Here is a 110,994-nt window from a genome sequence, read left to right on the forward strand (position 1 = left end):
ATCACTGACCATAAAGTGTCAATGATGTCCCCGCACGTCTGTCAACCATGTCCCCGGTCTATACACAGCCGGCAAAGAGAAGTAGGTGCCGCCCCGCACAGGGGCAACGCTAATAGACCACTAACAAAACAAGGAAAGGCCAACACCCTAAGAACACTGACAACAAGCGCCGAGTAGGCAAAAAACCTCAAACAAGAGCCCCTTCAACAGCGCGAACGCGCTCAGCATGCACGGCATCCTTAATCCCCGCAGGCGAGTCAACGAGCCGCTTAGCCACAGCACCAGCATCCACCCCCCGCGCAGCAACAAGCGCAATCCGCAGCCGCTCAGCCTGCGGATACTCCCGCATCTCAAACCCAAGCCGCCCACGCGCATCCGCCTCACAAGCCTGCAAGGCTTCAGCAAACCGCGCCGGTTTCCGAATCGCATCGCTGCGCTCGAGCAGCCTCACCAACGCGGCCGCCCCCATCTCCATCACGCGATGAATATTCCCATGCTCCCGCGCGACCAGCAGCGCCAGATCGCGGCATTCATTCGGCACCCGCAGCCGCTCACATAAAGGCTTCAGCAAATCCACGCTGCGCCCCTCATGCCCGATATGCCGCGGCAATACGTCGTCCGGCGTCGTCGCCTTGCCCAGATCATGCGTGAGCGCTGCGAACCGAACCGGCAACGCGTAACCCTGTTGCGCGGCATGGTCGACCACCATCATCACGTGCACGCCCGTATCCACTTCGGGATGATAGTCAGCCCGCTGCGGCACGCCGAACAACGCTTCGATCTCCGGCAGAATCCGCGCCAGCGCGCCGCATTCCCGCAGCACCTCGAACATGCGGGACGGCTTCTTCTCCATCAACCCGCGCGACACCTCCTGCCACACGCGCTCGGCGACCAGTGCATCGACCTCACCGTCGGCCACCATCTTGCGCATCAGCGCCATCGTCTCCGGCGCCACCGTGAAATCGACGAAGCGCGCCGCGAACCGCGCAATCCGCAAAATCCGCACGGGGTCTTCCAGGAACGCATCGCTGACATGGCGAAACAGCCGCGCCTGCAAATCGCCCCGGCCGTTGAACGGGTCGATCACCGGACCGGTCAGTTCGCCGTCCGGGCGCATTTCGCGCGCCATCGCGTTGATTGTCAGGTCGCGGCGAGCGAGATCCTCTTCGAGCGTGACATCCGGCGCGTAGAAGAACTGGAAGCCGTGATAGCCCGCGGCCGTCTTGCGCTCGGTGCGTGCAAGCGCGTATTCCTCGTGCGTCTGCGGATGCAGAAACACCGGAAAATCCTTGCCCACCGGACGATAGCCCTGCACCACCATCTGCTCGGGCGTCGCCCCAACCACCACGTAATCCCGGTCCTGCACGGGTACGCCCAGCAACTCGTCGCGGATCGCGCCGCCTACTGCGTAGATATTCATGGGCATACGTCTTGGTACGGAATGGCATGCGTTTCGCGCAGCGCGTCGTCGATCCACGCCTTCACCGCCGGCAACGCCGTCACGCGACGAACGTAAGCCGCGGCGGCTTCGGAGAGCGCCGGTTGCCACGTGTTGAAGCGCATCACGACGGGTGCGTACATCGCGTCGGCGATGCTGAACTCGCCGAACAGGAAAGGACCGCCGTAGGTATCGAGACACCGGCTCCAGATCGCGTCGATGCGTGCGATGTCGGCGAGCGCGCCCGGCGTTGCGTTCTTACCCGGAAACGACGCACGAATGTTCATCCACATGTTCGAGCGCAATTCGCCGAAACCCGAATGCATCTCGGCGCTGATGCTGCGTGCGTGGCTACGCGCCGCCGGGTTGCGCGGCCACAGCGCATGCTGCGGGAAGCGCTCAGCCAGCGTCTCGGCGATCGCCAGCGAATCCCAGGTAGCCGATCCATCTTCGCCGATCAGGCACGGCAGCTTGCCCGGACCCGTCGGCGCGTAAGCCAGAATCGTGGACTTCGTGCCGGATTCATACAGATGAATCAGCACCTCTTCAAACGGAATACCGAAATGTTTGACCAGCAGCCACGGACGCATCGACCATGACGAGTAGTTCTTGTCACCGATAAGCAGCTTCATGCCTGATATGAAAGGAAGAGATAAAAAGGTTTAACGCCCAAAGGTTCAACGCCCCGCGCTCGCGCGAAACGCGTCGAAGCGCGAACGCGTCGACGCGCCGGTCAGATACACGGGCGCGATCGTTTCAATGCTGGCGGGTTCGATGCCGAGTTCAGGCGCAAGCGGTCCGCTCAACACGTTGTCGACTTTCATCGAATCGAGATTGTCGCGCGAAATCACCGGTTCGCCCGGCGCCATTTCAAACGTCAACGCCTGCAAGCGCGCCAACGCCTCCGGCAGGCGAATGATTCGCGCATGCCTGCCGATCACGTCGCCGCAATACTTGACGAGGTCTTCGAGTGTATAGACGGTCGGCCCGCCGAGGTCGTAGGTATGGCCGCTGGCCGCGTCGAGATCGAGCACGTTGCAGATCGCTTTTGCCACGTCGCCGACGTACACCGGCTGGAATTTCGCGTCCGGCATCGCAAGCGGAATCACCGGGAACATCCGCTGCAGGAACGCGAACTTGTTGAGGAACTGGTCTTCAGGACCGAACACCACGGACGGACGGAAAATCGTCCACGCCAGATTCGCCGCGTGCACGGCCTTTTCGCCGTCACCCTTCGAGCGCGAATACATGCTCGGCCCATTCAAGTCGGCGCCGAGCGCGCTGATGTGAATCAACCGGTGCACGCCCTTGCCTTCGCAAGCCGCAACGATTTTGGTCGGCAATTCGACGTGCGTGCGCGCGAACTCCGGGCCATAAGGCGTGCCGCGTTTGCCATGCAGCGTGGCAACGAGGTTGATGACGCAATCGGCGCCTTCGACGAAACGCGCGAGCTGGACCGGATCGAACACGTCGGCTTCGATCACGTCGATGGGGAGCAACGTGAGATGGCGAGCGTTGTAGCGGCGCCGGGTGGCGATGCGCACGTCTTTGCCCATTTCAACGAGAGCGTTGACGAGATGGCTGCCGATAAAACCGGAACCGCCGATGATCGCAATGGCTTGATGTCGCATTTTCGACTCCCTAGTGGAAGCCGCGGCAACGGCTGGCGTGGCGCACCGCCGCATCAGAGTGATGCGGCGGCGGCACGGCGCTTACGGCGCGATATAACCCAGACGCGCCTTCAGCGATTGCGGACGGCCTTCGAACAATGCCGCGTAGTAGACCGTGTTAGACAACACATTCTTTACGTAATCGCGTGTTTCCTGGAACGGAATCGCCTCGGCAAAGATCGCGCCTTCAACCGGATGCTGCAACGATTGCCGCCAGTTGCTCGGACGGCCCGGGCCCGCGTTGTAACCCGCAGTAGCCAGCACGGCGGACCCGTCGAACTGATTGTAGATCATCGACAGGTAGTTCGTGCCGAGCAGGATGTTGGTGTTGATGTCGTTCATTTGCTCGCGCGAAATCGGGCCGAGGCCGATCTTCTTTGCCACCAGTTGCGCGGTGCCCGGCATCAATTGCATCAGACCGCTCGCGCCAACTTCCGAACGCGCGTTCATGATGAAGCGCGATTCCTGGCGAATCAGCCCGTACGCCCATTCGACGTCGAGCCCATTCGACTGCGCATCGCGCTCGACGATATCCTTGAACGGCGACAGATAACGCAGCGAGAAATCGTGCTCGCTCTTCGTGCGATCCGCCGTGTTGACAGTGCGGTCATACAACTGGATACGGCGCGCGTATTCGGCAACGGCGAGCAGTTGCCGGTCGCTCATATCGCGCAGCGGCCAGTTCCATTCGCGATTGCCTTCGAGGCGCAGATTCAGCGCATAGAAACGCTGCGCCAGATCGAAGCCCGGCGTGTTGCCGGCCTGTTGGATTTCGGCGTCGGTCACTGTGGTTTTCGGCGGCACGGTGATCTTTTGGCCAAGCTCTTCCGCAGCCAGTTGGCCGTAGAAGTTGAAGCCCTGCGAGATCGACTCGAATTCCTGGTTGGCCGTGGTCGTGTCGCCGGCTTGTTTGAGCGCGCGGGCGTGCCAGTAGACCCACGACGGCTGATTGCGCAGCGCCGCCGGCATCTGTTCGATCGACCAGCGCACCATCGTCCAGTCGCCGGCGAGCAGCGCGGTGCGGGTGCGCCATTCGTACGCCGGGTTCGACAGCGGCGCATTCACCGACAGGCGGTACCAGTCCACCGCGCTCGGCATCTGCTTGGCAGCGGCTTGATACGCAATCGTGCCCCAACCGATTGCGCGCTCGGGCGAACTCAACGACGGCGCCACCGAGGCGAATGTGGCCGCTGCCATGGCCGGATCGTTGCGCGCCATGCGCGTGATCGCCAGCAACGCGAGTTGGTGCGATTGCGTATCCGGACCGACACCGCGCGCCAGCAACAACGGCGGCGTACTCGTGGCCTGGCCGAACAGCACCGGATCGGGCGGCTGGTTGCTGAGCGCATCGACGAGCTTGCTGCCTGTGCTCGTGTAGTTCTGTTCGTACGCGAGGCGGATCTGTTGCCACACGTCGTCGGAACTGAATTGCTGGTTGACCGCAAGCGCGGTAACCAGATCGACGCAGCCGTCGCCGTACCACTTCGGATCGACCAGCAGCGCGCGCGCCGCGTCGGCGACGTTTTCACCCCGCGCGGCACGCGACTCGAGCGCGTAGCACTTAACCTGCGTATCGTCGTTCAGCACGAAACGCGCGTATTGCTGATCGAAGTTACGCCAGTCGTGACGCGCGCCGAGCACCGTCAGGTAGTCGTTGCGCATGCGGTCGGCGACGGCCTGGCCGTCGTACTTCTGCAGGAACGACAGCACCGGCGCATCCGGCGCGTCAATACGCGCATGGCCGCTGGAATCGAACAATTGCGGCTTGAGCTGGAAGTACTCCAGATACGAAGGTGCCGGATAGTTCGGGATCATGCTCGCCAGTTGCGCTGCGCGCCCCGCGTCATTGTTGCGGGCGGCTTCGCGAAGCTGGACGAAGGTCTGGTCGTCGTTCGTGAGTTGCGAAAGGGGAATGGGCTTGACGGCGGAGGCCGTGCTGCACGCGACGAGTGCCGCAGCGGCAAGCGCCAGACCAGCCGCGCGATATACTCGATAGAGGCGTTTTGACATCGTTGTTTCTGGAGCGCGAATTGAACCCAAGCATAGCATGCAACCCCGTCGCAGAATCGAAAAAGGCGCTGCGTCGAATGCTATTGGAAGCAAGGCTACAAGCGGCTTCCGAGCCGGCGCACAACGCCGCGCTCAACCGTCGCGTTCTCGATGCGTTGAAGCACTACGGCGTGAGCAGCGTGGGGTTCTATTGGCCGCTGGCGGGCGAATTCGACGCGCGCGCCGCGATTGCGATCTGGCTCGCGGCCGACTCGCAACGCGAGGCGGGTTTGCCGATCGTCAAGGAACGCGGCGTGCCGCTCGAATTTCACGCGTGGGCGCCGGATATGGCGATGAAGATCGGCCATCACAAGATCGCCGAGCCCACTTCGGGGCGCGTGGTGCTTCCCGATCTGCTGTTCGTGCCGTGCGTGGGCTTCGACGCCGACGGCTTCCGGCTCGGCTACGGCGGTGGCTACTACGATCGCACGCTGGCCGCATGGCCTGGGCCGAAGAAGCCGGTCACGGTCGGCATCGCCTATGAAGCGTGCCGCACGGACGCATTGCAGCGCGAGGCCCACGACATCCCGCTCGATCTGATCGTGACGGAAGCCGGTCTCTATCCACAGCCGGCAGATTAAGCGTTTGAAGAGCGCCGTGCGAGGCGCATCCCTCTCCCACCACCGAGGGCAAAGCCCGTTATAAAGACGCCGCCGCCCGCGAGGCCGTGTCGTACAGTCCGGACGCATTGCGCATCAGTTGCGCCGCCTCGCCAATCTGCTCGTTGGTCAGGCCGCTTTCCTTCAGCGTCGAAATCAGGCAGCTCTCGCGCACCTCGCGGTACTTCAGACAAAGCTCACGGCCTGCATCGGTCGCCGAGAAGAACACTTCCTTGCCGGTCTTTTCGCTTTTTACATACCCTCTAGCTACGAGCTTCTTCAACGCGTAAGTGGCGACGTGCGTGTCTTCGATGTTCAGCACAAAGCAGATGTCCGCCAGCTTCTTGCGCCGCTCGCGATGGCTGACGTGGTGCAGCAACGAGACTTCGATCGCGGTCATGTCCTTTTCGCCGGCCGCCGACATGCAGCGCACCATCCACCGGTTGAATGCGTTGCCCGCCATGATGAGTGCGTACTCCAGCTCGGACAGCTCCGCGCTTGTGTCAGACACGAGATGTTCCGAGGAAACGATCTTGGTGGGATGGCGCGACATGGTGAAAATTCTCGAGAAACAGGATGGGAAGGTGTCGGGAGTGTACGACGAGCAGCCCATTCTCGGGACCCTGGCGAAAACGCTTATTGAGAATTTGTTGAGATTTTATTGATAATGTACGCTTCAGACATCACGGACCCTATGCTGATAAATAGGCACAGGGTCCGATATGCTCGACATCTCCGACTCAACCTGGGCCGTTAAGCGATGAGCCAACCAAAAATCTTTCCGCTCGGCGATGCCGCGCTAGTCTGCGAGGCGCCGCCGCCTGCCACGCTGGACTGCCAGCGGCGCGTGTGGGCTGCCGCCGAGGCCGCGCGCGACTGGCCGCACGTGCTCGAGGTTGTGCCCGGTATGAACAATCTGACGCTCGTATTCGATTCGCTCGAAGCCGATCGCGAAGCGCTGGTGAGCCTTCTGCAAGCGGCCTGGAACGCGGCAAGCGACGTGCCCGCGGCCGGTCGTCAAGTCGACATTCCGGTGCAATACGGCGGCGAGTTCGGCCCCGACTTGCAAGCGGTCGCCAATCACAGCGGCCTGAGCGTGCGCGAGGTCGTGCAACGTCATGCGGACGGCGAGTACGTGGTGTTCTTCCTCGGTTTTCAGCCGGGCTTTGCCTATATGGGCGGGCTCGACACAGCGCTGCACACGCCGCGCCGTTCGTCGCCGCGGCTGGAAGTGCCGGCCGGTTCGGTCGGCATCGGCGGTGAACAGACCGGCATTTATCCGGCGACCTCTCCCGGCGGCTGGCAGTTGATCGGCCGCACCGAACTGCCGCTGTTCGATCCGTCTCGCCGTCCGCCCACGCTGTTGCAACCGGGCGACCGGGTGCGCTTTACCGTCGCGGGGATACACGCATGATCGATGTGATTCGCGCGGGTCTGCTGACCACGATTCAGGATCTCGGCCGTCACGGCTACCGGCATCTCGGCGTCGCGATGGGTGGCGCGCTCGACCGTCTGTCGCTTGAAGTCGGCAACCGGCTGGTCGGCAACCGGCCCGATGCGGCCGGCCTGGAAATTACCTTCGGCCCGACCGTGCTGCGCTTTCTGCGCGCCACACGCGTGGCCATCACCGGCACCGAATTCGGCGCGACGCTCGACGGCAAGCCGGTCTATTCATGGTGGAGCCTGCCGGTGCAGGCCGGCCAGGAGCTGGTTCTGCAAGCGGCCAAACGCGGCATGCGCGGCTATGTCTGCATCGCGGGCGGCATCGACGTGTTGCCGATGCTCGGTTCGCGCAGCACTGATCTCGCCGGCCATTTCGGCGGACTCGGCGGCCGGGCGTTGCGCGACGGCGACCGTCTGCCGGTCGGCGCGCCGCCGCAACGCGGCCACCTCGGCTTTACCCCCGAAGCGCCCGAGTTCGGCGTGAAGGCGCCCGCCTGGTGCAAGTTCGTGCTGGTTCACGAACCGCTGCGGCGCGGCCGGCATCCGTCCGGCGTGCCGTGGGCCGTGCCGATCCGCGTGCTGCAAGGCCCGGAATACGATAGCTTCACTGAAGAAGCGCACGAATCGTTCTGGTCCGATGAATGGCTGGTCACACCGAACAGCAACCGTATGGGCTACCGCCTCGCCGGTACGGAACTGAAGCGCACCCGGAAAAACGATCTGCTCTCGCACGCCGTGCTGCCCGGCACGATTCAGGTCCCGCCGAACGGCCAGCCGATCGTGCTGATGAGCGATGCGCAGACCACCGGCGGCTACCCGAAGATCGGCGCCGTGATCCAGGCCGATCTATGGAAGCTCGCGCAGGTTCGCCTGAACGCCGCCATCCGTTTCATCCCGACGACGCCCTATGAGGCACGCCAGGCTTTGCTGGAAGAGCGCACGTATTTGCGGCAGATCGACGCCGCGATTGCCATGCACGAAGAACGTTGCGCGCGCCAGCAGGCGGTCGCAACGCTGTAACACTATGTAGGGGAACACCATGGAAATCGATTTGAACGCCGACCTCGGCGAAGGCTGCGGTTCCGACGAGGCGCTGCTCGACCTCGTCAGCTCGGCCAACATCGCGTGCGGCTGGCACGCGGGCGGCCCTAACGCCATGCGCGACTGCGTGCGCTGGGCGGTGCAAAAAGGCGTGTCGATCGGCGCGCATCCGAGCTTTAACGATCCTGAGAATTTCGGCCGCAAGGAAATGGATCTGCCGGCCAACGATATCTACGCAGGCGTGCTGTATCAGCTCGGCGCCCTGTCGGCGATCGCGCAGGCCGAAGGCGGGCGCATCGCGCACGTGAAGCCACACGGAGCGTTATACAACCAGGCCGCGCGCGACGCGAAGATCGCCGATGCGATCGTCTCGGCGGTTCACGATTTCGACCCGTCGGTGGCGGTGTTCGCGCTCGCCAACAGCGGACTCGTGACGGCTGCCCGGGCAGCCGGCCTGACTGCCGTCGAAGAAGTATTCGCCGACCGCGGCTATCGCGCCGACGGCTCGCTCGTGCCGCGCAAGGAACCGGGCGCGCTTCTCGACGACGAAGACGTGGTGCTGGAGCGCACGCTCGCCATGGTGCGCGAGCGCCGCGTGCAGGCCGTCGACGGACACTGGGTGCCGCTCAACGCCCAAACCATCTGCCTGCACGGCGACGGCCCGCACGCGCTGGCGTTCGCACGGCGCATCCGCAGCGCGCTAGAGGACGCGGGCATTGATGTTCACGCGGCCGGCGCCGCGAGCGTCTGACTCGCGCGTCGATCATTGCGAACCAGACAGCGCGATTCAACCGTTACCCAACCCCGAACGCCCCGCTCCGTGCGGGGCGTTTGTCAGGTGCAGGACGCATTGCAGTACCCGCGGTGGAACAGCAAATGAGCAGCAGATAAGCGGCAAACAATCAGCAAACAAGCAGCAGGTGCAGGTGCAGGTGTAGTCGAAGCAACGCGGCCATCAAGAGCCGTGGCAGCAAGACGGCGCGTGGATCATCAGGCGCCGGCCCACGTTAGCCGCCACAAGCGGCGAGGTTGAAACCCTGTTTGGAGATCCAGATGCAGACAACAGTCAGTCTATGGCCGCTCATTGGCGTGGCCGTCATCATCGTCGGCTTTTTATTACGGTTCAATCCGATGCTGATCGTGGCGGTTGCCGCGATCATCACCGGTCTGGCCGCGCACTTCCCGCCTGAAAAGATCCTCGCTGAAATCGGCACCGGCTTCATCAAGACCCGCAATATCCCGCTGATCATCCTGCTGCCGCTGGCCGTGATCGGCCTGCTGGAACGGCACGGCCTGCGAGAGCGCGCGCAAGCTTGGATCGGCGGCATCAAGGCCGCGACCGCGGGGCGCTTGCTGATCGTCTATCTGCTGGTGCGCGAGCTGACCGCCGCTGTCGGCCTGACCGGTCTCGGTGGCCATCCGCAGATGGTGCGTCCGCTGATCGCGCCGATGGCTGAAGGCGCGACTGAAACGCGCTTCGGCAAGATCAGCGACGCCGTGCGTTTCAAATTGCGCGCCTTCTCCGCGGCGACCGACAACGTCGGCCTGTTCTTCGGTGAAGACATCTTCGTCGCGTTCGGCGCAATCGTGCTGATGACGACCTTCCTGAAAGAAGCCGGCATCATCGTCGAGCCGATTCACGTGGCCGTCTGGGGCATTCCGACCGCGATCTGCGCGTTCATCATTCACGGCTTCCGCCTCTATCTGCTCGACCGCAGACTCGAACGCGAACTGCGCGGCAATGCCGCCGCGAACACCGCCTCCGTCGCGCCGACGCAATCCGCCGCAGGAGACAAAGCATGACCTTCACGATTACCTATCTGTTCTGGCTGCTCGGCGTCGTGCTGCTCGTGATCGGCGGCATGATCGTCACGGATAAAGAACACCCGCGCCGTTTCACCGCCGGCGGTTTCTGGATTCTTTACGCGCTGATCTTCCTGATCGGCGACAAGCTGCCGCCGTCGGTGGTCGGCGTGCTGGTGATCGTGATGGCGTTGGCCGCAGGATTCGGCGGCGTGACCGCAGCCAAGCCGAAGGTGCTGTCGCTCGAAGCGCGCAAGGCAAGCGCCGCGCGTCTGGGTAACAAGCTGTTTGTACCCGCGCTGACGATTCCCGTCGTCACCGTGATCATTACGCTGTCGGCCAGCCATCTGATCTTTGGCGGCATGCCGTTGTTCGAGAAGGCCAACGTCACGCTGATCGGTTTCGGCATCGGCTGCGTGATTGCACTTGCGATTGCCTGCGTGATGACACGCGATACCGTCGGCCAGTCGATGAAAGAGGCGCGCCGCCTGGTCGACGCATTGTCATGGGCCGCGGTGCTGCCGCAGATGCTCGGCATGCTCGGTCTCGTGTTCTCGGACGCCGGCGTCGGCAAGGCGGTCGCTCACGTGACCACGGCCTACATCAGCCTCGACTACCGCTTTATCGCGGTGGCCGTGTACTGCGTCGGCATGGCGCTCTTCACGATGGTGATGGGTAACGGCTTCGCCGCGTTCCCGGTGATGACAGGCGGCGTCGGTGTGCCGATCCTGGTCGGCGTGTTTCACGGCAACCCGGCGGTGATGGTCGCGATCGGCATGTTCTCGGGCTACTGCGGTACGCTGATGACGCCGATGGCCGCGAACTTCAACATGGTGCCGGCCGCGCTGCTGGAATTGCCGGATAAGAATGCGGTGATCAAGGTGCAGGTGCCCACCGCGCTGACCCTGCTGGTTGTGAACATCTTCCTGTTGAATTTCCTGATGTTCCTGTAGGGCCGTTTGCCGAACCGCGTGGCAGCCTTCGATATCTCATAGGACTTTCGCTGTGGTCGATGCATGCGCGTGAGTCCGCGGCAAATGGACGCCGCCGAATTCGGAGGCGTCCGATCGCCATGGAAGGGGCCTGAACATAAGCTGGTGGATGCTCTTCCATCCACATGCGCAGGCGACGCGCGCAACGCGCGCCGTCAGCGCTTTCCAGCAGGTCCCTCATGGAACATCAAGCCCACCCCGACACCGCGCCCACCGACGCTCCGCCCTCCGCTTACCTCACCTCTCTGATTGAGGCCGCGCTCGAAGCACACCAGGCCGGCCGCCTCGATGCGGCCGAGCCTTTTTACCGTGAAGCGCTCGCACTCGACCCAACGCATGCCAAAGCGCTGCATTACTTCGGCGTACTGCAACATCAGCGCGGCGATCATGGTTTCGCCGCCGAGTTGATGAGCGAAGCGCTCAAACTCGATCGCACCGACGCCGCCTGCTGGAGCAACCGTGGTCTCGTCGCCGCTGCGCTCGGCCATCGCGAAGAAGCGATGATCTGCTATGACCAGGCGCTGCAGTTGCAGCCGGATTTCGCCGACGCGCGCAACAACTTCGGCGTCGCGCTGCAAGCGCAAGGCTCGCTCGAAGTAGCGATCGAACAATACCGGCTAGCGTTGACGGCGAATCCGTCGCTAGTCGACGCACATCTGAACCTCGGCACGGCGCTGAACAAGCTCGGCCGCTACGACGAGGCGCTGGCCTGCTATCAGCACGCGCTGGCGTTCGATCCGCACTCGGCGGAAGCGCATTTCAGTGCTGGCAATGCGTACAACGCGCAAGGTGACCACGCCGCCGCCATCGCCAGTTTCGAACGGGCACTGGCACTGCGTGGCGATTATGCCGAGGCCCACATCAATCTGGGCAGCCTGATCGGCAAGCTCGGTGACTACGCCGGTGCCGAATCGCAGTATCGGCGTGCAGTCGCACTCAAGCCGAACCCGACCAATCTGGTTTGCCTCGGCGGATCTCTCGGCGCGCAGGGCCGCCTGGATGAAGAAGAAGGCTTCTACCGTCATGCACTGGCGCTCGATCCCAACTACGCGGACGCGCATCAGGGCCTCGCGTGGCTGTTGCTCAAGCGCGGAGATTACAAGCAGGGTTGGGCGGAATTTGCGCAACGCTGGCGCAAGAGCGACTACGAGGCGATCGCCGTGCCGGGTGTTGCGGAGTGGCATGGCGAGCCGCTCGACGGGCGCCGTCTGTTGCTGGTCGGCGAACAGGGTTTCGGCGACCACTTCCAGTTTCTGCGCTATGCGCGCGTGCTCGAGCAACTCGGCGCCACGGTCGATCTCTGTGTGCGCGAGCCGCTTCTGCCGATGGTCGAGCGCATCCCGGGCGTGCATCGCGCGTTCAGTAGCAAGCCTGAAGGCCCGTACGACTTCTGGGTGCCGATGATGAGCGTGCCGTCGTGCGTCGGCACCGAACTGTCGACCATTCCCGCGGATGTGCCGTACATTTTTGCCGACAAGGCAAAGATCAAGACATGGCGCAAACGGGCAGACGCAGCCGGCAAAGCAAAACGCAAAGTGGGCCTGGTGTGGTCCGGCAGCCCGACGTTCGGCAACGATCGTTATCGCTCGATGGCATTGGCCAACCTGAGCCAGCTAAGCGAGCTGAATGACATCGCGTGGTACGCGCTGCAAAAGGGGCCAGCGCACGATCAGTTGGCTGATGCACCTGAAGCTTTCCGCGCCCACGATTTCACCGCAGATCTGAAGAGCTTCGACGACACCGCCGCGCTCATCATGAATCTCAATCTTGTGATCGCCGTGGACACCGGCGTGGCGCACCTGGCTGCCGCACTGGGCAAGCCGGTGTGGGTGCTGCTGCCCGCCAACTCGGACTGGCGCTGGCTCGAAGAGCGCAGCGATTCGCCGTGGTATCCGGCGATGGAGTTGTTCCGGCAGACCAGGTTGGGCGATTGGGCGCCCGTGGTCGAACGCGTATCGGAAGAACTACGCGACGGCAGTCTATAAAACCTACGCTGCGCAGATTTCAGGCGTTGCTGCGCAGCGCCTTCTCAATCCTTTCGTACGCACCTTCGTACGCAGACAGAACGCCGCGGCGCCGCGCCTTAAGGACGGCGACGCTGCTGCGCCAGCATGTAGGCGCGCAACAACTTGTTGATGCGCGTTTGATAGCCCGCCCCCTGTTCTTTGAACCAGCTCAGTACATCCGCGTCCAGGCGCATGGTCACAGCCTGTTTCGGCGGAACGTGCAACTCGGCACGGTCAAAAAAATCGTCGCCCAATTCGGGCACGTCGCTCGTGTCGATTTGCGCGTCGCCTGCTTTTGCAAGTCGCTTCCAGTCGGTTCCTGATGTTTTACCCATAATTTCGCCTCTGCTCCTTTTCAGCCATTCCCACGCTACCCACCGTGCCAGTCAATTCCAGACGCTGTACTTGTAGCGTTTGACCTCGTGCTTCGTCGCCTTGCGGGCCGAAATGATACGGATCACATCGGCGCTGCGTTCGACGTACACCACTACGCCTACGATCGCGGCCATCCAGCCTAGCGCGATCCAGCGTTCTTCACCGTAGTCTTCCCGCTGGTCTATCGCCGTCAGCACGGGATGATCGAACACGTCGACCGCATCTCGGAAATCGATGCCATGCTTACGAATGTTGATTTGATTCTTGAGTTCGTCCCATTCAAACCGCACACAGCACCTGTATTGACGTCTGTACATACATCATAGCACGCACGCGTAGCTATGTCCGCATGAGCCGCGAGCAGTTTGCGACACACGTCAGCGTCGGACTGGCTGTGAAATTACCGGTTCCTGATCTGGCCGAACGGCCTACCCCGGTTAGGACTGTGATCAGCCACGCCGCAGATTTCGCAGCGTAAGGCTGGGACGACTCTCACCCCGCATCCACCACGAACCCGTGCTGCCGCAAAAGCTGCAGCACGCCCTTGCGGCCACCCAGATGCAACGCGCCGATCGCCACGAACACCGGCTTGTTCGGCCCGGCGATCAGCAGCATCCGCGATACGAAGCGCCGGTTGCGTTCGTACACGATCCGGTTGTCGATCGAATCGGAGATCCGCTTGTCGCGCGCCAGCTTTTCGGACTTCGCGGCCTGCCACGCCGCAATCGCATCGGCATCGCCCACTCGCCACAGCCGGTGCAACGTCTTCACATCGTCGACGTTTTCCGCGGGCGTCTGCACCAGGTCCTGCGCGAGCATTTCGCGTTGCTGCGCAAGCGTGAGTCCGGTGAACGCACGCATTTGCTGCGGCAAGGTCTCGAGACCGACGATCTTGCCGCGCGTCCTGATATAGACGTTCTGCAATTGCGCTTCCGTGCCGTACTCGGTCTGCAAGCCTGCACTCAACGAATCGTAGGTTTCGACGACGAGAGACGCGAGCCACGGCCGCATCTTCTTGATTTCATCCTGCGCCGCGGGATTGCCGCGCAGGCGCAAGGCCAGCTTGCGCCATAAAGGTTCGGGCAGCAGACCCGGCAGACAGTCGCGGCGGCATACGCCGTACTTCGACACGTCGTCTTGCGAGACCAGCAGTTCGTCGGGTGAGAGTTCGAGCGCCAGCGTCGGCGAAGCCGCTAGGGCGCCCAGGATCGGCGCGCGGAACGGTTGCCCGGGCGGATAGTCGGCGGGGTCGCCGACATGCAACGTGCCGAGCACGTAAATGGTCGTGGTGCCGCGTGTCGCGACATAGAACGGCATGCGCGCAGGCTGCGCGCGCACCGGGCCGCTCGCCGTGGTGCCGGGCGTAGCGGGCGGAGGATTGAAGCCCGGCAAGGTGGCGCGTGGCGGCGCCGGCAGACTTGGCACCGGCATCGCCGGCCGTCCTGCCTGGGCGGGCGTATTGGCAGCCGCCCCAGCGGCATGCGCGAGGCCGATCGGCCCTGCGCTCAGGTGAAAAGCAGAACATACGCCGAGGAGCGTGGCACCGGTCAGTGCAAACGCTCCCCAGCGCCGCGCGAAAGCAGCGTGGCGGCCATCATCGCGCGAGCGGCGCGCAAGACGACGCGCCGCCACTGCATCAGGCATCCATGTCCCCCACCTCCTCGGCGCGGTGACACGACACCTGACGGCCATCCACTTCACGCAACTTCGGCTCTTCGCTGCGGCAACGGTCGATCGCGTACGGGCAGCGCTGATGGAACGTGCAGCCCGACGGCGGATTCAGCGGCGACGGCATTTCACCTTGCAGCTTGATCTTGATGGTGCGATCCGCTTCGAAGATCGAAGGCGTGGCCGACATCAGCGCACGCGTGTACGGATGACGCGGATTCGAGAAAATCCGCTTCTTGTCGCCAAGCTCCGCCACGCCACCGAAATACATGACCATCACATCGTCGGCGATGTGCTCCACCACCGACAGATTGTGCGAGATGAACACGTAGCTGGTCTTGAACTGCTCCTGCAGATCCATGAACAGATTGAGAATCTGCGCCTGGATCGACACGTCGAGCGCGGACACCGGCTCATCGGCGACCACGATCTGCGGATCGAGGATCATAGCGCGAGCGATGGCCACGCGTTGCCGCTGACCGCCTGAGAACATATGCGGATAACGCTTGGCATGCTCCGGACGCAGGCCGACCGTACGCATCATCTGCGCGATCCGTTCGGCGCGTTCGGTCGTGCTCAGTTGCGTGTTGATCGCGAGCGGCTCGCTGAGCGTCTGCTCGACTGTCTTGCGCGGATTCAGGGAGGCAAACGGATTCTGAAACACCATCTGCACGCGCCGCCGCAGCGCCGCGATCTTCGCGTGATCGGCGCCCGCCACGTCTTCACCGTCGATCAACAGACGGCCCGCGCTGGGCTTTTCGATCATGGTCAGTTGACGCGCGAGGGTGGATTTTCCGCAACCGGATTCGCCCACCACCGCCAGGGTCTTGCCGCGGTCGAGCGCAAACGACACGCCGTTCAAAGCCTTGACCGTCCCCTGGCTGAACATGCTGCGCTTCACCGTGTAGTAACGCGCAAGCTTGTCGGCAACCAGGACGTGATCGCCCGCATGGTCCGACTGGCGCCGCGGTTCGAGTACTGCGTTCATCGTGCGCCTCCATGGGTGTGAATGTTGGCGTCGCCGCTCAGGTTCAGGGGTTTGATGCAGCGCACGCGCGCCACTTCGGCGTGACCTTGCATCGGTGTCAATGCCGGTCGCGCCTTCATGCAGTCGTCGACCACATACTTGCAGCGCGGTGCGAACAGACACCCTTTCGGACGATCATCACGCCCCGGCACCATGCCCGGCAGTGCGGCGAGCCGCACCGCGCCGACATTGTGTTCGGGAATCGCCGCCAGCAACGCTTCCGTGTACGGATGATGCGGCGCGGCGAAGATGTCCGGCACGCGGTTCGTTTCGATCACTTCGCCAGCGTACATGACCGCGACACGCTGCGCGACCTCGGACACCACCGCCAGATCGTGCGAGATCAGCACGAGCGCCATGCCGCGTTCCTTCTGCAGCTTGATCAGCAGTTCCATGATCTGCGCCTGGATCGTCACGTCGAGCGCGGTGGTCGGTTCGTCGGCGATCAGCAGTTTCGGATTGCAGGCAATCGCCATCGCGATCATCACGCGCTGGTTCATGCCGCCCGACATCTGATGCGGGAACGACGTGATGCGGCTCTTAGCGTCAGGAATGCCGACCTGGTCGAGCAACTCCAGCGCGCGTTTGTCCAACGCGCTACCGCGCAGGCCTTCGTGCAGCTTCAGCACTTCCTTGATCTGATAGCCGACCGTGTAGCTCGGATTCAGACTGGTGAGCGCGTCCTGGAACACCATCGCGATGTCTTTGCCGATGATCTTGCGGCGTTCCTTCGCCGACGCCTTCAGCAGATTCTTGCCGTTGAAGGTGATTTCGTCGGCGGTGACTTTGCCCGGCGCGTCGATTAGGCCCATCAGCGCCATCATCGTCACGCTCTTGCCCGAGCCCGATTCGCCGACTACGCCGACCACTTCGCCCTGCGCGACATCGAGGTTGATCCGATCGACTGCGGGCAGGCCGTTGAAATCCACCGCGAGGTTGCGGATGGTCAATAGATTACTCATGTCATGCCATCCGTTTCAGTTTGGGATCGAGTGCGTCGCGCAGCCCGTCGCCGAGCAGATTGATCGCGAGCACTGAGATCAGGATGGAAAGACCCGGCATCGTGACGATCCACCAGGCGCTGTCGATATAGTCACGCGCCGAGGCCAGCATCGCGCCCCACTCCGCCGACGGCGGTTGCACGCCGAGACCGAGGAAGCCGAGCGCGGCGGCATCGAGAATCGCCGACGAAAAGCCCAGCGTAGCCTGCACGATTAGCGGTGCGGTGCAGTTCGGCAGCACCTGCGAGAACATCAAACGCAGCGTGCCCGCGCCTGCAACCCGCGAAGCCGTCACATATTCCTTCTGCAATTCGCCTTGTGCCGACGCACGCGTCAGACGCACATAGCCCGGCAGCGCGACGATCGCGATGGCCAGCATCGTGTTGACGAGACCCGGACCGATGATCGCGACCACCGCGACTGCCAGCAGTAGCGAGGGCAATGCGAGCAGCACGTCCATGATGCGCATGATCGGCGTATCGGCCCATTTCTCGAAGAACGCCGCGATCAAGCCGAGCACGATGCCCGGAATCAGCGCGAGCACCACCGAGACAAAGCCGATCCAGAACGACAGCCGCGCGCCATACATCAGACGCGAGAGGATGTCGCGGCCTGCTTCGTCGGTGCCGAGAACGAACTTCCAGTTACCGCCGTCGAGCCAGGCGGGCGGGATTTTCACGGAGTCGCGATACTGCTCGATCGGGCTATGCGGCGCGATCAAGGGTGCGAAGATTGCGATGAAGATCAACACCAGCACGATGACGCCGGCGGCGACCGCACCACGGTTACGCGAGAAATTCGCCCAGAATTCGCGGGCGGCGATGGCGCGGCCGCTGGGCGGCGTCACCGCTGTGGGGACTGTATTTTGTATGTCTGCCATGGTCAGGTTACCTCGTATGGCGAATGCGCGGATTCAGCACGCCGTACAACAGATCGACGACGAGGTTCACAACGATCACCAGCGTAGCGATCATCAGGATACCGCCCTGCACCACCGGATAGTCGCGCCGGCCGATCGCGTCGATCAGCCACTTGCCGATACCCGGCCACGAAAACAGTGTCTCTGTCAGCACGGCGCCTGCGAGCAAGGTGCCGACCTGCAGGCCGATCACGGTCACGACCGGAATCAGCGCATTACGCAATGCATGCACGACGATCACGCGACCAGGCGACAAACCCTTCGCACGCGCAGTACGAATGTAGTCTTCGCGCAGCACTTCGAGCATCGACGAACGTGTCATCCGCGCGACGACCGCCAGCGGAATCGTGCCGAGCACAATGGCCGGCAAAATCAGATGACTGACCGCGGATTTGAACGCGCCTTCGTCGGTGGACATCAACGCGTCGATCAGCATGAAGCCGGTCACGTGCGGAATGTCGTATTCGACCGCGATGCGGCCCGACACCGGCGTCCAGCCAAGGTCGACGGAAAAGAACATGATGAGGATCAAGCCCCACCAGAAGATCGGCATCGAGTAGCCGGTGAGCGCCGTGCCCATCACGCCGTGATCGACCACCGTGCCGCGCCTGAGCGCCGCGAACACGCCCGAGGGCAAGCCGACGATCAACGCGAACAGCATCGCGCAGATCGACAGTTCGACGGTAGCGGGAAAACGTGCGAGGAATTCGCCCATCACGCTGGTATTGGTGATGATCGAGGTGCCGAGGTCGCCGTGCATGGCGCGACCGATGTAGTGAACGTATTGAATCGGCAAGGACTCGTCGAGCCCGAGGCGATGCATCGCGGCGGCATGCATGGCGGGATCGACGCCGCGCTCGCCCATCATCACTTCGATGGGGTCGCCCGGTATCAGGTGAATCAGCGCAAACGCGAGGATCGTGATGCCGATGAACGTCGGTATCACCATGCCGATGCGGCGCAAAACAAAGCGGAACATGGTTCGTCCCTATGGTCTTGATGAAGAAAAAACGCAACCGGCGACGAGGGCTTGTGACCCCGGCCGCCGGACCATTTCGACCAGTTTTCTAACCGTGCGAAAAGCTACTGCGTAAGCTTGACTGTATAACTGTTACTTGACGCTGACGCCGTCGAAGCGCGCATAACCGAGCGGCTCGATACGCATGTCGACCACCTTCTTGCTGACAGGCTGGTACACGGTCGAGTGAGCGATCGGCGAGAACGGCAGTTGCTGCGCGAAAATCTGCTGCGCCTGCGTGTACGCCGTCGTGCGCGCGCCCTGATCGGACGACTCGCGACCCTTCTGGACCAGATCCTCGAACGGCTTGTAGCACCACTTCGAGAAGTTGTTGCCGTTCACCGCTTCGCAGCCGAGCAGCGTGCCGAGCCAGTTGTCCGGATCGCCGTTGTCGCCGGTCCAGCCGATCAGCATCGTGTCGTCTTCACCTGCGTGCGCGCGTTTGATGTACTCGCCCCATTCATACGTGACGATCTTCGCCTTCACGCCGATCTTGGCCCAGTCGGCCTGGATCATTTCCGCCATCAGACGGGCGTTCGGGTTGTACGCGCGTTGCACCGGCATCGCCCACAGCGTGATGTCGAAGCCGTTCGGATAACCGGCCTTCGCCAGCAGTGCCTTGGCCTTGTCCGTATCGTACGCGGCGCTCTTCAGGTTCTTGTCGTACGACCATTGGGTCGGCGGCATCGGGTTCGTCGCGGCCTGGCCTGCGCCTTGATACACCGACTCGATGATCGCCTTCTTGTTGATCGCCATGTCGAGCGCCTGACGCACTTCGAGCTTGTCGACCGGCTTGTGCGACACGTTGTATGCGAGGTAGCCGAGGTTGAAGCCCGGCTGCGACGGCATCGCGATGTTCGCTTCAGCCTTCAGCGGCGCGATGTCGGCCGGACGCGGATAGCTCATCACCTGGCATTCGTCGCGCTTGATCTTCTGCACGCGCACGCCGGCGTCCGGCGTGATCGAGAAGATCAGCTTCGAGATCTTCACCTCGTTCGGCTTCCAGTAATCCGGATTGCCGTCGAAGCGGATCGTCGCGTCCTTCGTATAGCTGCGGAAAATGAACGGGCCCGTGCCGACCGGGTTCTGGTTGATGTCGGCCGCCTTGCCGGCCTTCAGCAACTGGTCTGCGTATTCACCCGAGAGGATCGACGCGTATTCCATCGCCAGATTCTGGATGAACGGCGCGTTGACTTCCTTCAGCGTGAACTTGACCGTGTACGGATCGACCTTTTCGACGCTGGTGATCAGCTTGTCGAGGCCCATGTCCGTGAAGTACGGGAACTGGACCGGGTACGCCTTACGGAACGGCTGGTTCGTGTCCAGCATGCGCTGGAACGTGAACACGACGTCGTCCGCGTTGAATTCGCGCGTCGGCTTGAAAAACGACGTGGTCTGGAACTTCACGCCGTGGCGCAGATGGAACGTGTAGGTTTTGCCGTCCGGCGAGACATCCCACTTTTCTGCCAGGCCAGGCTCGACTTTCGTGCCGCCGCGTTCGAACTCGACGAGGCGGTTATAAACGGTGAACGTGTTGGCCGTGAAGTCGACACCCGTGGTGTACTGGGCCGGATCGAAACCCGCAGGGCTGCCTTCTGAGCAGTAAACGAGTGTTTTGTTCGGAATCTCGGCATGCGCGCTCGTAGCGCCCAGCATCGATGCCGCTGCAGCAGCGACGAGCGTCGTAACACGCGCGGCGCGCAACAGGTTGTTTTGCTTCATGTTTCCTCCAGGTTCGGGGCCGGCTCCCGCCGGCGTAGCGCGATCTTACTTGAGCTTGGCTCACAGCAACAAGCGGAGGAAAATACCCCTGTTGACGATCGGAAACAGTTAGGGCATGTGGGCGGCCGTACGCCGGCGCTGGCTGGAGCGTACGGCTGTTGCGAGGCGAGGCGGGCTCGGCCGGAAAACCGCCGCCTGCTCTTATTTCAGGCCGACGTTCATGAATTGCGTCGGGCCGAACGGGTCGATCTTGAAGCCCGTGACGTTCTTGCTGATGGGCTGATACACCGTGGAATGGGCGATTGGCGTGAACGGCACCTGGTCTTTGAAGATTTCCTGGGCTTCCGTATAAGCTTTGGTGCGCTCGGCAAGATCGGTCGTGCTGCGACCCTTCCGGATCAGATCGTCGTAAGGCTTGTAGCACCATTTGGAAAAATTACTGCCGTTCACTGCGTCGCAGCCGAGCAATACGCCCAACCAGTTATCCGGGTCGCCATAGTCGCCGGTCCAGCCGATCAGCATTGCCTCATGCTCGCCCGAATGACCGCGGCGAATATATTCACCCCATTCGTAAGTAGCGATCTTCACCTTGACGCCGATCTTCGCCCAATCCGCCTGCAGCATTTCCGCCATCAGACGCGCGTTCGGGTTGTAAGGCCGCTGAACCGGCATGGCCCACAGCGTCAGATCGAAGCCGTCGGGGTAGCCCGCCTCCTTGAGGAGCGCTTTCGCTTTGTCGACGTCGTACGGGGCGTCCTTCAGATTCTTGTCGTAGCCCCATTGCGTCGGCGGCATCGGATTGGTCGCCGCCTGGCCGGCGCCCTGATACACCGATTCGATAATCGCTTTCTTGTTGATCGACATATCGAGCGCGCGGCGCACCATCAGATTGTCGAGCGGCTTCTTGGTGTTGTTGTACGCGATATAGCCGAGATTGAAACCGACCTGACTCGGAATGGCGAGCGATGCATCGGCTTTAACCGCTGGAATATCGCCGGGACGCGGATACGACATCACCTGGCACTCGCCGCGCTTCAATTTTTGCAGCCGCACGGCCGGGTCGACGGTAATCGCGAATATCAGCTTGCTGACTTTGACGACGCCCGGTTTCCAGTAATCGGGATTGCCGTCAAACCGAATTGAATCGTCCTTCGTATAGCTGCGGAAAATGAATGGACCGGTACCGACCGGATATAGATTGATATCGGACGCTTTACCTGCTTTCAGTAACTGATCGGCGTATTCAGCCGACAAAATCGACGCAAACGGCATTGCGATCTGCTGCAAAAACGGCGCATCGACTTCCTTCAGCGTGAAACGCACCGTATACGGATCGAGCTTCTCGACCTTGGTGATGTTCTTCGCGAGGCCAAGGTCGGTGAAATACGGAAACGGCACTGCGTAGGCTTTGCGGAACGGCTGTTCCGGATCGAGCATCCGCTGATAAGTAAAGACGACGTCGTCAGCGTTGAATTCGCGAGTGGGCTTGAAGAACGAGGTGGTCTGGAACTTCACGCCGTGCCGCAGATGGAAAGTGTAGGTCAGGCCGTCCTGCGACACGTCCCATTTCTCGGCAAGGCCAGGCTCGATATCGGTACTGCCGTGCGCGAACTCGATCAGCCGGTTATAGACCGTGTACGAGCCGGCGGTGAATTCCACGCTGGTGGTGAACTGGGCGGTGTCGAAGCCCGCTGGACTGCCTTCGGAGCAGAACACGAGGGTTTTGTCGGGCAAGGCGGCCGCGCCGGCTGCGGCGGGCGCGAGGCCGGCAGCCAGCACCGCGCAGGCGCTCAAGACTGGCAGGCAGGTATGGCGAACTGCAAACAGCAATCGGGATACTGTCATCACGTTCTCCGCACAGCAGCCAAGTCAGCTGCGCTTCGATCATAGACAGCGCAAAAATCGGGTTCAATGCGGGCTTACACCCCACCGGTAAAGACTGGATGCGAGGAATTGCTGCGCTGCAGCATCGGCAGCCTGACGCGTTGACTTCCTAGGCTGGATTTTCTGCGCACGATATCGGATACGAGACGTCAAGCCGCAACGGGCCTAGACGCACGATTCAGGCGCAGACGTGCCGGAACAAGACTCCCGGGCTGACCAACCACCCGATTTCCGGCGAAAAAAACCGCGCGGCCGGATACGCCGCGCGGTTTTTTACAGAGGCTACTCAGCGCTTAAGCGCCCAGCCGTTCGCAGATCGCCTTGGTCGCCGCGGCGCCATTGAGCGTGTAGAAGTGCAGGCCCGGCACCTTCGCGTCGATGAGACGCCCGCACAGGTCCGTCACCACGTCCAGCCCAAACGCGCGAATCGACTCGCGGTCGTCGCCGAAGCTTTCCAGACGGCGCGCGATCCAACGCGGCACTTCCGCGCCGCACATCTCCGAGAAACGCATCAGCTGCGAGAAGTTCGTAATCGGCATGATGCCCGGCACGATAGGCACGTCCACGCCGAGCTTCCTCGCGTCGTCGACGAAACGGAAGTACGCGTCCGCGTTGAAGAAGTACTGCGTGATCGCCGAATTGGCGCCGGCCTTCACCTTGTGGGCGAAGTTTTCCAGATCGTGACGCGGCGAGCGCGACTGCGGGTGGTACTCCGGATAGCCGGCCACCTCGATCCAGAACCAGTCGCCGAATTCGGCGCGGATAAAGCCCACCAGTTCCGACGCGTAACGCAGCTCACCCACTGCGCCCATGCCGGACGGCAGATCGCCGCGCAGCGCGACGATATGGCGGATGCCATGCGCGCGGTACTCGTTGAGGATCGCGCGCAGGCTCTCTTTCGAGGAGCCGATGCACGATACGTGGGGCGCCGCTTCGAGCCCCTCCTTCGCCATTTCGACGACGGTGTCGAGCGTGCCCTGTTGCGTCGAGCCGCCAGCGCCGAACGTGACGGACACGAACTTGGGCTTGAGCGAGGCGAGCTGCGTGCGGGTGGCGCGCAGCTTGTCGACGCCTTCCTGCGTTTTCGGCGGGAAGAATTCGAATGAAAGTTCGATCGGGTTCATGATTCAGTAGATCAACCGATACTGCGGTTGCCGAAAATAAGCGCGGACAGCAGCCACGAAACGATGCTGTACAGAATCGAGCCGAAGAACGCCGACCAGAAACCCGACACTTCAAATCCCTTCAGCAGCGACGCGCACAGCCAGAAGCACAGCGCATTGACCACCAGAATGAAGAGTCCGAGCGTGACGATCGTGACGGGCAGCGTCAACAGGATCAGCACCGGACGCAGGATCGTATTGATCAATCCGAGCACCACCGCGACGATCAGGGCGGTGCCGAAACTCCGGATATGAATCGACGGTACGAGGTAGGTGATGATCAGGAGCGCAAGCGCGTTGATCAGCCAGGTCAGCAGCACGGTCATGTAGAGCTCCTTTGGCAGGGTGTCCGATCACGGGAAAAAGCGCGGGACGAGGCGGGCATGGTGAACAAAGCGGCGCCTTGCGCGCCGCCTTGTCGTCAAACTGTCATGCTTTGAAACCGCCCGCGTGCTTGATGCTACTTGGAAGCGGTTGCTTAGTAGCGGTAGTGGTTCGGCTTGAACGGACCGTTCTTGTCGACGCTGATATAGCTCGCCTGATAGTCCGACAGCACCGTCAGTTCCGCACCGATACGCCCCAGATGCAGACGCGCGACCTTTTCATCAAGGTGCTTCGGCAACACATAGACCTTGTTTTCGTACTTGTCGCCGTGCACGAACAACTCGATCTGCGCGATCGTCTGATTCGTGAACGATGCCGACATCACGAACGACGGATGGCCCGTTGCGCAACCCAGATTCACCAGACGCCCTTCAGCCAGCAGGATGACGCGCTTGCCGTCCGGGAAAATGATGTGGTCGACTTGCGGCTTGATGTTTTCCCACTGGTACTTGCGCGTCGATGCAACGTCGATTTCCGAATCGAAGTGACCGATGTTGCAGACAATCGCGTTGTTGCGCATGGCAGCCATATGATCGTGGCCGATCACGTGGAAGTTGCCGGTCGCCGTCACGAAGATGTCGGCCTTGTCCGCCGCATATTCCATCGTCACGACGCGATAGCCTTCCATCGCTGCCTGCAACGCGCAGATCGGATCGATTTCCGTGACCCACACCGTCGCGCCCAGACCGCGCAGCGATTGCGCGCAACCCTTGCCCACGTCGCCGTAACCCGCCACGACCGCGATCTTGCCCGCGATCATCACGTCGGTTGCGCGCTTGATACCGTCGACCAGCGATTCGCGGCAGCCATACAGGTTGTCGAATTTCGACTTCGTGACCGAATCGTTCACGTTGATGGCCGGGAACGGCAGGCGCCCTTCCTTTTCCATCTGGTACAGACGGTGCACGCCGGTCGTGGTTTCTTCGGTCACGCCCTGGATGTGCGCGAGACGCGTGGAGTACCACACCGGATCGGCGTCGAGATGCTTGGCGATCGACTTGTACAGCGCGACTTCTTCTTCGTTTTCCGGCTTCGAGATCACCGAACGGTCTTTCTCAGCCTTCGAGCCGAGGATCAGCAGCAACGTGGCGTCGCCGCCGTCGTCGAGGATCATGTTGGCGAATTCGCCATTCGGCCATTCGAAAATGCGGTGTGAGAATTCCCAGTATTCGTCGAGCGATTCGCCCTTGAATGCGAACACCGGCACGCCGCCTTGCGCAATCGCGGCGGCTGCATGATCCTGCGTCGAGAAGATATTGCACGATGCCCAGCGCACGTCCGCGCCGAGTGCCGTCAAGGTTTCGATCAGCACGCCGGTTTGAATCGTCATGTGCAGCGAACCCGCGACGCGCGCACCCTTCAGCGGCTGCGAGCTCTTGTATTCCTCGCGCGTCTGCATGAGGCCGGGCATTTCGGTTTCAGCGATATTCAGTTCCTTGCGGCCCCAGGCTGCAAGCGACATATCGGCGACGAGAAAATCTTGCTTTGAATCGAGAACTGCGGCGTTCATCACGCCCTCCTTTCTAAAGAATTGACTAGAAATTTGACGTGAGCGCGGTTCGATGCGGTGGATGGGAGCGCAATGCGCATCCTGGCCCTCCGATTGAAGCCTCCGAGCCTGGCGGGCGGCCGGCGAATATGCTGATTCGCGGTACCCGTCGCAACGCTCCTCGAAGACGAACGGCGATTGTAGCAAATCGAGATGGCTTCGGGGTGAGGCTGGACTGGCGGAGTTGGAGCTTTTTGTGACTCCAGGGTGTTTGGCGGCAGGCGGTGCTGGCCGGGCGCAGCGCGCCTCGGCCCTGCGCTCGAGCCACGTCGGTGTTTGGAATCTACGCAGCGTGATTCGGGGGAGCAGAGGCGGCCGCCCCGGCAGCGACGCTTGCCGTGCGCAACTGCTCGATGCCCGCGCGCGCGGATTCGAGAAACTGCCTCGAAAAGCGGAATGCATCGGCCACGTCGGCAGGATCCGGTGTCTGCAAACCAAGAACGATGCGGAAATAGCGTTCGGCGTGAATGCCCGCGTGATAGTGCATGCGCACGCGTTTCGCGTCATCCAGGCGCCGGTTGCCGAAAATGTCACGCAAGGCCCACGAAAACGCGCCATCTTCGCCACCGATGCGACGAAACGCGTTGTCCATCGGAAAGCCGCCGAGCGCGGCATACGCTGCGCGGCGGATGATCAGGCTGCTCGGCACCGTGTTGCTGAGCGTTGCGGCGTGCTTGCCGAAGTCGGGATGGTTGGTGAGCTCGACCGGAAAATCCGTGTAGTCGACGTCGAGCCGCACGGACACTTCATTCGGGTTCTGCGTGAGAAACGCGCTCGCGGCGGCTAGCGCGCCGGGCAGGTATTCGTCGTCGGCGTCGAGGAAGGCGAGCAGACCGTAAGCTGCATGCATCGCGCCCCAGTTGCGCGCCCGAGCCGGGCCGCCGTTGTACGGCATCTGCAGCAAGCACACGCGTGGGTCGAGACGTCCGTAGTGTGCGACCAGGTCGGTAGATCCATCAGTCGAGCCGTCGTCCACCACGACAATCTGCGCGGCTTCCGGCTGAATCAGGCAACTTTTGAGCGCACGGGCGAGCGTCGCCGCGCCGTTGTAGCAGGGAATGATGATCGAGATGGGCTTCATGGATTGAAACAGGCGCTGCGGGCCGAACGATAGAGAACCGTCGATGGTAGCCCGCTTCCCGTCAGGTCCATCCTGGAAAAGCGACGTGCGCGACCGCACCGGCCAACGCACTGCGCGCAAACGGCGCCGACACGAAGCGTCGCCATCAGCTTACCCCGCAACATAAATACGATGACTTACAATCGCTCGGATCATTCCAAATTGGAATTCTGGAGCCTGAGATCGTGGAACTACGAGCGCTGCGGTATTTCGTCGAAGTGGTCCGTCAACAGAGCTTCACCGTCGCCGCCGAGCAGATGTTCGTCACGCAGCCGACCATCAGCAAGATGGTCAAGTCGCTGGAGGACGAAATCGGCTCGCCGTTGCTGCTACGCGATGGGCGCCAAATGGTGCTGACCGACGCCGGCCGGATCGTCTATCAGCGCGGTCAGGACGTTCTGGCCGCGCACGCGCAGTTGCAGGCCGAGTTGAATGACCTCGATACGCTCGGCCGCGGCGAGTTGACCATCGGCATTCCGCCAATGGGCGGCTCGCTGTTCACACCCGCCATCGCCGCCTTCCGCCAGCGCTATCCGAAAATTGAGCTGAAGCTGTTCGAGCAGGGTTCACGCGCGATCGAGACCGCGCTGATCCACGGCGAACTGGAGTTAGGTGGCGTGTTACAACCGGTCGACCCGGAGAACATCGAGGTGTTGCCGATGACCCGGCAATTGCTGTGGCTGGTCGCGCGCACCGGCTCGCGCTGGGACGATCTGCACGAAGTGCCGCTCGCCGAGCTCGCCAACGAGCAGTTCGTGTTCTATGGCGAGAGCCTCGCGCTCAACGACGTCGTGCTGAACGCGTGCCGGACCGCCGGCTTTGCGCCGACCATCGTCGGGCGCAGCGGGCACTGGGATTTCATGGCGGCGTTAGTGCTGGCCGGGGTCGGTATCGCGCTGTTGCCTGCGCCGTATTGCCGACGGCTCGACGCGGCGCAGTTCACCTGCCGCCCCGTAGTGGCACCGGAGATTCCATGGGAAGTGGCGATTGGCTGGCGCCGCAACGGCTATCTGTCACACGCGGCGCGCGCATGGCTGGAGGTAGCGCGCGAGACGCTGCCAGGCCAGGCCGGCGACGATTTCATGGTGGGGCCGGGCATCGGTATGACCGGCATCACGGCGCCCGCTAAGACACCGCCGCATACGCGGCCGGCCGAATGACAACATGCCCCCCGGCGCGAACCGGGCGGCATGTCTTCAAGACACGGCTGACCTCGAAGACTTATCTCCAAGCACCACCTCGGAAGCCTATCGCGACGGGCGCATCTCAGAGACTTATCTTCAAGGCTCAGTCAGCGCCGTCATTACTGCTGCGCGACAAACTCGATGCGGCGGTTGGCAAAACGGCCGCTCGCCGTGTCGTTGCTCGCGACCGGACGCGCATCGCCATAACCTTGCGCGACCAGCGAATCCGCCGGCACACCCGTCTTCACGAGATACGCGCGAACCGCTTCGGCGCGCTTCTTCGACAGTTGCAGATTGGCTTGCGCACCACCGACATTGTCCGAATAGCCGGCCACTTCGAGCTTGGCCGTCTTGCCGTTACGCGCGCAGGCATTCAACACTTGCGCCGACTGGTTCAGATCTTCCAGCGCCGAGGCCGGCACGCGAGCACCGGCGCTTGCGAAGTTGATCACCTGCAGGTTCAACACCTTGACCACGTCCGCTGTTACGCACGAGCTGTCCGGCGCGAGGAGGCCCTTGATCGCGCCGCGGAAGTTTTCGGTTGCGTTCGCGACCGCCTGTTCGACGTTGAACGAACCGATCTGATACGAGGCGCCGAACAGCGATTTGAGTTTATCGAGCCAGCCGAGCTTCGCGTTTGCCGCGCTGCCGCTCAGTTCGACGTGCGCGCCATCCACTTTCACCTCGGCGCCCGGCAATGCCATCAGCGGCAGCAGGCCGTCCAGATGAACGAGCCAGTCGGCCTGCTTGGTGTCCTGATCGACCGTGACGTTCGCGACGAAACGGTCAGCGCCGAAATGCTTTGTCAGCGCGTCGATCAGATGGGTCTTTTCGGCTTCGCTGCCAACCGTGGCCGTAAGCGTCGGTTTGCCGGCGGCGTCGACGGTGAAGCTGAGCTGACTGTCTTTGGTCGGCGCGGGCGCGGCGGCAGGTTGCTGCGCTTCGCTGGCGGCGCTTGCAGCTACAGCGGCAGGCGTTGCAGCCGCGGCGGCCGAGCCCTCAGCCGATGCGGACGCCGGCTGCGCCGTTGCCGCGGCTCCGGCGCTACTGCGCTCGCTGCTTTGTTCGTCTCGTTGCTCGCTATGGCAACCGCGCAGGAACAGGAAAGCCAGCACCGCAGCAATCGCCGCGAGCAGCCACCACAGCCACTTGCGCGAACGGCGCTCTTCGCGCACCACCGCGTCGGTTGGCACGCGGATGCTCGACATCGCTTCGGCCACCGGCTTGGCGGCAGGCGTCGGATGGTCGATGTGCGCCGAGACCGCCTTAAGCTGCGACAGAATATTGCCGGTGAACGCGCCGAGTCCAGTCAGGCCAAGCCCGGCCATCAGACGGTCGTTCAGATACGGCGCAATGGCCGGCAACTGATGGCCCAGCAGCGTTGGCAACTGGCCGACGTTACCCTGACCTTCGAGAAAATGCCGCTTCAGCAGGCCCAGCAGCGTTGCGCCGACGATACCCGTCATGGCGTGCGTCGCATGCGCCGGGACGCCGGTTTGAGTGGCGACCTCGTCGCTGAGCGTATCGACGCGGCGATCGAATGCGCGCTCGAGCAACTGCCGCCCCACACCTTCCAACTGGCTCACCCCGGTGGTGCTGCCGAGCAGTTGCGGCAACTGCTCGGCGATGTGGCCGTTCACCTCAGGCGAGAGGATCGTTGCGAACAGCGAACGCGCGCCGTCGAGCGTTGCGCCCTTCTGCATCAGACCGGCGACCAGCGCCGGCCCGGTTGTTGCAAGCACCTTCTGGGTCGCGTCCGGCGGCAGCCCGAAGCGGGCCGCCATCTGTCGCACGACGCCGTCCGTCAACGCGGACTGAATCAGCTGAATCACATTGATACTCATCGCTTCGCTTCCTTGATTTCCCGAACGCGTCACCTGACGCGCTCTTTTTCGCGGCGCGATTATAGGTTTGGGGAAATCTCATAAACGAAACGGCACAATTTATGACGAATTAACCGACGTTCGCCTAAATATTCTTATATTTGCGACCAAGATTAAGAATATTGCTGCTCTCTCAAGCCGCCACGCCGGTGACGCCCGTCGACTTCATCGCCGGCACCGTTTGCCCCTCGAACCGGGTCGCCGCGATCAGTTCGGCCGCGCGCTCGCCGATCATCACCGTCGGCGAATTCGTGTTGCCGCCGATCAGCGTCGGCATCACGGAAGCATCGACGATCCGCAACCCCGTCACGCCGCGCACCCGCAACTGCGGATCGACCACCGATTGCGCATCGCCGCCCATCCGGCAGGTTGCCACCGGGTGATAGATCGTGTCGGCATGCTCGGCGATGGTCCGGCGCAACTCCTCCTCGGTCTGGCCGGCATGGGTGTACAGCTCCTTGCCGCCATGCAGCGCCAGCGACGGCGCGTCGAGAATGCGCCGCGCCATCTGCGCGCCTTCCACCAGCAGGTCGAGATCGCGCGAGTCGCTGAAAAAACGCGGATCGATCACCGGTGCGGTACGCGCGTCGGCGCTCGCAAGCGTCACCGTGCCGCGGCTATGTGGCCGCAGCACGCACACGTGCAGCGAATAACCGTGGCCCCAGTGCATATGGCGGTTGTGGTCGTCGACAATCGCCGCGCAGAAATGCAGTTGCAGGTCCGGGCGATCGAGCGTCGGCCGGCTCCTCAGAAACCCGCCCGCTTCGGCGACATTGCTCGACAGCATGCCCTTCCCATGTCGCATGAAGGTCACGAACTGCGGCAGCATCCGCGCAATGCCGCGAATCGAAAAGCCGGTCGGCTCGATCGACGACACCCGTTTGTTGATCGTGAAGTCGACGTGGTCGATCAGGTTCTGGCCGACCTCGGGGGCATCGTGCAGCACGGCGATGCCGAGCGACTGCAGATGCGCGGCCGGCCCGATGCCCGAGCACATCAGCAGTTGCGGCGAATTGAACGCGCCCGCTGCCAGCACCACTTCGGCACGCGCTTCCAGCGTTTCGGTACGGCCGCCGCGCACGATCTCGACGCCGCTCGCGCGCTTGCCGTCGAAGGTCACGCGCAGCACCGTCGCATCGGCGATCGTATGGAGATTGGGGCGCTCGCGGTCGTAGATATAAGCGCGCGCGACACTGCAGCGCCGTCCGTCGCGCTGCGTCACCTGATAGAAGCCGATGCCTTCCTGGTCGGCGCCGTTGAAATCGCTGTTCGATTTGTAACCGGCTTCGGTCGCGGCCTGCACGAAACGCTTCGAAAACGGATTGCGATAGCGCAGATCGGACACCGTCAGCGGGCCGTCCGCGCCATGCCATGCATCGGCGCCGCGTTCGTTGCCTTCCGCGCGGCGAAAATGCGGCAGCACGTCGGCCCATGACCAGCCTTCGCAGCCGAGCTGCGCCCATTCGTCGTAATCGAGCGGATGGCCGCGCGTATAGATCATCGCGTTGATCGCGCTCGATCCGCCGAAGCCCCGCCCGCGTGGCTGATAGCCCTGGCGTCCACCGAGCCCCGGCTGGGGCGTCGTCAGATAGCCGTAGTTGGTCTTGAGTTTGTGCGGCACGACGGCCGCCACGCCCACCGGCATGTTCACGAACAGATTGCGGTCCGTATGCGGACCGGCTTCGATCAGGGCAATCGTGGCGTCCGGGCAGCTATCCGCCAGACGGCTCGCGAGCGAACAGCCGCCTGAGCCCGCACCGACGATGATGTAGTCGTATTGCATCCGCTCCTCCAATTGGGCCCGCGTTGCTCGCGGACCCTGTCTAGTACACACTTGTCTACGTGCGTTTTATCGGCATTGTAGGGAGCGTTCGGTTGCGACGGCGGGTTCGTGTCAGAGCGATCCCTCTAAACGAAAGCCCTCCCGCGACCCTATGATGAAAGACGCGCGTGCGCCCGTCAGGCCGCCGCGCAGGGCATTCAAACACGGCGCCCCGCGCGCCGTCCTCAGAGCGTGCGGCACGACACGCCACGATAAAACAGCACACCGTCGATCAGCGACGGCGCGCATCCGGTGAACGGAGACAGCAGATGGAACGGCACAGCATCGGCCACACTCACGACGTGACAAATCAGGCGCCTCCGCTAGCGGATTACAACCTGTTTTCGAGCGACGTGGCGTTGTCCGCCGCGCTCGAACGCGAAGGGGCCGCGTGGCATCGCGAGGCGCTGCTGCGGCACGGTGCGGCGCTCACCACGCCGGAGACACTCGCGCTCGCCGAACTGGCGAACCGCCATACGCCCGAATTGATCACGCACAGCCCGCGCGGCGAACGCATCGACGCGCTCGAGTTTCATCCTTCGTGGCATACGCTGCTGGGGCTGTTGCGCCGCGAAGGCCTGCACGCGTTGCCGTTTTCGGATCCGCAACGCGGCGCGATGGTCGCGCGTTGCGCCGGCTACTTCCTGCATGCGCAACTCGAATCCGGCTCCCTCTGCCCGCTGACGATGACCTTCGCGAGCATCCCGGTGCTGCAACGCGAACCCGCGTTGTTCGAGACGCTGCGCGACAAGCTCTACGCCCGCGAACACGATCCACGCGACCTCCCGCTCACGCAAAAAACCTCGGCGATGATCGGTATGGGTATGACCGAAAAACAAGGCGGCTCGGACGTGCGCAGCAACCAGACGCGTGCCTATGCCACGCGCGGAAGCGGCCGTGGCGCTGAATATCGCCTTGTCGGCCACAAATGGTTTTTCTCCGCGCCGCAATGTGACGCGCATCTGGTGCTGGCCCGCACCGACGATCACGAAGGCCTGTCGTGCTTCTACGTGCCGCGTTTCGCACCGGACGGCAGCAAGAACGCCGTGCAGATCCAGCGTCTGAAAGACAAGCTCGGCAACCGCTCGAATGCGAGCAGCGAAGTCGAATTCTTCGACGCGTTCGGCATCATGATCGGCGACGAAGGCCGCGGCGTGCCGACCATCATCGAAATGGCGAACTACACGCGGCTCGATTGCGTGATCGGCAGCGCGGCCCTGATGCGTGCGGCGCTGGTGCAGGCAATCCACCATGCCCGAAACCGCAGCGCCTTCGGCCGGCAACTGGCCGATCAGCCGCTGATGCGCAATGTGCTCGCCGACCTGGCGCTGGAATCGGAAGCCGCAACGGTGCTGTTCATGCGGCTCGCGCGCGCGTTCGAAGCGTCGGCCGATGCGTCGTCGGCTGCGCCCGCCGAGCGCGCGTGGCGCCGGATCGTCACCCCGGCGGCGAAGTACTGGGTCTGCAAGCGCGCGCTGGAATTCACCGGCGAGGCGATGGAAGTGTGGGGCGGCAATGGTTATGTCGAAACCGGTCCGATGGCCCGCTTCTATCGTGAAGCGCCCGTCAATTCGATCTGGGAAGGCTCGGGTAACGTGATGTGCCTCGACGTGCTGCGTGCCATGGAGCGCGAGCCCGAAGCCGCGCAGGCCCTATTCGCCGCCTGGCAAGCGGATGCACAAGGGCACCCGGCTTTGAGCGCCGCGCTCGGCAAGCTCGCCGCCACGCTTAACGGACCCGCCGAACATCGCGAAGCCTCCGCACGACGGATCGCGCAGCAGATCGTGCTGATCGCACAAGCCACCTTGCTGGTGAAGCACGCGCCGCCGGAAGTCGCCGATGCCTTCATCGCGACGCGTCTCGCCGACGGCTGCGGCGAGAGCGGCCGGGTGTACGGCACGCTACCGGCGACGTTCGACCACGCCGCGATCATCGAGCGGGCATTTAACAGCACAACACACCAATAAGCGCGACTCAACGCGCACGTCATCCATCAGGGAGTGGACACACATGAAGAACGATTTGCCAGAAGTCGTCGCGCTCGAAGCGCTGCTGCGCGATCAACGCCACGCGTATTTGCGCGCGCCGTATCCGTCATGGGAAGCGCGTGCCGGCCATCTGAAAGCGCTGCGCAAAGTCATGCTCGACAACCGCGACGCACTCGCCGACGCGATGAACGCCGACTTCGGCAATCGCGCGAAACAGGAAGTGCTGCTCGCCGAATTCCTGCTGATCAAGGGTGAGATCGACGCCGCGCTCAGACACGGCAAACGCTGGATGAAAGCGCAACGCCGCAGCACCAACAAATGGCTGATGCCGGCGCGCGCGAAAGTGGTGCCGCAGCCGCTCGGCGTGGTCGGCATCATCGTGCCGTGGAATTATCCGGTGCTGCTCGCAGTCGGCCCGCTGATCAGTGCGCTGACGGCCGGCAACCGCGCCATCATCAAGATGTCGGAGCTGACGCCGCGCACCTCGGCGCTATTCGAGCAGTTGATCGGCCAGACCTTCGCGCGCGACCACGTCGCCGTAGTGAACGGCGATGCTGGATTGGCCGCCGCGTTCAGCGCGCAACCGTTCGACCATCTGTTGTTCACCGGCTCGACCAAGGTCGGCCATGAAGTGATGCGCGCCGCCGCCGAACATCTGACGCCGGTCACGCTCGAACTGGGCGGCAAGTCGCCGGCCATCATCGGTCAGCACGCGCGCTTCGACAACGCGGTGGATAACCTCGTCGCGGGCAAGACGCTCAACGCGGGCCAGACCTGCGTCGCGCCGGACTACGTGCTGGTGCCGCGCGGCAAGGAGCAGGCGTTCATCGAACGGGCACGCGCGCGGATGGCGACGATGTATCCCGACTTTGCGCGTAACCTCGACTACACATCGATCATCTCGGAGCGGCATTTCACTCGGCTGCAACGTCTCGCCGACGAAGCGCAGGCCGCCGGCGCGCAACTGCACACGCTCACCGACAGCACACCCGACGAGGCAAGCCGCCGCTTCCCGCTGATCGCGGTCACGAATGCGCCGGATGAAAGCGCGCTGATGCAGGAGGAAATCTTCGGCCCGCTACTGCCGATCGTCCCCTACGACACGCTCGACGACGCAATCTCGTGGATCAACACGCGTCCCCGCCCGCTCGCGCTGTATCTCTATGCCGACGACAGTGCGACCATCGACCGCGTCACGCGCGACACCATCGCGGGCGGCATGGCGATCAACGAAACGCTGATGCATCTGGCGTGCGAAAGCCTGCCGTTCGGCGGCGTCGGTGCGAGCGGGATGGGCGCGTATCACGGCTACGAAGGCTTCGTCACCTTCTCGAAGATGAAGCCGGTGCTGACACAGGCGCGCCTGAACGCGCGCGGATGGATCTCGCCGCCGTACGGCAAGCGGGTGAATGCGCTGCTGAAGCTGATGATGAGGTTCTGACGCGGCGGGCATCCGTGGGGCGGCCATCCGCGCGGCGGGCACCCGTGGGCTGGGCAACTCGTGCAGAACAGCGTACTGCGACGACGGCCGCGGGCTAAGCAGCGGGCGTTCGCCACTCAGCGCCTCGGCGTCCCACCGGAAACGTCCGCAATGTCCGTGGCGACCACATCCGTGACGTCCTGCGCGGCGGCCACGCCGCTTTCGGGCTCATGCTCCGCGCCGCTTTCCAGCCGATGCAGCCAAGCGAGCAACTCGGCCACCGCCTGATAAAGCTGCGGCGGAATCCGCGTGTCGAGGTCGACCTGCATCAGCAACGAGACCATTTCCGGCGCTTCGTGCACGTACAGCCCGGCTTCCTTGGCGCGCTGCACAATCATCTCGGCCAGCATGCCGTAGCCTTTGGCGATCACGCGTGGTGCGGGATCGCTGCCTTGTGCGTCGTAGACGAGCGCGGCCGCGCTGCGGCGATGTTTGCGGCTCATCACATATCCCAATCGAAATCGTCGGGCGGCGCAGCTCCCGGGCGGGCGACACGCGCTGTGCGGCGCGCCGCCGGCGCTTTATCGGCCGCCGCGGCCGCCGCAGCAGCCGACGCCGAACGCGCATAAGCCGAGGCCGCTGCCTGCCCGGCCGCCGCCGCGCCCGCAGCCCCCGCCGCGCTAGCCGGCATGCCGCCGCCGATCTCGCGAATCGTCAGTCCGTTCAGTTCGATGCCCGCTGCCGCGAGCCGCTGCCGAAAGTTCTCACCCTGCGCCGCCAATCGGGCCGCACCGGCCGGACTCGCTTGCACGCGCGCGACCAGCCGCATGCCGGTCAGCGTCAGGTCCGCATCGACGGTACCGAGCGTGGGCAGCGACAGCGTCAGCCGCGTACGCCACGGCTGGCCGTCCTCACTCGCCGTGCCGCCGCCGCTGCGATCCCATTCGTCGCCTTCCTGCTCGATGGTCCAGTCGAGTTTGGCGCCCGGCCATGCTTCACCGGTCCAGCGAAACTGCCCGGTGGCGAGCAGATCGAGTTGCTGACGCACCAAAGGAACGGTCGCAGGATGAACCGCGGCTGCCATCGATTGCGAGTTTTGCGACGACCCGTCGTCGGCCAGTTGCGCCGCGGCGCTGTGCACGCTCGAGTGCGCCGGCTGGCCGTTCAGGTCGGACAGAGAACTCGCCAGCACCTCGCCGGCCACGAAGCGCGCGGCCTGCGCGGTCTGGATCGACGGCATCGCGCGGGCTGCCGCGTTGCCATCCGGCGCGCCGTTGGCCGGACCGTTGGACGCCGCACCCATGCCTGGCCGGCCTGTCGCATTAGCGGGAGAAGCCGGATCGGCGTCGCTCGCCCAGTCGAGCGGCATTTGCGCGGCGGCGGCCACCAGCTTGTTTTGCGCCTCGCCGGCCAGTGCGGCGGGCGGGCGCTGGCCGGCCAGCCATTGCGCGAGATGGGATTCGTAGAACAGGCCGCTTTCGCCGACCGTCTGTTCGAGCGCGGCCGCAAGTGCCGCGACCGGCACTTGAGCCGCCGCCACATTGGCGGTGGCCGTCGTACCGATGGTAGCGGCGGTATTCGGATTCGCGGATGAAGCAGCAGGCGTGGAAGCCGTATCGAACAGCGCAAAGCCGCCGGCTTCGACGTCGAGCGCCGGCGCGGCCGGCCAGATCGGCGTCTGGCCGAGCACCGCCGGGGTTGCCTCGCCGCCAGAGTTCACGATCGCATTGAGCGTGAGCGCGACGGCGGACAGCGCGGTTTGCGCGGAAGCCGGCGGCGTGGCGGGGGGCGCAACAGGGGTGGTATTGAGAACCTCGGTATCGACCCCCGCCGCGCCAGTCTGCGAGGCGGTCGCACTACCCGGCGTGAGATTGAGCAGACTGTCGACCCGGTTCGCGAGCAGCGAAGTGACGACCGCGTCGATTCCGTTCATACCGATTCCTTGGTCACATTGACAGCAACGCGCTCAGATCCAGTCAGGCGGACTCAAGCAGCGCCTTGCTCGCGGGCAAACTCAGCGCGCCCCGTACAGTTCCTTGAGCACACGAGTCGGCCGTCCGGCGAACAGCGCCGACAGATTGGCCATGCGCGGATTCGCCAGATCGCGGATCGCAGCGTCGTCAGCCAGGATCTGACGGATCAGCGCGTATTTGCGCAGGCGCTCCGCATCGTCCAGTCTGACGCCGGCTTCCGCGTCTTTCAACGCGTCCACCAGCTTCCGATAGTCCTCCTGCAAGTGGACCAGATCGTTCCACAGGGCTCGCCGGGCAGCCGTCAGCATGCGGCGGGAAATCGCTGCAATCGCCTCGTAGCGGGCGAAATATTCTGCGTTCGATGTCATCTCATGCTTTCCGCGGCCGGCTGGGCTGCCATCCGCGCGATCTCCGGGGCAATCCCGATCCATGCCTCTTCGAGCGTCGCCAGCAGGCCGTCGACTTCGACCAGCATCGCCTCGCTCTGTTTTATATTGGCTTCGAGCAGCCGGCGCGACATATAGCTATATAGCGCGTCCAACCGCTCTGCAATCTCACCGCCCACCTCAAGGTTCAGCGACAGTTGCAGCCCGCTTTCGACGATCTGAATCGCCTTGCCGATCGCCTCACCACGCGCCGACACATTGCCTTGCTGCACATGCATGCGCGCTTGCGCAATCGCCTGCCGGGCGCCCTGATACAACATCACGATCAGACGATGCGGACTCGCGCCCATCACCCCTGTCTCGACGCCGACGCGCGCGTACGCATTGGCTCCAGAGTGTCCTGGGGAAAACATCGGCGCTCCTCCTTTCTTCTACTGCGGTTGGTCGCGGCACCCCATCCGTGCACGTTGCCGCACCCGGATTTCTGCCTGTATCTGGTTATCGGATAGGCAGCGGGAAAGCTTTAGGCCGTTGTAAGGAGGATTAAGGGGCCGATAGGGGCGATACCGCGCTGAGCGTGGCAAGGCCGCCTGCCACGAAGCGCCTCGAGGGCGCATCGGGCGGACAGTCCTGTCGTGAAGCCACACAGCGTTGCATCCGGGCGCATGCGTTCGGGCGGGCGGAACAGCCCTGTCGCCCGAGGCGCACTTACACCTGCATCTGCATGATGTCGTTATAGGCCGTCACCAGCTTGTTGCGCACCTGCAGGCCGAACTGGAAGCCGATGTTGGCCTTCTGCCCGTCGACCATCACGTCGTTCAGCGAGACATTCGACGCGCCGAGTTCGAACGCCTGCGCTTCGCCGGCCGCTTTGGTCTGATCGCCGCTGATCTTGTCCAACGAGGCCTTCAGCGCCGAGGCGAAACCGCCGGCCGTCGCCGCGCCGGACTGCTCGGCCACCGGGGTGTTGCCGCCGGCCGCTTGCGCCGCCATCGACTGCATCTGTTGCAGCGCCGACGAGAGCGCGTTCACGGGCAAAGTCATGTTCTCTCCAGGGAATGACGACCGGCATGCCGGAAACCGTACCGATCTGAACGAAAGCATAGCAGTGGGTCATCAGGGAAAGCCCCGAAACTAGGGGGGAAACCCGGCTCTATTCAAGCAATCGGGTTGAGCCGCGCTGCGGATAATTTCAATGGTGAAAGTCTCTGTCCGCACGCCTGCCGACCCTCGGCGCGCTCAAGCGGCAGAACGCAAAGGCATCCCGGAGATACCCGACGCATGGATTCGTCAGCCAACTCTTTGATCAACCCAGACGCCCGCATGGGCCTCGCCGGCGCACAGCCGGGCGCCGGTGCTGCCGGCACCGGCCAGGCCGGCGGTGCCGCGGACCTCGGCGGCCTTGGGAGCAACCTGGGCGGCAACTTCGGCCAGCGTCTATCAGGTCTCGCGCAAATGCGCGGCAACCCGCGCGCCCCGCTGATTTTCGCGGTCGCGCTGCTGGTCGCCATCGTCGCGGGTCTGTTCCTGTGGTCGCGCGCACCGGACTACAAGGTGCTCTACAGCAACCTGTCGGACCGCGACGGCGGCGCCATCATCACCGCGCTGCAGGCGGCCAACATTCCCTATAAGTTCTCCGACGCCGGTGGTGCGATCCTCGTGCCGGCCGAGCAGGTGCATGAAATGCGTCTGCGTCTGGCTTCGCAAGGTCTGCCCAAGAGCGGCTCGGTCGGCTTCGAACTGATGGACAACCAGAAGTTCGGCATCAGCCAGTTCGCCGAGCAGATCAATTACCAGCGCGCGCTGGAAGGTGAACTCGAGCGCACGATCGAGTCGATTTCGTCGGTGAAGTCGGCGCGCGTGCATCTGGCCATTCCGAAGCCTTCCGTGTTCGTGCGCGACAAGGAAGCGCCGTCGGCTTCCGTGCTGGTCAACCTCTACCCGGGCCGCGCACTCGACGAAGGCCAGGTGCTGGCGATCACCCATATGGTGTCCTCGGCGGTGCCGGATATGCCGGTGAAGGGCGTGACCATCCTCGACCAGGACGGCAACCTGTTGACGCAGCCGTCCACCGGCAGCGGTCTGGACGCCTCACAACTCAAGTACCGCCAGCAGATCGAGCGCAACACCCAGCAACGCATCGACGCGATCCTGTCGCCGCTGTTCGGTTCCGGCAACGCACACTCGCAGGTCAGCGCCGATATCGACTTCTCGCACACCGAGCAGACCTCGGAAAACTACGGTCCGAACGGCAACCCGCAACAGTCGGCGATCCGCAGTCAGCAAACGAGCACCGCCACCGAAATGTCGCAAGCCGGGGCCTCGGGCGTGCCGGGCGCGCTGTCGAACCAGCCGCCGCAACCGGCCTCCGCACCGATCACGGCGGGCAACGGCGCGAGCGGCGTGACCACGACGCCGGTCAGCGACCGCAAGGATTCGACCACCAACTACGAACTCAACAAGACCGTGCAGCATCTGGAACAACCGATGGGCGGCATCAAGCGCCTGTCGGTGGCGGTGGTGGTCAACTATCTGCGGGTGGTCGACGCCAAGGGCCACGCGACGATGCAACCGGTCACCGCCGACAAGCTCGCGCAGGTCAACCAGTTGGTGAAGGACGCGATGGGCTTCGATCAGGCGCGCGGCGACTCGGTCAACGTGGTCAACAGCCCGTTCACCGCCGACATCGACCCGGACGCCGACTTGCCGTGGTGGCGCACGCCGGACATGATCGCGCTCGCCAAGCAGATCGCGACCTACCTCGGCATCGGCGCAGTCGCCCTGTTCCTCTACTTCGTGATGGTGAAGCCGGCGCTGCGCCGCGCTTTCCCGTCGCCGGAGCCGGTCGCCGCCGCAGCGCTGCCGTCGCCGGACGAGCCGGTCCTGCTGGACGGCATCCCCGCCGCCGAGCGTGCGGGCGCGCCTACCGTCGCCGAACTGGAAAGCGACAACGAATTGCTCGCGCTGGAAAACTCGAAACACAAATACGAACGGAATCTGGAATTCGCGCGCAACATCGCGCGCCAGGATCCGAAGATTGTTGCAACCGTCGTGAAAAACTGGGTGTCCGATGAGCGCTGAAGGCGTAATGAAGAGCGCGCTCCTGCTGATGTCGATCGGCGAGGAAGAAGCCGCGCAGGTGTTCAAATTCCTCGGGCCGCGTGAGGTCCAGAAGATTGGCGTGACAATGGCCGCGCTGAAGAACATCACGCGCGAGCAGATCGACGAGGTCCTGCAGGAGTTCGTGCGCGAGGCCGAGAAGCACACCGCTCTCTCGCTCGATTCGAGCGACTACATCCGTTCGGTGCTGACCAAGGCGCTCGGCGACGACAAGGCCGGCGCGATCATCGACCGGATTCTGCAGGGCAGCGATACCAGCGGTATCGAAGGCCTCAAATGGATGGACTCCGCGGCGGTGGCCGAGCTCATCAAGAACGAACACCCGCAGATCATCGCGACCATCCTCGTTCACCTGGACCGCGATCAGGCTTCGGAAATCGTCGCCTGCTTCACCGAGCGGCTGCGTAACGACGTGCTGCTGCGGATCGCCACGCTCGACGGCATCCAGCCGGCCGCGCTGCGCGAACTCGACGACGTGCTGACGGGCCTCCTGTCCGGCAGCGACAACCTGAAGCGCAGCCCGATGGGCGGCATCCGCACGGCGGCTGAAATTCTCAACTTCATGTCGAGCAACCATGAAGAAGGCGTCATCGAGAATGTTCGTCAATACGACGCGGAACTCGCGCAGAAGATCATTGATCAGATGTTTGTGTTCGAGAACCTGCTCGATCTGGAAGACCGCGCGATCCAGCTGTTGCTGAAGGAAGTCGAGTCCGAGGCGTTGATCATCTCGCTGAAGGGCGCGCCGCCCGCGCTGCGCCAGAAGTTCCTGTCGAACATGTCGCAGCGTGCTGCCGAACTGCTCGCCGAAGACCTCGATGCGCGCGGCCCGGTCCGCGTCTCCGAAGTCGAGACGCAGCAACGCCGCATCCTGCAGATCGTGCGCAATCTGGCGGAAAGCGGCCAGATCGTTCTAGGCGGCAAGGCGGAAGATGCATATGTCTGATCAGAACTCCACAGCGAAGGAGCGCCTCTCGGCCTACCAGCGCTGGGAGATGGCCTCGTTCGATCCGGTGCCGCCGGCGCCGCCCGAACCCGAAGTCGACGACGGCGCGTTCGAAGCCGAACTCGAACGTCTGCGCGACGCCGCGCATGCACAGGGCATCGCGACGGGTCACGTGGCCGGGCAGGCGCTCGGTTATCAGGCCGGTTATGAGCAAGGCCACGCACAGGGTTTCGAGCAAGGCCAGAGCGAAGCACGTGAAGAAGCGGCGCGCCTCGCCGCGCTGGCCGAAACCTTCAAGGCAGCACTCGACGGCACGCAAGGCGCGATCTCCGAGACGCTGGTCGCATTGGCGCTGGACATCGCCCAACAGGTGGTGCGCCAGCATGTGCAGCACGATCCGACCGCGCTGATTGCCGCCGCCCGCGAGGTGCTGGCCACCGAACCGGCGCTGGTCGGCGCGCCGGCGCTGATCGTCAGCCCCGCCGACCTGCCGGTCGTCGAAGCCTATCTGATGGAAGAACTGCAAACGCGCGGCTGGACCGTGCGTACCGATCCGTCGGTCGAGCGCGGTGGCTGCCGCGCGCAAGCCGGCACCGGTGAAGTCGACGCCGGTATCGACACGCGCTGGGAGCGCGTCGCCGCCGCACTCGGCAAGGTGAGCACATGGTGAAGCCGACACTCGAAGAGATCCGCGCCAGCGATCTGACGCCGCTCGAACGCGAGCTGGCGCTGGCGTCGTTCGGCGCCGAGGCACTGGCGGATGTGCCGGCCGCGGTGACACCCGCTGCTGCTGCCGTCGCAGCCATCGACGCAGCGCTGCGCGATCCCGCTCACGGGCATCCGGGCGCCGGGCACCCGGGCACCAGGCACCAGGCGAAGGGCGCGGCGGCGAGCCGCGAATCCTCCGCTGCGCGCCGTGAATCCGCCGATTCTTCGAGTCCCGCTTCCCCGCCTCCCGCCGCCGCCCCGTACGATCCCGCACTCGACAGCAATCCGCACATGCAAGCCTGGCGCGGCCGGCTCGACGCGCTGCGCGCCCGCAACGCAATCGCCAAGCCGATGCGTGCCTGCGGACGTTTGACGCGCGCCGCCGGTCTGGTGCTTGAAGCGGTCGGCCTCCGCCTGTCGGTGGGCGCCGAAGTGATGATCGAACTGCCCTTCGGCAGCTCACTGGCGATGGCCGAAGCCGAAGTCGTCGGTTTCTCCGGCGACAAACTGTTTCTGATGCCGACCACCGAAGTGATCGGCCTCTTGCCTGGCGCACGCGTGTACCCGCTCGAAAGCGCGCCGATCGCCGATCCGATGGCGGGCGCGAAGCGCCTGCCGGTCGGCTGGGAATTGCTCGGCCGCGTGCTGGACGCGTCCGGCCGCCCGCTCGACGGCCTCGGCCCGCTCGGCGCGCATGCCGATGCGCCGCTGTCCTCGCCGGTCATCAATCCGCTGAACCGCGAGCCGATTCACAAGGTACTCGACGTCGGCGTGCGCGCGATCAACGCGCTCCTGACCGTGGGCCGTGGCCAGCGCATGGGCCTGTTCGCCGGTTCGGGCGTCGGTAAATCGGTGCTGCTCGGCACGATGGCGCGTTACACCAGCGCCGAAGTGATCGTGATCGGCCTGATCGGCGAACGCGGCCGCGAAGTGAAGGAATTCATCGAACAGATTCTTGGCGAGGAAGGCCTCGCACGCTCGGTCGTCATCGCCGCGCCGGCCGACGTCTCACCGTTGCTGCGGATGCAGGCCGCGTCGTACTCGACCTCGCTCGCCGAATATTTCCGCGACCAGGGCAAGCACGTGCTGCTGCTGATGGATTCGCTGACCCGTTACGCGATGGCGCAGCGCGAAATCGCGCTCGCCGTGGGCGAGCCGCCTGCCACCAAAGGGTATCCGCCTTCGGTGTTCGCCAAGCTGCCGGCGCTCGTCGAGCGGACCGGCAACGGCCCGGCGGGCGGCGGTTCGATCACCGCCTTCTACACCGTGCTGACCGAAGGCGACGACCAGCAGGACCCGATCGCCGACTCCGCGCGCGCGATTCTCGACGGCCACATCGTGCTGTCGCGCTCGCTCGCCGAGGCCGGCCACTATCCGGCGATCGACATCGAAGCCTCGATTAGCCGGGCAATGACCGCGCTGATCGACGATAACCATCTCGAGAAGACGCGTATGTTCAAGCAGATGCTGTCGCGCTATCAGCGCAACCGCGATCTGATCAACGTCGGCGCCTATTCGAGTGGGCGCGACGCGCTGCTCGACCGGGCGATTGCGCTGTATCCGCGGATGGAAGCGTTTTTGCAACAAGGTTTTCGCGAATGCGCGCACTTTGAACCGAGTCTCGAGATGCTGGACGCTCTGTTTGCCCAAGGAGGCTGACGATGGCGAAACACTTTCCGATCAAGACGCTTATCGGCCTGGCCCAGGACGATGTGGACGCCGCCGCACAACGTCTGGGCCGCGCGCAGCGCGAGCGCAACGACGTGCAGTCGCAGCTCGACTCGCTGGTGCAGTACCGCGACGAATATCACGCGCGTTTCACGGCGACCGCCCAGACTGGCATGCCCGCCGGCAACATGCGCAATTTCCAGGCATTCATCGACACGCTCGATGCCGCCATCGAACAGCAGCGCAACCTGCTGGTGACGGCCAATGCGCGCGTCGAGGCTGCCAAGCCCGACTGGCAGCGCCAGAAGCAGAAGCTCGGCTCGTATGAAGTGCTGCAGGCGCGCGGCGTTGCCGCCGAAGCGAAAACGATGGCGCGGCGCGACCAGCGCGATTCAGACGAACACGCCGCCCGCATTCTGAGGATGCGTGTCGAGGGCGTCTGATGCGCCCGGGCACCGCTTCGATTGACCGAACACCCCGTTTGACGGATTGACAGGATTCCCTATGTCGCTTCTTTCACAGATCGGCTCACTGCTCGGCTCGGCCAGCAGCACGTCCACCAGCGCGGCGATGGCCGCTGCGGCGAACGCCAAGCCGTTCTCGCAAACCCTGCAGCAGAGCATCGATCTGCAAAACAACGCGGCCGCGCAGAGCGCGATCAAGCCGCCGGCTCCGTCGTCCTCTTCGTCTGCGTCCGCTTCGTCGTCCTCGGCAGCTTCGTCCAGCGTGCATGACGCGCCGCCGCCGCCCGATCCTTCGACGAAGAGCCAGGATGCCGCGAGCAGCAACACGGACAACAGCAATTCGACGAGCGCTTCCTCGTCCGGCTCATCGTCGGCTTCGTCGTCCGCTTCCGCTGCCAATACGCAGCAAGCCTCGACCGACAAGACCGGCGCGACGCCCGCGAAGTCCGGCAACACGACTATGCAGACCGATGCTGCCACCGCAGCAGCGGCTGCCGCTGCACAGGCGCAGGCTCAAGCGCAGGCCAATGCGAATAGCGCCACCGACCCGACGACCGCTGATCCCGCCACGGCGCTGACTGACGCTGCGACCACGCTGCCCGGCACGGGCACGGACACGACGACGGGCACCACCACGGGCAAAAAGACTGGCGCGACCGATTCGAAGTCGGCGCAGGACGCCTTGCAGGCGGCGCTGGCCGCGCTGGCGAGCGGCCAGGGCGTGGTTCCGCCACAGGCACTGGCGAGCGGCGCGGCAGCGAATGCCGCAACGGCGGCGAACGGTTTGGGTGCTGGCACGAGTAACGGACTCAACGGAACGGCGGACGGCAAGACACTGGCAGCCGGTTTGTTCGGCGACGGCAAGGGATCGAGCGCAGGCAAGACCGCGTTGACGGCTGCTGCCACGACCGTGGCGGATCCATCGGCGGCAGCGAAGGCAGCGGCTGACGCGCTGAGCGCGACGGCGACTGCGACGGCCGGTGGTGCGCAGGCTGACGATCTGGCGTCCTTCAAGAGTGCAGCGGATGCCGCGACTGCTGCGCTGGCGGCTGGCCAGGCTGCGGCGAGCGCCGCGAGTACGACGGCGGCCGTGCAGACGACGGGTAATACCGGTGCTGCCGAAGTGGCGAATATGTTGTCACCGCAGGTGGGCACGACGGATTGGGAAGACGCGTTGAGTCAGAAGGTGGTGTTTTTGTCGAATGCGCATTCGCAGAGTGCCGAGCTGACTTTGAATCCGAAGGATCTGGGGCCGCTACAGGTTGTGTTGCAGGTTGCCGATAACCATGCACATGCGTTGTTTGTTTCGCAGCACCAGCAGGTGCGGGAGGCTGTCGAGGCGGCGTTGCCGAAGCTTCGCGAGGCGATGGAGTCCAACGGTATTGGGCTTGGGAGCGCTAGTGTTAGCGATGGGTTTGCCCGGCAGGGCGGGCAGCAGCAAAGTGCAGATTCGGGGCGCTCTGGGGCGCGCGGTGGTGCTGGGGGTTTTGCCGGCGGCGCTGGTTCGGATTCTGATTCTAGCGTTGCTAATGTTGCCGTTCGGCGGACTGTTGGGTTGGTTGATACGTTTGCTTAATCTGGGTTTTTTGCCCGTTCGGGCGGGGGATTGCCTGCGCGGCGCTTGCTTGTCAGTGTTCTTAGGGCTTTGGCCTTTCCTTGTTTTGTTAGTGGTCTATTAGCGTTGCCCCTGTGCGGGGCGGCACCTACTTTTCTTTGCCGGCTGCAAAGAAAAGTAGGCAAAAGAAAGCAGCTCAAACCGCTAATGCTAAGTGGGCACCGTAGCCTGCAACGGGTAGTGGTACATCTGGAATCCGTGTTCTCGCACACTCCGCGTTAGTGACAAAGGACTCATCCGCTCCCACTCCGCACTGCGTGCGTCGCGGACGGGTCTGCCAGGGAAACCAAGGGCTTCGGTTCAGGTCTGTGGGGGCCGTCGGCTTCGCCTCGGCGAGGCGCCTCTGCAGTCATGCAGCCCTCACTTCCAACTAAGGCCGTGTGTCGCAACACTCGTAGCTGTGCCTATTGATAGTGATATGCAATGGCAAACCGTGGTTCCGAGTGAAACGCGGGAGTTGAAACGTAGCGGGTGGTTTTATGAACTGCTCTTCGGCGCGCGCAGCGCCGCCGGAAGTATGACGCCTTTGTCACTGGCGTATGCAGGGGCACGAACACAGATTCCAGATGCACCACTACCCGTAGCAGACCACGGTTCCCACTTAGCATGAGCGGTTTGAGCCGCTTTCTTTTGCCTACTTTTCTTTGCGGCATGCAAAGAAAAGTAGGTGCCGCCCCGCACAGGGGCAACGCTAATAGACCACTAACAATTCAAGGAAAGGCCAAAGCCCCAAGAACACTGACAAAAGCGCTGCGCAGGCAACCCCTCCCCCACCGAAGGCAAAAAACCTAAAACCAGCGCCGTCAGGCGATCCCCGCCTGAAAGGCAAAAACAAGAGATAGCCCTCAATAACCCTTCTTTTCGACCCATCGCGCCGCAGGCAAATAAACAACAATCACCATCACCAGCACTAAAGGCAAGCAAAGCAAACCTCATGGCAACCACGACCGCAAACCAGCAAGCCGCGCCCGCTTCCCCGGGCCCCTTGAAGCGCATCATCCTGATCGTCCTCATCGCGATCATCGCCGCAGGCGCTGCCGGCGCGGGTGTGTGGTTCTTCATGTCCAAGCGCAGCCCGGCCCCCGCGTCAGCGCCAACCGCCAGCGCACCGGCGCCGCTCGCCGTGCCGCTCTTCTTCCCGCTCGAATCGATGACAGTCAACCTGCAATCGGACGACGGCCAGCAACACTTCCTGCGAATCGGCCTGACGCTCAAGCTCAACGACCCGAAAACCCAGCAGGAACTCTCCGACCATATGCCGGAAGTGCGCAGCCGCATCCTCCTCGCACTGTCGAACAAACATCCGGAAGAACTCGCGCCGCTCGAAGGCAAACGCGCGCTCGCCACCGAACTCCAGACGCTGATCGAACAGCCGACCGATAAGGGCGCCGCGCCGATCCACGTCCAGGACGTGCTGTTCACCGAATTCGTCGTGCAGTGACGTTCTCCGTGACGTTCTCAGTGGCGTTACTAAGCGCCGCCATCATTAACCGCTTCGGGACGCACGAGGAATAAGGAATGGGCCACGAAGAGTTCATGTCCCAGGAGGAGGTCGATGCCCTCCTCAAGGGCGTCACCGGCGAGTCCGACTCGGAAGCCGAGCAGACCGATCGTGCGGGCGTACGCCCGTACAACATCGCGACGCAGGAACGCATCGTCCGCGGCCGGATGCCCGGCCTCGAAATTATCAACGACCGCTTCGCGCGTCTGTTGCGCGTCGGCATCTTCAACTTCATGCGGCGCTCGGCGGAAATTTCCGTCGGTCCGGTGAAGGTGCAGAAGTACAGCGAGTTCACCCGCAACCTGCCGATCCCGACCAACCTGAACCTGGTCCACGTGAAGCCGTTGCGCGGCACGTCGCTGTTCGTGTTCGACCCGAACCTGGTGTTCTTCGTGGTCGACAACCTGTTCGGCGGCGACGGGCGTTTCCATACCCGCGTCGAAGGCCGCGATTTCACGGCAACCGAGCAGCGCATCATCATGAAGCTGCTCAACCTCACGTTCGAGCACTACGCGGCGTCGTGGAAAAGCGTGCGGCCGCTGCAGTTCGAATTCGTGCGCTCGGAAATGCATACGCAGTTCGCCAACGTGGCGACGCCGAACGAAATCGTCATCGTCACGCAGTTCTCGATCGAGTTCGGCACGACGGGCGGCACGCTGCACATCTGCATGCCATATTCGATGATCGAGCCGATCCGCGACATTCTCTCGTCGCCGATCCAGGGCGAGGCGCTCGAAGTCGACCGCCGCTGGGTCCGCGTGCTGTCGCAACAGGTGCAGGCAGCAGAAGTGGAACTGACCGCCGACCTGGCCCAGGTGCCGGTCACGTTCGAACAGATCCTGAACATGCGCAAAGGCGATGTTCTGCCGATCAACATCCCCGAACACATCACGGCGAAAGTCGATGGCGTGCCGGTGATGGAGTGCGGCTACGGAATTTTCAATGGTCAGTACGCGTTGCGGGTCCAGAAAATGATCAGCGCAGCCGACACGATGAAGGATGGTGGATATGAGTGACCTGAACGCAAAGACTGAGGCCGAACTGGCCGCTGGCGAGCCGCAACTGGCCGCCGACGCAACCAGCGCCGAAGACGAAGCGGCCATGGCCGACTGGGCCAGCGCGCTGGCCGAGCAGAACGACAACACGGAAGTCAGCGCGACCACGGCCGGCGTGTTCCAGCCGCTCTCGAAGGTCGAGCCGACCTCGACGCGTAACGACATCGACATGATCCTGGACATTCCTGTCCAGATGACCGTCGAACTCGGCCGCACCAAGATCGCGATCCGCAACCTGCTGCAACTCGCACAGGGCTCGGTCGTGGAACTGGACGGCATGGCGGGCGAACCGATGGACGTGCTGGTCAACGGCTGCCTGATCGCCCAGGGCGAAGTGGTGGTCGTGAACGACAAGTTCGGTATCCGTCTGACCGACATCATCACGCCGTCCGAACGTATCCGGAAACTGAATCGATGAAATGCGTTGCCGGTCGCGCCATGCTGCACGCGTCGCGCGATGTTCTCAATCGCGCTGTGCTCGCAGCAATGGCAACGACGGCAGCGGCCACCCCGGCGCTGATGTTCGCAGTGACCTCCGTGGCGGCACTCGCCCCATCAGCCGCGCACGCGGCCGACATGAACGCGGTCAACAACGCCGTGAAAATCGCGTCAGGTGTGGGTGCGGGCACGGCCGTTCCGGCGCTCGGCGTCGGCGCGGTGCTGCAAACCATCGTCGGCCTGCTGGTCGTGATCGGTCTGGTGTTCGCCTGTGCATGGCTCGCGCGCCGCTTCGGCTTGCAGCCAGCCAATCGCGGCGGCCTCGTGAAGACGATCGGCGGCGCCTCGCTCGGCGGCAAGGAGCGGGTCGCGGTGGTCGAGATCGGCGATACGTGGCTCGTGCTCGGCACGGCGCCCGGCAATGTGCGTCTGCTGCACACGATGCCCGCCGGTTCGGCCGCAATCGATCCGGTCGCAGGCACGCAATTGGCCACACCCGGCGCATCGGATACATCGAGTAAAGGCGCCGCGTTGCCCGGCACCTTCGGCCAACGCTTTCGCGATGCTTTAAAAGGCGAAGTGGGCAAACGTTTCAATGGGCAAGGCAGCGGGGATCGGTAATGCAGTTCAGTCTTCTTTCAGTGCACCCCGTGCAATCAGCACATCAAACGCACGCCACGCGCATGTCCTGCGCCGCCTCGAAAATCATTCCCATCCTGCGCCGCGTCGCGCCAGTCGTGTTGCCGGCGCTGATGCTCGCGCTGCCGACGCTGTCGTTCGCGCAAACCGCCGGCTTGCCGGCCTTCAATACGAGCCCGGGTCCGAACGGCGGTACGACGTATTCGCTGAGCGTGCAGACGATGCTGCTGCTCACGATGCTGTCGTTCCTGCCGGCGATGGTGCTGATGATGACGAGCTTCACTCGCATCATCATCGTGTTGTCGCTGCTACGTCAGGCGCTCGGCACCACCACCACGCCGCCAAACCAGGTGCTGGTCGGTCTCGCGCTGTTCCTCACGCTGTTCGTGATGTCGCCGGTGCTCGACAAGGCCTATAACGAGGGCTACAAACCGTTCTCCGAAGGCTCGATGCCGATGGAGACGGCGGTGAGCCGCGGCCTCGCGCCGTTCAAGACCTTCATGCTGCGCCAGACCCGCGAAAGCGATCTTGCCTTGTTCGCCCGCATCTCGCACGCAGCGCCGATGCAAGGTCCGGAAGACGTGCCGCTGTCGCTGCTGGTGCCGTCGTTCGTGACGAGCGAACTGAAAACGGGCTTCCAGATCGGCTTCACGATTTTCATCCCGTTCCTCATCATCGACATGGTGGTGGCGAGCGTGCTGATGTCGATGGGGATGATGATGGTCTCGCCCGCCACCATCTCGCTGCCGTTCAAGCTGATGCTGTTCGTGCTGGTCGACGGTTGGCAACTGCTGCTCGGCTCGCTCGCGCAGAGCTTTGTTTAACCGGCTCATTTAACCAGCTCACTTAGTTGCGTCACTCAATCCTTCACGCTTCCGGTACTACGCCATGAATCAGGAATCCGTCATGACGCTCGCGCACCAGGCCATGTATGTCGGCCTGCTGCTTGCCGCGCCGTTGTTGCTGGTCGCGCTGGTGGTCGGTCTGGTGGTGAGCCTGTTCCAGGCCGCCACGCAGATCAACGAAACCACGCTGTCGTTCATTCCGAAGCTGCTCGCGATCGCCATCACGATGGTGATCGCCGGTCCGTGGATGTTGACGACCATGCTCGACTATCTGCGCCAGACGCTCACCAATATCCCGTCGCTAGTCAACTGAGCGCGGCCCCGGCTTCAGCTCGGCGCTTGCCCCCTTCCCCACCGCCATGTTTTCCGTCACCTACGCCCAACTGAACGTCTGGCTCACAGCGTTCCTGTGGCCGTTCGTGCGGATTCTCGCGCTGGTGGCGACCGCGCCGGTGCTCGGCAACCGCTCGCTGCCGACGCGCGTGAAGATCGGCCTCGCGGCTTTCATCACGATCATCGTCGCGCCTACGCTCGGCGCGCTGCCGCAGGTCACGGTGTTTTCCGCCGAAGGCGTGTGGATTATCGTCAACCAGTTCCTGATCGGCATCGCGCTCGGCATGACAATGCAGATCGTGTTCCAGGCGATCAGCGCCACTGGCGATTTCGTCGGCCTCGGCATGGGTCTCGGTTTCGCAACATTTTTCGACGCGCAGGCAAGCAGTTCGAGCCAGGTGCTGTCGAGCTACATGAACATCATTGCAATGCTGGTGTTTCTGGTGATCGATGGCCATCTGCAGATGATCAGCGCGCTGCTGACCACGTTCCAGTCCGTGCCGGTGTCGGCGAACATTCTGGGCGCGCCCGGCTGGCGCACGCTGGCGAATTTCGGCAGCACGGTGTTTTCGGCGGGCCTGTTGCTGTCGCTGCCGGTGGTCGTCGCGCTCCTGATCACCAATATCTCGCTCGGCATCCTGAACCGCGCCGCGCCGCAAATCGGCGTATTCCAGATCGGCTTTCCGCTGACCATGCTGATCGGCATGCTGCTCCTGCAACTGATGATCCCGAACATGATTCCGTTCTTCATGCGCCTGTTCGACGTCGGTCTCGATCAGATGGGGCGTGTAGCAGCGGGGTTGAAGTAGCGCGGCCCCACCCAAAACAAAGAAGGGCGGAACCGGCTCACACCGGCTTCCGCCCTTCCTCGTTTCAGACTGCTCGCTCAATTCAGGTACTGGAACAGCGAAACGCTCTGGATCTTCACGAACGCCTGCTGCGCCGCTTGCAGCGCGTTTTGCGTCATCGTGTACTGGCCGATCGTCTTGGCCATGTCCGTCTGCGTCAGATCCGCGAGGTTGCTCGACGTCTGCAACGTGTTGGTCTGGGTGACGGTCTGCAACGCCTGCACTTGCTGCTCGCGGCCACCCACCGCCGCCTGCGCGGTCACGACGTTGTTCATCGTGTTTTCGAGCTGGGTCATGCTGGTGGTCAGTGCGCTCTGGTAGCTGGCCGTCGAGGCGCCGCCGGACAGCGGCGATTGCAACGTGGTGATCAACTGGCTCAGATTGGCGAACACATCCATGCTGCCTTGCGTGGCCGGCGTCACGGAAAAGCTGTCGCCCGCGTTCGGTGCGCCAGTGATGTTCACCGTCTGGCCGCCAAGCGTGATCGCCGAGCCGGCCGTAAACGGTTGCGGCGCGCTCGTGGTCGGCGCCCCGCTCGGCGGGGTCTGGGTCACCGTGTAGGTGGTCGCCGACGTGAAGTTGATCGCGTACGTATCCGCATTGGCCGGATTGGTCGGGTTCGTCAGGCTCACGGTGCTGATCACGCCCGTGCCCGTGTTGCCCGCCGTCGCGGCCGGCACCGAGCTGGTGCCGATCGCTGCCACGCTCCCGAAGATCGCGAGACCGTTGTCGCCGGTCTGAATCGTGTGCGAGGACGTGATCTGCATGGAAGGCGTACCGGTATCGCCCGAATAGCTCACGACACCGGCCGCGTTGGTGGTGTACGGCGTCGCAGTGGTTTGATAACCACCGAACAAGGCATTGCCCTGCGGGTCGGTCGCATTGGCGAGCGTCATCAACTGGCTGCGCAAGCTCTGCAATTGCGTCGCGATCGAACCGCGGTCGCCGTTGTTCAGCGAACCGTCGCCGGCGCTCAGCACCAGCGTGTGAATGCTCTGCAGCACGGTATTGACACTGCCGAGCGTCGAATCTTCCTGTTGCAGCGAAGAGAGCGCGGCGCCCTGGTTGGTCGTGTACTGCGACAGGCTCGTCGCCGTCGAACTCAGCAGCACCGCCTGCGCCGCGCCGAGCGGATTGTCCGACGGCGTGGAGAGGCTCACGCCGCTCGAGATCTCTTGATACAACTGCGACAACTGAGCTTGCTGATCGCTCATCGTCGCCACGTTCATATTGAAGTACTGCGTACTGGAGATGCGCATGTTCAACGCCTCACTGGAAGATGCCGAGTATCGTCTGGAACAGGGTTTGCGCAGTCTGGATGACCTTGCTGTTCGCCTGATAGAGCTGCTGATACTGAAGCAGGTTGGCTGCTTCTTCGTTGATGTTCACGCCCGAGACCGACTGCTGCGCGGTGGTGATCTGCGTCACCAGCGCGGTCTGCGCCGTGCTCGAGGTCTGAATCTGATTGGTCTGGTTGCCGATCTGGTTGACGTAGTTCGCATACGCGCCTGTCAGCGTGACCGTGCCGCCCGCCAGTGCCTTCGCCGCGGAGAGGTTCGACAGCGCCAGTGCATTGCGGCCGTCGTTGCTCGCGCCGGTGTTCGGGCCGATGGTGAACGTGTCGCCGGCAGCCGGTGCGCCGCTGATCGTCACCGAGACGTTGTTCATCTGGCCGGCGGTCGGGTTGGTGATCGTCAGCGCTGCCCCCGTCGCCGACGAATACGGCACCACGGTCGCCGCAGTGGCGATCGGGTAAGAGGTGGGGGGCGAGCCCGCTACTGTCACCGTCGAACCGGCCGGGAAGCCTGAGAGACCCGCGCCGTTGTAAGACAGCGTGGTGGTCGCATTCGGCATCGTGTAACCGGCCGTCACCGAGCCTTGCGAGATCGTACCGGTGCCGGTATTGCTCGCCGTTGCCGCCCCGAGTACCGGTGCCGCGGCGGCAATCGCCGATGGGTCCGTGGTCGCGGTGTTGAAGCTGTTCAGCGCGCCGCGGGTCGGTTCTACCGTGAACGAATCGCCGGCGTTCATCGTGCCGGTGGTCGAGAAATTCAGGCCGTTGATCGGCAGGGCCAGCGTGGTCGCCGAGCCCACCACGCTGCCGGTCGAATTGTCGGTCAGCGTGTAGCTGGTGCCGTTATAAGCCAGCGTGTAGTCGCCGGTGGTCGGCTGCGCAGGATTCGCGAACGAGACGTTCAGCGACGCGTTGCCGGTGTTCTTCGTATTCGCGTAGACCGTCGGGCCGCCCACCGAAAACAGCGCGCCGCCCTGGGCGCCAGCGAGCGTGATGCCGAGGCCGTTCTGCGCGTTGACCTGCGCGGAAAAGCTCACCGCAATCGCGCCGAGTTGCGCTTCGGACGGATCGAGCGTCTGGCTGCGGAACGCCAGCAGGCCGCCAAGCGTGCCGCCCGTGATCTTGCTGTCGGGCAGGTTTTGCGGCGCAGCGGCCGGGTTTGCACCTGCCTGGCCGAGATACTGCACCGACAGTTCGCTGGTGTCGCCTGTCGAAGGCGCCGTACCCAGGTTGTAGCTATTGGTGGACGATACGAGCGGCTGGCCGTTGCCCATGAACACGCTATAGCTGCCGTTACTGTTCACGACGTTCACGCCGATCAGTTGCGACAGGTTCGACACGGCTTGATCGCGCTGATCCATCAGCTGGTTCGGCGGCTGACCTTGCGTGCTGGCCTGGGAGATCTGCCCGTTCAATTGGGCGATCTGCTGCGTGTAGCTATTGATTTGCGAAACGGTGTTGCTGAGCTGCGTGTTGACGCTCTGGCGCATCGCGTCGTATTGCTGACCCGCGGCATTGATCTGATTCACGAGCGTCTGCGCGCCGCTTATCGCGCCCTGGCGGGTGGACAGGCTGGAGGCGTTGTTCGAGACGTTCTGCAAACCGGTGAAGTAGCTGGTGATCGCGCTTGCAATGCCGGCTGTCGGGCTACCGACAAGATTGTTCAACTGCGAGATCATCGTGTTGTACGTCGACAGCGATCCGCCCGAGCTCTGCGCATTGTTCAACTCAGTGGTCAGATACTGGCTGTACTGGCGCGTCACGGTGACGGTCGAGACGCCCTGCGGCAAAAAACCGGAACCCGTGTACTGGCCACCGGTTTCGGCGTAGACCGGCGTTTCGATCGTGTAACCCGGCGTCGACGCATTGCTGATGTTCTGGCCGGTCGTCGTGAGTCCCCACTGGGCTGCGTTCAGTCCACTGAGTCCGAGATTGATGAGGTTGCTCGACATGCGTCATCCTGAAGGGCGACACCGACCACTTGCCGCCGCGTTACTTGAACATCCTGTTTAACGGCCCCCACGAGGAAAAATTGAGGGCCATTCCGATGCTTGTTCGACGTTTGTTTCAACGTTTGCGAGGCGCGTGCAGCAAGGCTCTTTCGCCGTTCAGCGCACCAGCGAGCGGCGCTTCATTTCGAGTTGCGTAATCAGACGCTGCAGCGTGTTTTCGGCGCTGCCCGGCAGCGTCAGAAAACGGAAGCCGAGTTGATAGCGCTGCGTGCCGTTCGGCAATGCGGTGGAACGGTGCGACACCAGTTGCAGATCGAGCGAAAGGCGGCCAAGCGAGCCGAGCGACAGTTCGCAATCCTGCAGCCGCGTGCCCATCGGCAATTCGGCCACGCGTTCATCCGAGGTGCGCATGCCGACGCCGCCGAGCGACAGATCGTGCACTTCGAAGCGGAACGTATCGCCTTCGGGCAAACGGCCGCTGCACATATACGGATCGAGAATCGGCGCATCGACGCGGAAATACTCGCGGCGCTGCACGTGGTACAGCACTTCGGGGAAGTCGGACTCGAATGCGGGCAGTCCTTCGTAACGGGTTTCGCGCGGGGTGCCGGTGGCGAACTCGACGCGCACGCCGTCAGGCGACGCGTGGAACTGGCAGCGCGGCGCGCCCAATAAGCCTTTGTTCTGTTCGGAGAGTGCGCCCCAATCGAACGTGAAGGTGCGCCCGCGCACGTCGACATCGAGCAGGCGCGTCACGAGCTGACCGCCCGCATATTCAACGGTGAGGAAATCGCCGCGATTGACGAGGTTGCGTAACTGAACGCCAATCTCCAGCGGATTGCGACGGCCGAAATCGGGTGCGCTTTCGTCTAGCGTGGCGTGCGACTGGCCGGGTGCGTCGGTCTGGCCGTGCGACTGGGTAGTATCCATAGGCTTGCCGGTATGCATGTTCTTGCGGGCGCGTGCCAGGGCTCCTGCCGGGGCTTTCGCGCGGCCTTCATCGAAGCCGCAGCACGCGCATTCAACCGGACATTAAACGCTTTCCGGTATCGGGTCTAACTAATTAGCGGCAGCATTCAGCCAAAATTTAGGGGCGTGTAATGAAATATTTGCCGCAAACGTTAAACGCCGATATTCCGGCAGTGGAATCCGCGTGCATGGAATACCGGCAACAATCACGCCGGTTATGCGGGTGGACCGGCCGCCCGTAGGCGGCCGGCCTCGTCCGTCTTGTTATGCACCTGGCCCCGTCGCGTGCATACTTTATTCGAGAAAATCAGACTGCATAAACTGATCGGCTGCGCAGTCGAGTGCGGCTGCACACCTGCATTAACGGCAGGTCAGCCCATTTTCTGCATGATGGACATCAGCTTTTTCGCGTAATGCGGATCGGTCGCGTAACCCGCGCGCTGCATGCCGTTGGCAAAGCCATTCACGTCATGCGAGGAGTTGATCACCTGCGCATAACGCGGGTTGCCCTTGAGCATGCTCGCGTAGTCGGTCATCGCTTCCTGGTACGAGTCGTACGCGCGGAATTTTTCGACGGTGCGCTGCGGCTTGCCGTTCACATATTCGGTCGTGACCGTCGAGACGGTCTTGCCGGTCCAGTCCTTGGTCGCCTTGATGCCGAACACGTTGTGGCTGGTCGAACCGTCCGACTTCCTGATCTCGCTCTTGCCCCAACCCGATTCGAGCGCGGCCTGGCCGATGATGAAGCGCGCCGGAATGCCGGTTGCCGCGCTGGCGGCTTGCGCCGGCTCGGCGAGCTTGTCGACGAAGGCGTCGACCTTCGGCGAGCTGCCGTCGCCTTTGATCGGCGGAGTCAGCGCGCTGTTGGCCGAGTAGCCCTTGCCCATCGCCAGTTGGCCGTTGGCCTGCGCGTTGCCGTAAGCCTTCGCGAGCGCGTTCAGCGCCGCGGTCTGGCCTTCGTCGCCGCCGCTGCCGCCACCGAGCGCATTGGCCATGCCGGTGAGGCCGCCGCCTGCACCGCTCGCGCCGCCCACCTGCATGCCCTGATTGCGCATCATCTGCTTGAGCATCGCGTCGGCGACACCAATGCCCTTCTGCGACAGTTGTTGCGACAACTGCTGATCCATCATCGACGTGAAGGTGGCGCTGTCGTGCGAATCGAACGGACCATCCTGTGGCGTCGCATCGCGCATGCTCTTCAGCATCATCTGCGTGAACACCGCGTCGAACTGTTGCGCCGCCATCTTCATGCCGGCTTGCGGCGAGGCCTTGGCCTGTGCGCTCAGCTTGCCGAAGCCCTGCACGTCGAGCGCGAAGCGCTGGGTCAGGTCGTTCGCCGCATTGGCGGAATTGGTCGTATCCGAATTCATCCTGTGCCTTCCTTAGATGATTTCCAGGTCGGCGCGCAAAGCGCCCGCCGCTTTCATTGCCTGCAGGATCGACATCAGATCCGCGGGCGTCGCACCCAGTGCGTTGAGCGCCTTCACCACTTCGGCAAGGTTCGCGCCGGCGGTCACCAGCTTCAGTGCGCCGTTGTCCTGCTTCATCTGAATCTGCGATTGTTGCGCGGTCACCGTCTGGCCGTTCGAGAACGCGCCCGGCTGACTCACCACCGGCTGCGTATTGATCACCACGGACAGATTGCCGTGCGCCACCGCGCAGCTTTGCAGCGTGACCATCTGGTTCATCACGATCGAGCCGGTGCGCGCGTTCAGGATCACCTTCGCGGCCGCTTGCGCCGGCTTGACGTCGAGGTTCTGCAATTGCGCCATGAAGGCGACCTGCTGTTCCGGATCGGAGGGCGCGCGCAGTTGAATCGTGCGGCCGTCGAGCGCCGTGGCCGTGCCGCTGCCGAACGCGTTGTTCACCGCGGCCACCACGCGCTGCGTGGTGTCGTAGTCCATGTCGTTAAGGTCGAGCTGCATCGTACCCGCTTGCGATACCGAGGTCGGCACCGCGCGTTCGACGATCGCGCCGCCAGCGATGCGGCCCGCATTGAGTGTGTTCACCTGCACCTTGCTGCCGTTCGCGCTCGCGCCGGCGCCGCCGACCGCCACATTGCCCTGGCCAAGCGCATACACCTGGCCGTCCGCGCCCTTGAGCGGCGTAAGCAGCAGCGTGCCGCCGCGCAGGCTCTTCGAATTGCCGAGCGACGACACCGTCACGTCGATCGCTTCGCCGGGACGCGCGAACGGCGGCAACACCGCCGTCACCATCACCGCGGCGACGTTCTTCAACTGGATGTTCGACAGCGACGATTGCTGGTTGGTCGAACCCGCCGCCTGGTTGTTGATCGAGATGCCGAGGTTCGCCAACATGTTGGCGAGTGTCTGCGTGGTGAACGGCGTCTGCGTGGTCTGGTCGCCCGTGCCGTCGAGACCGACGACGAGGCCGTAGCCGATCAGCGGGTTGTCACGCACGCCCTGGATCTGCACGAGGTCTTTCAGACGTTCGGCATAAGCGGGCGTAGCGGCCGGCAGCGCGGCGCAAGCAAGCGCGATGAAGGCCAGTGCACGGCCCACGCGAGCCAATCGCGCGAGAGGTGCGGCGAACGCGGCGCGGCGGGAGCGGGAGAAGGCGGTACGCATGATCACCACGGCGACACGTTGAGGAAGAAGCGCTGCAGGAAGCCCATGTTCTCGGATTCGTCGATATAGCCCTTCGCGGAGTATTCGATCTTCGCGTCGGCCACCTGGGTCGAGTACACGGCGTTCAGGTTGGAGATCGTGTTGGGATTCACCACACCGGAAAAGCGCACGAATTCGTTGCCCTGGTTGATCAGCATCTGCTTCTCGCCGCTGACCATCAGGTTGCCGTTCGGCAGCACGCCGGTCACTGTCACCGTGATCGTGCCGCTGAACGTATTCGACGCATTCGCACCGCCGGTTGCCGAAAACTTGTTGGCGCCGTTCGCGCTCAGGTTGGTCTTGCCGAACAGGCCGCCGAGAAAACCGGCGGTCGGCACGTCGAAGTTGGTGTTGCCGTTACGGTTGACCCCTGCGCCCGAGGACTTCGTCGCGTTGACGTTTTCCTGAATCACGATCGTCAGGATGTCGCCCACATTGCGCGGCCGCTGATCTTCGAACAGCGGCCGGCCCGCGTAACCCGGGTTGTAGATCGAGCCCGGCGATTGCGCCTGCGGCGGCATCGGCGGCTGTGCCGTCATCGGTTGCTGGACGATCGGCTGCTTCGGCACGAGGCCGCAGCCACCCAGCACCGCGAGCAGTGTGAGCTGCACGAGCGCCTGAGCGGTGCGCGAATGAACCGGGTTACGAGTGAAGTGCGACATCTTGATTATTACCGCCTGTTAATTCCCCAGTCCCTTAAGCCTTAAACCTGCATCTGGCTGAGGGTCTGCAGCATCTGGTCGGAGGTCGTCACGGCCTTGCTGTTGATTTCGTAAGCGCGCTGCGTCTGGATCATGTTCACCAGTTCCTGCACCACGTTCACGTTCGATGCTTCCACGTAACCCTGATTCAGCGTGCCGGCGCCGTTCAGGCCAGGTTGCGCGACGTTCGGCGCACCCGACGAAGCCGTTTCCGAGAACAGGTTTTCCCCCTTTGCATCCAGACCGGCCGGGTTGATGAAGGTAGCGACCTGCATCGAGCCGAGCTGCTGGCTGTTGGTCGAGCCGGCGACGGTGATCGACACCACGCCGTCGCTGCCGATGGTCAGCGAGGTTGCGTTGTTCGGAATCGTGATCGCCGGAATCACCTGGTAACCGCTCGATGTGACGAGCTGGCCCTGCGCGTTGGTCTGGAACGAACCGTCACGCGTGTAGGCGGTCGTGCCGTCGGGCATCTGCACCTGGAAAAAGCCCTGACCGTTGATGGCGACGTCTTTCGAGTTGCCGGTCTGCTGCAGGTTGCCCTGCGTGTAGAGACGTTCGGTCGCGACCTGTTGCACACCCGTGCCGAGCTGGATACCGGACGGCAGTTCGGTGTTTTGCGTCGAGTTCGCACCCGGCTGACGGATGGTCTGATACAGCAGATCCTCGAACACCGCGCGCGAGCCCTTGAAGCCGTTGGTGCTGACGTTCGCGAGGTTGTTCGAAATCACGTCCATCTGCGACTGTTGCGCATTCATGCCGGTGGCGGCGATGTAGAGCGAGCGATTCACTATTCTTCTCCTGTGTCGACCGGAGTTAGCGCTTTAGCGCTTAGTCCGGTCCCATGCAAAGCTGTCGTTCGGAGTTAGCGCTTTAGCGCTTACTCCGATCCCATCCCGTTAGCTAAAGCTGAGCAACTGGTTGGCGGACTGGTCGTTCTTGTCCGCGTTTTCCAGCAGCTTGGTCTGCATCTGGAACTGGCGGGCGTTGGTGATCATCGCGACCATCGCGCTGACCGGATTCACGTTGCTGCCTTCAAGCGATGCCGGCGCCAGCGTGACGGCCGGATCGGCGTCGGCGGCATTGCCGTCGGCGGTGCGAAAGAGGCCGTCGTCGCCGCGCGTCATGGTTTGCGGATCCGGATTCACCAGCTTCAACTGATCGACCGTCACCACCGCCGTCGGCGGATCGCCCGGCGTCAGCGCGGACACCGTACCGTCCTTGCCGATGGTGATTTCCGCACCCGGCGGCACCGATACCGGGCCGCCGTTGCCGAGCACCGTCTGGTTCATGGCGTTCACCAGTTGACCGTTCTCGTCGACGTGCAGATTGCCGGCGCGCGTATAAGCCTCGTTGCCGTCGGCGGTTTGCACCGCCAGCCAGCCCGGACCCTGGATCGCCACGTCGAGCGGGTTGCCCGTCTGCTGGATCGGCCCCGGCGTATAGTCGGCACCCGGCGTCGACGACAGCACGAAGGTGCGCGTGGTGCTGTCGTTGATCGAACTGCCGTCGCCGAACGCCATCGGCACGGCGCGGAAAGTCGCAAGCTGCGCGCGAAAGCCGGTGGTCGAGGCGTTCGCCAGATTGTTGGCAACGATAGCCTGCTGTTCGAGCGCTTGCGTGCTGCCCGACATCGCGGTGTAGATCAGCCGATCCATGATGGGAAGTCCCGGTCGCTTACAGGTTGATCAGGGTCTGGTCGACGGTCTGCTGGGTCTTGATCGTCTGCGCGTTCGCCTGATAGTTGCGTTGCGCGGTGATCAGGTTCACCAGTTCGCTCGTCAGGTCGACGTTCGAGTTTTCCACCGCGCCGCCTTGCAGCACGCCGTGGTTGGTCGAGCCCGGCGCTGAGATCTGCGCGACGCCCGATTGGGACGTCTGCTGGAACTCGTTGTTGCCGAGGTTCACGAGACCGTTCTGGTTCGAGAAGTTCGCGAGCACGACCTGGCCGAGCGCCGCGGTTTGCTGGTTCGAGTAGTTGCCGGTCAGTGTGCCGTCGGCGCCGATCGTGAAGCTCGTCAGCGTGCCGGCTGCGAAGCCGTCAGGCTGCAGCGAGTTCACGCCGTCCTTGCCGCCGTACTGCGTCGTGCCGCCGATATTCAGCGTCAGGTTCTGCGGCGTCGACGAACCGTCGGTGGTCGGAATGCTGAAGTTGAAGACGAACGGCGTGGTGGTAGCAACGCCGGCCGCGTTGGTCGTGCCGAGCAGCGTGCCCGACGAGTTGAAGTTCGCATGGCCGACTAGGCTCGCGGTGCCGGTCGAGGTGCCCGCGTACACGTTCCACGTGCCGGCCGAAGTCTTCGCGAAGTACATGTTGACCGTCTGCGAGCCGCCAAGCGAGTCATAGACCGTCGTGCTGGTCGAGTAGTTATACGTCGACGAGCTGTTCTGGTTGAACGCGACCGGGGTCGGCGCGATCGCAACGCTGTCGCCAGTTGCCGGCACGCCGTTGAACGTGATGGTCTGGCCGTTGCCGAGCGAGACCGCCGTGCCGGCCGTGTACGTAGCGGCGGCGGTCGTCGTGCCGAGCGTGGTGTCGGTCACCGTGTAGGTCGTCGGGCTCGTGAAGTTGACGGTGTAGCTGTCGTTATTCGTGCCCGAGGCGGTGTTCGTGATGGTCGCGCCGGGCGTCGTGAGCGTGCTGCCCCCGACAAGGGTCGGCGTCACGGCCGGCGTGCCGAGCATCAGCGGATCCTGCGCATTCAGGTTCAAACCGGCGACGATCTTGGTGGTCGCTTGCGGCGCGATGTTCGCGGTCGGCACGCTGAGCGGCACGGTCTGCGCGGTGTTGATGATGCCCGCGGCGTTCGCGGCGTAGCCCATCAGTTGCAGGCCTTGCGCGTTGACGATGTTGCCGTTCTTGTCGAGCTGGAACACGCCGTTGCGCGAGTACACCAGCGAGCCGTTGTTCGACAACTGGAAGAAGCCGTTGCCGTTGATCGCGACGTCGAGCGCCTGGTTGGTGCTGGTGATCGTGCCTTGCGAGAACTGCTGCTGCACTTCGGAGAGCTTGGTGCCGATGCCGACCTGGTTGCCCACTGCGGTCGCCACCGAATTGGCGTACATGTCGGCGAATTGCGCCGCGCCGCTCTTGAAGCCAACCGTGTTCGCGTTGGCAATGTTGTTGCCGATCACGTCGAGGTCGCTCGACGATGCGGACAAACCACTCAAACCTTGTTGGTAACCCATGACGGTCTCCGTATCTGGAAAGTCGTAACTGACAGAATCTGAATCAGAGGATGGCGGCGACGCTGGTCAGCCCCACGGTCGTGCCGTTCGACAGCACGAGGCCCGGCGTACCGCTGTTCTGCATGACGACGCTTTGCACCGTCGCGCCCGTGAGCGTCGTGGCCGTTGCCTGCTGACCGTTGATCGTGCCGACCGCGCTGATCGTGTAGCTGCCGTCGGGCAGCGTGTTGCCGGCCGAATCCGTCGGCGTCCAGCCCACCGGAATCGTGCCTGCCGACTGCTTGCCGAGGTCGATCGTGTTGACGATCGTGCCCGCCGAGTTCTTCACCACTACCTGTAGATCGCCCACCGAGTTGGCGAGCTGCACGCCGAACGAGGTGGCCTTGCCGCTCGCGACCGTTACCGAACTGCCCGGCGCGAGCACGGTCGAGCCGATCAGCAGCGCGGCTTGCGACTGCTGGCCTGCCGACATCTGCGTGGCGAGCGAGGTGAGCGTCGTGTTCAACTGGCTGATGCCCGACACCGTGTTGATCTGCGCCAGCTGCGAGGTCATCTGCGAGCTGTCCATCGGATTGGTCGGATCCTGATTCTTCAACTGCGCGACGAGCAGTTGCAGGAAAGTATTCTGCAGATCGGTCGCCGAGGTGCCCGACGTGCTGCCGGTCGAGCTGGTGGAGCTGGTCGCGCTCTTGGTGCTGCTCGTGCCGTTCATCGTATCGAGCAGCGTTTGCGACACGTTCGTGCCGTTGCTGCCGATGGTGGTGTTAGTGGTCAAGGAATTCTCCTCAGGTTCCGATCGTGAGCGTTTTCAACATCAGTGTCTTGGCGGTGTTCAGGGTCTCGACGTTGGCCTGGTACGAGCGCGAGGCCGAGATCATGTTGACCATTTCCTGCACCGGGTCGACGTTGGGCAGCGTGACGTAACCGTCCGGGTTGGCCGCCGGGTTGCCGGGGTCGTAGGCGGTCTTCATCGGCGTCGGGTCGTCGACCACGCCGGTGACCTGCACGCCGCCGATCTGCTGACCGGAGCCCGTGCGCGCGCCACCGATCGGGCTGACCGCGAACACGACCTGCTTGGCCTTGTACGGCTGGCCGTCCGGGCCGGTCGTGCTGTCCGCGTTGGCGAGATTCGACGCCGTCACGTTGAGCCGCTGCGACTGCGCTGACATCGCGGAGCCTGCAACACCGAAAATGTTCATCAGGGATGGCATGTTTCCTGACCTCTCCTGCCGGGTCGAGCCGGCTTCCTGTTAAATCCCGTAGCGATTTGTTCCTGCGTACTGCGTATCTGGTATTGCGCCGATCGTTGTGCCGGCTATTTACGATCCCGACTGGATCGCCGCGAGCATCGTCTTGATCTGGCCCGACAGCACCGTCATGCCCGATTCGAAGTGCAACGTGTTGTCCGCGAACTGCACGCGTTCCGTATCGATGTCGACCGTGTTGCCGTCGAGCGCGGGTTGCGTCGGAATGCGGTACTGCAGATTGCCGTAGTCGTCCGGTGTGCCACCGGTCGGCGTCAGCGTCGTCTTGCCGGACATGTGACCCGGCGCGGTCGACACCATCGACATGCCGCTCGTCACCCCTGCGGGCTGCGTCATGGCGAGCGTCGAGTTGTTCGAGGCGCCGGTGCCCGCACCGCCGCCGGTCTTCTTCAGCGCGCCGGCCAGCGACGAAGCGAAGTCGACGTCGCGCGCCTTGTACCCGGGGGTATCGGCGTTGGCGATATTCGACGACAGCAGTTCCTGCCGGTAAGCGCGCACATCGAGCGCCTGGCGGCCAAAGGCGAATTCGGCATCGAGTTTGTCCAGCATAGAAATCTCCGGAGAACGTTCCCGAGGCTTCCCGTTTTGTGCTTCGCGTGAGGATTGCGTCGGCCGGGAAGACCTTTTTGCATGAAGTGCATCTTATGGGCCGAACGCAAGTGGCAATCGGACGAATAACCGGGAAAGGGGGCTTCTATTCAACGTTTGCACAATGGGGGCGCTCACTAGAATGCAAAGCGTACCGATGCATTCGATGGAGAAACACGATGGACCAGCCCACCTTCGACCCGACGCACCGCGCAAGCTGCGCGGCGGCGCATCGCGTGGGTGCTGGCGCGGCGCGGCGTGTTTCGCGCGGTGCATCCCGTCTCCTGACGCGTCTCGTCGTGAATCTGGCGGTATGGGTCGCTGGCGGCATCGTGCTGCTGCCGGCCACGACCCAGGCTCAGGACGCCGGTGGTCCGATCGTGATTCCCGGCCCGGGCGAAAAGAATCCGGCCGCGCTCAGCGATCTGGCCGCGCAGATGCAGGCAGCGCCCGCGAAACGCACGGGGTCCGCGGCGACGCTCGCCGCCGCTACCGCGCAGTCGCTGACGCCGGGGCCGGTCGCGCGCGACGCCGATCAATTCACGCGCGCCGCCAACGCGAGCGGCTCGATCGTCATTCCGGGCGCGGGCGAGCCGCCTGCCGCGCCGCAGATGATCCGTACCAGTTTCAAGCCCGACGCAAACGGGGTCGTGACGATTCCCGCGCCGGGAAGCGCCAATGTGGCTGCGGCCGCAACGACTCCGCCGGCCGGGATTGCGCGCGTCAATGGGGCGCCCGCCTCGCGTCAGATCGTGCCGGTCGTGATGACGCAGGCGCCGTCGCCGTCGCTCAATGCCGGGCGGCAAACCGCCGGCGTGCAGTCGGTCGTCGCCAATGCGCCTAACGGCGTAGCCGCCAGCGCGCCCGCAGCCGGTGGCTTCGACAGCCTTGCTTCGCGCGGCGAGCCGCCGCAACTGGGCGCGAACGGCAAACCCGTCGTGACCACGGCGGTGGCTGCGCCGACACCCGCGCCGATGCCGACACCGCCGGCCACCATTGCCCGCACGCCGTCGATGCGCCAGGTGGCGCCGGCTGTCGCGCAACAGAATCTGCGACCGGCGGCGCTAGCGCAACCCGTACCGCTGGCGGGCCAGCAAGACGCCGAGGCGATTCGCAGTGCCGCGCTCGCCTTCCTGCAACAGCAGTCGGCAGGCTTGCCCGGCAAGGTCGAAATCACCGTCGCGCCGGCATTTCCGCGCGGGCTCGCGGCCTGCACGATGCTCGAACCCTTCATGCCCAGCGGTGCGCGCCTGTGGGGCCGCATGACCGTCGGGGTGCGCTGCGCCGGCGAACGGCCTTGGACCATTTATCTGCAAGCGCGCGTTTCGCTGCGCGCCACTTACTATCTGGCCGCCCGCGCGATGGCTCCGGGCGAAGTGTTCACCGCCGCCGACCTCGTCGCGCGTGACGGCGACCTGACCGGTTTGCCGCAGGCGATCGTCACGGACCCGTCACAGGCAGTCGGCTCAGTGTCGCTCGTGCGCATCGCCGGCGGCATGCCACTGCGCCGCGACATGCTGAAAAGCGCGTCGGCGGTGTCGATCGGACAAACGGTGCGGGTTGTCGCGGCGGGCAACGGTTTCGCGATTTCGGCCGAAGGCAGCGCGATGAACAACGCGTCGCCGGGCCAGCAGGTGCGGGTGAAGACGGCTAACGGCCAGATCATCTCCGGCATCGTCAAGGATGGTTCGACGGTGGAGATTCAGTTGTGACGCGGCCCGGCGGCAAGCCCCGCAGCCCGTCCGCCGTCGTGAATTCACACGCGGTAGCCGGTACGGCTAGCGCAGTGGATGTCGAACCCGTCGTGGGGCCGGATCGCCTTGAAAGGCGAGGCGAAACCTGGAGCGATTGCGCTAAAGTTTTGATCAGCGGTTGCCGTTATCAAGATCAAATCGTTCAGGAAGCCAATCGTGAAAGTCGATTCCACAACCAATTCGAATCTGCCGTCGTTGAAAGACGCCCTGTCGCGCTCGCAGCAAAGCGACGCGACGAGCGCGAACAGCAACGCGCAGAGTGCGGGCACGACCTCGCAGACCACCACCAGCAGCGGCTCGGGCGACGCCAGCGTCAGCCTGTCGGGTCTGTCGCAGCATCTGCGCAGTCTCGCGGCGTCCGGTTCGGCCGATATCGACACGGCGCACGTCGAGTCGATCAAGGCAGCCATCAAGGACGGCTCGCTGAAGATCGATTCCAGCAAGATCGCCGACGGCGTGCTGAATACCGCGCGCGAACTGTTGCAAAGCAAAACCTCGTCGACCGGCAACTAATCGACGCATCGAAATACGGTGAATTGCCGGGCGGCATTCGACAAACCCGGCTCGCGAATCATGCGCGAGCTGTCGTGTTCAGCGAGTTGTTGAGATGAAAGACGCCCTGCTTGCCACCCTCATCGAAGAATATTCGGCCGTCGAGGCGTTCGCCTCGATTCTGACGCTCGAGACCAAGGCGCTGACTGCCTTGTCGCCGCTGGAACTGCTGCCGCCGATCGTCGAGAAGAAAACCGAACTGATCGGCTTGCTCGCCAGGCTCGAGACCACCCGGGACACGCTGCTCGCGGAAATGGGCCTTCCGGCCGGCTGGCCTGGCATGGAGCTCGCAGCAAGCGCGGATGCGCGGCTGGCCGATCAATGGGCGCTGCTGCAAAAGGCCGCCGAGCGGGCGCGGCGCTTCAATACGAGTAACGGTGAACTGATCCGCGTGCGGATGGACTACAACCAGCGCGCGCTGACGGCGCTGCAGGTGGCCGTGCCGCAGAAGGCCGGTTTCTATGGACCGGATGGCCGGATTCCCGCGCGTCCCGCGGCCTGAAGATTTTGCTGGAACGGCGCGTTTCGCGCGCCGACGCAATTGAGTAGCTTGCTTTGAACAAAAGGGCCCGTCTTTGACGCGCCCTTTTTGTTTTCTCTTCCCGCACAAGGCGCCCAAGCCCGCCTCCAACGCGCGTTGGCCATCTGGCCAGGTAGCGCGAAATCCTCCGCCACGTTGAAATCACGGCTTCCCCCACTGGGCCTATCCGCCGTCACGTGCAGCTTTCGAGGCTGCCTTTGACGAACCAGGCGGAGCGTTACCCACTAGCGAGGTTGTGTAATCGTGTGTATGATTCGAGGAGTGCAATATGAACAGTGCCGAGGTCGTCAAAGTGATTCAAGCGGATGGTTGGCGGCTGATCCGCATATCGGGCCGCCACCACCATTTCCGGCACGCGGTAAAAGCCGGTCTCGTGACCATCCCGCATCCGAAGAAAGATCTTCCGCCCGGCACACTGAACAGCATCTTGAAACAGGCAGGCCTGAAATGAAGAACCTGATTTTCCCGATCGCGATCGAACCTGGTGACACGCATCAAGCGTTCGGCGTGGTCGTTCCCGACATTCCGGGTTGCCATTCGGCGGGCGATTCGCTGGAAGAAGCCTACGCGAACGCGAAGGAGGCGATCGAGGCGCATCTGGATACGCTGCTCGACGAAGGGTTGCCGATTCCCGAACGGCTGACGCTGGACGAGCATCGGCGCAATCCGGACTACACGGGTTTCACGTGGGGTTTCGTGACAACGCGGAATATTCCGGCGTTGAAGAAAGCGGTGCGCATCAATATCTCACTGCCTGAGGCGCTGGTTCAGGATATCGACGCTTACGTTGAGGCACGCGGCATGTCGCGTTCGGCGTTTCTCGCGCTGGCCGCGGAGCATGAGATGGCGGACGCGTAACAGGCGAGAAAACCAGGCGGACGTTTCGCGCACCACCGGTCAGCCATCCGTCTCAGCTCAAGTCGCCTCGGCGTTCGCCCAGGCCATTTCGCGCAGGCGCGTGCGCAAGCGCGCCACGGCCTGGCTGTGCAACTGGCACACCCGCGATTCGCTGACTTCCATCACCGCACCGATTTCGCGCAGGTTCATGCCGCGTTCGTAGTACAGCGACATCAGCAGCTTCTCGCGCTCCGGCAGGCGGTCGATCGCCTCGACCAGCGCTGAGCGCAGGCTGTCGTCCAGCAGCGCCGACAGCGGGTCCGAATGATCGACGCAGTAACGGTCGAGAAACGGTTCATCGTCCGCGGAACGATCGAAGTCTTCGTAATAGATCAACTGGCTGCCGTGCAGATCCTGGAGCATCGACTGGTACTCGTCGAGCGGCATTTGCAGATGCTCGGCGATCTCCGTTTCGCTCGCCGAGCGGCCCAGATTCTGTTCGACCTTGTGCACGGCAGATTCGACTTCGCGCGACGTGCGCCGCAAGCTGCGCGGCAACCAGTCGTTGCTGCGTAACTCGTCGAGCATCGCGCCGCGAATCCGCTGGCTGGCATACGTCTCGAACTGCGCGCCCTGGTCTTCCTTGTAGCGGCTCGCCGCGTCCAGCAGTCCGATCATGCCGGCCTGGATCAGGTCGTCGAGATCGACGCTTGCCGGCATCTTGGCAACGAGCTGCAAGCCGAGGCGACGCACGAGAGGCGCGTACTTCGTCAGAACTTCGGCTTGGGAAATCTTTCCCTGAGCGTTATACATCGTGCTCCCCTTGTCCATGTGCCGCCTCTCAGGCGTGCTGCGCGGACGGTTGGTCGGCGTGTTGCGCCGCTGTAACTGTCGCAGGCGCCATCCAGGGCGTTTGCGACGACATCGCTGGCCGCATCGGCCAGTACTGCAATTCGGCGGCAAGGTGCCGGAAGTCGCGCGCGGCCGGTGTCGATGGGAACGCATCGACGACACACCGCGACAACTCGAGGGCTCGCGCCATTCGCACATCGGCGGCAATGCATCCGGCGTCTTCCAGCGCCACCGTCAGGTAGCGTCCAGCCACGCCGGCGAGGTTGACAAACGCGGTATGCGCGTCGTCCACGCTCTGCACGTGGTTCACCAGCACGCGAAACTGCGCGGTGGCGTGCGCGTAGTGCAGACGCTTCATGCACGCGTACGCCTCGGTGATCGCTTGCGCGGCCACCCTTGTCACGATCATCAGGTCGTGCGCCTGCATCGCGAGGGGCGACAGGTGGCCGTGCTCATCGAGTTGCGCATCGATCAGCACGATGTCCGCGGAACCGCGCAGCAGCACGTCGAATTGCGCGGCCGTGCGGCCTTCTCGGTTGTTGCGCGAGGCGGCCAGCACGGAGAAGCCCAGTGCGTGGCGCGCGGCAGCGTCGTCGAGCGTCATTTCGCCACGCATCACCGCCGCAAAATTGCCTGCGCCGCGCACGCCGCCGAGCATCGCGCTCACCGATTTCTCGCCGAGGCACTCGTCGATCACCAGCACGTCCTTGCCTTGCTGCGCGAGCGCCGCGGCGAGGTTCACTACCGTCGTCGTACAACCGACGCTGGCCGAGCCGCCCGTCACCGCAATCACGCGCGAGCCGCTACGGGCCAACAACCGCCGCAGTCCTTCTGCCTGATCGGACATGAACTTATCCAAAGCGAACCTCGTGCAGTTCGGCCGTAGAACGCGCCGACAGCGCGGACAGCAACGCCGGAATGTCGTCGTCGTGCGGCACGAATGGAGAGTTGTCGCGCGGGATGCAGAACGTACTCTTGATCAGGAATTTCTTCGTTGCGACGTACAGGTTTTCCGGCACCTTCTGGCCGGTCGACACGTAGTGCACCGGCAGCTTGTAGCGGATCACCGTATCGAGCACGCCGCCGAGATTGGTGGCTTCGTCGAGCTTGGTCAGAATGCAGCCGGCGAGCGGCTGTTGATCCGGCGCACGCTGATAGGCCTGCACGACTTCGTTCAGCGTATCGCCGTGGCTCGTCGCGTTGAGCAGCAGGAGACGCTGCACCGGCTGGCCGGCGCGGCACAGCATCGCGATCTGGTCGGAGACCAGGCGGTCGCGCTGGCTCATGCCGATCGTGTCGATCAGCACGATGTGCTTGTTGCGCAATTCGGAGAGCGCGAGTTGCAGATCGCCGCCATCTTTCACTGCGTGAACCGACACGCCGAGAATCTTGCCGAAGATGCGTAGTTGTTCGTGGCCGCCGATCCGGTAGCTGTCGGTGGTGAGGAGCGCCACCTTGCTGGCGCCGAAGCGCATCACGCAGCGCGCGGCGAGCTTGGCGGTGGTGGTGGTCTTGCCGACGCCCGTCGGGCCCATCAGCGCGAACACGCCGCCGCGCTCCATCAGCGCGTCTTCGTCTTCCATCACCGGCAGGTTCGATTCGAGCACCGAACGCACCCACTCCATGCCGCCTTCCATGTTGTCGACGTCGTCGGGCAGGTTGTCGACCATCATCTGCACGAGTTGCGCGGAGAAGCCGGCGGCGAACAGGTGTTTGGTGAGCGCCGCGCGCGCCGGGCTGCGGCGCTGGCGATCGCCCCACAACAGGCCGGCGAAGTGTTCTTCCATCATCCCGCGCATCGACGACAGCTCGCTCATCACGGTGTCGTTGACGACTTGCTCCATGCGCGTCTTGATCGCTTCGGCGACCGAAGCGGGCGTGCGGGCGTCGTCGGCGGCAGGCAGCGATGCGGCCACTTTCTGAGCGGCGCGGCGCGCGGCGAGTTGCGCGCCTTCACGGGCCCACTCGGGCGTATCGGTGACTTGCTGCGCGGCCGGTTGCGAGGCCTGTTGGCCCGCTTCCACCGCAGCGCCGAGGCCCTTGGCCATGGCGGCAGCGGGTGTCATCGCAGCGGGGCGCGCGCTGTACGCGCCTTGTTGTTGCTGTTCAGCGGCGATGCGGCGAGCGTGGTCGATCAGCCAGGGATTCGATTCAGCCATCGTGCGCGGCGCTTGCGCTTCGGCGGCTTTGAGCAGATCGGCGCGGATGTCTTCGGTGAGACGCGTTGCAGCAGCGCGGGCGCTGGGTTGCTCCGTGTTGATCGGTTGCGGCAGCGACGCGGCAGCGGCCAGCGCTGCTTTGGGCGCGTTCGGCAGCGTGGCCTTCGGCGCGGCAGGGACGACGGCGGACTTCGCGGCTGAGCCTGAGGCGGCGTTGGCGGTTTGAACGGTGCCAACGACGTTCGGCGTCATGTTCTCGGCGCCCGCTTCCGGGCTTGCGCCGAACACCGACGAGAACACATCGGGCATGCCGCTCGCATACGGATTCGCTTGCATCATCGGATTGGCGCGCGGTGCGGCGAGCGCGGGCTGTTGTCCGGCCATGGCGTTCATCGGCATAGCCAGCGGCGCGCCTGCGCTGCCGCGCGGCGCTTTCGGCGTGATGGCGGCGAGGTCGCTATCGGCCAGGGCAACGATCTCGACGCTGCCGTCTTCCATCGTGCGGTTGGACAAAACGACGGCATCCGGGCCCAAGGCTTCGCGCACGAGACGCAGAGCATCGCGACTGGTAGCACCGACAAATTTACGAATGTTCAAGCTGGACCCCCGATGAGGTGTACGGACTTAAGGACTACCGGACCGGCAACATACCGCTTCCCATTGAGATCATTATTGCGAAACCTGTCGAGTGACGATCGATGGATAAAGACCGTTAAAGGCGGGCAATTCGGGCGATGGAAACGCACATCAATTCACACGCGCGACGGTTTGAAACAGGTTCTCCGGCGGCGTACGGCGGCATTTTCGCGGACGCAGCATGACCTCCGCCGGCCGCTTGCAGGGCGAAAAGTCAGGCGCGGGAATGAAAACCGGCGCTCGAGGAGCGCCGGCGGAAACCATCGGTCTGGAACGGCTGCGGCTCGCTATCAGGCTTAGCCGCACGGGGTTTAGCCATGCGCCCCGATCAGATTCACCACCTTGATATTGCGCGTATCCGGCACTTCGGCATAAGACAGTACCTTCAACTGCGGCAGGCTGCGGCGCAGGAAGCGCGCGAGCATCGGCCGCAACGCATGCTGCACCAGCAGCACAGGCGACAGCCCAAGGTTCTGCTGACGCGTCATCGCCTTCTGCGTTTCGTTCAGCAGCGTATGCGCGAGGCCCGGTTCGAGGCCCGGATTGGCGCCCGTGGAAAGCGCCTGCGACAACACCCGCTCCAGATTCGAATCGAGGCCCATCACCTGCATGTCGCCCACGCCCGGGAACCACTGCTGCGTAATCGCGCGGCCCAGCGCGAGGCGCACGGCGGCGGTGAGATCGTGCGCGTCGGTGACCTTCGGCGTGTGTTCGGACAGGGCTTCGAGAATCGTGCGCATGTCGCGGATCGGCACGCCTTCTTCCAGCAGGTTTTGCAGCACTTTTTGCAGCGTGGTGAGCGGCAGCGACTTCGGCACCAGATCGTCGACCAGCGACGGCGTGTCCTTCTGCATCCGCTCCAGCAGCGCCTGCACTTCGCGGCGGCCAAGCAGTTCGGACGCATGCGTGACCACTAGGTGATTCAGGTGCGTGGCCACCACCGTGCTCGAATCGACCACCGTGTAGCCGTACACCTGTGCCTGTTCGCGCAGATTCGTATCGATCCAGATGGCCGGCAGACCGAACGCCGGATCTTGCGTCGGCGTGCCCGGCAGCGCAGCGGACACCTGCCCCGGGTTGATCGCCAGCCATTGCCCCGGATACGCTTCGCCGACGCCCACCTCGACGCCCTTCAGCGCAATCCGGTAGCCGTTCGGCCGCAATTCGAGGTTGTCGCGGATATGGATCACCGGCGGCAGGAAGCCGATTTCCTGCGCGAACTTCTTGCGGATGCTCTTGATCCGTTTGAGCAGTTCGCCATCCGAGTTCTTGTCGACGAGCGGAATCAGCCGGTAGCCGACTTCTAGACCGAGCGTGTCGATCATCGTCACGTCGTCCCAGCTCGCTTCGGCATTCTCGACCGGCGCGAGCGTGGCCGGTGCGACGTCGACGAGTGTTGCGCTGTTCTTGCGGGCTTCGCTGCGCTTTTTCATCGTGCGGCCGAGCTGGATCAGGCCACCCCCGAGAATCAGAAACGCGAAGTGCGGCATGCCCGGAATCAGGCCCATCAACACCAGAATGCAGCCCGTGATCACCAGCACGCGCGGGTTCGTGAAGAGCTGGCCGGTCAGCTGCGTGCCGATATCCTCGTTGGTCGCGACGCGCGAGACAATCACACCGGCCGCCGTCGAAATCACGAGCGACGGGATCTGTGCGACGAGGCCGTCACCGATGGTCAGCAGCGTGTAGGTCTTGCCCGCGGACGCGAAGTCCATGCCGTGCTGCACCATCCCGACGATCAACCCGCCCAGGATGTTGATCACCATGATCAGCAAGCCGGCGACCGCGTCGCCGCGCACGAACTTGCTCGCACCGTCCATCGAACCGTAGAACTCGGCTTCCTGGGAGACTTCCAGGCGGCGCTTGCGAGCTTGATCTTCGTTGATGAGGCCGGCGTTCAGGTCGGCGTCGATCGCCATCTGCTTGCCGGGCATCGCATCGAGCGTGAAGCGCGCGGACACTTCCGCGATCCGCCCCGCGCCCTTGGTGATCACCATGAAGTTGATGACCATCAAAATGACAAACACGACGATACCGACCGCGAAGTTGCCGCCCACGAGGAAGTGGCCGAACGACTCGATCACCTGGCCCGCCGCATCCGGGCCGGTATGGCCTTCGAGCAGCACGATCCGCGTGGACGCCACGTTCAGCGACAGGCGCAGCAGGGTCGAGAACAGCAGCACGCTTGGGAAAGCGGCGAAGTCGAGCGGCTTCATCGTGTACATGCTGACGAGCAGCACCATCACGGAAAGCGCGATATTGAAGGTGAACAGCAGATCCAGCAGAAACGGCGGCAACGGCAGAATCATCATGCCGAGGATCATGCAGATCAGCACCGGCCCGGCGAGGGCGCGCAAATTGGTGCCGCTCAAGGCATCCGGCCGTCGGGACAGGAATCCGGCGCGAGCGTTCATGCGGAGGCTCCTGAAGCGTCGTTGTTATCTGGCTTATCGGCAGAATTAAGCACGTCGGCGGCTTCCTGCTCGGCTTCATCGTCCGGCACACCGCCCTTGTCGAGGTCCGCCGGCACGTCGAACTCGGTCGGGGCGACCGGCGCGACGCCGCCTTCGGTGTTGAAACGCCGCAACTGATACACCCATGCAAGCACCTCGGCGACCGCGCCATACAGCGGGCCGGGAATCTCACGGTTCAGTTCGACGTTGTGATACAGCGCACGCGCGAGCGGCGGCGCTTCCAGCAGCGGCACGTTGTTTTCGGCGGCGATTTCGCGAATCCGCGCGGCCACCAGGTTCACGCCCTTGGCGACCACCTTCGGCGCGCGCATCTCGCCGTCGGTGTACTGCAGCGCGACCGCGAAGTGCGTCGGGTTGGTCACCACCACGTCGGCCTTGGGCACCTGGGTCATCATGCGGCGGCGGGCAATGGCGCGCTGTTGCTGGCGAATCCGGCCTTTCACATGCGGATCGCCTTCGCTTTCGCGGTGTTCGCGCTTCACTTCTTCCTTCGTCATGCGCAATTTCTTGTGGAACTGCCAGAGTTGATACGGCACATCCAACGCAGCCACGACGAACATGCCCGCGACCGTCATGCCGCAGCACACCGCGATCAGATGCACGGTGTTGGCGAGCGCCAGGTGCAGCGGCTGGGTTGCCAGCGCGAGAATTTCTTCGCGGCGATTCCAGATCGCCGAGCCACCGATGACGCCTACCACCAGCGTCTTCGCGAGCGACAGGCCGAGCTGAACCGGTCCATTGATCGAGAATATCTTGCCGAGCCCTTCGATCGGATTGAGCCGGTTGAACTTGGGCTCGAGGCCTTTCGAAGACAACTGCCAGCCGCCCAGCGCCATCGGCGCGAGCAGGGCGGCGACGCCGGTGAAGGCCAGAACCGGCAGCAGCGCGTACAGGCCTTCGCGGCCCGCGGCGCCCGCGCCGATCAGCATGCGGCGGGTTTCGAACACGGTGGCGTGGTCGAACGTGAAGGACGAGCGCAGCATGCCCTGCAAATGCTCGCCGATGCTGTCGGACATGCCCCATACGCCGAAGAATCCCGCTGCCAGCAGCGCAAACGTCGACAGCTCCCGCGAACGCACGATCTGCCCTTCCTCGCGCGCCTTTTGCAGGCGCCGGGGAGTGGCTGATTCGGTTTTTTCGAGGTCGCTATCCTCTGCCACAAATGCTCTCCAGTCGGCCGAGGCACGACGCCTCTTTCCAGTGAGAGCGATTATTCCCGCTCGACGCAAGCGACGATCGGCGGATAAGGGCGGAGAAAGGGGGGTATTTCGAGGGATGGAGCGGCCGGCAAGCCCCGGCTACAGCCAACGGACACCCGCGTTGATGCGCGCGGGTGTCCGGCTGGTTCTTACGCGTGTGTCAGCGCCTCAGAAGCCGACGTAAGGCGCCTGACCGCCGGTCGCGAAGCCGTAGTACATGTAGCGGCCATAAAAGAACGGCAAACCGAGATCGAAGCTGCTGCTGCCGCCGATCTGCCCGGCCAGATCGTTGAACGCAAAGTTGCTGGTGTTGCCGAACAGCGTCGACGCACTCAGGATGCCGATGTTGGCGCTCGCTCTCGTGCTGCTCAGGCCGCCCAGCGTAATCGACCGGGTTTGCGCGGACGACGGGCAATAGAACCCGGCGAAATTACTGCCGCACTGCGCGAGCGAGCTGTCGGCGAAGAAGTACGCGTTCGACCCCGAATCGAAGAACGCCTGCACGGTCGTGCCGTTAAAGACGCTGTTGTTCATGTTGCCGAAGGTATCGGTGGTGAAGGTCTGCGTGGCCGCCAGCGCATTGTTCGACTGCGTGCCGATGCCGAACACCAGCGTGCCGGTGGCCGACGCTGCACCGGTGTTCGACACCGGCGGCATCTGCACGATCACGCCGTTGTTGTCTGCCGTGAAGTTGGCGACCGGATTGGCGACCTGCTGGGGCTGCGGCACCGTGGCGCGCGTACAGGACGTGCCGCCCGGGCACGCGAAGTAATTGCTGTAGGTGGGCGCCCTCGTCGGGTCCGCGCAGGTTGCGCCGCAATCGGTGAGCGCCGTGCCGATGCCGAGAATGCCGTTGGCGCCGAGAGCGGTGGCCGTGTTGTCCGCCGGGCCGCTGCCGCAGCCGCTGGGCACTGCGCCAGCCGCCGAATCACCAATGATCTGTATCGGGATGGCCGCGGTCGTTTCGCCGCCGATCTGTATGGTCGCGGTGCGCACCGTGCCCCATGTGAAGCCGTCGGCGAAGGTCGCGCACTCGGCGAGCTGCGCGCCGCCGGACAGAGTACTGACCGGCAACGCAGCAAGCAATGAAGTATTCAGCACCGAGCTGACCAGACGCAGCCCGAAGGAACCAGTATCGACCTGGATGTTGCTGATGACCTGACAATTGGATGTCGTACCCGGCGGACAGACGGTCACGCTAACTGTCGGAATATTGATGACGCCGTTTACACCCCGCCCGACGGTGATCGGCACGGTGTTCGCCGCGTTCGCGGCGATCGGTTGCTGGGTCGGGCTGGCCGGCAGCGAGCCGCCGTTCAGCGTGTTCGACGAATTGCTGCTGGAGCTGTCGCCGCCGCCACCGCCGCAGGCGGCCACCACCGACACCAACATCACCGCCACGACGGCCTGCACCCAGCCCCTGAACTTCCCGGCAATATGACTTTGCATGGTTCGCATCGTTCGTCCCCGCCCTTACTGGATGTCGGAACCGCTGACGCCGGCCGGCAGCGCCGGCGGCAACCAGGCCTGACCGTTGAACCCGCCCATGTGGCCGCCGGAGCGGACCACGAGGTTGCTCTGGTCGACCGCAACGGGGCCACGAGCGCCTCCGCGCGCCGCGCGCACGGCTTTTACGCCGGCGACGTACTGCGGGAAATAGCTGCCGAGCAGATCGTTGAGATCCGGCATTTGCGGACCACGCCACGCGATGCCGAAGACCGAACCGTCCGCGGCAAGGTATTCGCGCACGACCGTGCCGTTGCCGAGCGTCGTTTCACGCACGGTGTAGGACGCCGAAGCCGAGGTGGAAGAAGCAGCGCTCGATGCAGAACGCATCACGCTTTGAGCCGCCGTTGCCGAACTGGTGCCGGGTTGCACGGTGCGGGAAGAAACCGACGCATCCGTAGGGGGTGTCATCGGGGCGCCGCCCAATCCCGCATGAGCGGACTGCACGGCTGACAACGAACAAGGTAATGCAAGCGCCATAACGAACCCGGCGCGGCGTACGCGACTCCACATGACAAGGCTCCTCCCGAGCTGCTGCTGCTCGGCTCGCACCTCTTGCGAACCGGCCGCATGTATGCAGATCATACGGCACCGCTGCGGTCGCACTCCGGGGAGTTGCCTCACCGTGCCACCGTCCGGTGACTGTCTCTCACCGGAATGCCATGCCGCTGCTTGAGTCCGTAGTATGCCTGTGGTTTGTGTCGGCAGACAGCAGGCGCACGCCGGAGCGTGGCCCGCCACCCATAACCGGTCCGGCGGTCCTGCCTCGCGCCCTTGCGGGCGGCCGGCAGGTCAGAAGCCGAGGCTCGCCAGCAGATCGTCGACCTGCGACTGATCCTGCACCACGTCCGTCTTGCCTTCCGGATTGATCTGCGGACCGTTCAGCAGATGCTCGGGGCTGCCGGTGGACGACGGCTCGGCCGCCAGTGCCGCCGCATTCGCCGCGAACTGCTCGCGGCGCTCGAGCGCGATGTTCTCGACCAGCACGCCGAGCAGTTGCTGCTCGATCAGGTACACGACATCCGTGATCTTCTTGATGACCTGCCCGGTCAGATCCTGGAAGTCCTGCGCCAGCATGATCTCCATCAACTGTGAGTTGGTCGCGGTGGTCGCCTCGGGCACGCCGCGCAGAAAGGTGCGCGTGTCGTTCATCAGCGCGCGCACTTCCTCGCGCTCGATCGGCGCCGCGTACCACTGCTCCCAGCGCGCGTCGAGTTCGCCAGCATCTTTCTGCAGTTGCTCCTGGATCGGCTTGGCGATATCGATCGATGACAGCACGCGCTCGGCGGCCTGCTCGGTCATGTTCGCGATGTACTTGAGACGGTCGCGAGCATCGGGCACGGCTTCCGCAGCGCGCTCGACATGCTTGTCGATCCCGAGTTCACGCATCGAGTCACGCAGCGTGCGCGTCAGTTGTCCGATACGGGCGAGGATGCGGTCAGACGCGAGGTCGCCGCTCTCGGTCGCCGCTTCGGCTCCGTGCGCGTTGGTCGGCAGAGTCACATCAGCTCCCGGCTTTCGCCATCTTCTCGAGAATCTTGTTGAGCTTCTCGTCGAGCGTCGCGGCCGTGAACGGCTTGACGACATAACCGCTCGCGCCGGCCTGAGCCGCCGCGATGATGTTTTCCTTCTTCGACTCGGCCGTCACCATCAGCACCGGCAGATGCGTCAGGTGGGCGTCGGCGCGGATTTCCTTGAGCATGGCCAGACCGTCCAGGTTCGGCATGTTCCAGTCGGAGATCACGAAGTCATACGCCCCGCTGCGCAAACGCGCGAGGCCGGCCTGCCCGTCTTCCGCCTCGTCGACGTTCGAGTAGCCGAGCTCTTTGAGCAGGTTGCGAACAATCCGGCGCATCGTCGGAAAGTCGTCAACCACCAGAATCTTCATTCCCTTATCCATTTCATTCCCTTTGCTTGATCCATGATGCGGCGCATGACCGCCAGTTCATTCCGATTCGCGTCGACCGGAGTTACGTGTTCCGGTCCCATGCCTGGCGCTCGCCGTCAGGCCCGCGCATCATACCCGCTGCACGCGGTCGCCCATTGACGACAGACGCGCCATCACGCGTCGGCTCATTTCCGGCAGCGATGCAATTTCGTCCGCGGCGCCGAGCGCAATGGCTTCGCGCGGCATGCCGAATACGATACAGCTCGCCTCGTCCTGTGCAAGGGTATACGCCCCTGCTTTTTTCATGTCCAGTAGTCCGGCGGCGCCATCGCGCCCCATTCCGGTCAGGATCACGCCTACCGCATTCTTGCCCGCGTGCTGTGCAGCCGAACGGAACAGCACGTCCACCGACGGACGGTGCCGGTTCACCGGCGGCTCGTCCGACAGATGCGCAATATAGTTCGCGCCGCTGCGGGCCAGCAACAGGTGAGCGTGGCCGGGCGCGATATACGCATGTCCCGGCAGCACGCGTTCGCCGTGCTCTGCCTCTTTAACGGTAATCCGGCACAAACCATTAAGGCGTTGCGCAAAAGATTTTGTGAAACCCGGCGGCATATGCTGCGCGATCAGCACGGCAGGCGCATCCGGCGGCAGCGGAACCAGCACTTCGCGGATCGCTTCGGTGCCGCCCGTCGACGCGCCGACAATAATCAGCTTCTCGGTACTGAGCAGCGGATTGTTGAAGAGCGGCGCGGCGGCAGCGGGCGCATGCGCCGCATGCGCGGCCGCGTGCTGCACCGGCGCGGCCTGGCGCACCCGTGCACGGGCCGCGGCGCGAATCTTGTCGGCGAGCTTTTCCGAGTAGTCGAGCATGCCGTCGCGAATGCCAACCTTCGGCTTGGTGACGAAGTCGACCGCCCCCAGTTCCAGCGCGCGCAGCGTGATTTCATTGCCACGCTCGGTCAGCGACGACACCATCACGACCGGCATCGGCCGCAGGCGCATCAGCTTCTCGAGGAAGTCCAGACCGTCCATGCGCGGCATTTCGACGTCGAGTGTCAGCACGTCCGGATTGTGCTGCTTGATGAGATCGCGCGCGACCAGCGGGTCGGGCGCGGTCGCCACGACGGTCATGTCCGGCTGGCCGTTGATGATTTCCGTCATCAGGCTGCGGATCAGCGCCGAATCGTCGACGCACAGTACTTTGATCTTTTGCACAGCGCTCACGCCTCCTCTGTAGTTCTGGCGTTGTTTGAGTTAATCGGGCGCGGGCTTGCGCCGAACAGTTCGATGCGCGGCTTCGTAGCACCTGCGCCCGCACCGCCGCCCGCCGCGCCGAACAGTTCGACCTTGGGCCGCGTGGCGGCCGGCGTCGAGAACAACTCGACCCGTTTGCGTGCCGCCGCGAGCCGCTCGGTACGCGCTTCGGCACTTTGCCGCATCAGCGCCTGTTCGCGCTCGGCCACGCCCGCTTCCTGCTGCAGGCGCAACTTCTTCACCATCACCTGGCCAGTGCGCGGCATGAAAGCGACCTTGCGCGGATGATTGCCCTGCAAATCCTCAGCGACGATGCGGATCTTTTCGAGCGCCAGATAGCGGCGCACGAATTCCGAATTGCGATCGCCGATGTTCATCGTCGTCATGCCGGCCAGCACCGCGCCGCCGCCGAACACCTTGGCTTCGAATCGCTCGCGCCGGCCACCGGCCTTGATCAGCTCGTTGATCAGCACTTCCATGGCGTACGCGCCATAGCGCATCGAATCCGACGCGGGCTGGCCGGCGTCGGCGCCGTCGTCGGGCAGCATGAAGTGATTCATGCCGCCAATGCCGGCCGTGCGGTCCTGAATGCAGGCCGCGACACACGAACCGAGCACGGTGACGAGCACCATATCTTCGCTCGTCGTGTAAAACTCGTTCGGCAACAGCTTCACGCCGGGGCGCTGGAAGTGGTTGTCGAAGTACAGATTGGAGGCGATCGGCAGGCTGCTGCTCATGCGGCCACCCCGCTCGCCGTTGCACTGCCGGCATGGCTCGTGGCGCGTGCCGGCGTGCGTGCGGCGCCTGTGTCGCGCGTCAGTTCATAGACGGTCTGACCGCGCAGCTTGAACGCCTGCGTCACATAGGTGAAGTTTTCCGAGTGGCCGGCGAACAGCAAACCACCCGATTTCATCAGCGGCTCGAAGCGCCCGAGCACCTGCGCCTGCGTCGGCTTGTCGAAATAGATCATCACGTTGCGGCAGAAGATCGCGTCGAACTGCGAGCGCAACTGGTAATCGCGGTCGGTCAGATTCAGTTGTTCGAAGCGCACCATCGCGCGCACTTCCGGGCGCACCTTGACCATGCCGGCGTGCGCGCCGGTGCCTTTCAGGAAGAAGCGCTTGAGCCGCTCGGGCGACAGGTGCTTCACCTGGTCGAACTGATACATGCCGGCTTCGGCTTTCGCCAGCACTTGCGTGTCGATGTCGGTGGCGAGCACGCTGGCCTGACGTGCGCCGCTGTCGCCGAGCGCTTCGATCAGCGTCATCGCGATCGAATACGGTTCCTCACCGGTCGAGGCCGCCGAGCACCAGACCGACACCGGCTGCGCGCGACGCGGCACGAACTCGGCCAGGATCGGAAAGTGATGGGCTTCGCGGAAGAACGCGGTCAGGTTGGTGGTCAGCGCATTGGTGAACGCTTCCCACTCTGCCGGATCGTTTTCCGCTTCGAGCAGATCGAGGTACTGTTTGAAGCTCTCGAGGCCACGGGCACGCAGCCGGCGCGCCAGACGGCTGTACGCCATATCGCGCTTGTGATCCGACAACGAAATGCCCGCGCTGCGATGAATCAGATCGCGAATGCGAGCGAAATCCGCCGACGTGAATTCGAAATCCCGTCCTTGCTCGCCGGATCTAGCCGGTTGCGAAGATTGCTGTGCGCGCGTTGCCATTATGAAAGTTCCTGCCTGCAATACGAGCCATCCCGCTTTTCGCCAACTGCATTGCTTCTGGCGAAAGGGGTTGTGTTCGCGGGGTCGCGCCCGCCCGCGAGTTCTGCCAACACGCGGTCGGCCCGCGACACGCCTCTTAAGCGTGCTTCGATGATTCGCCCCTCACGGAGCGAGATGCCGAATGACCGCATGTCTTTGTGCCACTTCCTAGAACGTTTGCCAGTCCGCGTCCGATCCTGCCGACGCGGCGCCTGCTGCGGCCGGACGCGCTGCGGAGTCGGATGCGGCGCGGGCCGTCTTCGGTTTGAGAGCCGGTTCCACACGCGCGGTGTCGGCACCCTGGGTGGCCGAAGCCGGTGTTGCATGCGCTGCCGAGCTTGCCGCACCGGCCGCCTTGCCTGCTGCCGGATGCGCTGCGGCGTGTGCGGTCGCTTGCGGCGCGGCTTTTGCGGGCTGCACGCGCTGGCTGCCGCTCTTGCCGCCGTTCGAACGTGCCGCCGCTTGCGGACGCGCTGCAGTGGCGACGCTGCGCGTCTGGCCGCCGGCTACTTTCCAGCCGCTCACCACCGCTTGCAACTGACGCGTCTGGTCTTCGAGCGACGCCGCCGCAGCCGCGGCCTGTTCGACCAGCGCGGCGTTCTGCTGCGTCACTTCGTCCATCTGCACGACTGCGCGATTCACCTGTTCGATGCCGCCCGACTGCTCTTCGGAAGCCGCGCTGATTTCGCCCATGATGTCGGTCACGCGGCGCACCGCCTGCACGATCTCGTCCATCGTGGTGCCCGCGCGGCCCACCAGGGCTGAGCCGCTTTGCACCTTGTCGACAGAGTCGCCGATCAGTTCCTTGATTTCCTTCGCGGCGCTGGCGCTGCGCTGCGCGAGGCTGCGCACTTCGCCCGCGACCACCGCGAAACCGCGGCCCTGCTCGCCGGCCCGCGCGGCTTCGACCGCCGCGTTCAGCGCGAGAATGTTGGTCTGGAAGGCAATGCCTTCGATCACGCCGATGATGTCGACGACCTTGTTCGAACTGGTCGCGATGTCCTGCATGGTCGTGACGACCTGGCTCACCACGTCGCCGCCGCGCGTCGCGATATCCGACGCATTGACAGCCAACTGGCTCGCCTGGCGCGCGTTCTCGGCGTTCTGGCGCACGGTGCCGGTCAGTTGCTCCATGCTCGAAGCGGTTTCCTGAAGCGACGCGGCCTGCTGCTCGGTGCGTTGCGACAGATCGGTGTTGCCCATCGCGATTTCACGCGCGCCGGTGTCGATCGATTCGGTGCTGCTGTGAACCGCCGTCACCATCGTCGCCATGCTTTCCTGCATGCGCTTGATGCCGGCGAACAGGCGGCCGATTTCGTTACGGCTGAACACGTTGATCTGCTCGGACAGATCGCCCGAGGCGATCCGTTCGAAGCACGCCGTCGCATCGTTCAGCGGCTGCACGATCAGGCCGCGCAGCGCAAGGCGGATGCCCACCACCAGCAGCAGCGCGATCACGGTGACGCCGATGATCAGCGTGGTCATCAGCGAAATGTTCGATTGCGCGCTCGACTGCTGATCCACCGCATGCTGCTGCATCGCCTTGATCACATTGGACGCAACGTTGTCGTACGCAAGGAACATCGGGGGAATCTTGGTATCGGCGATCGCGTGATAGGCCGCTGGATCGTTCGCCCGCAGCGCGGCGAACTCCGGATCGACGCCGTCTCGCGTCAGAGTCGTGCGGCGCGCCGTCAGATCGTCGAGCAGCGTCTGGTCAACGCCGTTCTTCGGTGCGTTGAGAAACAGCTGCCAGTTTTCGCTTGACTTGGCGAGCAGCACTTGCGCACGATCAAGCGCCGTCTTCGCCTGCTCGGTGTCGCCAGCGGTGCTCAACGCGGTGACGCGGTCCAGCGTCACGCGCGAACGCAACAGGTACGCCGACGCATCGTCGAGCGCGTGAATGGCGACCAGATCGCCGCGCGCGATACGGTCGAGCGACTGGCTCGCGCTGTTCAGCGCGGTCAGACCAAGCGCGCCGACCACGACGGTCAGCGCAACCAGAATGATCCCCACCATCGTCAACGATGTGCGAATCGACCACCTGCTCAGCATCTTGATGCTCCCTGTTCGATCTGTCTTTCGTACTGGCGCGTAGTGATGCTTACGCGCTCAGCGTTTCGATCAGCGCCATTTCGCGGCTGGTCATCAACTTCTCGATGTCCATCAGAATCAGCATGCGGCCGTCGACGGTGCCCAGACCCGTCAGATACTCGGTCGTCAGCGTCGCGCCGAATTCCGGCGCCGGCATGATCTGGTCGGTGGCGAGCGTCAGCACGTCCGACACACCGTCCACCACCATCCCGACCACGCGATGCGCGACATTCAGGATGATCACGACGGTCTGGTGGTCGTACTCGACGCGGCCCAGATGAAACTTGATGCGCATGTCCACGATCGGCACGATGATGCCGCGCAGATTGATCACGCCTTTGATGAACTCAGGCGCATTGGCGATCCGCGTCACGTTGTCGTAGCCGCGGATTTCCTGCACCTTGAGAATGTCGATGCCGTACTCTTCGGCGCCGAGCGTGAAGACGAGGAATTCCTGACCGCCGGCGTCCGCCTGCTGCGAGTCGCGGCGGCCATTCGTACCGCTCGCGTTCGCGACGCTCGAATTGATGGATTGGACTTCTGCCACGTTAGCCCCCAAACGGTTGGGATGAAATAAGTTGAGTGAGTGTTGCGAATGTCATGCGAGGCTCATCGCGCCGTGCGCATGGCGCGTTTCGCGATTCAGCGCCGCCACGTCCACGATCAGCGCGACACTGCCGTCGCCGAGAATGGTTGCGGCGGAAATGCCGTGCACCTTGCGGTAATTCGTTTCCAGATTCTTCACGACCACCTGCTGCTGCCCCACCAGCTCGTCGATCAGCATCGCAAAGCGGCGCCCTTCGGTTTGCATGATGGTGACGATGCCTTGCGTCGGTTCCTGCTTGGCGTCGTCGACGGTGAATACTTCATGCAACGCGACGAGCGGCAGATATTCGCCGCGCACGCGCACCACGCGTTCGCCGTTGGCCACCGTGTAGATGTCCTCGGCACGCGGTTGCAGCGACTCCATCACGAAGTTCAGCGGCAGAATGAAGATCTCGTTGCCGACCTTGACCGACATGCCGTCGAGAATCGCCAGCGTGAGCGGCAGGACGATGCGCGTGGTGCTGCCCTTGCCCGCATGCGAGGTGATTTCCACGTGACCACCCATCGACTGGATGTTGCGCTTCACCACGTCCATGCCGACACCGCGGCCGGAGACGTCCGTGACCTGCTCCGCCGTCGAGAAGCCCGGCAGGAAAATCAGGTTCCAGACTTCTTCGTCGGACATCGTTTCGCTGACCTGCATGCCCTGCTTCGCGGCCTTCGCGAGAATCTTGTCGCGGCGCAGACCGGCGCCGTCGTCGCTCACTTCGATGACGATGTTGCCGCCATGGTGTGCCGCCGACAACACCAACTGGCCGGTCGAATCCTTGCCCGCCGCACGCCGCGCTTCCACGGTTTCGATACCGTGGTCGAGACTGTTGCGCACGAGGTGAGTCAACGGATCGATAATCCGTTCAATGAGGCTCTTGTCGAGTTCGGTCGCCTGACCGAAGGTGACGAGTTCCACTTCCTTGCCGAGTTTCGCCGCCAGATCGCGCACCAGACGCGGGAAGCGGCTGAACACGTAATCCATCGGCATCATGCGGATCGACATCACCGCTTCCTGCAGATCGCGCGCGTTGCGCTCGAGTTGCGCCATGCCGTTGAAGAGCCGGTCGTGCAGCGCCGGATCGAACGTGCTGGTGGTCTCGGCCAACATCGCCTGCGTGATCACCAGTTCGCCGACCAGGTTGATTAGTTGATCGACCTTTTCGACGCCGACGCGAATCGAGCTGCCTTCCGCGCCGCCTGCCGCCGCGGCCGGCCGCGCTGCCTTGCGATCCTGTTCGGCGGTCGCCGTCGTGGTTGCTGCCACACCTGTTGCCACGCCTGCCGCCGGTGCGCTGCTCGCTGCTGCGGGTGCAGCCGCGGCGGGCGCCGGCGTAGTCGCTGGCGACGCCGGCGCGTCGGATAGTCCGTGCGTGGAGGCGGCTTGAGCGGGCGCAGCGGTGTGGGCCGCCGGTGCCGACGATGCTGCCTGCTCCGCCTGGTGTGCTGGTGCCGTCTGTGCTGCTTGCGCCGGGGTCGAATCGGCAGCGTCGGGCGTTCCAGGTTCGCCTTGCTGCGTCTCGTCCGCCGGTGCGGCGCCGCGGCCGATCGAGATCTGACTTTCGTCGATCACGAAACAGCACACGGCGATGATGTCGTCGGAGGTCACATCGGTCTGGAGCCACAGCGTCAGATCGCCGCCGCTCTTGACCTGCCCGACGATGTTGCCCAGGTTGCCGAGCTCTTCGGACAGCAGTTCCTGGTCCTTCTCACCTACGCCCCGTAGCGTAATTTTCAGATGGGGGCCGGCTGCATCACCGGTACCCGCGGCTTGTCCGGTCTGTGCCGGTTCGCCGTCAGTCCATTCACCCGCCGCCTGCACCGCCTGTTCGACGACGTGCTCGGGCGGGGTCCCGCCTTGTCCTGCTGTTTGTGCTTCTACTGATGCTACGGCTGCCACCGGTACGGCCGCTGCCGGTGCCGCGGCCGCTTCGGCGCCCAGGCGGCTTTCCGCATGCAACTGTTCGAGCTTCGCGCAGATCGCCTTGGCCACAGCCGTATCCGGCTCGGCGCTCGCACGGTAGTCGGCGAGCTGGCCCGACAACACGTCCTTGGTTTCGAGGAACGTGTCGATCATGTCCTTGCGCAGCACGAGTTCGTTATTGCGCGCGCGGTCGAGCAGCGATTCGAGAATGTGGGTGGTTTCCGTCAGTGCGGTAAAACCGAACGTCGCCGCGCCCCCCTTGATCGAATGCGCCGCGCGGAAAATCGCCGCGAGGTCTTCGGGGTCCGGGTGCGCGATATCCAGATTGAGCAGCAACTGCTCCATCTGCGCGAGCAGTTCGTCCGCTTCGTCGAAGAAGGTCTGATAGAACTGAGTGATGTCGAGTGTCATGCCTGGGTCACCGCGAGAGTTCCTGTCTACGCTTGGGCTGTCGTGCCGCCGCGTCGAGAGCTTCTATAACTTGTGTAAAGGTGGCGCTTATGGGGCGCTCATGCGTTGTCCGATTCGGCTAATGCCGCGACCAGTTCGGTCAACATGTCGGGGTCGAGCGGCTTTTCGATCCAGCCGGTTGCTCCCGCGGCCCGCGCCGCCGCCTTGAACGGCTCGCCCGATTCCGTCGTGAGGACGAGGATGGGCGTCGCCTGGTAAGCCGGATTGCCGCGCAGTTCCGTGATCAGATCGAGGCCGGTTTTGCCTGGCATGTGCTGGTCCGTCAGCACGAGGTCGAACGACATGGCAAGCGCGTTTTCGAGCCCTTCATTGCCGTCCGCCGCGAGCGTCACTTCATAGCCGGCCGTCGTCAGCGTTGCGGCGAGGATCTGCCGCATCGATGCCGAATCGTCGATTGCCAGGATGTGCCTGATCATGAAAACCTCGCTGCACTTACGCTATGGACCGGCCCGCCGTCCGCGCCACCTGGACGCATGGACCGGCCTGCCGATCGCTGTCTGTTACTGGGCCGCCGGCGCTACCGCCGGCACCTTCGGTGCAACCGTCACCGGTTGCGCAAGTCTTTGCAGCAGCGGCTTGGAGCCGGCCGCGTCGTCCGACAAGGTGGTCGTGGTGGAGTCGTCATGGTCAAGCGCCTCCTCCGACTTCCTGTTCAGCACGATGATGCTGATGCGGCGGTTTTCCGGGTCCATTGGGTCCGCCTTGTTCAGGTTCTGCGTCGACGCGAGGCCGAGCACGCGCATCACCTTCGCTTCGTCCATGCCGCCGGCGATCAGCTCGCGGCGCGACGCATTGGCGCGGTCCGCGGACAGTTCCCAGTTGCTGTAGCCCTTCTCGCCGCCCGCGTATTGCGCGGCGTCGGTGTGACCTTGCACGATGATGCGGTTCGGCACGTCGTTCAGCGTGTGGCCGATTTCGCGCAGGATGTCGCGCATGTATGGCTCAACCACGTCTTTCGCGGTCGCGAACATCGGCCGCTTCTGCGAGTCGACGATTTCGATGCGCAGGCCGGTCAACGTCGAGTCGATGCGGATCTGCTGCTTGAACTGGCGCAGCACCGGGTTCGCTTCGATCGCGGCCATCAGCTTGACCTGCAGATCGTGCAGACGGACCTGCTCGCGGCGTTCCAGCTCACCCTGCAACTGCTTGACCGAGTCGTCGTTGCTGTGGGAGACCGTGCGCTCGGCGCGATTGTTGGTGCCGTCGGTCGAGCGCGTCACGCCCTGTGCGTCGGTCGAAATGTCGCGGCCGCCGCCCTTCAGAATGCTCGAGTCCTCGGCGCTGCGATCGCCGCCCCACAGCGTGATCTTCAACGGCTGGTTGAAGTAATCGGCGATGCCCTTCAACTGCACGGTGGAAGCCGAACTCAGCAGCCACATCAGCAGGAAGAACGCCATCATCGCGGTCATGAAGTCCGCATACGCGAGCTTCCACGCGCCGCCGTGATGGCCTTTTTTGGCCGGCGCGGAGCGCTTGACGACAATGGCGCGGTCTTTGTCCTTGCTCATCGAATCGGTTCCCGGCGCCCGTTACTTGGCTTTGACGCGGCGCACGTGCTCTTCCAGCTCGGCGAACGACGGACGTTCAGTCGAGAAGAGCACCTTGCGGCCGAATTCGACGGCAATCGCCGGCGCATAGCCATTCAGGCTGGCGAGAATCGTCACCTTGATGCACTGGAACATCTTGGTCGACTCGGTCACGCGCTGTTCGGCGACGCTCGCGAGCGGTCCGATCAGCCCGTACGAAAGCAGAATCCCGAGGAAAGTGCCGACCAGCGCCTGGGCGATCATTTCGCCGAGCACCGCGGGCGGCTTGTCGGCGGAGGCCATGGTGTGCACCACGCCCATCACCGCGGCCACGATCCCGAACGCCGGCATGGCGTCGCCGACTTTGTTCAGGGCGTGCGCGGGCGCCTCGCCTTCCTGGTGATGCGTTTCGATCTCCTCGTCCATCAGGCTTTCGATCTCGAACGCGTTCATGTTGCCGCCGACCATCAGACGCAGGTAGTCGGTCAGGAACTCGATGATGTGATGGTCTGCGAGGATCTTCGGATACTGCGTGAAGATCGGACTCTTCGACGGATCGTCGATGTCGGCTTCCAGCGTCAGCGTGCCTTCCTTGCGCGCCTTGGCCAGCAGGACGTAAAGGAGCGCCATCAGCTCCATGTACACGTCCTTGTTGTACTTGGCGCCCTTGAACAGGGTTGGAATGACGCGCAGCGTCGCCTTGATCGTCTTCATCCCGTTACCGAGAATGAACGCGCCGACGCCAGCGCCGACAATCATCAGCACTTCGACGGGTTGCAGCAGCGCGCCAAGATGGCCGCCTTCCAGCGCGTAACCGCCGAAAACGGACAGAAGCGTCACGAGTGTTCCCACGAAAATCAGCACTGCCGAGCCCTCACAAAGAAGCGACGGTGACCGTCGTTAATCTGGTTTACGGCAACGGAGCAGAAAACTTTGACGGAAAAGCGGCTCGTCGCTCCGGTGTAAACCAGAGGCGGGTTAAACCGGCCCGGCCGGGTCCGGTGTTGGTCGATCGGGCTGGAAGGCCCGCCGAATGAGGGTGTGGGCGTTGTAACGAGGTGCGCGCCGGGTTGCGAGCCATGGGCCGGCATCGCCCTGCGACTCAAATTTGGAGCGCGGCGAGGCTTTCGCGGGCCCGGGCGTCGGCAAATTTCTTTGTCTTACCCGCGCGCGACGGCGGCTGGCACAGCCCGCAGACGAAGGCGTGCTGCGGATCGTGCGCATGCGCGACAAAATGTCCGCCGCACCGGCAACAGGCGGTCATTTGCAGCATTCTGGAGTCGAAGAACCGCACCAGCGTCCAGGCGCGCGTGAGACTGAGCACGGGCTCGTCGTCGTGCAACTGGACATGTTCCAGATAGAGCCGGTAGCTCTTCACAATCGACTGGATCGTCAGACAGCCGCCGTGGCCGGCCATGAAACGGTAGATGTTGTAGAACAGCGATGAGTGAAAGTTCGGCTGCCAGGTCATGAACCAGTCGGTCGAAAACGGCAACATGCCCTTGGGCGGCGACACCCCTTTCAGCTCCTTATACAGCTTGATAAGCCGGTCGCGCGACAGGCTGGTTTCCGCCTCCAGCAATTGCAAACGCGCGCCGAGTTCGATCAGCTCGATGGCCAGGGTAATTTCCCTGACTTCCTGCACAACACTTTTATATGCCATCCGCTCGCATTTCCCCCGTCCTGATCGCTTTATTTGAACTAAAAGCTGCCATCAGCCGACTTGCTCGACTGGCTGGCTTGCCATCAGGATCGCGGAATGCGCCTGGGCCACGGCGCTGGATTTGCCTTTGTCCGCAAGGGCGGACAGCACGGCATGGTCATCGAAACGGAAACGGCACAACACCTGATTGGACGCCGCCAGCTTCACGGTCTGCGCCAAAGACAGATTGGCGAGCACGTCGGCCAACTGGTCCGAAATCCCCATGCGAAACATGCCCATCGGCTTGTCTTCGCGCAGCAGACGCTGGGCGAGCAGGAGATAAGAAAGGTTGACTTCTCTGATCTCATTGAGCATTTCGCTTGTCGCGCTCATGATTCCCCCGGGTGTATCTGGCTGGTCAGGCCGTTACGGAAACGTTTGCTCGAACGCGCGCACTTAAACCGCACGAATCGGCTCGTTTCTGGTCTTGCGAGCATTGTGGCGAAAGGGGGAGCGGACGAAAATCGGACAGACACCCTGCCTGTTTGACGGATTAATCCGTCATTCGTGTAGGAATTTTTCCTACATGGAGGGGGCCAGAAAGAAGGCTGAAGCAGGCGAAGTGGCGCGCAGCTTGGGGCTGGCGATGCGTTTTGGTTAATTCTTCAGCAGAAATGTGAACCAAATGGTGAGTCCTGAGTGACTCACGATCCGCACCTTGCAGCGGTGAGGAAGAATTATAAGACGTTTTCACTTCTGCGCAACGCGCCTGGTGTAGGGGCGCGCTTCAGTCTCCGGGACCGCCCCTTGCTACTGTTCCTTCAGCGTCTGGATGCCCATCCAGTCGTGCTTGCCGATCATCGGGCCAGCCTCCTGCCGACCTGTAACGCATCATGTTTCGCGCTGTAACAACATTAAGTGTTTGAAAAATAACTCGAATTAGCGCGGCCGATCCTGATAATGACGCTAAGGGATTACCCGATGCAGGTTCGGAACACCCCCGGGCGGCGGCTTACCGCGCCCAACCGTCCGTCAGGCATTCGCTCCTCGCTCGACCCGAGCGCCGTTGTGCGAAGCCGTTTTGAACAGGAGAAACGCATGCGAATCGCACAAATTGCGCCGTTGTACGAAGCTGTCCCGCCGAAACTCTACGGTGGCACCGAACGCGTCGTCTCGTATCTGACCGAGGCCCTGGTCGATCTCGGCCACGACGTCACGCTGTTTGCGAGCGGCGACTCGGTCACCTCCGCGAACCTCGACGCCTGCTGGCCGCGTGCGCTGCGCCTCGACCCGACGATTCGCGATGCGCTGGCTCCGCATGTGCTGATGATGGAAAAGGTGCGCAAGGTCGCGCATGAGTTCGACGTGCTGCACTTTCACCTCGACTACATGCCGTTCCCGCTCTTCACCACCATGGACACGCCGTTCGTGACAACGCTTCACGGCCGTCTGGACTTGCCGGAGCTGCAACCGGTGTTCGACGCGTTCTCGAATGTGCCGGTGGTGTCGATCTCGGATTCGCAGCGCGTGCCGCTGCCCCAGGCCAACTGGCTGAACACGATTTACCATGGTCTGCCGGAGCAACTGCTCACGCCGCAGGCGCACAAGAAGCCGGAATACCTGGCGTTCCTCGGCCGTATCTGTCCGGAGAAGCGCGTCGATACAGCTATCAAGATCGCTGCACAAAGCGGTCTGCCGCTGAAGATCGCCGCCAAGGTGGACAAGGTCGACCAGGAATACTTCAAGAAGGAAATCGAACCGCTGCTCTCCATGGCGCACGTGGAGTTCGTCGGTGAGATCAACGAGGCGCAGAAGCCCGAGTTCCTGTCGGGCGCCAAGGCGCTGCTGTTCCCGATCGACTGGTCGGAGCCGTTCGGCCTCGTGATGATCGAATCAATGGCGTGCGGCACGCCGGTGATCGCCTTCAACCGCGGTTCGGTACCGGAAGTGATCGACCACGGCGTGACCGGCTACATTGTCGAAGACGTTCAAGGCGCGGTCGCCGCGCTGCAGCGTCTGGACGAACTGTCGCGCACCGAGATTCGCGCGCAGTTCGAACGCCGCTTCAGCTCGAAAACAATGGCTCAGAATTACGTTGACGGCTATTCGGCACTGATCGAAGCGACGCGCCGCCCAATGTTGCGCCGGGTAGCAGTGGGTTGAGCGACGTGCTTAAGCGACTGAGGTTTTTATCCGCTCAGCCGCTTAAGTCGTGCTTCTGCCGCTTACGCCGTTTTCCCGCCGTTTTCCGATTCGCACGCCAATCACGAGTAAATTTGCCTGGTGAATCGTTTGCGCGAGCGGTTAGCTAGAGTTAACCCGCTTCTACTACGGAAAAGCCGCCTCTCAAGGGCGGCTTTTTTAATACAACCATGGATGCGCTTCCATCCAGGATTAGCGCGACGCGAATTAACAACCCGGTACCGATCAACCTTCAGTTGGCTTTCGCCCGGACCGCAGGGCATTCAGACCGCGCCAATCAGAAAGCGTTCGCGATTCTTGCCGACAATCCACTTTGGCGGTTTGCCGCGTCCGCTCCAGGTATTGCCCGATTTCGGATCCTGGTACTTGGCCGGCAGCGGCGCCTTCTTCGGCGGGCGCCCACGCTTGGCGGCCACCGCAAAGCCGAGGTCTTGCGCGGTCAGACCGTATTCAGCGATCTTTTGGCGGATATCGGCGACAACATTGTCGACTTCAGTACGCCGGGCTTCGTCTGCCTGTGCCTGCAATTTGGCAATCTGTGCCTTAAGGTCTGCATATTGAGACATATCGGTTCTCCCCTTTTTTAGAACTCATTCGCTCGCAGACTAGCTGCAATTATAAAAATTCGCAATGGACAATAATACCGATTTAGGAAGAAATCATCTGATAATTATTAAGCGTCGATGAATTGTAAAACGAGATCTTTATCTGGTAATAATAGGTAAAGGCGACTCCACTTTGACAATTCTTGACACCTAATCCGGCTGTCTTTCCCTAGAATTGCGCGCTCAATGGCATGCACCTGCGCTTAGCACTCATGCCACTCCAAGCGTCAAACATTTTAGGATTACAAATCATGCAGTTGTCAAAGCGCCTTGCTGCCGAGCTGTTCGGCACCTTCTGGCTCGTGCTCGGGGGCTGCGGCAGCGCCGTCCTCGCCGCTAACTTCGCCGGCCCGGTCCACGGCCTGGGCATCGGTTTCGTGGGCGTCTCGCTCGCATTCGGCCTCACTGTCCTGACAATGGCGTATGCGATCGGCCACATCTCCGGCTGCCACCTGAATCCGGCGGTGAGCGTCGGCCTGACCGTCGCTGGCCGCTTTCCGGCCCGCGACCTACTGCCGTACATCGTAGCGCAAGTGATCGGCGCGGTGCTGGGTGCGTTGGTGCTGTCGTTGATCGCATCGGGCAAGCCGGGCTTCGACCTCGTTGCCAGCGGTTTCGCCAGCAACGGCTACGGTGAGCGTTCGCCGGGCCAATACTCGCTCGCGGCCGCATTCATTTGCGAAGTGGTGATGACCGGCTTCTTCCTGTTCGTCATCCTCGGCGCGACCGACAAGCGCGCGCCGGCCGGTTTCGCGCCGATCGCCATCGGCCTGTGCCTGACGCTGATTCACCTGATCTCGATTCCGGTTACCAACACGTCGGTCAACCCGGCGCGCTCCACCGGTCCGGCGCTGTTCGTCGGCGGCGCAGCGGTCGATCAGCTTTGGATGTTCTGGGTCGCACCGATTATTGGCGCGGTGATCGCAGGCGTGCTGTACCCGCTCGTTGCCGAAAGCCGCCGCAGCAATTCGCAGGAACTGGCGCTCGACTGATCAGCGAGTGCGCCGGGTGTGTCCGGGTGTGCTCGGATGTGCATATTCCAGGCAGTCAAAGCGGGCGCTACGGCGCCCGTTTCGGTTTTGCGCACAATGCGCGCGGCCCGTGGCCCGCCGATAACCCGCTGCTAGAATCGTGCGACTTCCCAAGCTCGCACAGGTGCTACCGATGACCCGTTTCCGCGGATTCCTGCATGGCGTCGCACTCTCCATCGGCGGTTTGTGTGCAGGCGTACTGGTGTTACCCGCGGCCCATGCGGCGGACAGCAATACCGAAACGCTCGTATTCGTGCGCCACGGCGAGAAGCCCGCCAAGGGTTACGGCCAGCTCGATTGTCAGGGGCTCAACCGCGCGCTGGCCCTGCCGGCAGTGATCGCCGCCAAGTTCGGCAAGCCGGATGCGATCTACGCGCCCGATCCCGGCCAGCAAAAGGACGACAGCGGCCATCCCTATTACTATGTCCGGCCGCTGGCGACCATCGAGCCAACCGCCATCCAGTTCCAGATGCCGGTGCAAACCCCGTACGGCTTCGCCCAGATCGACCAGCTCGGTACAGCGCTCGTCAATCCCGCCAATCGCAGCAAGCTGATTGTCGTTGCGTGGGAGCACAAGCTGATCGTGAAGTTGCTGCGCCAGATGATGAGCACACATGGCGGCAATGCCGCCGATGTCCCCAACTGGCAAAGCGACGACTTCGACAGTATTTATATTGTTCGCCTCAACTGGCAAAACGGCACGGCCCACGCTACGTTCAAGCTTGACCGCCAGGGACTGAACGGCCGCGCCGCGGACTGCCCATGCGCGGCACTGCCGGGAGCGCCTTCCGCGGCTGCGGCGGGTGCTTCCGCTGGCTCGGCTGATTAATTGGGTAATACAGATGTAAGCCGTGATTACGAGCGCGGCCGTCCAATTGCGGCAATAGGCGGCGGGAACTGGACGCCGGCTCGGTCTAAGGAGCCTGGAGACCTTATTGACGGGGCTTCGGGCGGAAAGCGCACGTCGCGTGTTGCGTTCGAAGGTTCCTTCTACCGCCTTTCAAACCCTGCGACGATGCTTGCAGTCCGTAACATCTCGTCTCACTAACCCGCGACCGGAATGCGTAGATTGGTCCTGTGCGACAAACATACGTCGCCTCACAGGAGAACAACATGAAACGCATCGTCACTCACTTGCTGGTTGCTGCCGGACTCGCGGCGGGCGCATGCGGTGTCGCGCAAGCGCATACGGATCTGAATATCGGACTGTCGCTCGGCGTACCGGTTTATGCCCAGCCTGCCCCCGTCTACGCAGCGCCGCAGCCGGTGTACTACGGCAACGGCGGCTGGGACCATCGCTACGACCGCGGCGGCTACTATCGCGACGACCACCGGGATAACCGCGGCTGGGATCACAACGACCGCCACTGGGGTCACGATGACCGTGGCGATCGCCGTGGCGGATGGCACGGCTGATCGTAGCGTTGGCTCGTAAGGTCGCGTAGGAACGCGAACAACCGGCCCGCATCCGCGAAAGAGGATGCGGGCCGGTCCGTTTTCAGGACATCAGTTCGTCGTCGAGCGAGAAAAGTTTGCGCAGATGCTGCGCAACGCCCGCTTCGAAGTTGTTGCCGATGCGCGGCACGTTCGGCAGACGCGTGATTAGATCGGGATTGGCGTTGTTCATCATGAACGGATGGCCGGCTGTCTCCAGCAGGTCGATATCGTTCATGTTGTCGCCGAACGCCACGCATTGCGAGGCATCGACGCCGAGGCGCTCGAGCACGATCTGCAAAGCACGCCCCTTCGATACGTTCGACGTCATCACCTCCAGACAATCCGGCAGCGAATAGGTGACGTACAGCGCGTCGCCGAATTCGCGCGCCAGGTTGGCCGAGATTTGCGCCAGATCGGCGGGCTCACCGATGTAGAGCACCTTGGCAATGTCGACGCCGTCGTGCTTCGGCAAATCGGTGACCTCGTAGGTGAAGCCGGAATCCTGATGGAATTTCAGCAGATCCGGCGCATCGCGGTCGATCAACCACGCCTGGTCGGCGAACAGGTTGACGATCACACGACCGTGCGCGCCGGCGATTTCCGGCTGCACCAGCCGCTGCACGATGGCCGGCGGCAGGTCGTCGGCGTGGATCACCGTGTTGTCCGGCGCGTGAATGCGCGCGCCGTTCGACGTGATCAGGTACGCCTTGATGCCCAGCAGGTCACGAATGCCCGCAACGTCGCAGTAGTGGCGCCCCGTGGCGATCACGAAGTGCAGCCCATCGCTTTCCAGCTTACGCACGGTGGCGATCGTGAACGGGTCCACCTGGTGATCGGCGTTGAGCAGCGTGCCGTCGAGATCCGTGGCAATGACTTTATACATAGTGTGAGCAGCCGGGCAGCGTCAAAGATCGCATTTTACCGTTGCGCGCGCATCCGCGAGATCACACCCGGCGCGCCAGACGATTCTCAACCGCCGATGCGAGCCGCTTCGCGCTGCGCCAATTGCAAACCGCCGTGTGCCGAGTCCGCCAACGGCTCGCGCAAGCGGGCTTGATAGATCTGCGGCACGTACTCGCGCAAGGGTGCCCCGAGACCGCCGCACAGCGCGACCGGCAGGCTCGCTGAAGGGTCGAGCGCGGCAATCATCTTGCCCACCTCCACGCCGGCCTCATCGAGCAAATGCGCTGCGAACGGATGCGTGCGATGCGCAATGACGATCGGCGCGAGCCTCGCATAAGCGGTCTGATTAGCTTCGCACAGCCAGACCACGAGGCTGTCGCTGTCATGTGCGCCGGTGTGGGCGAGCAGCGCCTGCGCCAGATCGTCATTGGGCACACGGCCGTCGAGCGCTTGCTGGGCATACACGATGGCTCGTAGCCCAAGCCAGGCGCCGCTCGCTTCGTCGCCCGACGGGTAACCGAAGCCGCCGGCAGTTCGGCAGTCGCCATTGCCGTCAAGCACGGCCGCCTGACTGCCGGTGCCAAGCGCGACGACCACGCCGTGTGCGCCGCCGTGCGCACCAAGCAAGGTGGTGTACACATCGCTTTCCACCGCGAGCCCGGCAACCGCCGGCGCCTGCGCGCGAAACGCGGCCAGCCAGTCGCGATTATTGACCCCTGCCAACCCGCAACCGAGTACGCAGCGCGCCCAGTCCAGCGGCACGCCGGCACGTGCGAATGCATCGGCGCAGCCCGCCTCAATGGCCTGCCACGCGCGCTCCACGCCGAGGCCCAGCCCCGAGGGCCCGCTCGCCGCCTGCGCCAGTTCACGGCCCTGCGCGTCGCCGAGTACGACTCGTGTACCAGTGCCGCCGCCGTCAATGCCGATCAGAAAGAGGTCTTTATTCATCGAATCGAGTGAGTTCAGGTGGTGATTCAGGTGGTGAATAAGGCATAGCGTGGCAGGTCAGTTTCAATCCCGCAATCGGCCGAATGGCCGGCTTGCGGCGCGCACGGCTTCCGCTATGCTGACGGACGACATGACAACGCGGGAGCGCGAAAGTGACACAGCGATGCAACTGGGTATCGAGCGAAGCGCTCGCACACTACCACGACACCGAGTGGGGCGTGCCCTCGCGCGACGATCAGCATTTGTTCGAACTGCTTGTACTGGAAGGCGCCCAGGCAGGTTTGTCATGGTCGACGATTCTCAACAAACGAACCGGCTATCGCCGCGCGTTCGCCGACTTCGACATCGACAAGGTCGCGCGCTTTACGCCCAAACATGTCGATGCGCTGGTGCTGGACGAAAGTATCGTGCGTCATCGCGGCAAGATCGAATCGGCCGTTACCAACGCGCGCGCCGTGCAGCAGATTCAGGCCGAGCACGGTTCGCTCGCCAACTTCGTTTGGTCGTTCGTCGACCAGACGCCGATCCAGAACGATTGGGCATCGTATAAACAGGCGCCTGCGTCGACCGAAATTTCTGACGCGCTCAGCAAGGGGCTGAAGCGTTACGGCTGCAAGTTCGTCGGCTCGACGATCTGCTATGCGTTCATGCAGGCGGTCGGCATGGTGAACGACCACGAGGCAAGCTGCATGTGCCGCGCGCGATGCGCGGCGCTCGGCAAGAAGGGACGCAATCGCAAGGCCGGTTGACGCCGCATAAGGGGCAAACGAGCCAAACCCGGGAATTGAAGGCTTTTCGCCGTGCTAGTCCGGGTTTCGTTAATTGGCGCGTGTCTGATACTGCCGTTCATGCGCTCGAACAACGAATAAACGCTGCGTAACGCATGGGAGACCAACCATGAAAACCCTTAGCTTCCTGACCCATCAGGAGATTTTCGATCAGGCCGTGGACCATCTGCTCGGCCAGAAACGCGCCGCCTTGCTGCCGCGCGGCGGCGGCGCATACCGCGGCTACTGCAGTGGCTGCCCGGTCGGCAGCTTCATCAAGCCGCACGACTATATGACCGCGATGGAAGGCGTTCCGGTGCGCTACATCGGCAAGGCGGCCATCGAGGTGCCTGCTTATATGGATGCCGGCATCTCTGCGCTCAAAAAGGCGCTCCTGCGCGCCCGCCTCAATGTGTACGACCCGGCCACAATCGCTCTGCTGAGTTGCCTGCAGAACGTGCACGACGTGTTCGGCACGTGGGAATGGCATGAGCGTCTGAGCTCGATTGCCCGGCAATTCGGCCTGTCCGCCGAGCGCCTGAAGAGCGCCGCGTAACGAGCCTCGGTACGGCGGCAAAGCCCAACGTAAATCGACTCCCCAAAAGCAAAACGGCGATGTGGCTTCTTTCGAAGCTCACACCGCCGTTCGGCGTGCAGTGCGCTAAATACAGCGCGAAAAAACGTGCTTAGTGCAGCTTTTTCGGCAGCATCTGGCTGCGCAGGCGCTTGTGCAGGCGCTTCACAGCAGCAGCCTTCTTGCGCTTACGTGCCGTAGTCGGCTTTTCGTACGATTGACGCTCACGCAGTTCTGCGATCAGGCCATTCTTTTCGATTGCGCGACGAAAGCGGCGAATCGCCACTTCGAACGGCTCGTTTTCTTTCAGAAGAATCGTCGTCATGTAATTCCTAACTCAATCACTTGATAGGGGTAAATTGCGTGGCGGATACCGCTCACGCGCCGGCCCTCCGGTCGTTCCGATTCATGGCCAGTAACAGGCAAACGCGGGAAAAATCCCGGCCAAACCACGAATGAAACGAGAGGCATAACGGCCACGGAGGCCGGAAAAGAGAGGTGGGGAGTTCACCGCGGAACGCGGACAGACGTAACGCATATGCCGCGTCTGCTGCCGTTTCGCCAACCTTTCATCAATGAAAAACATTGACGAAACAGGCAAAGATCTCAATTCACTCCCGATGATATCAGGAAACTCCCCATCCTACCAGGGGTTTAGCGATCGCGCCAGGTCTCCTGCGCGGGTCAGGCGCTCGCCTCGTCCAGTTCACGGATATCGGCACCGGTCAGCATCAGATGGACGGCGGCGGCCAGGCTTTTGAGCTGGTCGACCGAGGTCGCACTGGCAATTGGGGCCGTTACACTCGGGCGGGCGATCAGCCATGCCAGCGCGACCGTGGCCGGCGTGCTACCGTGCCGCCCGGCGACCCGGTCGAGCGCGTCCAGAATCCGCAAACCGCGCTCGTTCAGATACTTCTCGACCCGGCTGCCACGCGCCTTGTTGGCCAGATCGGCCTGCGAACGGTACTTGCCGGACAGAAAGCCGCTTGCAAGGCTCCAATACACCACCACGCCGAGCTGATTGGCGAGCGCCACCGGCTCAATGTCACGCTCATACTCCGCGCGGTCGTACAGGTTGTACTCCGGCTGCAACAACTGATACTCGGGCAGCCCGTGCTGGCGGGACACGGCGAGCGCCTCTTCGACGCGCGCGCCGCTGTAGTTCGACGCGCCGATCACCCGCACCTTGCCCGCCTCGATCAGCTTCTGATACGCGCCAAGGGTTTCGGCCAAGGGCGTTTCGGTATCGTCGTCGTGAGAAAAATAGATATCGATGTAGTCGGTCTGCAAGCGCCGCAGCGAATCCTCCACGGCCGCCTGAATGTTCGCCGCCGACAAGCCCGTGCGCTGCGGGTGCTTCGAAACCTTGGTGGCAAGCACGATTCTGTCGCGCTTGCCGCTCCGCCTGAACCACTTGCCGATGATGGTTTCCGATTCGCCACCCTGGTTACCCGGCACCCACGCGGAATAGACATCGGCGGTATCGATAAAGTTGAGCCCCGCATCGACAAATGCATCCAGGATCGAAAACGAGGTCGCTTCATCGGCCGTCCAGCCAAATACATTGCCACCGAACATAAGCGGCGCGACCTCTAATTCGGAACGTCCAATCCGGCGCTTTTGCATGATTTCTCCAGGGTTTGTCACAAGAGAAAAGGAGAATACGCCGTCTTTTCAATACCTGCAGTGGATGTCCCGAACCAGGCTGCAAGCGGCTTACAGACGGGTCGCAGCCCAACCGGCCCGAAAAACAATTGGATCGCTATTGCACAAAGTTCCTCAAGTTTTTTTTAGACGCGCCGTCAACCTTCACTGAGGCGGCCAGCAATGAACGAGTGCTTCCGCCGATGCCAACGTGGCGTATTGGGCTCAAGGCTTATTTAGGAGATTTTCCATGCTCGGAATCAATAGCAACATCAACTCGCTGGTTGCACAGCAAAACCTTAATGGCTCGCAAAGCGCCCTTTCGCAAGCCATCACCCGTCTGTCGTCGGGCAAGCGCATCAACAGCGCGGCTGACGATGCAGCAGGTCTGGCGATCTCGACGCGTATGCAAACGCAGATCAACGGCCTGAACCAGGGCGTGTCGAATGCGAATGACGGCGTGTCGATGATTCAAACCGCATCGAGCGCACTGTCGTCGCTGACCTCCAGCCTGCAACGTATCCGTCAGCTGGCGGTGCAAGCATCGACCGGTTCGCTGTCGGCGAGCGACCAGGCAGCACTGCAGAAGGAAGTTTCGGCACAGATCTCGGAAGTGAACCGTATCGCGTCGCAAACGACGTACAACGGCACGAACATTCTGGACGGCTCGGCAGGCAGCGTGACGTTCCAGGTTGGCGCGAACGTCGGTCAGACGATCAGCCTGAACCTGAGCCAGTCGATGTCGGCTGCGAAGATCGGTGGTGGCCTGGTGCAAACGGGTCAAACGGTCGGCACGGTCGCTATCAGCACCGATTCGACCGGCACGTACACCAGCACGGGCGCGACGATCACGTCGGTCAACGTGCTGTCGGACGGCAAGGGCGGCTACACCTTCACCGACCAGAACAACCAGGCTATCTCGTCGGGCGCTGTTGCCAACATCTTCTCGGCCGGTACGGGCGCAGGTTCGGGCACGGCAATCACCAACCTGACGCTGAGCGCCGCGTTGGGTACAGCGATGGGTGCGACCGCTTCCGGCGTTGCAACCGCGTCGATCGCCCAGATCAACGCGATCAACAACCCGCCGACGGTTTCGAACCTGGACATCAGCAATGTCACTGGCGCGAACCAAGCAATGGTCTCGATCGACAATGCACTGCAGACCGTGAACACCCTGCAAGCTTCGCTGGGTGCCGCACAAAACCGCTTCACCGCAATTGCGACGTCGCAACAAGCTGAGTCGACCGACCTGTCGTCGGCACAATCGCAAATCACGGACGCCAACTTCGCACAAGAAACGGCGAACCTGAGCAAGGCGCAAGTGCTGCAACAAGCTGGTATCTCGGTGTTGGCGCAAGCTAACTCGAACCCGCAACAAGTTCTGAAGCTCCTGGGTTAAGAGCTGACGCAGTAACGGAGATGCGCCGCGCGCGAGTGCGGCGCATCTCCGGGTTCCAAACAACGGGAGGCATGCCTCCCGCTGTGCATTCCCATCACCAAGTGATGTAGCATCGCGCACCACCCAATTCAGATTTCCAGACGCCCGGAGCCTCTGCATGTCCTCGATCTCAACCACGTCTACTGCAGCCTCAACCGCCGCGGCCAACTCGGCGTTGCAGTCGGCCGCTCAATCGATCATCAGCGGCTCGACCGGCAACTCGTCGATGGACGTGTCGTCGCTCGTTACGGCACTCGTGAACGCGAAGACGGCAGGACAAACCGCGGCTCTGTCGGCACAACAAACCACGGACAACACCACACTGTCCGCATACGGCGCACTGAGTTCAGCGCTAAGCGCGCTACAGTCGGGCATCACGAACCTCGCCAACGGCACCACGCTGTCCACTTTCGCGGCAACAGCGAGCGGCACCGGTCTCACAGCGACGGCAGGTGCGGGGGCAGTGGCCGGCAGCTATTCGGTCGCGGTGACGCAGATCGCCAACTCGCAGGCTTTGTCGTCGGCGGCCTTCGGCGCCACGACGCAACTGGGCACCGGCACGCTGACGGTTTCGCTCGGCGGCAAGTCGATGAACATCAGCGTCGACAGCACCAACAACACGCTCTCCGGTATCGCGTCCGCGATCAACGCCAGCAGCAGCAACCCCGGCGTGACGGCGACCATCGTGACCGGCACGACCGGCGCCCACCTCGTGCTGCGCGCGGCGAACACGGGCGCGGCCAACGTCATCAACGTCTCGACCAGCAACATCACCAGCGACACCGGCCTGTCGAGCCTCGGCGTGACCTCGACCGCTAGCACTACGGGCGGCCAGTCGTCGATCACGTCGGCGAATTCGAGCAGTGCCTGGACGCAAAGCGCGGCTGCCCAGGACGCGGAATTCACGGTCGGCGGGATCGCGGCCAGCAGTTCGAGCAACTCCGTGACGACAGCCATTTCCGGCGTCACGATGAACCTGACGGCGGCGTCCGCGGGCACCACGCAGACACTGAACATTGCGGCCGACACCACGTCGCAGAGCACCGCGATCAACAATTTCGTCAGCCTTTACAACACCGTCGTCACGACGATGTCCACGCTCACGTCGTTCACCTCCGGCTCCTCATCGCAAGGCCCGCTGCTGGGCGACTCGACGCTGCAGACGATCAAGAATACGCTGGCCTCAATCGTCGGCGGCGCGGTCGGTTCAGGCAGCACCGGCACCACGCTGGCAGCTATCGGCATTACGCTGAAGGACAACCCGGCGGACGGCACAATGGTGGTCAACAACACCACGCTGAGCACCGCACTGACGAGCAGTCCAGCGACGGTCGCCTCGCTCTTCAACTCGACCAACGGCATCGCCGAGCAGTTGAACAGCAGTATCACCACCTTCACGCAGACTGGCGGCATCATTGATACGCGCAACACCGCGCTGAACGCCGATCTGAAGAGCGTCGCCACGCAGCAAACTGCACTCGCCAACTACACTGCGCAATTAACAAGTCAGTATCAGGCGCAGTTCACCGCCCTGAACACGCTAATGGCGACGATGAACAACAATTCGCAGTACCTGACTGCCCTGTTTGGCGGCACCAACAGCGCCGGCGCACTGGCGACCAACAAGGGCTAAGCCATGGACCCGATCGAAATGAACCAGTCGGAATTGGTCGAACGCCTGCTGTCCATGACGCGGGAAATCGAACATGCGGCCTCGCTCGCCGACTGGCCGGAAGCGGCCCGCCTGACCGAAGCGCGTTCGCCGCTGCTGATGTCGCTGTCAGCGGATCAGGAACCAGCTGCGCTGGAGATGATCCGCCGGATCCAGGCGATCGACGAAGCCCTGTTCGCCGATGCGGAAACCACCAAGAACGAACTGCACATCGAGTTCGAAGCGGCGATCGGGCGTACCAAAGCCGCCGGCGAATATCAGCGGATCGCCCGCATGTAGGCTATCCGGCCTGTGTGACGGCCATTGTCCGGCCAAAAGCGGCCGCACAACCCGCTTGACCCAACAATAAGAACTACGCGCTGAAGTCAGGGCGCGCTCGTTCCCTCAGCCCGCCTCGTGCGGGCTTTTTTCTTGTCCTTTGGATTTCCTCGGCCCGCTCCATACGCCAAACAGGCGGCTTTTTCACCGTCATCTCCTCGCATCGGAAAGCCTTGCCTGGTCGCACAATTTCCGTCATAGACCATTCCGCGCTGAGACCATGACTCTCCTGTACGAGCAGCCGACCGCTGAACCCTTAACGCCCGAACAACAACTCGAGCACGACATCGCGCTCGTTTTGCAAACGGCGTTGGAGCACCACCACAAGGGCGAATTCGACGACGCCGAGGCGCTGTACCGGGCGATTCTCGACGCGCGACCGAATCACGCCGACGTGCTTTACAACCTCGGCGTGCTGCTGGTTCAGGTCGGCCGTCCTTCAGACGCTTTGCCCTGTTTCGAGCAGAGCCTGGGCGTCCAACCGCACAACGGCCAGTATTGGGTGGGCTATATCAACGCGTTGATCGACGCCAAGGAAGTAGCCGCCGCGTGGCTAGCGTTGGAAATGGGTCAGAAGCAAGGGCTAAAGGGACCGGCGGTGGACGGCCTGATCACGCGAATGTCGAATCCGGACAAAGTCATTCCCACGTTCCAGGTGCCGGTTGAAAAACCAGCGGTGGAAAACGGCGCTGCCGCTGAAACAAGCGCCCCGGCGACGCAGGCGACCACGGAAGCGGGCAAGTCCACCATCGCATCAGGCAGGCGGGTCAGCCAACAGGAAACGACGCGCTTCACCTCGCTATACAACAAAGGCCAGATCGCTGAAGCCGTTAAACTCGCCCGCTCGCTCACCGAGCGCTTTCCGGCCGACGGTAACGCGTGGCGCTGGCTCGGGATCTCCTTGCATCGTCTGGGGCGGTACGACGACGCGCTTGCACCCTTGCGCAGAGCCGCCGAACTGCTGCCGGAGGAACTGGAAAGCCGCACCGTCCTCGCGGACACACTGCGACTGAAAGGCCAGCTCAAGGACGCGGAACAGGTCTGTCGAGAAATCATCGCGATCAATCCCGAATATGCCGAAGCACAACGGATCTTCGGCATGGTTCTGGTGCACCAGGGTAACGTGACAGAAGGGTTGGCCGCGGCACGACGTGCGATCGAACTGGCACCAGACAATTCCGGCACGCATAGCGCACTCGGCGTGTTGCAACTCGATCTGGGGCTGGTGACCGAGGCCGAGCGGAGCTTCCGTATCGCCGTGGAGAAGAACCCGAAAGACGCAATCGCCGCCGACAACTTTCTATTTACGCTGAGTCACAACCCTGGGATCGATCAGGACACGCTGTTCGCGGAACACCTTAAATTCGCCCAGATTCATGAGGCGCCAGTGCGCTCACAGTGGCCGCGTCACGTGAACAAGCGCACGCCGAACCGCAAACTGAAAATCGGCCTGGTGTCGGGCGATCTGTTCCGTCACGCCGTCTCGTCCTACCTGCTGCCGATCGTGGAGCACCTGGCGAAAGATCCCAGCGTGTCTCTGCACATTTACACCAACCACATTGCGGAAGACGATTACACGCGTTTGATACGTGATTGCGCCGATGAATGGCACCAGGTTACCGGCATGCCCGACGCGCATCTGGCCAACAAGATCCGCGACGAGCGGATCGACATTCTGTTCGATTTGTCAGGACACACGGGCCGCAATCGCCTCCTCACGTTCGCGCGCAAGCCCGCGCCAATCCAGGTGAGCTGGCTCGGATATCCGGCCACCACGGGCCTAAGCGCGATGGACTATTACCTGATAGACAGATTCGGTGTGCCGTTCGGCGGCCCGGAGCGCATGTTCTCGGAAAAGATCGTCCACTTGCCGGCGAACGCGCCGTTTCTGCCGGAAAAGAGCGCGCCGCCAGTCAACATCCTGCCGGCCATGCACAACGGCTATGTGACCTTCGGCAGTTTCAACCGGCTGAACAAACTGCGTCCCGACGTGATCGCGCTGTGGGCAGAGTTATTACATGCACAACCATCGTCGCGGATGCTGCTTGGCGCAATCGGCTCCGACGAAGACGAACAATTGCTGATCGACTGGTTCGCCAACGCAGGTATCGCGCGAGAACGCCTCATGTTCCGTCGGCGCTCAAGTATTCCGGTCTACCTGCAACAGCATTTCCACGTCGACATCTGCCTCGATACGTTCCCGTACACAGGTTCGACCACGGTCCTGAACTCGCTGTGGATGGGCGTGCCGACCCTGACGATCGCCGGCGACACACTCCCGAGCCGCGCTGGCGCGACCTGGATGTCGCACGTCGGACTGCAGGATTTTCTTGCAACGGATAAGGCGGACTTCGTCGCCAAAGGCGTCGCGCTGTCCTCCGACATTACCGCGCTCGCGGCTCTGCGGACCGGTCTGCGCGAACGCTGCATGGCGTCGGCGGCATTCCGGCCCGAGGTGGTGGCCGCGGGTCTGTCGCGCGCATTGCGGATCATGTGGCAACGCTGGTGCGACGGCCAACCGGCCGTTGCCTTCGAGGTGTCGGCAGAAGAAGCTACGGGTACCGCAGCCGATGCGATCGCACCCTCCGGAACAGGGGAAATCAAGTGAACGCAGCCTTACCGCTTGGCGCCGTCGAGCCGCAGACCAACGAGCGCATCTACGTCACCCAGCCGCATCTCGCGCCGCTCGAAGAATTCATTCCCTATCTTCAGCAGATCTGGGACAGCAAGGTGCTGACCAATGGCGGTCCGTTTCACCAGCAGTTCGAAGCGGCGCTATGCAAATACCTCGGCGTGCGCCACCTGGCGCTGTTCACCAACGGCACGCTGGCGCTGCTCACCGCGCTGCAGGCACTGCGCGTGACCGGTGAAGTGATCACAACGCCTTACTCCTTCGTCGCGACTGCGCACTCGCTGGTCTGGAACGGTATCAAGCCCGTATTCGTCGATGTCGACCCGGGAACGCTGAACCTCGACCCTGCCAAGATCGAGGCGGCGATTACGCCGCAAACCACGGCGATCATGCCGGTGCATTGCTACGGTAAGCCGTGCGACGTCGAAGCGATTCAGAAAATCGCGGATAACTACAACCTGAAAGTGATTTACGACGCAGCGCATGCTTTTGGCGTGCAGACCGAAGCGGGCAGCGTGCTCGAACACGGCGACCTCGCCGTGTTGAGTTTTCACGCGACCAAGGTCTTCAACACGTTCGAAGGTGGCGCGATCATCTGTCAGGATGCGAAAACGAAGCAGCGCATCGATCATCTGAAGAACTTCGGTTTCGTGGATGAAACGACGGTGGTCGCTTCCGGCATCAACGGCAAGATGAGTGAAATCAACGCCGCGTTCGGGCTGCTTCAGCTTCAGCATATCGACGAAGCGCTGGCTCGGCGCGCACAGATCGACGCGATTTATCGCGAACGTCTGCGCGACGTGCCCGGCATCCGCTGCCTGCCAAAGACGGGCGAAAAGGTGGCGAACCATTCGTACTTTCCGATTCTCGTCGGCCCGGAATATCCGATCAGCCGTGACGCGCTGTATCAGAAGTTTCGCGACCACGACATCTATGCGCGCCGCTATTTCTACCCATTGATTTCGGACTTCCCGATCTATCGTGGCCTGCCTTCCGCGCGCCGCGAAAACCTACCGGTCGCACATGCCGCCGCACAGCAGGTACTGTGTCTGCCGATTTTCCCGGCATTGACGGACAATATGCTCGATCGCATCGTCGGACTCATTGCGGATTGCTGAACGCCATGAAGCTCGCGATCATGCAGCCCTACCTGTTTCCGTATATCGGATATTTTCAGTTGGTGGCCGCAGTCGACAAATTTGTCTTTTACGACGACGTGAACTTTATCAAGAACGGCTGGATTAACCGCAACCGGATACTGCTGGGCGATCAGATTCGCTACCTGACCGTACCGCTTGCCGGTGCGAGCCCAATGCTAAAGATCAACGACGTCCTGATCCAGCCACGCGAGCGCTGGCTGCGCAAGCTGCTCGAATCGATTCGTCACGCCTACGCGAAAGCACCTCAGTATCCGCGCATCAGCGAATTGATCGAGCAGATCCTGACAGCGCCTTTCGACCATATTTCGCTGCTCGCGTCGCACACCGTCACGGAAATCTGCAGGTACCTGGAGATCGACACCGAGTTCGTCGCCTCGTCGACCCGGTACGGCAATGCGCAACTCAAGGGGACCCATCGGGTAATCGATATCTGCGCAAGAGAGCAAGCGCTCATCTACGTGAACCTGCCTGGCGGCCGCGCTCTTTACGACGGCGAGGCGTTCTCCGCCCGCGGTGTAGAGCTCGCCTTCATCGAGCCGAACCTGTGCCCTTATTCGCAGTTCGACGACGTATTTCATCCTGCTTTATCGATTCTCGACGTACTGATGTTCAACGGCAAAGACAACGTCAGAGACATGCTTTCCGCACAGGTGTATGCATGACCGCAGTTGAGCCGCGCGCCATTGGCGGATATTTCGAACTGGAACTGCCGCCGGTCGGGTCGCCCCTTCACGACGGCGCACTGTGTTTTCAGTCGTCGCGTGCGGCGTTTCTGGCGCTGCTTCGCCCGCTGCGCCCTACCGCCGTCTGGATGCCCTGGTACATTTGCGACGCCATGATCGAGCCGCTGCGCATGGCCGGCACGGCCGTCAAACGCTATCGGCTCGATTCGGATTTGCGCGTGCAATCCGTCGACCTCGCACAGGGTGAGTGGCTTGTCTACGTGAATTACTTTGGTCTGTGCGAGTACCAGGTCAACGACGTGCTCAGCCGGTTTCCACGCGAACGCGTCGTGATCGACAATGCACAGGCCTTGTTCGCGCAGCCGCGCGATTGCCTGGCCACGCTGTACTCACCGCGCAAATTTCTCGGTGTGCCCGACGGCGGGTACCTCGTCACACAGCAGCCGATCGATATGCCGAATGCGACCGACCAAACCTCGGTGCAACGCTGCGCGCATCTTCTGAGCCGGCTCGCGCAAGACGCTGAAGCAGGTTATGCAGACTATGCGGCAGCCGAAGAAAGCCTGAAAAATCAGGAACCGCTGCAGATGTCGCAACTGACGCGGCGCATGCTCGCCAGTGTCGACTACGATTCCGTGCGTGCAAGGCGAGTCGCGAACTTTGCTTATCTTCGCGAGAAGCTGCAGCGCTACAACCGTTTCACGTTTCACGATAGCGAAACGGCGGTGCCGCTCTGCTACCCCTTTTTCGGCGCGCCTTCAGGACTTCGCGAAGCGCTTCGGGCGCAACGTGTCTACACGCCTGGCTACTGGCCGGACGTCGCGGCCGCCGAAGGCGTGCCGGATTTCGAAAGCGATCTTCCTGACTCGACGCTGTTCTTGCCGTGCGATCAGCGGCTCACGCGCGCCGATCTTGCGCCGATAGTGCAACGCATACTGGACCGCCTCGCATGATCAACAACACGATATTCCTGCGCGAGATCGAACGCAGCGACCTTCCGACCATCAACGCATGGCGCGCCGATCAGGCGCTGGTCGGTTTGCTCGGCGGCGCCTTCCGGCATGTAGGTCCCGAGATCGACGGCAAATGGTTCGATAGTTACCTCAGTTCCCGCGCCAATAGCGTTCGTCTCGCGGTCTGTCTCACATCTACCCGGGAACTGGTTGGCGTCACGTATCTGCTGGGGATCGACTGGGTGAACCGTTGCGCGGAGTTCTCGATCCAGATCGGCGCGGAATCGGCGCGCGGCCGTGGGATCGGTGAGGCCGCAACGCGCTTGACGCTCGAGCATGCATTCAGCGACCTCAATCTGCACCGTGTTTCGTTGACCGTGCTCGCGTCCAATGCGCGCGCCATTGCGCTCTACGAAAAAGTGGGCTTCCGCGCCGAAGGTCTGATGCGGCAGGCGTCCTTTAAAGGCGGCCACTATCTCGACGTTATTCCGATGGCCATGCTGACTACTGACCGCTCCTGAGCCATTCACCTGTTCCCGTTGCCTCGCCCCTTCATGAATACGATCGACGCTCGACACGACACCGCACTTGCGACGGCAGGCTGGACCATCATCCCCCAGCTGATTCGCATGGATTTGCTCGACTCGCTGGTCGAGGCGCTGCAGCCCTCCCTCGCGTTGCGCAACGAGATCAGGCAACGCAACGGCGTGCTGGACAACAGCGCCGGCACCTTGCACCACCTGTTGATGGATAGCGAGTGCTATGTCGAACTGCTGGCGGAGTTCTCAGTCCTGGAGCCGGTTTTCAAACGGTACTTCGATGGCAACTTCGTGCTCAATTCGTACGGCGGCGTCATCAACGAGCGCGACTCGCGCTCCTATGTCCAGAACGTGCATCGGGATATCCGCTTCGGCTCGGACAGTCGCCGCTTCATGCTGAACGCGCTGGTGATGCTCGACGATTTCACCCTGGAGAATGGCGCAACGCATGTCCTTTCGCACTCGCAAAACATCCAGCAGCAACCCGCCGACGAAGCGTTCTATGCACAAGCGGCACGTGCGACGGGCAAGCGTGGCTCGGTCCTGTTGTTCGATTCACGCATGTGGCACGCGACCGGACAGAACGCCACACTTGCGCCGCGCCGTGCTTTGACATTGACTTTCACGAGCCCCTTCTTCAAACCGCAGCTCGACTACGCCCGGCTGTTCGGCTACCGCAATCTCGACCAGTGCAATGCATGGATGCGTCAGGTACTCGGCTTCAACGCGCGGGTGCCGGAGTCGCTCGATGAGTTTTACGTGCCGGTCGAGCAGCGTTTCTATCAACGTGGACAGGATTGATTGCATGAGCAGAGACTACAACGCGGAAGCGAAAGATCATCCCGAACATCGCTACGCCTACGACTTCGACTATCTGATGCATGAATATATGCTTCGGACCTTTACGCCGCTCCTCAGCAACGGAAACGCGCTTGAACTGGGATGCTTCGAGGGCAATTTCACGCGCCTGCTCGCTCAACGCTTCGACTCGCTGGAAGTCGTCGAGGCATCGGCGGACTGCATCGCGGTTGCGTCGGAGAAGGTAAAAGATTCGGTCAAGTTTCATCACTCGACGTTCGAGACGTTCGAACCGGCACAGCGTTACGACAATATTTTTCTGATCCATACGCTCGAGCACCTCGACCATCCGGTCGAGGTGCTGCGCCGGATCGGTAGCTGGCTGTCCGAGAGCGGCCGCCTGTTCGTGGCGGCACCGAATGCGCGTGCCGGATCGAGGCAGATCGCGGTCAACATGGGGTTGATCGATCATCACGCGGCCGTGACGGCGGCGGAAGCGGCCCATGGCCACCGGGTCACCTACTCGATCGATACACTGCGGGCCGATCTGCGTGCGGCGAAACTCCGCCCGGTCACGGAAGGCGGAGTCTTTTTCAAGGGTCTTGCCAACTTCCAGATCGACGCAGCTTTACAGGCCGGCATCATATCCAGAGCATATCTGGACGGCTGTTTTGAGTTGGGGCGCATTTACCCCGACTTGTGCTCCAGCGTATACGCGATCTGCGAACGCAGTGCCTGAACCCGCGGCAGGTGGCTGCCGCGGCTGTACTCACCGCCTGAC

106 protein-coding genes and 1 riboswitch are annotated in these 110,994 nt (G+C 63.1%); of the genes, 44 read left to right on the forward strand and 62 right to left on the reverse strand.

Features of this window, described 5'->3' with window-relative positions:
- Positions 1–187: 187 nt before the first annotated feature.
- The 4 genes from FSO04_RS11460 to FSO04_RS11475 all read right to left on the reverse strand — a co-directional run bounded on the left by FSO04_RS11460 (position 188) and on the right by FSO04_RS11475 (position 5,118).
- The gene (locus FSO04_RS11460) at positions 188–1,420 is read right to left on the reverse strand and encodes a multifunctional CCA addition/repair protein (protein WP_154559805.1); all 1,233 of its coding nucleotides are present in this window, start codon (positions 1,418–1,420) and stop codon (positions 188–190) included.
- The gene (locus FSO04_RS11465; protein WP_154559806.1) at positions 1,417–2,070 is read right to left on the reverse strand and encodes a glutathione S-transferase family protein; all 654 of its coding nucleotides are present in this window, start codon (positions 2,068–2,070) and stop codon (positions 1,417–1,419) included. The genes FSO04_RS11460 and FSO04_RS11465 overlap by 4 nt, the downstream gene beginning before the upstream one ends.
- Positions 2,071–2,115: 45 nt before the next feature.
- A complete protein-coding gene (locus tag FSO04_RS11470) occupies positions 2,116–3,069 on the reverse strand; it encodes a complex I NDUFA9 subunit family protein (protein ID WP_154559807.1) in 954 nt (317 codons plus the stop codon).
- An 81-nt stretch (positions 3,070–3,150) separates the two neighbouring features.
- Entirely contained in the window at positions 3,151–5,118 is a 1,968-nt protein-coding gene (locus tag FSO04_RS11475) for a lytic transglycosylase domain-containing protein (RefSeq protein ID WP_154559808.1), read from the reverse strand.
- Positions 5,119–5,195: 77 nt separating this feature from the next.
- Between FSO04_RS11475 and FSO04_RS11480 the strand changes: the two genes are divergently transcribed.
- Positions 5,196–5,738, forward strand: a complete 543-nt coding sequence (locus FSO04_RS11480) for a 5-formyltetrahydrofolate cyclo-ligase (protein ID WP_233464816.1) — start codon at positions 5,196–5,198, stop codon at positions 5,736–5,738.
- A 58-nt stretch (positions 5,739–5,796) separates the two neighbouring features.
- On the opposite strand, the gene FSO04_RS11485 is transcribed toward FSO04_RS11480, so the two are convergent.
- On the reverse strand, positions 5,797–6,309 hold the full coding sequence (locus FSO04_RS11485; RefSeq protein ID WP_115783482.1) for a winged helix DNA-binding protein: 513 nt from the start codon (positions 6,307–6,309) through the stop codon (positions 5,797–5,799).
- A 207-nt stretch (positions 6,310–6,516) separates the two neighbouring features.
- Between FSO04_RS11485 and pxpB the strand changes: the two genes are divergently transcribed.
- From pxpB to FSO04_RS11515, 6 genes are all read left to right on the forward strand, one after another.
- Positions 6,517–7,170 (forward strand): 5-oxoprolinase subunit PxpB, encoded by a 654-nt coding sequence (gene pxpB / locus FSO04_RS11490; protein ID WP_154559809.1) that lies wholly within the window; start codon positions 6,517–6,519, stop codon positions 7,168–7,170.
- Positions 7,167–8,219 (forward strand): 5-oxoprolinase subunit C family protein, encoded by a 1,053-nt coding sequence (locus FSO04_RS11495; protein ID WP_154559810.1) that lies wholly within the window; start codon positions 7,167–7,169, stop codon positions 8,217–8,219. The genes pxpB and FSO04_RS11495 overlap by 4 nt, the downstream gene beginning before the upstream one ends.
- 19 nt (positions 8,220–8,238) lie before the next feature.
- Positions 8,239–8,991, forward strand: coding sequence for a 5-oxoprolinase subunit PxpA (gene pxpA / locus FSO04_RS11500; protein ID WP_154559811.1), 753 nt, complete (start codon positions 8,239–8,241; stop codon positions 8,989–8,991).
- Positions 8,992–9,293: 302 nt separating this feature from the next.
- Positions 9,294–10,043 (forward strand): DUF969 domain-containing protein, encoded by a 750-nt coding sequence (locus FSO04_RS11505; RefSeq protein WP_154559812.1) that lies wholly within the window; start codon positions 9,294–9,296, stop codon positions 10,041–10,043.
- Complete coding sequence (locus tag FSO04_RS11510) at positions 10,040–10,996, forward strand: DUF979 domain-containing protein (protein ID WP_154559813.1); 957 nt, start codon at positions 10,040–10,042, stop codon at positions 10,994–10,996. Before FSO04_RS11505 ends, FSO04_RS11510 begins: the two co-directional genes overlap by 4 nt.
- Positions 10,997–11,214: 218 nt before the next feature.
- On the forward strand, positions 11,215–13,020 hold the full coding sequence (locus FSO04_RS11515) for a tetratricopeptide repeat protein (RefSeq protein ID WP_154559814.1): 1,806 nt from the start codon (positions 11,215–11,217) through the stop codon (positions 13,018–13,020).
- A gap of 98 nt (positions 13,021–13,118) precedes the next feature.
- Here FSO04_RS11515 and FSO04_RS11520 read toward each other — a convergent pair whose 3' ends face one another.
- From FSO04_RS11520 to FSO04_RS11580, 13 genes are all read right to left on the reverse strand, one after another.
- Positions 13,119–13,304 carry a BrnA antitoxin family protein gene (locus FSO04_RS11520; protein WP_233464817.1) on the reverse strand — a complete coding sequence of 62 codons (186 nt, stop codon included), beginning with the start codon at positions 13,302–13,304 and terminating at the stop codon, positions 13,119–13,121.
- 123 nt (positions 13,305–13,427) lie between these two features.
- Positions 13,428–13,706 carry a BrnT family toxin gene (locus FSO04_RS11525; protein WP_168435646.1) on the reverse strand — a complete coding sequence of 93 codons (279 nt, stop codon included), beginning with the start codon at positions 13,704–13,706 and terminating at the stop codon, positions 13,428–13,430.
- 202 nt (positions 13,707–13,908) lie between these two features.
- Positions 13,909–15,060 carry a TraB/GumN family protein gene (locus FSO04_RS11530; protein ID WP_154559816.1) on the reverse strand — a complete coding sequence of 384 codons (1,152 nt, stop codon included), beginning with the start codon at positions 15,058–15,060 and terminating at the stop codon, positions 13,909–13,911.
- On the reverse strand, positions 15,053–16,072 hold the full coding sequence (locus FSO04_RS11535) for a peptide ABC transporter ATP-binding protein (protein WP_154559817.1): 1,020 nt from the start codon (positions 16,070–16,072) through the stop codon (positions 15,053–15,055). The genes FSO04_RS11530 and FSO04_RS11535 overlap by 8 nt, the downstream gene beginning before the upstream one ends.
- Positions 16,069–17,073: an ABC transporter ATP-binding protein gene (locus FSO04_RS11540; protein WP_154559818.1), complete on the reverse strand. Its 1,005-nt coding sequence runs from the start codon at positions 17,071–17,073 to the stop codon at positions 16,069–16,071. The genes FSO04_RS11535 and FSO04_RS11540 overlap by 4 nt, the downstream gene beginning before the upstream one ends.
- A gap of 1 nt (position 17,074) precedes the next feature.
- Positions 17,075–17,992 (reverse strand): ABC transporter permease subunit, encoded by a 918-nt coding sequence (locus tag FSO04_RS11545; RefSeq protein WP_154559819.1) that lies wholly within the window; start codon positions 17,990–17,992, stop codon positions 17,075–17,077.
- 7 nt (positions 17,993–17,999) lie between these two features.
- On the reverse strand, positions 18,000–19,010 hold the full coding sequence (locus FSO04_RS11550; RefSeq protein ID WP_154559820.1) for an ABC transporter permease subunit: 1,011 nt from the start codon (positions 19,008–19,010) through the stop codon (positions 18,000–18,002).
- Between the two features lie 132 nt (positions 19,011–19,142).
- On the reverse strand, positions 19,143–20,771 hold the full coding sequence (locus FSO04_RS11555) for an ABC transporter substrate-binding protein (protein ID WP_154559821.1): 1,629 nt from the start codon (positions 20,769–20,771) through the stop codon (positions 19,143–19,145).
- Positions 20,772–20,972: 201 nt separating this feature from the next.
- Entirely contained in the window at positions 20,973–22,616 is a 1,644-nt protein-coding gene (locus FSO04_RS11560) for an ABC transporter substrate-binding protein (RefSeq protein WP_154559822.1), read from the reverse strand.
- A gap of 332 nt (positions 22,617–22,948) precedes the next feature.
- Entirely contained in the window at positions 22,949–23,779 is an 831-nt protein-coding gene (metF, locus tag FSO04_RS11565; protein ID WP_154559823.1) for a methylenetetrahydrofolate reductase [NAD(P)H], read from the reverse strand.
- Between the two features lie 11 nt (positions 23,780–23,790).
- Positions 23,791–24,144: a phage holin family protein gene (locus FSO04_RS11570; RefSeq protein WP_028198543.1), complete on the reverse strand. Its 354-nt coding sequence runs from the start codon at positions 24,142–24,144 to the stop codon at positions 23,791–23,793.
- A 152-nt stretch (positions 24,145–24,296) separates the two neighbouring features.
- Positions 24,297–25,712: an adenosylhomocysteinase gene (ahcY, locus tag FSO04_RS11575; RefSeq protein ID WP_154559824.1), complete on the reverse strand. Its 1,416-nt coding sequence runs from the start codon at positions 25,710–25,712 to the stop codon at positions 24,297–24,299.
- A gap of 33 nt (positions 25,713–25,745) precedes the next feature.
- A riboswitch (S-adenosyl-L-homocysteine riboswitch) is annotated at positions 25,746–25,880 on the reverse strand.
- Positions 25,881–26,034: 154 nt separating this feature from the next.
- Entirely contained in the window at positions 26,035–26,832 is a 798-nt protein-coding gene (locus FSO04_RS11580; RefSeq protein WP_154559825.1) for a glycosyltransferase family 2 protein, read from the reverse strand.
- A 224-nt stretch (positions 26,833–27,056) separates the two neighbouring features.
- On the opposite strand from FSO04_RS11580, the gene FSO04_RS11585 reads away from it, so the two are divergent.
- Positions 27,057–28,031, forward strand: a complete 975-nt coding sequence (locus FSO04_RS11585) for a LysR family transcriptional regulator (protein ID WP_168435647.1) — start codon at positions 27,057–27,059, stop codon at positions 28,029–28,031.
- Between the two features lie 143 nt (positions 28,032–28,174).
- Here the strand turns inward: FSO04_RS11585 and FSO04_RS11590 are convergent, their stop codons facing one another.
- The gene (locus tag FSO04_RS11590; RefSeq protein WP_154559827.1) at positions 28,175–29,899 is read right to left on the reverse strand and encodes an OmpA family protein; all 1,725 of its coding nucleotides are present in this window, start codon (positions 29,897–29,899) and stop codon (positions 28,175–28,177) included.
- Between the two features lie 172 nt (positions 29,900–30,071).
- Positions 30,072–31,721 (reverse strand): GMC family oxidoreductase, encoded by a 1,650-nt coding sequence (locus FSO04_RS11595; protein WP_154559828.1) that lies wholly within the window; start codon positions 31,719–31,721, stop codon positions 30,072–30,074.
- A 308-nt stretch (positions 31,722–32,029) separates the two neighbouring features.
- Here FSO04_RS11595 and FSO04_RS11600 point away from each other — a divergent pair, with 308 nt between their 5' ends.
- The gene (locus FSO04_RS11600; protein ID WP_154559829.1) at positions 32,030–33,727 is read left to right on the forward strand and encodes an isovaleryl-CoA dehydrogenase; all 1,698 of its coding nucleotides are present in this window, start codon (positions 32,030–32,032) and stop codon (positions 33,725–33,727) included.
- Positions 33,728–33,770: 43 nt separating this feature from the next.
- On the forward strand, positions 33,771–35,189 hold the full coding sequence (locus tag FSO04_RS11605) for a coniferyl aldehyde dehydrogenase (RefSeq protein ID WP_154559830.1): 1,419 nt from the start codon (positions 33,771–33,773) through the stop codon (positions 35,187–35,189).
- Positions 35,190–35,305: 116 nt separating this feature from the next.
- Here the strand turns inward: FSO04_RS11605 and FSO04_RS11610 are convergent, their stop codons facing one another.
- The 5 genes from FSO04_RS11610 to fliE all read right to left on the reverse strand — a co-directional run bounded on the left by FSO04_RS11610 (position 35,306) and on the right by fliE (position 38,571).
- Positions 35,306–35,671: an EscU/YscU/HrcU family type III secretion system export apparatus switch protein gene (locus FSO04_RS11610; protein WP_154559831.1), complete on the reverse strand. Its 366-nt coding sequence runs from the start codon at positions 35,669–35,671 to the stop codon at positions 35,306–35,308.
- A complete protein-coding gene (gene fliK / locus FSO04_RS11615; RefSeq protein WP_154559832.1) occupies positions 35,671–37,101 on the reverse strand; it encodes a flagellar hook-length control protein FliK in 1,431 nt (476 codons plus the stop codon). The genes FSO04_RS11610 and fliK overlap by 1 nt, the downstream gene beginning before the upstream one ends.
- An 81-nt stretch (positions 37,102–37,182) precedes the next feature.
- Entirely contained in the window at positions 37,183–37,509 is a 327-nt protein-coding gene (locus FSO04_RS11620) for a flagellar protein FliT (RefSeq protein ID WP_154559833.1), read from the reverse strand.
- On the reverse strand, positions 37,506–37,940 hold the full coding sequence (gene fliS, locus FSO04_RS11625; RefSeq protein WP_093640913.1) for a flagellar export chaperone FliS: 435 nt from the start codon (positions 37,938–37,940) through the stop codon (positions 37,506–37,508). The genes FSO04_RS11620 and fliS overlap by 4 nt, the downstream gene beginning before the upstream one ends.
- A gap of 295 nt (positions 37,941–38,235) precedes the next feature.
- Positions 38,236–38,571: a flagellar hook-basal body complex protein FliE gene (fliE, locus tag FSO04_RS11630; protein ID WP_154559834.1), complete on the reverse strand. Its 336-nt coding sequence runs from the start codon at positions 38,569–38,571 to the stop codon at positions 38,236–38,238.
- Between the two features lie 237 nt (positions 38,572–38,808).
- Between fliE and fliF the strand changes: the two genes are divergently transcribed.
- The 13 genes from fliF to fliR all read left to right on the forward strand — a co-directional run bounded on the left by fliF (position 38,809) and on the right by fliR (position 51,668).
- Positions 38,809–40,608, forward strand: a complete 1,800-nt coding sequence (gene fliF / locus FSO04_RS11635; protein WP_154559835.1) for a flagellar basal-body MS-ring/collar protein FliF — start codon at positions 38,809–38,811, stop codon at positions 40,606–40,608.
- The gene (gene fliG / locus FSO04_RS11640; protein ID WP_093640905.1) at positions 40,598–41,593 is read left to right on the forward strand and encodes a flagellar motor switch protein FliG; all 996 of its coding nucleotides are present in this window, start codon (positions 40,598–40,600) and stop codon (positions 41,591–41,593) included. The genes fliF and fliG overlap by 11 nt, the downstream gene beginning before the upstream one ends.
- A complete protein-coding gene (gene fliH / locus FSO04_RS11645) occupies positions 41,580–42,263 on the forward strand; it encodes a flagellar assembly protein FliH (RefSeq protein ID WP_171927622.1) in 684 nt (227 codons plus the stop codon). Before fliG ends, fliH begins: the two co-directional genes overlap by 14 nt.
- Positions 42,257–43,960 carry a flagellar protein export ATPase FliI gene (fliI, locus tag FSO04_RS11650; RefSeq protein ID WP_154559837.1) on the forward strand — a complete coding sequence of 568 codons (1,704 nt, stop codon included), beginning with the start codon at positions 42,257–42,259 and terminating at the stop codon, positions 43,958–43,960. The genes fliH and fliI overlap by 7 nt, the downstream gene beginning before the upstream one ends.
- Positions 43,961–43,962: 2 nt before the next feature.
- Positions 43,963–44,412 carry a flagellar export protein FliJ gene (fliJ, locus tag FSO04_RS11655; RefSeq protein WP_154559838.1) on the forward strand — a complete coding sequence of 150 codons (450 nt, stop codon included), beginning with the start codon at positions 43,963–43,965 and terminating at the stop codon, positions 44,410–44,412.
- A gap of 61 nt (positions 44,413–44,473) precedes the next feature.
- Positions 44,474–46,009 carry a flagellar hook-length control protein FliK gene (locus FSO04_RS11660; RefSeq protein ID WP_154559839.1) on the forward strand — a complete coding sequence of 512 codons (1,536 nt, stop codon included), beginning with the start codon at positions 44,474–44,476 and terminating at the stop codon, positions 46,007–46,009.
- A gap of 973 nt (positions 46,010–46,982) precedes the next feature.
- A complete protein-coding gene (gene fliL / locus FSO04_RS11665; RefSeq protein ID WP_154559840.1) occupies positions 46,983–47,489 on the forward strand; it encodes a flagellar basal body-associated protein FliL in 507 nt (168 codons plus the stop codon).
- A 77-nt stretch (positions 47,490–47,566) separates the two neighbouring features.
- Complete coding sequence (fliM, locus tag FSO04_RS11670; protein WP_154559841.1) at positions 47,567–48,565, forward strand: flagellar motor switch protein FliM; 999 nt, start codon at positions 47,567–47,569, stop codon at positions 48,563–48,565.
- On the forward strand, positions 48,558–49,022 hold the full coding sequence (gene fliN / locus FSO04_RS11675) for a flagellar motor switch protein FliN (protein WP_093640882.1): 465 nt from the start codon (positions 48,558–48,560) through the stop codon (positions 49,020–49,022). Before fliM ends, fliN begins: the two co-directional genes overlap by 8 nt.
- Complete coding sequence (gene fliO / locus FSO04_RS11680) at positions 49,019–49,663, forward strand: flagellar biosynthetic protein FliO (protein ID WP_154559842.1); 645 nt, start codon at positions 49,019–49,021, stop codon at positions 49,661–49,663. The genes fliN and fliO overlap by 4 nt, the downstream gene beginning before the upstream one ends.
- The gene (fliP, locus tag FSO04_RS11685) at positions 49,663–50,505 is read left to right on the forward strand and encodes a flagellar type III secretion system pore protein FliP (RefSeq protein WP_154559843.1); all 843 of its coding nucleotides are present in this window, start codon (positions 49,663–49,665) and stop codon (positions 50,503–50,505) included. Before fliO ends, fliP begins: the two co-directional genes overlap by 1 nt.
- A gap of 64 nt (positions 50,506–50,569) precedes the next feature.
- Positions 50,570–50,839 carry a flagellar biosynthesis protein FliQ gene (gene fliQ, locus FSO04_RS11690; RefSeq protein WP_028198519.1) on the forward strand — a complete coding sequence of 90 codons (270 nt, stop codon included), beginning with the start codon at positions 50,570–50,572 and terminating at the stop codon, positions 50,837–50,839.
- A gap of 46 nt (positions 50,840–50,885) precedes the next feature.
- Entirely contained in the window at positions 50,886–51,668 is a 783-nt protein-coding gene (gene fliR, locus FSO04_RS11695; protein WP_154559844.1) for a flagellar biosynthetic protein FliR, read from the forward strand.
- Between the two features lie 77 nt (positions 51,669–51,745).
- Here the strand turns inward: fliR and flgL are convergent, their stop codons facing one another.
- The 12 genes from flgL to flgB form a co-directional block, all read right to left on the reverse strand.
- Positions 51,746–52,966: a flagellar hook-associated protein FlgL gene (gene flgL / locus FSO04_RS11700; protein ID WP_154559845.1), complete on the reverse strand. Its 1,221-nt coding sequence runs from the start codon at positions 52,964–52,966 to the stop codon at positions 51,746–51,748.
- A 10-nt stretch (positions 52,967–52,976) separates the two neighbouring features.
- Positions 52,977–54,953: a flagellar hook-associated protein FlgK gene (flgK, locus tag FSO04_RS11705; protein WP_154559846.1), complete on the reverse strand. Its 1,977-nt coding sequence runs from the start codon at positions 54,951–54,953 to the stop codon at positions 52,977–52,979.
- A 156-nt stretch (positions 54,954–55,109) separates the two neighbouring features.
- Positions 55,110–55,883 (reverse strand): flagellar brake protein, encoded by a 774-nt coding sequence (locus FSO04_RS11710; protein WP_171927628.1) that lies wholly within the window; start codon positions 55,881–55,883, stop codon positions 55,110–55,112.
- Positions 55,884–56,293: 410 nt separating this feature from the next.
- Positions 56,294–57,292, reverse strand: a complete 999-nt coding sequence (flgJ, locus tag FSO04_RS11715) for a flagellar assembly peptidoglycan hydrolase FlgJ (protein ID WP_154559848.1) — start codon at positions 57,290–57,292, stop codon at positions 56,294–56,296.
- Positions 57,293–57,304: 12 nt separating this feature from the next.
- Positions 57,305–58,510 carry a flagellar basal body P-ring protein FlgI gene (locus FSO04_RS11720; RefSeq protein ID WP_154559849.1) on the reverse strand — a complete coding sequence of 402 codons (1,206 nt, stop codon included), beginning with the start codon at positions 58,508–58,510 and terminating at the stop codon, positions 57,305–57,307.
- Between the two features lie 2 nt (positions 58,511–58,512).
- A complete protein-coding gene (flgH, locus tag FSO04_RS11725; RefSeq protein WP_154559850.1) occupies positions 58,513–59,211 on the reverse strand; it encodes a flagellar basal body L-ring protein FlgH in 699 nt (232 codons plus the stop codon).
- Positions 59,212–59,252: 41 nt separating this feature from the next.
- Complete coding sequence (gene flgG, locus FSO04_RS11730) at positions 59,253–60,041, reverse strand: flagellar basal-body rod protein FlgG (protein WP_168435648.1); 789 nt, start codon at positions 60,039–60,041, stop codon at positions 59,253–59,255.
- Positions 60,042–60,149: 108 nt separating this feature from the next.
- Entirely contained in the window at positions 60,150–60,908 is a 759-nt protein-coding gene (gene flgF, locus FSO04_RS11735) for a flagellar basal-body rod protein FlgF (protein ID WP_154559851.1), read from the reverse strand.
- A gap of 19 nt (positions 60,909–60,927) precedes the next feature.
- A complete protein-coding gene (locus tag FSO04_RS11740) occupies positions 60,928–62,439 on the reverse strand; it encodes a flagellar hook protein FlgE (protein ID WP_154559852.1) in 1,512 nt (503 codons plus the stop codon).
- 43 nt (positions 62,440–62,482) lie between these two features.
- Entirely contained in the window at positions 62,483–63,214 is a 732-nt protein-coding gene (locus FSO04_RS11745; RefSeq protein WP_154559853.1) for a flagellar hook assembly protein FlgD, read from the reverse strand.
- Between the two features lie 10 nt (positions 63,215–63,224).
- Complete coding sequence (gene flgC, locus FSO04_RS11750) at positions 63,225–63,650, reverse strand: flagellar basal body rod protein FlgC (RefSeq protein WP_054038463.1); 426 nt, start codon at positions 63,648–63,650, stop codon at positions 63,225–63,227.
- A gap of 108 nt (positions 63,651–63,758) precedes the next feature.
- Positions 63,759–64,253: a flagellar basal body rod protein FlgB gene (gene flgB / locus FSO04_RS11755; protein WP_054038465.1), complete on the reverse strand. Its 495-nt coding sequence runs from the start codon at positions 64,251–64,253 to the stop codon at positions 63,759–63,761.
- Positions 64,254–64,471: 218 nt separating this feature from the next.
- On the opposite strand from flgB, the gene flgA reads away from it, so the two are divergent.
- The 5 genes from flgA to FSO04_RS11780 all read left to right on the forward strand — a co-directional run bounded on the left by flgA (position 64,472) and on the right by FSO04_RS11780 (position 67,997).
- A complete protein-coding gene (flgA, locus tag FSO04_RS11760) occupies positions 64,472–66,004 on the forward strand; it encodes a flagellar basal body P-ring formation chaperone FlgA (protein ID WP_154559854.1) in 1,533 nt (510 codons plus the stop codon).
- Positions 66,005–66,202: 198 nt separating this feature from the next.
- A complete protein-coding gene (flgM, locus tag FSO04_RS11765; protein WP_168435649.1) occupies positions 66,203–66,559 on the forward strand; it encodes a flagellar biosynthesis anti-sigma factor FlgM in 357 nt (118 codons plus the stop codon).
- 94 nt (positions 66,560–66,653) lie between these two features.
- Positions 66,654–67,100 carry a flagella synthesis protein FlgN gene (locus tag FSO04_RS11770; protein WP_154559855.1) on the forward strand — a complete coding sequence of 149 codons (447 nt, stop codon included), beginning with the start codon at positions 66,654–66,656 and terminating at the stop codon, positions 67,098–67,100.
- Positions 67,101–67,407: 307 nt separating this feature from the next.
- Positions 67,408–67,590, forward strand: a complete 183-nt coding sequence (locus tag FSO04_RS11775) for a type II toxin-antitoxin system HicA family toxin (protein WP_154559856.1) — start codon at positions 67,408–67,410, stop codon at positions 67,588–67,590.
- Entirely contained in the window at positions 67,587–67,997 is a 411-nt protein-coding gene (locus FSO04_RS11780; protein WP_154559857.1) for a type II toxin-antitoxin system HicB family antitoxin, read from the forward strand. The genes FSO04_RS11775 and FSO04_RS11780 overlap by 4 nt, the downstream gene beginning before the upstream one ends.
- 57 nt (positions 67,998–68,054) lie before the next feature.
- Here FSO04_RS11780 and FSO04_RS11785 read toward each other — a convergent pair whose 3' ends face one another.
- The 20 genes from FSO04_RS11785 to flhD all read right to left on the reverse strand — a co-directional run bounded on the left by FSO04_RS11785 (position 68,055) and on the right by flhD (position 90,302).
- Positions 68,055–68,789: an RNA polymerase sigma factor FliA gene (locus tag FSO04_RS11785; protein ID WP_054038479.1), complete on the reverse strand. Its 735-nt coding sequence runs from the start codon at positions 68,787–68,789 to the stop codon at positions 68,055–68,057.
- A gap of 28 nt (positions 68,790–68,817) precedes the next feature.
- On the reverse strand, positions 68,818–69,687 hold the full coding sequence (locus FSO04_RS11790; RefSeq protein WP_097390693.1) for a nucleotide-binding protein: 870 nt from the start codon (positions 69,685–69,687) through the stop codon (positions 68,818–68,820).
- Positions 69,680–71,584: a flagellar biosynthesis GTPase FlhF gene (flhF, locus tag FSO04_RS11795; RefSeq protein ID WP_154559858.1), complete on the reverse strand. Its 1,905-nt coding sequence runs from the start codon at positions 71,582–71,584 to the stop codon at positions 69,680–69,682. Before flhF ends, FSO04_RS11790 begins: the two co-directional genes overlap by 8 nt.
- A 350-nt stretch (positions 71,585–71,934) precedes the next feature.
- The gene (flhA, locus tag FSO04_RS11800; RefSeq protein WP_154559859.1) at positions 71,935–74,037 is read right to left on the reverse strand and encodes a flagellar biosynthesis protein FlhA; all 2,103 of its coding nucleotides are present in this window, start codon (positions 74,035–74,037) and stop codon (positions 71,935–71,937) included.
- A complete protein-coding gene (gene flhB, locus FSO04_RS11805; protein ID WP_168435650.1) occupies positions 74,034–75,257 on the reverse strand; it encodes a flagellar biosynthesis protein FlhB in 1,224 nt (407 codons plus the stop codon). The genes flhA and flhB overlap by 4 nt, the downstream gene beginning before the upstream one ends.
- A 207-nt stretch (positions 75,258–75,464) precedes the next feature.
- Positions 75,465–76,754: a DUF3443 domain-containing protein gene (locus FSO04_RS11810; RefSeq protein WP_154559860.1), complete on the reverse strand. Its 1,290-nt coding sequence runs from the start codon at positions 76,752–76,754 to the stop codon at positions 75,465–75,467.
- 15 nt (positions 76,755–76,769) lie between these two features.
- Positions 76,770–77,315, reverse strand: coding sequence for a DUF2844 domain-containing protein (locus FSO04_RS11815; RefSeq protein ID WP_154559861.1), 546 nt, complete (start codon positions 77,313–77,315; stop codon positions 76,770–76,772).
- A gap of 279 nt (positions 77,316–77,594) precedes the next feature.
- Complete coding sequence (gene cheZ / locus FSO04_RS11820; RefSeq protein ID WP_168435651.1) at positions 77,595–78,305, reverse strand: protein phosphatase CheZ; 711 nt, start codon at positions 78,303–78,305, stop codon at positions 77,595–77,597.
- Between the two features lies 1 nt (position 78,306).
- Positions 78,307–78,702: a chemotaxis response regulator CheY gene (gene cheY, locus FSO04_RS11825; RefSeq protein ID WP_093640812.1), complete on the reverse strand. Its 396-nt coding sequence runs from the start codon at positions 78,700–78,702 to the stop codon at positions 78,307–78,309.
- A gap of 117 nt (positions 78,703–78,819) precedes the next feature.
- Positions 78,820–79,908 carry a protein-glutamate methylesterase/protein-glutamine glutaminase gene (locus tag FSO04_RS11830; protein WP_168435652.1) on the reverse strand — a complete coding sequence of 363 codons (1,089 nt, stop codon included), beginning with the start codon at positions 79,906–79,908 and terminating at the stop codon, positions 78,820–78,822.
- Between the two features lie 5 nt (positions 79,909–79,913).
- Complete coding sequence (gene cheD, locus FSO04_RS11835) at positions 79,914–80,684, reverse strand: chemoreceptor glutamine deamidase CheD (protein WP_154559862.1); 771 nt, start codon at positions 80,682–80,684, stop codon at positions 79,914–79,916.
- On the reverse strand, positions 80,681–81,622 hold the full coding sequence (locus tag FSO04_RS11840) for a CheR family methyltransferase (RefSeq protein WP_171927657.1): 942 nt from the start codon (positions 81,620–81,622) through the stop codon (positions 80,681–80,683). Before FSO04_RS11840 ends, cheD begins: the two co-directional genes overlap by 4 nt.
- Before the next feature lie 204 nt (positions 81,623–81,826).
- Entirely contained in the window at positions 81,827–83,713 is a 1,887-nt protein-coding gene (locus tag FSO04_RS11845; RefSeq protein WP_154559864.1) for a methyl-accepting chemotaxis protein, read from the reverse strand.
- A 49-nt stretch (positions 83,714–83,762) separates the two neighbouring features.
- The gene (gene cheW, locus FSO04_RS11850; protein ID WP_097390704.1) at positions 83,763–84,299 is read right to left on the reverse strand and encodes a chemotaxis protein CheW; all 537 of its coding nucleotides are present in this window, start codon (positions 84,297–84,299) and stop codon (positions 83,763–83,765) included.
- A gap of 51 nt (positions 84,300–84,350) precedes the next feature.
- Positions 84,351–86,681 carry a chemotaxis protein CheA gene (cheA, locus tag FSO04_RS11855; RefSeq protein WP_154559866.1) on the reverse strand — a complete coding sequence of 777 codons (2,331 nt, stop codon included), beginning with the start codon at positions 86,679–86,681 and terminating at the stop codon, positions 84,351–84,353.
- Positions 86,682–86,779: 98 nt separating this feature from the next.
- Complete coding sequence (locus FSO04_RS11860; RefSeq protein ID WP_154559867.1) at positions 86,780–87,157, reverse strand: response regulator; 378 nt, start codon at positions 87,155–87,157, stop codon at positions 86,780–86,782.
- Positions 87,158–87,241: 84 nt separating this feature from the next.
- Positions 87,242–88,249, reverse strand: a complete 1,008-nt coding sequence (gene motB / locus FSO04_RS11865; RefSeq protein WP_154559868.1) for a flagellar motor protein MotB — start codon at positions 88,247–88,249, stop codon at positions 87,242–87,244.
- Positions 88,250–88,270: 21 nt separating this feature from the next.
- Positions 88,271–89,131: a flagellar motor stator protein MotA gene (motA, locus tag FSO04_RS11870; protein ID WP_006050895.1), complete on the reverse strand. Its 861-nt coding sequence runs from the start codon at positions 89,129–89,131 to the stop codon at positions 88,271–88,273.
- 238 nt (positions 89,132–89,369) lie between these two features.
- Positions 89,370–89,930, reverse strand: a complete 561-nt coding sequence (gene flhC, locus FSO04_RS11875; RefSeq protein ID WP_154559869.1) for a flagellar transcriptional regulator FlhC — start codon at positions 89,928–89,930, stop codon at positions 89,370–89,372.
- 51 nt (positions 89,931–89,981) lie between these two features.
- Positions 89,982–90,302, reverse strand: coding sequence for a flagellar transcriptional regulator FlhD (gene flhD, locus FSO04_RS11880; RefSeq protein ID WP_154559870.1), 321 nt, complete (start codon positions 90,300–90,302; stop codon positions 89,982–89,984).
- Positions 90,303–91,007: 705 nt separating this feature from the next.
- Here flhD and FSO04_RS11885 point away from each other — a divergent pair.
- On the forward strand, positions 91,008–92,072 hold the full coding sequence (locus FSO04_RS11885) for a glycosyltransferase family 4 protein (protein ID WP_154559871.1): 1,065 nt from the start codon (positions 91,008–91,010) through the stop codon (positions 92,070–92,072).
- 302 nt (positions 92,073–92,374) lie between these two features.
- Here FSO04_RS11885 and FSO04_RS11890 read toward each other — a convergent pair whose 3' ends face one another.
- Complete coding sequence (locus FSO04_RS11890; RefSeq protein WP_054038506.1) at positions 92,375–92,677, reverse strand: H-NS histone family protein; 303 nt, start codon at positions 92,675–92,677, stop codon at positions 92,375–92,377.
- Positions 92,678–92,967: 290 nt separating this feature from the next.
- Between FSO04_RS11890 and aqpZ the strand changes: the two genes are divergently transcribed.
- From aqpZ to FSO04_RS11905, 3 genes are all read left to right on the forward strand, one after another.
- Entirely contained in the window at positions 92,968–93,708 is a 741-nt protein-coding gene (gene aqpZ / locus FSO04_RS11895) for an aquaporin Z (protein WP_154559872.1), read from the forward strand.
- Positions 93,709–93,880: 172 nt separating this feature from the next.
- Positions 93,881–94,576 (forward strand): histidine phosphatase family protein, encoded by a 696-nt coding sequence (locus FSO04_RS11900; protein WP_154559873.1) that lies wholly within the window; start codon positions 93,881–93,883, stop codon positions 94,574–94,576.
- Between the two features lie 284 nt (positions 94,577–94,860).
- Entirely contained in the window at positions 94,861–95,163 is a 303-nt protein-coding gene (locus FSO04_RS11905) for a PXPV repeat protein (protein ID WP_154559874.1), read from the forward strand.
- An 82-nt stretch (positions 95,164–95,245) separates the two neighbouring features.
- On the opposite strand, the gene FSO04_RS11910 is transcribed toward FSO04_RS11905, so the two are convergent.
- The gene (locus tag FSO04_RS11910) at positions 95,246–96,067 is read right to left on the reverse strand and encodes a Cof-type HAD-IIB family hydrolase (protein WP_154559875.1); all 822 of its coding nucleotides are present in this window, start codon (positions 96,065–96,067) and stop codon (positions 95,246–95,248) included.
- Between the two features lie 86 nt (positions 96,068–96,153).
- Entirely contained in the window at positions 96,154–97,035 is an 882-nt protein-coding gene (locus FSO04_RS11915) for a glucosamine kinase nucleotide-binding domain-containing protein (RefSeq protein WP_154559876.1), read from the reverse strand.
- 152 nt (positions 97,036–97,187) lie between these two features.
- Between FSO04_RS11915 and FSO04_RS11920 the strand changes: the two genes are divergently transcribed.
- Both FSO04_RS11920 and FSO04_RS11925 read left to right on the forward strand, forming a co-directional pair.
- Positions 97,188–97,784 (forward strand): DNA-3-methyladenine glycosylase I, encoded by a 597-nt coding sequence (locus FSO04_RS11920; RefSeq protein ID WP_168435653.1) that lies wholly within the window; start codon positions 97,188–97,190, stop codon positions 97,782–97,784.
- A 148-nt stretch (positions 97,785–97,932) separates the two neighbouring features.
- Positions 97,933–98,358, forward strand: coding sequence for a hypothetical protein (locus FSO04_RS11925; protein WP_154559877.1), 426 nt, complete (start codon positions 97,933–97,935; stop codon positions 98,356–98,358).
- A 130-nt stretch (positions 98,359–98,488) separates the two neighbouring features.
- Here FSO04_RS11925 and rpsU read toward each other — a convergent pair whose 3' ends face one another.
- Both rpsU and FSO04_RS11935 read right to left on the reverse strand, forming a co-directional pair.
- Positions 98,489–98,701 (reverse strand): 30S ribosomal protein S21, encoded by a 213-nt coding sequence (gene rpsU, locus FSO04_RS11930; RefSeq protein ID WP_006050883.1) that lies wholly within the window; start codon positions 98,699–98,701, stop codon positions 98,489–98,491.
- A gap of 359 nt (positions 98,702–99,060) precedes the next feature.
- Positions 99,061–100,002, reverse strand: coding sequence for an aldo/keto reductase (locus FSO04_RS11935; RefSeq protein ID WP_154559878.1), 942 nt, complete (start codon positions 100,000–100,002; stop codon positions 99,061–99,063).
- A gap of 268 nt (positions 100,003–100,270) precedes the next feature.
- On the opposite strand from FSO04_RS11935, the gene FSO04_RS11940 reads away from it, so the two are divergent.
- The 10 genes from FSO04_RS11940 (at position 100,271) to FSO04_RS11985 (ending at position 110,952) form a co-directional block, all read left to right on the forward strand.
- Positions 100,271–101,419: a flagellin gene (locus FSO04_RS11940; protein WP_154559879.1), complete on the forward strand. Its 1,149-nt coding sequence runs from the start codon at positions 100,271–100,273 to the stop codon at positions 101,417–101,419.
- Between the two features lie 157 nt (positions 101,420–101,576).
- Complete coding sequence (gene fliD, locus FSO04_RS11945; protein WP_154559880.1) at positions 101,577–103,091, forward strand: flagellar filament capping protein FliD; 1,515 nt, start codon at positions 101,577–101,579, stop codon at positions 103,089–103,091.
- A 3-nt stretch (positions 103,092–103,094) separates the two neighbouring features.
- Entirely contained in the window at positions 103,095–103,409 is a 315-nt protein-coding gene (locus FSO04_RS11950; protein WP_154559881.1) for a flagellar protein FliT, read from the forward strand.
- A gap of 259 nt (positions 103,410–103,668) precedes the next feature.
- On the forward strand, positions 103,669–106,056 hold the full coding sequence (locus tag FSO04_RS11955; RefSeq protein ID WP_154559882.1) for a tetratricopeptide repeat protein: 2,388 nt from the start codon (positions 103,669–103,671) through the stop codon (positions 106,054–106,056).
- Positions 106,053–107,198, forward strand: coding sequence for a dTDP-4-amino-4,6-dideoxy-D-glucose aminotransferase VioA (gene vioA / locus FSO04_RS11960; RefSeq protein ID WP_168435654.1), 1,146 nt, complete (start codon positions 106,053–106,055; stop codon positions 107,196–107,198). Before FSO04_RS11955 ends, vioA begins: the two co-directional genes overlap by 4 nt.
- Positions 107,199–107,203: 5 nt before the next feature.
- The gene (locus FSO04_RS11965; protein ID WP_154559883.1) at positions 107,204–107,902 is read left to right on the forward strand and encodes a WbqC family protein; all 699 of its coding nucleotides are present in this window, start codon (positions 107,204–107,206) and stop codon (positions 107,900–107,902) included.
- Positions 107,899–108,876, forward strand: a complete 978-nt coding sequence (locus FSO04_RS11970) for a hypothetical protein (RefSeq protein WP_154559884.1) — start codon at positions 107,899–107,901, stop codon at positions 108,874–108,876. The genes FSO04_RS11965 and FSO04_RS11970 overlap by 4 nt, the downstream gene beginning before the upstream one ends.
- Positions 108,873–109,397 (forward strand): GNAT family N-acetyltransferase, encoded by a 525-nt coding sequence (locus tag FSO04_RS11975; RefSeq protein ID WP_154559885.1) that lies wholly within the window; start codon positions 108,873–108,875, stop codon positions 109,395–109,397. Before FSO04_RS11970 ends, FSO04_RS11975 begins: the two co-directional genes overlap by 4 nt.
- A gap of 33 nt (positions 109,398–109,430) precedes the next feature.
- Positions 109,431–110,216, forward strand: coding sequence for a phytanoyl-CoA dioxygenase family protein (locus FSO04_RS11980; RefSeq protein WP_154559886.1), 786 nt, complete (start codon positions 109,431–109,433; stop codon positions 110,214–110,216).
- Between the two features lie 4 nt (positions 110,217–110,220).
- Positions 110,221–110,952: a class I SAM-dependent methyltransferase gene (locus FSO04_RS11985; protein ID WP_154559887.1), complete on the forward strand. Its 732-nt coding sequence runs from the start codon at positions 110,221–110,223 to the stop codon at positions 110,950–110,952.
- Positions 110,953–110,994: the final 42 nt, after the last annotated feature.

Source organism: Paraburkholderia madseniana (genome assembly GCF_009690905.1).
In the GTDB taxonomy this organism is placed as follows: domain Bacteria; phylum Pseudomonadota; class Gammaproteobacteria; order Burkholderiales; family Burkholderiaceae; genus Paraburkholderia; species Paraburkholderia madseniana.

Excerpts from the sequence above, each read along its gene's own strand:
- FSO04_RS11460 (WP_154559805.1), bottom strand. The coding sequence starts at position 1,420 with ATGAATATCTACGCAGTAGGCGGCGCGATCCGCGACGAGTTGCTGGGC.
- FSO04_RS11465 (WP_154559806.1), bottom strand. The coding sequence starts at position 2,070 with ATGAAGCTGCTTATCGGTGACAAGAACTACTCGTCATGGTCGATGCGT.
- FSO04_RS11470 (WP_154559807.1), bottom strand. The coding sequence starts at position 3,069 with ATGCGACATCAAGCCATTGCGATCATCGGCGGTTCCGGTTTTATCGGC.
- FSO04_RS11475 (WP_154559808.1), bottom strand. The coding sequence starts at position 5,118 with ATGTCAAAACGCCTCTATCGAGTATATCGCGCGGCTGGTCTGGCGCTT.
- FSO04_RS11480 (WP_233464816.1), top strand. The coding sequence starts at position 5,196 with ATGCTATTGGAAGCAAGGCTACAAGCGGCTTCCGAGCCGGCGCACAAC.
- FSO04_RS11485 (WP_115783482.1), bottom strand. The coding sequence starts at position 6,309 with ATGTCGCGCCATCCCACCAAGATCGTTTCCTCGGAACATCTCGTGTCT.
- pxpB (WP_154559809.1), top strand. The coding sequence starts at position 6,517 with ATGAGCCAACCAAAAATCTTTCCGCTCGGCGATGCCGCGCTAGTCTGC.
- FSO04_RS11495 (WP_154559810.1), top strand. The coding sequence starts at position 7,167 with ATGATCGATGTGATTCGCGCGGGTCTGCTGACCACGATTCAGGATCTC.
- pxpA (WP_154559811.1), top strand. The coding sequence starts at position 8,239 with ATGGAAATCGATTTGAACGCCGACCTCGGCGAAGGCTGCGGTTCCGAC.
- FSO04_RS11505 (WP_154559812.1), top strand. The coding sequence starts at position 9,294 with ATGCAGACAACAGTCAGTCTATGGCCGCTCATTGGCGTGGCCGTCATC.
- FSO04_RS11510 (WP_154559813.1), top strand. The coding sequence starts at position 10,040 with ATGACCTTCACGATTACCTATCTGTTCTGGCTGCTCGGCGTCGTGCTG.
- FSO04_RS11515 (WP_154559814.1), top strand. The coding sequence starts at position 11,215 with ATGGAACATCAAGCCCACCCCGACACCGCGCCCACCGACGCTCCGCCC.
- FSO04_RS11530 (WP_154559816.1), bottom strand. The coding sequence starts at position 15,060 with ATGCCTGATGCAGTGGCGGCGCGTCGTCTTGCGCGCCGCTCGCGCGAT.
- FSO04_RS11535 (WP_154559817.1), bottom strand. The coding sequence starts at position 16,072 with ATGAACGCAGTACTCGAACCGCGGCGCCAGTCGGACCATGCGGGCGAT.
- FSO04_RS11540 (WP_154559818.1), bottom strand. The coding sequence starts at position 17,073 with ATGAGTAATCTATTGACCATCCGCAACCTCGCGGTGGATTTCAACGGC.
- FSO04_RS11545 (WP_154559819.1), bottom strand. The coding sequence starts at position 17,992 with ATGGCAGACATACAAAATACAGTCCCCACAGCGGTGACGCCGCCCAGC.
- FSO04_RS11550 (WP_154559820.1), bottom strand. The coding sequence starts at position 19,010 with ATGTTCCGCTTTGTTTTGCGCCGCATCGGCATGGTGATACCGACGTTC.
- FSO04_RS11555 (WP_154559821.1), bottom strand. The coding sequence starts at position 20,771 with ATGAAGCAAAACAACCTGTTGCGCGCCGCGCGTGTTACGACGCTCGTC.
- FSO04_RS11560 (WP_154559822.1), bottom strand. The coding sequence starts at position 22,616 with ATGACAGTATCCCGATTGCTGTTTGCAGTTCGCCATACCTGCCTGCCA.
- metF (WP_154559823.1), bottom strand. The coding sequence starts at position 23,779 with ATGAACCCGATCGAACTTTCATTCGAATTCTTCCCGCCGAAAACGCAG.
- FSO04_RS11570 (WP_028198543.1), bottom strand. The coding sequence starts at position 24,144 with ATGACCGTGCTGCTGACCTGGCTGATCAACGCGCTTGCGCTCCTGATC.
- ahcY (WP_154559824.1), bottom strand. The coding sequence starts at position 25,712 with ATGAACGCCGCAGTTCTCGATTCAAAGCAAGATTTTCTCGTCGCCGAT.
- FSO04_RS11580 (WP_154559825.1), bottom strand. The coding sequence starts at position 26,832 with ATGAAGCCCATCTCGATCATCATTCCCTGCTACAACGGCGCGGCGACG.
- FSO04_RS11590 (WP_154559827.1), bottom strand. The coding sequence starts at position 29,899 with ATGAGTATCAATGTGATTCAGCTGATTCAGTCCGCGTTGACGGACGGC.
- FSO04_RS11595 (WP_154559828.1), bottom strand. The coding sequence starts at position 31,721 with ATGCAATACGACTACATCATCGTCGGTGCGGGCTCAGGCGGCTGTTCG.
- FSO04_RS11600 (WP_154559829.1), top strand. The coding sequence starts at position 32,030 with ATGGAACGGCACAGCATCGGCCACACTCACGACGTGACAAATCAGGCG.
- FSO04_RS11605 (WP_154559830.1), top strand. The coding sequence starts at position 33,771 with ATGAAGAACGATTTGCCAGAAGTCGTCGCGCTCGAAGCGCTGCTGCGC.
- FSO04_RS11610 (WP_154559831.1), bottom strand. The coding sequence starts at position 35,671 with ATGAGCCGCAAACATCGCCGCAGCGCGGCCGCGCTCGTCTACGACGCA.
- fliK (WP_154559832.1), bottom strand. The coding sequence starts at position 37,101 with ATGAACGGAATCGACGCGGTCGTCACTTCGCTGCTCGCGAACCGGGTC.
- FSO04_RS11620 (WP_154559833.1), bottom strand. The coding sequence starts at position 37,509 with ATGACATCGAACGCAGAATATTTCGCCCGCTACGAGGCGATTGCAGCG.
- fliS (WP_093640913.1), bottom strand. The coding sequence starts at position 37,940 with ATGTTTTCCCCAGGACACTCTGGAGCCAATGCGTACGCGCGCGTCGGC.
- fliE (WP_154559834.1), bottom strand. The coding sequence starts at position 38,571 with ATGACTTTGCCCGTGAACGCGCTCTCGTCGGCGCTGCAACAGATGCAG.
- fliF (WP_154559835.1), top strand. The coding sequence starts at position 38,809 with ATGGATTCGTCAGCCAACTCTTTGATCAACCCAGACGCCCGCATGGGC.
- fliG (WP_093640905.1), top strand. The coding sequence starts at position 40,598 with ATGAGCGCTGAAGGCGTAATGAAGAGCGCGCTCCTGCTGATGTCGATC.
- fliH (WP_171927622.1), top strand. The coding sequence starts at position 41,580 with ATGCATATGTCTGATCAGAACTCCACAGCGAAGGAGCGCCTCTCGGCC.
- fliI (WP_154559837.1), top strand. The coding sequence starts at position 42,257 with ATGGTGAAGCCGACACTCGAAGAGATCCGCGCCAGCGATCTGACGCCG.
- fliJ (WP_154559838.1), top strand. The coding sequence starts at position 43,963 with ATGGCGAAACACTTTCCGATCAAGACGCTTATCGGCCTGGCCCAGGAC.
- FSO04_RS11660 (WP_154559839.1), top strand. The coding sequence starts at position 44,474 with ATGTCGCTTCTTTCACAGATCGGCTCACTGCTCGGCTCGGCCAGCAGC.
- fliL (WP_154559840.1), top strand. The coding sequence starts at position 46,983 with ATGGCAACCACGACCGCAAACCAGCAAGCCGCGCCCGCTTCCCCGGGC.
- fliM (WP_154559841.1), top strand. The coding sequence starts at position 47,567 with ATGGGCCACGAAGAGTTCATGTCCCAGGAGGAGGTCGATGCCCTCCTC.
- fliN (WP_093640882.1), top strand. The coding sequence starts at position 48,558 with ATGAGTGACCTGAACGCAAAGACTGAGGCCGAACTGGCCGCTGGCGAG.
- fliO (WP_154559842.1), top strand. The coding sequence starts at position 49,019 with ATGAAATGCGTTGCCGGTCGCGCCATGCTGCACGCGTCGCGCGATGTT.
- fliP (WP_154559843.1), top strand. The coding sequence starts at position 49,663 with ATGCAGTTCAGTCTTCTTTCAGTGCACCCCGTGCAATCAGCACATCAA.
- fliQ (WP_028198519.1), top strand. The coding sequence starts at position 50,570 with ATGAATCAGGAATCCGTCATGACGCTCGCGCACCAGGCCATGTATGTC.
- fliR (WP_154559844.1), top strand. The coding sequence starts at position 50,886 with ATGTTTTCCGTCACCTACGCCCAACTGAACGTCTGGCTCACAGCGTTC.
- flgL (WP_154559845.1), bottom strand. The coding sequence starts at position 52,966 with ATGCGCATCTCCAGTACGCAGTACTTCAATATGAACGTGGCGACGATG.
- flgK (WP_154559846.1), bottom strand. The coding sequence starts at position 54,953 with ATGTCGAGCAACCTCATCAATCTCGGACTCAGTGGACTGAACGCAGCC.
- FSO04_RS11710 (WP_171927628.1), bottom strand. The coding sequence starts at position 55,883 with ATGGATACTACCCAGTCGCACGGCCAGACCGACGCACCCGGCCAGTCG.
- flgJ (WP_154559848.1), bottom strand. The coding sequence starts at position 57,292 with ATGAATTCGGATACGACCAATTCCGCCAATGCGGCGAACGACCTGACC.
- FSO04_RS11720 (WP_154559849.1), bottom strand. The coding sequence starts at position 58,510 with ATGCGTACCGCCTTCTCCCGCTCCCGCCGCGCCGCGTTCGCCGCACCT.
- flgH (WP_154559850.1), bottom strand. The coding sequence starts at position 59,211 with ATGTCGCACTTCACTCGTAACCCGGTTCATTCGCGCACCGCTCAGGCG.
- flgF (WP_154559851.1), bottom strand. The coding sequence starts at position 60,908 with ATGGATCGGCTGATCTACACCGCGATGTCGGGCAGCACGCAAGCGCTC.
- FSO04_RS11740 (WP_154559852.1), bottom strand. The coding sequence starts at position 62,439 with ATGGGTTACCAACAAGGTTTGAGTGGTTTGTCCGCATCGTCGAGCGAC.
- flgC (WP_054038463.1), bottom strand. The coding sequence starts at position 63,650 with ATGCCATCCCTGATGAACATTTTCGGTGTTGCAGGCTCCGCGATGTCA.
- flgB (WP_054038465.1), bottom strand. The coding sequence starts at position 64,253 with ATGCTGGACAAACTCGATGCCGAATTCGCCTTTGGCCGCCAGGCGCTC.
- flgA (WP_154559854.1), top strand. The coding sequence starts at position 64,472 with ATGGACCAGCCCACCTTCGACCCGACGCACCGCGCAAGCTGCGCGGCG.
- FSO04_RS11770 (WP_154559855.1), top strand. The coding sequence starts at position 66,654 with ATGAAAGACGCCCTGCTTGCCACCCTCATCGAAGAATATTCGGCCGTC.
- FSO04_RS11775 (WP_154559856.1), top strand. The coding sequence starts at position 67,408 with ATGAACAGTGCCGAGGTCGTCAAAGTGATTCAAGCGGATGGTTGGCGG.
- FSO04_RS11780 (WP_154559857.1), top strand. The coding sequence starts at position 67,587 with ATGAAGAACCTGATTTTCCCGATCGCGATCGAACCTGGTGACACGCAT.
- FSO04_RS11785 (WP_054038479.1), bottom strand. The coding sequence starts at position 68,789 with ATGTATAACGCTCAGGGAAAGATTTCCCAAGCCGAAGTTCTGACGAAG.
- flhA (WP_154559859.1), bottom strand. The coding sequence starts at position 74,037 with ATGAACGCTCGCGCCGGATTCCTGTCCCGACGGCCGGATGCCTTGAGC.
- FSO04_RS11810 (WP_154559860.1), bottom strand. The coding sequence starts at position 76,754 with ATGCGAACCATGCAAAGTCATATTGCCGGGAAGTTCAGGGGCTGGGTG.
- FSO04_RS11815 (WP_154559861.1), bottom strand. The coding sequence starts at position 77,315 with ATGTGGAGTCGCGTACGCCGCGCCGGGTTCGTTATGGCGCTTGCATTA.
- cheY (WP_093640812.1), bottom strand. The coding sequence starts at position 78,702 with ATGGATAAGGGAATGAAGATTCTGGTGGTTGACGACTTTCCGACGATG.
- cheD (WP_154559862.1), bottom strand. The coding sequence starts at position 80,684 with ATGAGCAGCAGCCTGCCGATCGCCTCCAATCTGTACTTCGACAACCAC.
- FSO04_RS11845 (WP_154559864.1), bottom strand. The coding sequence starts at position 83,713 with ATGCTGAGCAGGTGGTCGATTCGCACATCGTTGACGATGGTGGGGATC.
- cheA (WP_154559866.1), bottom strand. The coding sequence starts at position 86,681 with ATGACACTCGACATCACTCAGTTCTATCAGACCTTCTTCGACGAAGCG.
- FSO04_RS11860 (WP_154559867.1), bottom strand. The coding sequence starts at position 87,157 with ATGATCAGGCACATCCTGGCAATCGACGATTCGGCATCGATGCGGCAG.
- motB (WP_154559868.1), bottom strand. The coding sequence starts at position 88,249 with ATGAGCAAGGACAAAGACCGCGCCATTGTCGTCAAGCGCTCCGCGCCG.
- flhC (WP_154559869.1), bottom strand. The coding sequence starts at position 89,930 with ATGGCATATAAAAGTGTTGTGCAGGAAGTCAGGGAAATTACCCTGGCC.
- flhD (WP_154559870.1), bottom strand. The coding sequence starts at position 90,302 with ATGAGCGCGACAAGCGAAATGCTCAATGAGATCAGAGAAGTCAACCTT.
- FSO04_RS11885 (WP_154559871.1), top strand. The coding sequence starts at position 91,008 with ATGCGAATCGCACAAATTGCGCCGTTGTACGAAGCTGTCCCGCCGAAA.
- FSO04_RS11890 (WP_054038506.1), bottom strand. The coding sequence starts at position 92,677 with ATGTCTCAATATGCAGACCTTAAGGCACAGATTGCCAAATTGCAGGCA.
- aqpZ (WP_154559872.1), top strand. The coding sequence starts at position 92,968 with ATGCAGTTGTCAAAGCGCCTTGCTGCCGAGCTGTTCGGCACCTTCTGG.
- FSO04_RS11900 (WP_154559873.1), top strand. The coding sequence starts at position 93,881 with ATGACCCGTTTCCGCGGATTCCTGCATGGCGTCGCACTCTCCATCGGC.
- FSO04_RS11905 (WP_154559874.1), top strand. The coding sequence starts at position 94,861 with ATGAAACGCATCGTCACTCACTTGCTGGTTGCTGCCGGACTCGCGGCG.
- FSO04_RS11910 (WP_154559875.1), bottom strand. The coding sequence starts at position 96,067 with ATGTATAAAGTCATTGCCACGGATCTCGACGGCACGCTGCTCAACGCC.
- FSO04_RS11915 (WP_154559876.1), bottom strand. The coding sequence starts at position 97,035 with ATGAATAAAGACCTCTTTCTGATCGGCATTGACGGCGGCGGCACTGGT.
- FSO04_RS11925 (WP_154559877.1), top strand. The coding sequence starts at position 97,933 with ATGAAAACCCTTAGCTTCCTGACCCATCAGGAGATTTTCGATCAGGCC.
- rpsU (WP_006050883.1), bottom strand. The coding sequence starts at position 98,701 with ATGACGACGATTCTTCTGAAAGAAAACGAGCCGTTCGAAGTGGCGATT.
- FSO04_RS11935 (WP_154559878.1), bottom strand. The coding sequence starts at position 100,002 with ATGCAAAAGCGCCGGATTGGACGTTCCGAATTAGAGGTCGCGCCGCTT.
- FSO04_RS11940 (WP_154559879.1), top strand. The coding sequence starts at position 100,271 with ATGCTCGGAATCAATAGCAACATCAACTCGCTGGTTGCACAGCAAAAC.
- fliD (WP_154559880.1), top strand. The coding sequence starts at position 101,577 with ATGTCCTCGATCTCAACCACGTCTACTGCAGCCTCAACCGCCGCGGCC.
- FSO04_RS11950 (WP_154559881.1), top strand. The coding sequence starts at position 103,095 with ATGGACCCGATCGAAATGAACCAGTCGGAATTGGTCGAACGCCTGCTG.
- FSO04_RS11955 (WP_154559882.1), top strand. The coding sequence starts at position 103,669 with ATGACTCTCCTGTACGAGCAGCCGACCGCTGAACCCTTAACGCCCGAA.
- FSO04_RS11965 (WP_154559883.1), top strand. The coding sequence starts at position 107,204 with ATGAAGCTCGCGATCATGCAGCCCTACCTGTTTCCGTATATCGGATAT.
- FSO04_RS11970 (WP_154559884.1), top strand. The coding sequence starts at position 107,899 with ATGACCGCAGTTGAGCCGCGCGCCATTGGCGGATATTTCGAACTGGAA.
- FSO04_RS11975 (WP_154559885.1), top strand. The coding sequence starts at position 108,873 with ATGATCAACAACACGATATTCCTGCGCGAGATCGAACGCAGCGACCTT.
- FSO04_RS11980 (WP_154559886.1), top strand. The coding sequence starts at position 109,431 with ATGAATACGATCGACGCTCGACACGACACCGCACTTGCGACGGCAGGC.
- FSO04_RS11985 (WP_154559887.1), top strand. The coding sequence starts at position 110,221 with ATGAGCAGAGACTACAACGCGGAAGCGAAAGATCATCCCGAACATCGC.